Genomic DNA, 111,969 nt, shown 5'->3' with positions numbered 1-111,969 from the left:
AGGAAGTCGGTATCGATCAGGCCTTCGCTGGCAAGAACTCCTCCACGCAGGAAGTCCGTCAGTTCGCGCCAGCGAATGCGACACAGCATGTGCATGAAGCCGTCCGGACCACCCTTTGATGCTCGGTCGATGATCGGCTGGGGCAGCAAGTTCTTGACTGCTTGGCGGGCCACGGCTCGATCCCGCCCGCCAGAAATCCAGTCCCAGGTTGGAATGCTGAGACAGGTTTCCACGATCGGCTGGGAAAGTAACGGGGCGATCTGGGGCGGCCCATCGCCATGCCGGTAAAAGGTGATATTCTTTTGTGAACGCATAATGCTTGCGACGTGAGCTATTTTTCCCGGCAACGCGGTTTGTGTCACGTTCATCCAGGGATGCCGTTTGAACGGGGGGCCGAGCGCATCGATCATGTCCTTCCGTAAGCCGGTGAAGTCGCATTTCGGTTGTGAGGCGGTCGCGCGCACGCGGTGCCGCCTTGTCGCCTGACGAACGATTTCCATGAACGAGGCATCTGTCAGCCTCGCAATATCGCGAAGCGTTTCATATAATCCGTACCCTAAACCTTCGGCCATCCAGCGGTCGGTCAACGGGGACGCGGTGCGTGAGCTGTTGAATACGCCATCGCCGCCGTTTCCGACGAAAAGCGCGTCGATCGATCGATCCGCCGCCAGCGCTCGATGCGCCACTTGAATGCTTTGCGCAAAATATGCTGCGGACGGCCGGGGTTGGTGCGGCATTGTAGGCCGGTCGATCGACACTTGCGCGACCTCGTAAGGAATTTGCTTAAGCGGTGCGGCGAGTTGGGCGACTAGCAAATTTGCGTATCGCGTTTCGTCCCCGTCTGGATCTGGTCCAACCATCGAGAAAAATTGGATACCTATATCGGTCGGCGCACTACACGCTGCCACAATTGACGAATCGAGGCCTCCCGACACACCAATTGCGATTTGTTCGAAGCATCTGGCCCAAACTCCGATCGTGTCACTCAATATATCGAGCAGTTGCTCCGTCGGGTCACCGGCTGAATTCGCCTGACCCACAAATTTCCAAGGTGACCAAAGTGTTTTGATTTCGATTTGTCGAGCCGACAACAATAGGACTTCACCGCCGATAAGTTCCGAAATGCTGGACAAGCATGTTTCGCGGCCCTGCCAATCCGGCGAGGCAATATATCGCGCGAGTTCATGAAAATTTACGTTGCTGACAGGCCTGCTTAACCTGATTAGCGGCATCGCCTCGTTTGAGACTACAAGAGCAGCATCGGTTTGGGAAAAGAAGCAAGGAACAGTCCCGGACGGGTCACGTAAAACCCGAACCTCACCTCGTTCATCCTGAAACACGGCGACGTAGCCGCCCCAATACGCTTCAAAGAGGTACTCGCCGGCGGTTTCACAAATACGGCGGCTTTCGTCTTCAGAGAATTGATCGACGCGCCTGCTCGGGAGGGTGCGTGTGAAGAGATGGCCAAATACCCACCCTCGATGCCCTACCTGAATTGGCGCGGCGTCCGACCAAATCGATAGGTTCTGGCTGACATGCACCGGCGCCAATCGAGGGGCATGTTGGAGTTTTTTGAGGCTCCCACGATTACCCGCGATGACAAGATAGCCAACGGTCATACAGCCAAGATCGGAACATAGGTTCGAACACGATCGATCGTATCCGACAACACGATTTCCCCGGCCTGTACCCAGCAATGCGCGATAAATGGCAAGGCAACGCCTATAACCAGATGAGTTCGGCCGCCCCGCTGCGCGAGCATTCGGCACATTGCTACGCCGCGGACGAGACATTGGTCTTGATGGGAGACAAACCGCTTGCTCCAGTTAAACGCGTGAACAAGATCGCGACATTGATCCGCTTCCGCAAAGCGCACCTCCGACATTTCCAGGTTAAGCCTCTCAAGCGCGTCGCAAAGCGTCAGCCGAGCAAGTTGGCGTTTAGCGGATGTCTGGTTCCAGACGGCCTTCATCGTTAATCCGAGTGAAGGTCGTATTGTCGTGTCTTGGTGAAGCTGATCAGCTGGAGAGCAGATCGACGGCGCAAAAAGCCGTTGCTGCCCTTGATCTGGTTCTAGAATGCCTCGTTCGTGTAATGATTCGACATCCGCTGTCGTCGCCTGTTGAGCGGTGAACCTATCAATCTGCTCGCCAATCATTCCTTGGAACAGGAGGTAACGGCCAGATGCGAGATCAAGCCCAATCCAAGAATCGAGCACCTTCGCCAGATATAGGCTGGTTCGAATGACCAACGGCATGTGCATTTGCAACCCAATGGGCGGCGCGCGGCCAGATCGGCCGTGCGCCGCCTCAGGTCAGTTCTCGTCGTCGAGGCCGGCATAGGGGAAATAACCCCCTTGCTCGGCATCATAGATGCCGAGGGGCGCGGTGCCCCGCGTCTCGGAGGTGACGGCGCCAAGATCGAGGATCTCGTCGCGAGGTTCGGTGCGTTCCATGTTCAGGCTCCTTTTTAATGCGACTCCACGGTCGCAATCCGAAGCCTGCCGGATGCGTCGATCGCTATCTATTTTATAATCCGATTATAATTTGGCATCAGAGAGCTAGATCATCGGCAACGCCGCGTGCGGACGAATCCCCGGTCGCTTGACATGAAATGCTCTAACATGGGGGCGACTAGTCGTTCGGGTGGTAGTTGACTCGGCAATCCGGTTTCCGCTGCGTGAGCCTGAGCATAAGCGAGAAGATCGCGATGGACAGCTGCTGGCAGCTCAATCGTGAGCTTCACCGGCTTTTCATCCTCGATTGGACCGAGCTTCAACTTCGCCATTACCCCACTCCTGAAATCGGTTCGAGGATCAGGTCACGGGTCACCAGCACACGCAGCGGAAAGCCCGGCCGGATCGAGATCGTCGGCGCGACATTGATCTGATGCTGGACGAGTTGCCGCCCGGTCTGGTTAATCGTGTCCTGGGAGCCGTATCGCAGCGCACGAAACAGCTCATCATCGTTGTTGGTGGTGAACTCTGTCCCGACGCCGAGCAAGGTCGATACCAGCGCCGCCTTCAGCATGCTGCCCCAATGATAGTTCGTGCCATCCTGAAGCCCGGCAAATCCGCGCCCATCCGCACCGGGCTGGCGGTCGAGCAGGATTGATCGGCCATCTGGCATGATCAAGCGGTCCCAGGCGAGGAGCACACGGTTCTGGCCAGCGGAGACCTGGCTGTCATATTCGCCGATCAGGCGTGCTCCTTGTGGAATGAGCAGGATGTGACCAGTGGGGCTGTCATAGACGTTCTGCGTTACCTGGGCGGTGATTTGGCCGGGAAGGTCGGATCGGATGCCGCTGATCAGCGCCGCGGGGATGACGCTTCCGGCCTGTACGATGTTCGGCGAGATCGGCGAGGTTAGCCGCTCCATGCTGACGGTCGTTCGATTTCCGCCGTTCTGAAGAAACGCCCGCTTCGATGTTTGATCCGTCGCGGCCGGTGTCGAACCCTGGTCGGTCGATTGTCCAGCCATTGTAGTGGCGGGCGCCGCACCGGGGGGCGCGGAATTCGTGCCGACCGCAGCCGAAGCCGCGGCGCTGCCGAGAAACAGCTTACTGGTGCGGGCAGTATCACGTTCCTGCGCGGCGCGCTGGCGTGCCTGCGCCGCCGCCATGACTGCTGGGTCCGCGGGAGGCTGTGCCCCGATCGGCGGGGTCGGCACATTCTGCCCATTTGCCTGCGCGCTGAGGATCGGGCGGCCGAGATCACCGGGAAGCGCCGGGCCGAGCTTCGGCACCTTCGAATAATCGCTCGGCGCCGAGGTAACGACATCCGCCTTGTTCTTGGCGTCGGTGTCATACAGGTTCGTCGCGGCTACGTGGCTTTGCGGCTGCAAAGCATAGATCAGCGATCCACCAATACCCGTTCCAGCGGCGATCCCCATGATCGCGAGTGTCTTCCTGGACAAGCGCATCACACGCGGCGGATCGGCCCGGATGCGGAAAGCCTCTGCGGCGTTGGTGGCCGGTCCAGCGGAAACTGCTGGTTCGATCTCGGCGGACGCGGTGTCTTCCTGCTGCGGTTCGTTGCTCACGATCCCCTCCGCCGCCGAACGTCCTCGCGCCGGATTGTCACATGCCGCTGGGTCTTCTTTGTCCCGAGCCGCAGCTCGGCCGCATCGAACAACCGGTCGATCACCATGTAGCGGCCTTGGACCCGGTAATTGACTAGCTCGGCGGCGCCATCGGCGCCGAGTACGAACACCGGCGGCATCTCGCCGGTCGTGATGTCCTCGGGAAACTCGACATAAGTCTGCCGGCCATCGTCGAACACGCGCACCGGTCGCCAGGGCACGCGATCGCCGTCGATCCGATAGTGGAAATTGAGCGCGGCGACCTCGATGCCGGCGCTGACCGGCGCGGCGCGCTCGGCAGCGACCGCGGCTTGCCGAAGCGCAATGAGCTGGTCCTGCGGATAGGTCCACGAGACGGCGGCCATATAGGTGGCCGGGGTTGCGCGCAGCTCGAGGTGATAGGTGCGGCGATCCGTATTGATCACGACGTTCGTGGAAAGATCGGGTCGGGTCGGCTTCACGAGAATGTGGACCCGCCGGGATGGCCCTTGGCCGCTGATCGTGTCGCCGATGATCCATCGCACCGTATCGCCAGCGGCAACCGGACCCGGTCCGACCAGCTCCTCCCCCTCTTGCAAGGCGATGTCCGTTACCTGGCCGGGGGCGAGATAGATCTGATAGAGCGCCCCGTCGGCATAGGGAAATTGCTGGATGGCATTGAGCCACGACGCGCGATCGGGTTCGACCCGTGCCGCGGTATTGGCAGCGCCGATCCGCCTGCGCGGATCTCGCGGCTCCGGCTTCGGCTGAATGGCTCCTACCGGTTTGAGTTGCCCGGGGAGGGGAAGCGGCGTGGGCACCGCAACCACTTCGACCCTCGACGGCCTGATTACTCCGCCCCTCGGCGACGGGGACGATTGAGCTTCCGCTGCCTGGGACTGCGCCGACGCAGGCGTGGCGAGGGCTGCGATACCCACGACCAGTAAGGCGGTGGAGAGCGCGCACGCATGAACGCGCGGGATATGCGTCATTGGCTGAGTTCCTTTGACCAGTTGAGAGCGTCGACGAAAATGCCGAGTGGATTCTTGCGCAGGGCATCCGCCGAGCGCGGCGTCCGGTGGACCACCGAGAGGATCGCGGACCATCGCCACGTCTCGATGAGCGATCCGTCCTGATAGCGACGCTCGATCCAGGCCACGCGGAAGCTGCTCGGCGACGCCCTGATCACGCTGGATACATCGACGGCGACCTGGATTTTGCCGACCTGGGCGAACGGGTCATTGTTACGCGCATAGTCATTGAGGGCCTGCGCGCCCTTTTCCGTCGCGAAATCGTAGGCGCGCAGCCAGTCTTGCCGCAGCACGATCGGATCGGCCGGAATGGAGCGCACGTTCTCGATAAATCGCGCGAGGTGCCAGGCGATCTGGGGATCGCTCGGCTGGTAGCTCGCTTCGGCCGGCGCTATGGCACGCGCCTCGCCGAGCTTGTCCACCTCGACCACCCAGGGCGTGATATGGCCCCGCGCTGACTGCCAGACCAGGCCGCCAGCGAGGCCGCCGGACAGGGCGAGGCATCCGAAGAAGGCGAGCCGCCAGTTCTTCGCCTGCACGCGGGCGGAGCCGATACGATCGTCCCATAGTTGCGCAGCGCGCTGGTAGGGCGTCACCGCCTCGGGCGTCGTGCCATATCGGACAGATGGCCGTTGAAACATTGATCAATCCTTTTCGGAAATATCGGGACCGGCGCCGCCACCGTGGCTGTCGCCGCTCTTGAGGGTTTGGCTTGTAATGCCGGCGCCGTGAGTAATGGCCTGGCGACGCTTCATCGCCTTGGCCCATGCCGGCTGGCCGCCATTCTCTGGCCCGCCAGCGGGAGACGGAGAGCCGGCGCGGCCAGCGGCAAAATTCTGTTTGGCCGCGTCGACGGCTCGTCGCAGCGGCGACATCGCGCCTTGCACCGCGGCCTTGCCGACTGACGACAGGCCGCCGGCGACCGCGGACGCGCCGCTGCGGCCCGCCGCCCCGGCGCCATAGGCGGCCGAGGCGCCACCTGCCACGCGGGCGCTGCCGGACGCGGCCGCCGAGAGCGCCCCGGCCGCAGCGCCTCCGGCAAGGCCGGCGATCGCTGCGCCTCCGGCCAGCGTCGCGCCCGCTGCGAGCGCCGTGCCGGCCGCCGTGCCGGCACCGAGCTGGGGCCCACCGGATACGATGCCGTTGGCAATGCTCGGCCCGAAGATCGAAAGGCCGACAAATACCAGCGCGGCGAGGATCAGCGCCAAGACCTGCTCGGCGGTCGGCTCGATGCCGGGCGCGAGCGTCAGGAACTGGCTGAATAAGGTTGTACCGATGCTCGTGATGACACCCAGCACCAGCAGCTTGATGCCGCTGGAGACGATATGTCCGAGCACCCGCTCGGCCATGAACGCCGTCCGATTGTAGAAGGCGAACGGGAGGAGGACGAAGCCGACGAGCATCGTCAGTTTGAACTCGATCAGCGTGAGGAAGATTTGTGCGGCCATGCAGAAGAAGGCGAGGATGACGAGCACCCAGCCGATCAGCAGCACGACGACCAGAGTGGCGTTGGCGAAGAACGCCCACAGGCTCGAAAACTGGCCCGCCGCCTCGAGGAGCGGCCGCGCCGCCTCGATTCCGGTGGCCGCGACGCTGCTCGGCCGCATGAAGGCGTCGATTGTGAGGGTGCCGCCGCCAGCCTTGAGCCCGAGGCCCGCAAAGCTCTTGAACAGGATCGTCGCCAACGTCGCGAAGTTGCCGATGATGAAGGCGAATATCCCGATATAGAGCGTTTTCTTGATGAGCCGCTGCAGCACGTCCTCGTCTGCGCCCCATGCCCAGAACAGCCCGGCGATCGTCACGTCGATGACGATCAGCGTCGTGGACAGGAAGGCGACTTCGCCGCCAAGCAAGCCGAAGCCGCTGTCGATGTAGCTGGAGAATACCCCCAGGAAACTGTCGACGATCCCGGTGTCATTCATCGCGCGGCTCTTTCTGAACCCGGCTGACCGAAGAAGCGGTGCCGGTTCTCAGCCCATGCCGCTTCGCAACCGGCGTCGGGCATGGTGAGGGTGGAGCAACGATCCAGCTCTTGGGCGAGCCGGGTCGGGAGCGGATTCCCGCCCATCGCGACCGGTAGCGTCGGCGTAGGCGCCGGCGCCCGGGTGGCGGCGACAATCGCCACCGCCACCATCGTACCCGCGAGCGCGGCGACGCCGGCGATCTTCGCGTTGCGTGAGGATGCCTGGGACATGGCGCCGGCCTAATTGCCCATGAAGCGGCGGAAGCGGGCGCGACCTTCCGCTTCCTCGGCCGCTTGGCGCGCCGCCTCCAGCGCCTGCGCGCGGCCCTGCGCGGCGACCATCGCGCTCATGTCGGCGAGCTGCTGCGATTGCAGCGCGAGGAGTTGGTTGCCGGCCTGCGTCGCCTGGAGCGCGCCGGTCGCCGACTGACTGGCGGTGACGAGGCTGTTCATCGAGGTGCGGGCGCCGTCAATATTGCCGACCACACCGGCCTGCACCTTGAGCGCGTCCTCGAACGCGCCGACGCTGTCCTCCCAGCGCGCATTGGCATTCGCGACCATCTCCGCGCTGCTGCCGTTCAGCGCCGCGCCCTTGTAGCGGCCGGTGAAGGCCTGCTGGATGTTCTGGACATCATAGCTGATTCGCTGCGCCTCGCCGAGCAGTTGCTGGGTGCGCTGCACATGCTGCTGGAGCTGCTGAAGCGAGCTGAACGGCAGCGACTCCAGATTGCGCGCCTGATTGATCAGGCTCGTCGCCTGCTGTTGGATTTGCTGGATCTGGTTGTTGATCTGCTGCAGCGACCGCGCGGCGGTGAGGACGTTTTGGGCATAATTGCTCGGATCATAGACGATCCCGCCGAACTGTGCCCAAGCGGGCGCGGGGGCGAGCACGGGCGCGATCGTCGACGTGAGCAAGACGCTCGCGGTCACCGCACGGCGAAATGGAAATCGGGTCATTCAGGCTCTCCTTGCGCTAGTGAAGGCTGGGTTCCGGACGAAGCAGCTCGACCGCCCATTCGCAGTCGCGATGGCGCAGCCATTCGGCGGCGAAGCTGTCCGGCCCATGGGTGTCGACAATGTCGGCGATCGCAGCCTGGTCGGTGCGGGAGGAGGCTGCGGCAAAGGCCAGCGCCACCTCACCCAATCCCAATTCGAACAGGCGATTTCCGCGCCGGGACTGGCAATAATAATCGCGCTTGGGCGTTGCCCGGCTGAGGATCTCGATCTGCCGTGTGTTGAGGCCGAAGCGCGCATAGATCGCCTGGATCTGCGGCTCTATCGCTCGCTCGTTGGGGAGGAAGATCCGCGTCAGGCAACTTTCGATGATCGCCGGCGCAATCGCGCTGTTGTCAATATCGGCGAGGCTCTGAGTCGCGAAAATCACGCTCGCGTTCTTTTTCCGCAATGTCTTGAGCCACTCCCGGATCTGCGCGGCGAAGATCGGGTTGACGAGCGCGAGCCAGCCCTCGTCGATGATGATAAGCGTGGGAGAGCCGTCGAGCCGCGCTTCGATCCGATGGAAGAGGTAGGACAGGACGGCGGCAGCGGCTGCTGTGCCGACCAGGCCCTCGGTTTCGAACGCCTGCACGTCGGCCTCGCCGAGCCGCTCGGCCTCGGCATCGAGCAGATGACCCCATGGACCGCCGATGCAGTAGGGCGCCAGCGCCTGCTTGAGCATCTGATCCTGAAGGAGCACCGACAGGCCTGTCAGCGTCCGCTCCTGCGCGGGGGCCGATGCGAGCGATGTGAGAGCGGACCAGAGATGGTCCTTGACCTGCGGGTCGATCAGGATGCCTTCGCCCACGAGGATGGCGCTCAGCCATTCGGTCGCCCAGGCGCGCTCGCCATGATCATCGATTCGGGCAAGCGGCTGCAACGCGACAGAGGCCGAGCTGGTGCCGGACGATGCGACGTCTTCACCCGTGGCATGCTGCGGGCACTCGCTGCCGTGCAGGGCGCTCCCGAGATCCTGCCAGTCGCCGCCCATCGCGATCGTCGCCGCGCGAATCGACCCGCCGAAATCGAACGCGAAGACTCGCGCGCCGGCGTACCGCCGGAACTGCATCGCCATCATCGCGAGGAGGACCGATTTGCCGGCGCCGGTCGGGCCAACGATCAACGTATGGCCGACGTCACCGACATGCAGGGAAAAGCGGAACGGGGTCGAGCCTTCGGTCTTGCCGTACAGCAAGGGGGCATCACCGAGATGCTCGTCCCGTTCCGCCCCCGCCCACACCGCTGACAGGGGGATCAGGTGGGCGAGATTGAGCGTGGAAACCGGCGGCTGCCGGACATTGGCATAGACATGACCGGGCAAGCTCCCGAGCCAGGCCTCGATCGCGTTCATCCCCTCGATCGTGCAGGTGAAGTCGCGGCCCTGGATGACCTTCTCGACCAGCCGCAGCTTCTCGGCCGCTAACGCCGGGTCGGTATCCCAGACCGTGATCGTCGCGGTGACATAGGCGATACCGGACTGGTCGGCGCCGAGTTCCTGCAAGGCGGCGTCGGCATCGGCCGCCTTGTTGGAGGCGTCGGAATCGAGCAGCACCGACGCTTCGTTGGTCATCACCTCCTTGAGAATGGCGGCGACCGACTTGCGCTTGGCGAACCATTGCCGGCGGATTCTGGTGAGCAGCTTGGTCGCATCGGTCTTGTCGAGCATGATCGCGCGGGTCGACCAGCGATAGCCGAACGGCTGACGGTTGAGTTCGTCGAGCACCCCCGGGAACGTGACGCCGGGAAGCCCGGTAATCGTGAGGGTACGAAGATGGTGCTGGCCGAGCATCGGCTCGAGGCCGCCCGAAAGGCCCTCGTCGGCGAGCAGCGCATCGAGATAGATCGGAGTCTCGGGCACGCGAACCTTCTGTCGCCGCGTCGACACGCACGAATGAAGATAGGTCAGCGTCTGCCCGTCATCGAGCCAGCGCGCCTCGGGCATGAAGCCCTCGACAAGATGGAGCAGCCGGTCGGTGCGATCGGCGAATCCGCGCAGCAATTCCTTCGGGTCGACGCCGGTCGACGACTTGCCCTCATAGAGCCAGCCTTCGGCGCGCGCGGCCTCCTCGGCAGGCGGCATCCAGAGCAGGGTGAGGTAGTAAACACTCTCGAAATGCACGCCTTCCTCGCGGAACTGCGCGCGGCGCTCCATATCCACCAGCTTCGAGACGGGGTCGGGAAAAGTGCTGGCCGGATAATCGTTGGCGGGAACGCGCTGTGCCTCGACGAACACGGCCCAGCCTGAACCGAGGCGCCGGAGCGCGTTATTGAGCCGCGCCGTGACCGCGACCAGTTCGGCCGGGGTGGCGCTGTCGAGGTCCGGACCGCGAAACGCGGCGGTGCGCTGGAAGCTGCCATCCTTGTTGAGGACGATTCCCGGCGCAGCCAGCGCGACCCAGGGGAGGAAGTCGGCAAGGCAGGCGGCCTTGGCCCGATATTCGGCAAGCGACATCATGGCCGCATCCAGGTCGGATAGCGGAGGTGACGGCGGGCGACGTCGACGAACTGCGGATCGCGCCGCGCGGCCCAGACCGACAAGGCATGGCCGATCGCCCAGATCACGATGCCGGCGATCCACAAGCGCAGGCCGAGGCCGATCGCGCCGGCGAGCGTCCCGTTGACGATCGCCAGCGCGCGCGGCGCGCCCCCCAGCAGGATCGGCTCGCTGAGGGCACGATGGACCGGCGCGAAATAGCCGGGAACGGCCTCGTCACCGGTCATCAGACCAGCGCCCCGCCACCGAACGAGAAAAAGCTGAGAAAGAAGCTCGACGCGGCGAAAGCGATCGACAGACCGAACACGATCTGGATCAGACGGCGGAAGCCGCCCGACGTATCGCCGAATGCGAGGCTGAGGCCGGTCACGATGATGATGATCACCGCGACGATCTTGGCGACAGGGCCTTCGATCGACTCCAGGATGCTTTGAAGGGGCGCTTCCCACGGCATCGACGATCCGGAAGCGTGCGCGGGGCTGGCCATGACCGCCGTGGTGAGGAGCAGCAGCGCGCCGCTCGCTTTGGTCCGGGCATGGCAGAGCGAATCGAGCATGATGCCGGCATGGAGCCGGGCTTTGATGTCCTTCATGTCAGATCTCCGGTTGGGGAAAAGGAGTGAGGCGGTAGTCGCCGGTGGCGAGGTCGAGCCCCTCGACGCGGGCCAGCTCGGCAAGCCGGCGTCCGGCGCCGACGCGGACCAGCACCGCGATCAGGTCGATCGTTTCGGCGAGCAGCGCGCGGGGCACGGTCACGACCGCTTCCTGGATGAGCTGCTCCATGCGCCGCAGCGCGCCGATCGCGGTCCCGGCATGGATCGTGCCGACGCCGCCCGGATGGCCGGTGCCCCACGCCTTCAGCAGGTCGAGCGCCTCGGCGCCGCGCACCTCACCGATCGGAATACGGTCGGGGCGAAGCCGCAGCGAGGATCTTACGAGGTCAGAGAGCGATGCGACGCCATCCTTGGTCCGCATGGCGACGAGGTTCGGCGCGGCGCATTGCAGCTCGCGGGTATCCTCGATCAGGACGACGCGATCGTTGGTCCGCGCGATTTCGGCGAGGAGCGCGTTGGTCAGCGTCGTCTTGCCGGTCCCGGTCCCGCCAGCGACGAGGATGTTCCGCCGCTCGGCGACCGCGTCGCGCAGGATCGTCGCATGCGACCGCGACATGATCGCTGCATCGACATAGTCCTCGAGCGAGAAGACAGCGACAGCGGGCTTGCGGATCGCGAACGTGGGAGCCGTCACGACCGGCGGAATCAGGCCTTCGAACCGCTCGCCGGTTTCGGGCAGCTCCGCGGACACGCGTGGGCTCCGCGCATGAACCTCGGCGCCAACATGGTGCGCGACCAGCCGGACGATGCGTTCGCCATCGGCCGGTGACATGGACCTTCCGGTATCGCTGATTCCCTCGCCCAGCCGATCGACCCACAGGCGGCCATCGGGATTAAGCATCACTTCGATAACAGCCGGGTCGGCGAGCCATTCGGCGATCGACGCGCCCATCGCCGTTCGCAGCATTCGCGCACCGCGCGCGCTGGCTTCGGATCGAATGGGTTGTGCGAGCATCTTGGTCCCCGAGTTCGGTGCCGGCAAGCGGCGGCCGGCGTTGCGGGGACGATTAAGAGACGCAGGAATCGGCGGATTTCAACAGTGCATTGGCGCGGTCAAAGGCTGGCGAAGAAAGACAGAAAATAGCGTAGATCACGCTTACCCGGTGATGCCCCTCGATCGGCGAAGGCCGACCGAATCAGCACGAATCGTGGGCGAGGGAGGCGAGCACCAATCGCGCGGGTCCGCATTGCGAACGGGGGCAAGGCACGCTATTTAACCGGCATGGCAACGACCGCTCACCGCGCAATCAAATCCGGCAGCGCCAAGTCGCGCCGCTCAACGTCGAGCGGGCGGTTTCTCTCGGTTGCATCGTTGAAGCCGGTGACCAAGCGAGCGAAGATTACCAGTGCGCAGGCCGACAAGGCCGTGAAAGACTATCTCGACTCGCACGCACGGTAACATCGCGTGGCATCGTCTGCGCGCGACGTCTTTATCAATTGTCCGTTCGACGACGCCTTCGCGGCAAGTTTCCAGGCGCTGGTGTTCGCGGTCCTTTCCTGCGGCTTCCGCGCCCGCTGCGCTCGCGAAATGGACGACGCCGCAGAGACGCGGATCGACAAGCTGTACCGGATCATCGCCGAGAGCCGCTACAGCATCCATGATCTCTCCCGCACTGAACTAGACCCGGCCAATCAATTGCCGCGTTTCAATATGCCGCTCGAACTCGGCATCTTCCTCGGCGCCAAGCGGTTCGGCGATGATGATCAAGCGCAGAAGCGCTGTATGATCCTGGATACCGCCCAATATCGCTTTCAGATGTTCATCTCGGACCTCGCCGGCATGGACATCAAGGCGCATGGCGGCGATCCCCGCAGGACGGTTCAGCACGTCCGGGACTTTCTCCTCGCCGTCTCGCGTCGAAAGACGATCCCGCCGACCGTCGAATTACTCGACAGCTACGACCGCTTCGTCGTCGCCTTGCCGGATCTGTCGGCAACCGCCGGACTCGATCCGGCCGACCTGCGCTTCCCTGATTTCGAGCGTCTCACCCAGGCCTGGGTGCGCGCCGAACATCGTTAGTCGAACGCGCGACACCAGAGCATCGACGCTGTGGATTCACACCGTCGGACGGTCGCGCGTCGACCCTGGTTATCGAGCGCCGACCCAGCTCATCGTTCGCCGGCGCCCGGTACGTCTTCGGTGATTTCAGCCTTGAGCCGCGGGCCGGACTCCATGCGGCGGCTGAGCGATTCAACGAAACGCTGCCAGCGTTCCTTCCCCATTGCCTGCGCCGCTTTCATCGCCGTGTCCGGCAAGGGCGCCGTGCTGGTTAGCCAGAAGCGGATGAACAAGGCGAGCGTCTCGTTCGAAAGGTCGAGATTCCACGCTGCGCGATCGAGCTGACGCGAAAGGTGGTCGAGGCGCCGGGCGAGCGCGGCCTCGAGCCGCTCGGCGCCGTCGGGCGACAGGAATGATTCCAGTGCCGCCTCGACCACCGCCGTCTGCGAGGCACGCCGCGCGCGGGCATGGTCGGCGAGCCGGCGAGTGAGATCGGCGGGCAGCCGGATCGTGTATTTGATGCGCGGGCTCCTCATAACTCGATGCCATCATCCGGATCGAGCGACGCGCGCCGGGCATTGCCGGACATCGCCCGGTCGGCCGCGCGGCGAAGCTGGTTCGCGTCCTCGTCGGGGTGCGGCGCATCGAAGTCGAATTCGCCTTCGGGCGCCTTCGCGGGCGGTGCGATATCCTCATGGCGTTCGAGCGCCGGATCCTGCCGGATCCCGCCATTGGCGTTGTCGGTCGCGGTTTCCGTGGTGGCTTCGTTGGTATCGCCGTGATCGGCAGCTTGCGCTGCATCTGCCTGCTGCGGCGGTGCCGCTTCAGGCGCTGGCGGGGGTGGCGCCAACACCGGGTCGAGCGTGGTCCAATCATCGCTGGGTAGATGTGCCGTGGGGGTTGCCGGGGCTTTGGGCGGCGGGAGGATGCGCGCCCGGAACTGCGGATCGACATAATAGCGCGCCTTGGTGCCACGGATTGGCGCGAGGCCCGACACCATGACAATCTCGTCGTTCGGCGGGAGCTGCATCACCTCGCCCGGGGTGAGCAATGGACGTGACGTCTCGGTCCGCGACACCATGAGATGACCGAGCCATGGACTGAGCCGATTTCCGGCATAGTTCTTCATCGCGCGTAGCTCGGTCGCGGTCCCGAGCGCGTCGGAGAGCCGCTTGGCGGTGCGTTCGTCGTTGGTCGCGAAGCTCACCCTGACGTGGCAATTGTCGAGGATCGAGTTGTTCTGCCCATAGGCTTTGTCGACCTGGTTTAGGCTCTGCGCGATCAGCATCGCCTTGAGGCCATAGCCAGCCATGTAGGCGAGAGCCGCCTCGAAGAAGTCGAGCCGTCCGAGCGCGGCGAATTCGTCGAGCACCATCAGCACGCGATGCCGATTGCCTTTGGGATTGAGTTCCTCGGTCAATCGACGACCGATCTGGTTGAGGATCAGGCGGATGAGCGGCTTGGTCCGGCTGATGTCGGAGGGCGGGACGACGAGATAGAGCGACACGGCCTGTGGCCCATTGACGAGATCGGCGATCCGCCAGTCGCAGCGCCGGGTGACCGCGGCAACGACGGGATCACGATAGAGGCCGAGGAACGACATGGCGGTGGAGAGCACTCCCGACCGTTCGTTGTCCGACTTGTTGAGCAATTCGCGGGCGGCCGAAGCGACGACCGGATGGACCTTGCCGTCGCCGAGATGCGGCGTCGTCATCATCGCGCGCAAGGTCGTCTCGATCGGCCGGCGCGGGTCGGACAGGAAGGAAGCGACCCCGGCTAACGTCTTGTCGGCTTCGGCATAGAGGACGTGGAGGATCGAGCCGACCAGCAAGGCGTGGCTGGTCTTCTCCCAGTGGTTGCGCTTCTCGAGGCTGCCTTCGGGATCGACCAGCACGTCGGCGACATTCTGCGCGTCGCGCACTTCCCACTCGCCCTTGCGGATTTCGAGCAGTGGATTGTACGCCGCCGATGTCGGGTTGGTCGGGTCGAACAGCAGCACGCGGCCATGACGCGAGCGGAAGCCAGCGGTGAGCTGCCAGTTCTCGCCCTTGATATCGTGGACGATGCAGCTTTCCGGCCAGGTGAGCAGCGTCGGCACGACGAGGCCGACGCCTTTGCCCGATCGGGTCGGGGCGAAGCACAAGATATGCTCAGGTCCGTCATGCCGCAGATAATGCGGTTCGAGCCGTCCGAGGATCACGCCGCGATCGCCGAGCATCCCGGCCTTGCGCACTTCCCGTTCGCTCGCCCAGCGCGCCGAGCCATAGGTTTCGGCCTTCTTCGCCTCGCGGGCCCGCCACACCGACATTGCGATCGCGATGACGATGGCGAGGATCCCGCCGGAGGCCGCAATGAATGCCCCGGTGACGAAGATCTCCGGAGCGTAGGCATCATAGCCGAACCACCACCAGAAGAAGGCGGGCGGCGGATAGATCGGCCAGTTGCCCAGCATGAACCACGGTGCGCCGAGCTCGGACTGATAGGCGAGCGCATGGGCGGTCCATTGCGTCGCGCCCCAGATCGCGCCGAGCACGATCGTGAACACGGTGATGACCTGACCCCACAAAATCTTGGTGGCGTTCATCGCAATTGCTCCAGGTTGGAAATGAATGGCATCACACGCCGAGTCCGCGACCGCGGCCGAGCGTCCAGTCGACGCTGCCGCTGTGGCCCATCGTGCCCGTGATGTGCTGGCCGAGATGCTGATCGAGCGCGGGTCGCCACGGCACGAGCTGGAACCCCAGACCATTGTCGATCATCGCGAACCGGCCCGAGGAGAGCGTCACCCGTTCGCGGTAGATGCCGCTCACATAGTCGCCGGCTGCCGAGGGCTGATGAGCAAGCCCGGTGCGCGCGGCGATCGCGTCAGTCGTGGTGGCCAGCTCGCGTCCGCGCAGCGTGCCGATCAGATTCTGCGAGAACAGGAAGCCGCGTCCGCGCCGCTGCGCGAGCCCGTCGCTTTCAAGATATCGTGCGCGGGCGTCCATCGCGTCGCGGATCTCGATGCCGAAGCCATTGCCGGTCGCCACCGGCTCGCGCGCGATGAGCTGCCGGTCGAGCCAGGTGGCGCCGGGCGCGGCGACTTGCGCCTCGAGCGGGAGATCGGACCGGGTCGAGAGCGACTGCCGGTCACGGCCATTCCTATCCTGCCAGGAGCGAAGCTCGACGATCGCGCCGGGCGGGGCATCGCCGGTCATGTCGAGATCGCTGAAGGTGAGATGATGCAGTCGACCGTCGGCGCCGTCGATCACCGCATAAGCAGTGCCGTGAAGCTCGTCGTGCAGGCGGCGTTCGACCAGCCGGCCGATGACCGGATCTGTCGGTGCGCCATCGTGGAGCGCGAAGGTCGCGGGGTCGGGCGCCCGGCCCTGGCCGGACATGGCGCGGTGCATCGTCTTGATGATGTCGGTACGGATCGAGAGATCGCGCAGCACCCGTTCGGCGTCCGGGCGGATGTTCCACAATGCCGGCCCCAATTTCTCCGCGAGGCCAAGCCGCTCGAGCGTCGCGGTGCGGCCGAGCAGGAGGCGGCGCATCTCGCGATCGTCCCCGCCCGCCGGCCGCAGGTCGATCGTGCCGGTGACGTCATCGATGTGCCGCTGGATCGTCCGGTCGAGGCTGGTCCAGCGCTCGGCATCGACCTCGCGTTCCAGTGCCGAGCGGATGTCGCGGGCGCTGCGCGGGCCGAGTTCGACGGTGACGCGATCCTCGGCGCGACCGCGCATCCCCTCGCGGATATAGTCGCGATCGATGACAAGATCGCTGCCGTCGTCAGCGACGCCGCGAACCAGAACGTGGATGTGCGGATTGTCGGTGTTCCAGTGATCGACCGCAACCCAGTCGAGTTCGGTGTCGAGATCGGCCGCCATGTCGCGCATCAGCTCGCGAGTGAAGGCGCGCAGGTCGGCTATGTCGCCGGCATCCTCGGGGCTGACGATGAATCGGAAATGGTGCCGGTCGTCGTCGCATCGTTCAGCGAAGGCAGTGCCGTCGGCATGCTCGGACCGCGCATCGAACAGATCGGCATCGCGCCCATCGCGCGTGACGCCATCGCGCTTCAGATAGGCGATGTGACGAGCAAGCGGGGCGGCGCGAAACCGCATCCCCTGGTGCCGGACGACGCGCGCCTTGATAACGACACGCCGGTTCGCGTTCCGCCCGGTCGTGCGGAGCCGCGCGATGCGGCCGCGCCCGCGATGGCCGGTGCCCCGGCCAGTGACCGGGCCTCGCCGCGTGTAGCCCGCCTTCGCCGCCGCCCGCCGGACCTGTGCTGCGAGGCTCTGGGCCTTGCGTGCGCCGCCGCTGCCTGAGTCCCTGCTCTTTCCGGGCCGAACTCGGAAATCATCGTCGTTCCGGCTCATAAGCGGCCCCGATCGCGGGGTGCCAGACGCAAAAATGGCGGAAATGCTGACGTTGCGCCAAAAGGTGCCAGACAGCCTAGCTGCGTGCCCGACAAAATTGCCTTATCTATACAACCACATAGACGCCAATGACTGGCGCCCCTTTTATCTCGCCGTGCTGCCTCCCTGACCTTCCTGTCCTGCCTATCGCCAAATTCTCCTCTGACCGCTTCCCAACGAAGTCGATGCGAAAGCCGCGATGTGCGACCGCCCGCCCGCCGACCGCAACGCAGAAGATCGCCAGCCCGCAGGCGATCACGACATTGGCCGGAACGGGGCGGAAGCGACACTTGATGCGTGCCGCCTCCGCTGATCGATTGGGTCGTCAGACCGATCCGAACGCCGTATCGAACCCCGCCTGGCCGCGCGCCAGCTTCGTCAGCGCGGCGTTGAGTTCGCGCCGGATTTGCCGGATTTCCTTCGCGCTGGTGCTCGCCGAAAGTTCCGCCCGCAATTCGCTGATATGTTCGTAGAACGTCATCGTCGCCTCCTGTTGAATGAAAAGGTGACGATGCCGCCCGGTGTGGAGCGGGTCGGGTCAAGGATTGCGAAGCGACCGCGCCAGCGGCGATGGGGGTCACGATTTTTTTCGGCGTGTCGACGCGGTTCCGGATGACGAACTGCCGCCTGATCGCCGAGAAAAATGGTGGGGCCCCGTCGTCCTTGAGGCGAGCCGCTCCACACCGGATGCTGGGGACGACTGAGCAGACATATACCTCTCCCCACGCGAAACGCCCCGACAACGGTCGATCCGGCTGCACGCTTTTGGGGAAATGATGGCTCGCCGAGATCACGATCACGAGCCGGAAAGCGGGACGAACAGGCCGTCGCGACGGACGGGCGAGGCGATGGGTGATGGCGAGGCAGACGTGGCGATATCGCGCGATGATGGCGCGTTCATGGATACGGAATTGGCGTCGGCACTGCGCTGTGGGAACAGTCCGGCTGCGCGCCATGAGGGTGCGACGGCGATCGACATCGCAGCGATCGGATTGCCGCCCAACGTGCCGATCATTGGCGTGATCCGCGCTACGTAGGCGACGGTTTCGGTGGGCAATGCGCGCCCGCGTGTGCGCCACGCATCGACCCGGCCCGGTCCCGCATTGTACGCGGCGAGCGCAGTCGGCAGGTCCGCATAGCGGTCGATCAAATCGCGCAGATAGGCGGTGCCAGCGAGGATGTTGGCGCGCGGGTCGAAGGCATCGCGGCCGAGTGCATAGCGTGCCGTCAGAGCTCTCCATGTCGGCGGCATCACCTGCATCAACCCGATAGCACCGGCCGACGAGATTGCGCGCGGATCGCCGCCGCTTTCGACGCGGATGACCGCGCGTATCAATGCCGCCGGGATGCCGAACCGTGTCGTCGCTTCGTCAATCGCGTCGACAAAAGGATCGCGCGGGTTGGGGAGCATGTCCGTTTCGGCTTGCGGCAGCGTCTTGGCGGGAGAAGCACTGATCGCGCCCGCGCTCATGAGGAGCAGGAGCGCCATCGCGCGGGCGGTGCGAAACCGCCCGCGCGCGCATTCCCGGCCGGTGCTTGTCTGGCGAACCGGCATCGATCAGTCCTTCTCGGCGTAATCGCGCGGCCGCGACCAGCGTAGCGACCAGTCATTCCGGACGTGGTCGTGGAACAGGTTGGCGCGGATCGGTTCCGCCAACGCCGGGTCGTCGATCTGCAACGCGAGATACTCGCCCGCGCGCTCCCCCGTGTGTTTCCATGCCGCGCCGATCTCCGCGCCCGGCTCGGTCCGGTCGTCGTCGCTGGCATGAACGCGATAGTCCGGCGCGTTCTCGGCATCGGACGGCTGCGCCGGCAGGATGACGATGCGGCGGGACAAGGTGAGGGTTTCGATGCTGCCGGCGAAGGTGTCGCCGTCGCGTGTGAATCGACCGATTTCCGGCATGATTACATTCCTGTGCGGTGGTGCTGGGGATGCCATTGGCGGGCACCGCTCCCGCCGATGGAGAGCGTTCAGCGCGCCGGCGCGCGCCAAGCGAAGCGGCCGGTGTCATGCGGGTCGGTCCACACGGGGATGGCGCGACCGATGATGCGACCCGATGGGAGGACGCCGAAATATCGGCCATCGAAGCTGTCGCGGACGCGCGCGTTCATGGGCAAGAATTCGCCCGCGACGATCCGGTGGCAGCCGCGCCAGACCGGCAGCACGCGGCCGGCACGATCGCGCGCCAGCGCGTCACCGATCCTCTTGCCGTCGATCGTGACGGTGCGCCGCGAGCGGCAGACGATCTGCCCCGGCACGCCGGCGATATGCTTCAGCAGCGGCACGTCCCTTGGCAGGTAGCGGCGACGCGCGAGGAACGTCGCCAAGGGCTCGGGCGTATCGATTGCGACAAGATCGCCGGACTTGAAGGGGCCATCGACAGCGATCGCATAGAGCCCGATCGGCGCGCTGGCGCTGGCGTTCCACACCAACCGCGGGTGCGGCGACAACAGCGCCGTGGCTACGAACATCGAGGCGAATGCAGGGCCGGCCAGCGCCAGCACGGCGGCGGACGCGCGCGCGCTCATTGGTTCAGCGCCTTGCGCTTGAGCCATGCGGCGTGCCGTTCGGCGGTATAGGGCCGTGCCGCTTCCCCCGCCGAGATCCGGTTATGAAGGTGACGCCAATGATCGGGCGCGGCATCGCAAGGGTCGAGCCCCGCCGCTTCGATCGCATTGATCGCGGCCAGCGCGGCGCCGACCTTGGCCGATCCCTGCAATGAAAGCAGGAGTTCGCCGCCCGGTCGCACGAACGGCGCGGTGGTATAGGCCTCACCGAGACTCGTCGCGCGCAGGATATCGATGCGCGAATGGACCGTGCCGTAATCGTTCGATGACCAGCGCGTGAAGGCGAACACCGCGCCCGGAAGGAACGAGACGATCCGCGTGCGGGGCGTGATAATCCGCTTGCCGGCGATACGGCCGAAGCGAATCCGGTGTTCAAGACGCTGCACGATCCAGATCAGTTCGACGTCGGTCATCGCGCCGCGCACTGCGTGGGGATCAGCGACGCGCGCGCGCCGGTCGGGGCGTGAAACGGTCACGATGGTTCTCCGATGCGTGGTTGGCAGGATGGCGACGCGGCGCCGAACGGCAGCGTGGCAGCGATCCGCGCGTTGGCGAGCGCGGCCATCGCCGGGTCGATCTCGCAGCCGAGATAGCGCCGGCCGGTCGCGCGCGCGGCTTCGCCGGCGCTGCCGGAACCGGCGAACCAGTCGCCGATCAGCCCGTCCGGCGGACAACTGGTGCGGATCAGGATCTCGATCAGGCCGACCGGCTTCTCGGTCGGATGAATCGCGCGTCCATGGCAGTTTCGCGCGTAGATGACCGAGCGCATCAGACGCGGACCGCCATCTTCGCTGGCATAATAGCCGCGCTCGATCTGGCCGGTATGGGGTGGACGCGTTTTGCGGCGCACGACCCGCGCGGTGGCGTCGGGCGTGGTCTGGACGACGTTATAGATGCCCTCCCAGCGCGCATCCGAGCGATAGAATTGCACGACCAGCTCGTGGACGCGTTTGAAGCGATCGGCATGGAAGGCGCTGCCGTTCTGTTTCTCCCAGACGATCTCCTGCGCGTAGCGAAAGCCGGACGCGCGTAGGTCAGCCGCGATGGCGAGGAAACTTCGCAGCGATCCGAACAGCCAGAGCGAACCCGATGGTCGAAGCGCGGCCTGGGCGAGCGCGAGCCAGCCCTCGACACGCCGATCCCAGCCGAGCGAGGTATCGCCATAGGGCGGATCGGCAAGGATCATGTCGAACGGCGCGCGGCCGGGCATGATCGCGCGGCAATCGCCGACCAGCACCGTCATCGCGTCCTCCATGCGCGGCGATGGGGGCGGACGACCGGCGCGCGACGCTGGTCGCGATCCGTTAGAAGGAATCCGAAGGATTCTATTCTATTAGCATGGTTATAAGAGCACGGATTCGGCCAGCGATTTCCGCAGGTTATGGCACATGTCGGTTCCCGATAGGACGACCCGGCGGTTCCTGATCGGACGACTCCGGCGGTTCCCGATAGGACGACCGTCATGACTGTCCGTCCCCGGCCGGAAGCCGGACGCGCCGCATTGCCGCCGCGAGGGTATCGGTCGGCAGCGGCGCGAAATTGAGACGCTCACGGCCGAAGGCGTGCTCGATCGACAGCGTATAGCCGGGGAGCGGCTGGCGGCGGACGATCGCGCGCAGCTCGAACGCGAACCGCTTGAACGGGGAGAGCACGCCGGACTTCAAGTGGAGGTGAGCGAAGTCGAAGCTCCACCCGCCGGCCTGTCGCCCGCCGTGCTTGCGAACGATGCGATAGAGCCAGCGCTCAAGCCCGCCGGTCAGGTCGAAATAGGTGCGATCGATCGTGAGGATCAGCGATCGATCGAGAACGCCGGCGTAGAACCAGTCGGGGAGGATCAGCTCGATGCCCTGCGGCCGCCCATGGGGATCGAGCCGTTCCTGCCATTCGTTGATCCATGAGAAACGATGCCGGCGGCGCTGATGCTGCTGGCGGATCGAGGTCGCCACGGTCGTCGCCTGGAGCCGGTCGAGCCCGGCCTTCAGCCGGTCGTAATTGTCGCGCCCGGTGCCGCGTCCGATGAACGTGAGGATTTCGTGCGGGGTGGTCGCCATGAGGCGCGAGGTCGGGGCGCCCGCATCGCGCGCGCCGACAAGCTGGCTGGCCGCCCAGATCAGGACATCGGCGTCCCAGATCGTTGCCATGCCATGTTCTGGCACGGCCTCCACCGAGATCCATGTTGCGCCCATCCGGAAATCGATCGGCGCGGTGCGGCGGGATTTGGCGAGGCTGAAGAACGGCCACGCCATGAGATCCTGCGCGTCGCGCGCGGCGACGGTGCCGGGGATCGAGCGGAACAGGTCGAGCTGACCGCGTTCGCTGCGGTTTGTCGCCGATAAGCGAGACGGGGGAGCACGCATTGCGTCAGCGCCGAACCGGACCGTTGCGGGGCTTGGCGGGAAGGCAGACGCCCGTCCCCGGATCGGAGGTCGACCGGCGCAGACCGAGCTTCGCCCATGCGTCGAGAGCTTCCACGGTATAGACGACACTGCCGCCGAGCTTGTGGTAGGCGGGGCCGGTTCCATAGACGCGATGCTTTTCCAGCGTCTTGGGGCTGAGACCGAGATGAAGCGCCGCATCGGGCGTTTTCAGATAATGGGCTGTCGGTCGGGGCGGTGGCGTGTCCATGAGGATGCTCCAGAGTGAACGAGATGCCGCACGGGCAACGTGAACGGGGCTGGAGCGCTGTGGCGGACGGGGCTGGATCAGGCGGAGCGGCTATTTCGAGGCGCGGCTTTTTGTCGCACCGCGCGTCTCAGCCGCGCAGCAACGTGCGATATCCTCCCCGCATCAGCGCGAAGGCCTCGTCGATCAGGCGCTGGGTGCGCCGGCGTTCGGCCGACGATTTCCATTCGGACCCGCGCCCGATCGTCATCCCCGGATAGACGTAGCGTCGCGCGATATCATGGGTCGTGGACGGTGAGCCGGCGCGATCGAGCGATGCGTCCAGGATCGCGAGGAGCATCGACAGGCGGCGGCGCTGAAACGGCGTCGGCTGGAAGCCCGGCGGCAATTTCGCCGGCGGCGCACCAGCGAGCCGCCGGTCGAAGCGCTGGAGGGCGGCGAGACGTAACGGCAGCGCGCCGTCCCGCACGACGACATAGGCGAGCGGCTGGCCGGCAACGATGTCGCGGATCCAGAGCCGATGCGGGCCGTCGATATCGCCCAGCACAATATGGCGACCGCTGGTGAGAGTCCGGTCGTTGAGGATGATCGGCCAGTCAGCGAGGTCGACCGGCACCGCCGCGGCGAAGCCCGGCGGCGTGGCATCGAGAATGATCGTGCTCGGCGCGATGGCCGCGAGCCACAGCGCCGGCTTGTCAGCGGCGAAGACGTCGGGGTCGCACGGGAAAGGAGAGGCCCCATCGCCGGGCCATTACCTCCGGCGCCATCAAGGAGGTGGAGTCCGCAGGATGGCGCATCAGCTCACGATATTGTGCCCGATAGTCGGCGTTGCGGCGGAGGAATTCCTGTGCGAACCCGGCAAGGTCGAGAGCGCTTGGTCGCGCGGCGGTCTGTTCTTCTTGCTGCATCCGCGACCCCTCTCTCGCGTGGGGGAATGAGATTGGTCGCCGGACGGGTGTCGTTCCATGCCATGTTCTGGGGAGTGGCATCCCCAGAAAGGGGGAGGCTCCGCCGGCCAGGGCCGGCGGAGGGGGTGAAGATCAGTCGCGGCGGGCGGGCCGCGTCCAGGTCAGGTTGAAGTCCCCGTCGTCGCCGTCCCACAGTTGCGCGTAGATCGGACCGACGAAGCTGGGATCGTCGAGCTTGAGCGAGAGGAAGGGGCGCTCGTCATTGGTGCGCTTCGGCCATCCCGCGCCGATCTCGACGTCGCCGACAAATATCCGATGGGTTGGATTGTTGCCGGTGACTTCCGCCTCGGGGACGATGCGGACCGACTTGGCCTTTATGGTGAGGGTGGCGATCTCGCCGCGGAGTTCGCCCGAAACCTTCTTGAAGGTGCCAATCTTGGCCATGTGCTGTTCCTTTCGTTTCGAGCCGCGCCATTGCGGTCTCGATGCGCTGGTCAGGTCGGCAGGCGAACGGCGCTGCAGCCGAAGGCCCGGAGCGAAGCGGAGGACGGCGTGGGCCGGGCTTTCTTGTCTCGCGAGGAACGGCGGCACGCCGGGGGAAGAAAGTTCGGTCCCGCGCTGTTGCGGCAAGCCGGGCGAGCGTCAGCGACCCTGACGGCATTAAGCGCATCGATACGAGACCGCCTTGGCGTGGCGCGGGATGAGGCGGCGGCGCTGGCGATGGTCGACGCGTAAGGGTGGTTCGTGCGAACTCCGCGGCGAGGTTGTCACGTCGACACGGTCAGGCAATGTCGTTTTGCGGCGGACGTAAGGGGCGTCACGGCGACAAGTCCTCCGTAAGGTGGTGTCGGCGATGTCGTGATCGGCGTGGAACGGACCCTCGCCCGCAGCGAGGTCGCTTGCGATCGTCAGCCGGCGTGATCGATATGGGAGCTTCGATCTATGCGCTACTGTGGTGGCATGGACGATCAATTCAACCGGATCAGGATCGTGGCCCGCCTCGCCGCGGCATGGTTGTCTAACCCGAGGACGGTCGCCGGCGAAACACGCGGATATCCTGAGCAGGTTTTCGCCACGCGCCACACGGTCGGAACCCGCGGCGGCGAAATCCGACCGAATCCCGGTTATGCTAGATCGAGGTGGTGACCGACGGTGTCGCTGTCGGCTGGGTCGGTGATGTCGCGACGTCCAGCGTGGTGAGCCGCCGCCACGCGGCGGCTGCGATGACAAAGGCCCCGATCCAGCTCAGGATCGTCACTATAGCTCCGGCGCCGATCGCCATGCTGCCGATGCCGTAAACGGCGTGGTAGCCGGCAATCCCGGCCGGGACGGCGTAAAGGAGCGCGAGGCCGAGGCGCGCGAGCGGCGAGCGCACCGTCGAGAACAGCACCTGACCGCCTGCGAGCACGAGTATGGCGACCCCGAAGCCGCCGAGGATCGAGGCGATCAGGCCCTGGCCGTGGTTGTGCATGAAGAAGGCAGTCGTCACACCGGCCCAGAACGGGAGCGCATAGATCGCGAGGCTGAACACCAGCCACAGCATGTAAAGACCGGCGAAGACGCCGAGGATGAGAATGATGGTCATAGAGCGTCCTTCTCTGACGAAAAGTTGGACGCGCCTGCCACCTCCTCCACAGCGCTATGTCCTGGCAGGATAGCGCCGCGGGCGATCGAGCGAAACCGGATTCTTCTCGATCGGGAAAGCGGATTGACGCGCCGATCAACCGGGAAAGGGGTCATATTCGCGCACGACCTGCGCATCGTTGCCGTCGAACTCGTCCCACGGCATCACGGAATAGCCGTCGTCGGTCCGGACCAGGACAATGACCTTCATCAACGTGCGCGCGAGATTCCAGGCGAGCTTCTGGGCGGTGGTGAGCGGCATGGGAACGGCTCCTGTCGGTGGAGCGGGACCATTCCCGCTCGGCAGGCGCCCCCAGGGCGGAAGGCTGGCCGCAATCACCGCGCCCCTCGGGGCGCGGCCGCACGCCTCGCGTAGCGGACCCTTTACGGGTTGATTGGCCGAGGTCAGGCTTCCGTCAGGGGAACAGCGCTTGCGACGCGGATGGTCCGGTTCATCCGACCGGTGCAGTTTTGCCGCTCTGCGCTGCCGGATGCCCCGACGGATTCGGAGTGGTGATGAAGCTCCATTGCGCCCGCTTGCCGCCCGTGGCCCGCGCCTGACGGGGATGCAGGCGTGACAAGGCAGAGGAGGCTGATATGGCAACACCCCCCGCGTGTGGGGCCGAGCAGGTTTCAGGGTGCGGGGGTCACTGAACAGGAGCAAGATTGCGTGAACAATAACGATCTCGCCGAGGCGCTCGCCGCGTCCAACGGCATCACCAAGGCCGATGCCCGCAAATATGTCGACGACATGTTCGCCGCGATCGCCGCCGCCGCGACCAAGGGCGACGAGATCGCGCTGTCGGGGTTCGGCAAGTTCAAGGTGAAGCGCACCGAGGCGCGCGACGGGCGTAACCCGGCGACCGGCGAAACGATCAAGATCGCGGCGTCGAATAAGTTGACCTTCGCGCCTGCGAAAGCGGTGAAGGACCGGCTGAACGGCTGAAGCATGGCTGTCGGGGCGGCCGTCCAGCCGCCCCGGCAGTTCTGGCGCATCAGGAGAGCGGCCAGCCGAGGCGCTCCATCAGCGAGCGGCCGCGCGGTTGTGCTGCTTCGCGCGCCATGTCGACAAGGATTTCGTCGTCGAGCGTCTCGATATCGAAGCCCTGTTCGCCGGCAGCGGCAATGAGCGAGGCGAGATCGGGATATTGGTCGAAGCGCGTGCCGAGCCAGAGGCGCGGCTGTTCGGTCGCCGGATCCTCGAACGCCTGGAGGAAATAGGTCCGCATCGGGGGATCGAAGCCGATGATGGCATTGTCGTCGGTGCGATCGGCCGAGCGGACGATGACGGGGTGACGGCTCATGTCGTTGCCTTTCAGCAAGAGGTGACAAGAAGGCGGCCCCATCTTGCGATGGGGCCGAGATCGGCGCGTCAGGCCGGCGGATTCCAGATCGCGACCTTCTTCGTCGGGTCGTCGCCGGGCGCGTTGGCGATATTGGCGTAGATCGTCCCGAACTCCGGCGCCGACAGCGAGAGCGAGGTGTATTCGACGCCGGTGCTCTGGGACGAGCGATCCCAGCCCGCCCCGAGTTCGAAGCCGTTCTTCCGGCTGAGGACGCGCCAGTCGGGGTCGTTGTCCTTCATCTTGCGCGCATTGCGGATGATCGTGATCGGCGCCGTGACGTTGAGGGTGGTCAGATTGCCGTCCATCGTGCCGTCCGGCTTCACGGTGAGGGTCGCAACGATAGCCATGTCAAATCTCCTTGGGTTGCCCAGGGACCATTCCCCGGTGTCGCCCATCGGAGGGGCCGTGGCCCGCCGTCACCGAAGCGCAGCGCAGGGCGAACCCCGAACGGGGTTGACGGCATAGGGATTCGCGCCCCGCAGTCAGGCGGCAAGGAGGGGATTGATCACGGGCAACCTGGGAGCTGATCCGGCTATCGTGCCCGGCCGGTGATCTGACGGAGGCTGGATTATCGGTGGTCAACGCCACCCGATGCGCGGCGTCGTGACGGTGGATCGGTGCCATGAAGGAGAGAGACACGCGCCGGCCGCAGGCGGTGAATGGCATGATCCGGGCATCGGATGATGGTGTCCCGGCACCGCGGCCGTTGATCCGAACGGCGTGCCGCGCGCCGGTTCGGGCAGATCGGACGTCGCGACCCTATCGCGGCAAGCGCAATCGAAGAAGGAGCGCGTGAAATAGCTCGCCGGCGCGGCGTTGCTGGGAGCACTCGCATCGGGGGCCGCCTATGCAGATCGGCCAGGCCGCAACTGGATCAGCAGCACCAGCGTCATCCATATGCTGGAGACCGGGGAATGTCGGGTCATCAAGATCGAGCCCGATGACGGGCATTGGAATCATGCGGGCATTCAGTGGCCCTTCCGTGCCGCGTTCACTTTGGCCTCCAGCTCGGTGATTCGTTCCGAACAGATCTCGTGGACAGCGCGGCCAAGTTCCTCGATCCGTTGGGTCAGCCACTGGAGTTCGGCGTCGGATATCCGATAGTGTTTAGAATATCGGGCTTTGACGTAGGCGTCCTTGAGCTTCTCCCAGGTGCGCTGCTCGAAGCGGTTCTCGCGCGGCCAGGCATCGACCAGCCGACGATCGAGGCGCTCCGCCTGCGTGCGCAGGAAGCCGATATTGTGAACGTGCGGGGTGTAGAAGGTCTTCACCAGAAGAATGCAGTGATAGAGACCTTCAGCAGTTTGGTGCAGATCGAATGCGGCCTGCTTTGAATAACCTTTCCCGATCAGAAAGTTGGCGCCCTCGAAGCGCTTCATCGAGTTTGGAAACCATTCCTCGAAATACTCCCGCGCCATCTCCAGTGCCTTGGGCGGCGTCTTGGGCTTGGGCTCATGCAGCTCTGTCGGCAGCGTCTGGTAAATTGCGATGCCGTCGCGCTTCACGTCCATGAAGAAATAGCGGCCGTGCGCGAGCCCGTCGTTCACCTCCTGAAGCGTGTGGACGATGAAATTGACCGGCGTGCGCAGCGTCTTTGTGATCGCCAGCTCGCGGTTGAGCCGCTCCTCCAATTTGAGCCAGTAATCGACCCGATCGGTCAGGCGCTTGTCGTTTACGATGATCAGCAGGTCGTAGTCGGACTGGTAGCCTTTGGCGGTGTGCGGCTCATCGACCCAGCCGCCGCGCGCATAGCTGCCATAGAGGACGATCTTCTCGATCCGTCCCTGCTTCTTCCATTTGTGCTTCGCCAGTGCCAGCGCATCCGTGAACTCCTCGAAGATGATCTGGACGATCCGCTCGAGTTCGCGGCGCTTCTGGGCAGGGAGGTGATCGAGATCGGTCCGCATTGAGAACAGCCTAGCAACAGATGAGGAGGGATGCACGGTGGAAAGCCGACGCGAGGCGTGGCCGGGCGATCAGGGCGCGCGACGCTCGCTAAAGTCCCAGACCTTGATGCCGAGCTTGCGCGCTTTGTCGGCAAGATTGGCCTGGATGCCCGAGCCGGGGAAGACGATGACGCCTTTGGGCATGATCTGGAGCATGACGTCGTTCCGTTTGAACGGCGCCGCGTTGCCATGCCTGTCCCAGTCGGGCTTGCGCGGATCCTGCGGCACGTCACGATTGCGCGCCCAGCACGCGGCAATGTGCTCGCCGCCGGTCGGCGTCTTGCCATGCACCAGCACCATGTCGGGAAATTGCGCCAGCAATTTGTCGAGGGTGCCGCAGATGAGGGCGTGGTCCTCGAAGTTCGGGCCGGCGCTGAGGACGAAGCGGGGACCATCGGGGTTGAGGACGCGAGCGTCCTGATAGGCGCGCTTGTCGATCTGCTTGCGGCTGTCGAGCACCGCCGAGGTCAGCGCCTTGTGGTTCACCATCGCTCCCGACCACGGCATCCACGGTTTGCGCAGATATTTTTCGAACTGTTCGGCGCCCATGTCGCGGAAGGTTTCCATCGTGTCGCGGCGCTCGATCATGGTGATGCCTTCGGCGATCTTGCGCTCCAGCTCGACCGACTTCACCTCGCTGCCATCCTGCTGCTTCTGCAATCGCTTTTGCGCGCGTTCATTGTCGTCCAGCCCGCGCTCGATCCTCTCGCCGGCGCGCTGGAAGACGTTGACGATATTCCATGCAAGGTCTTCGAGGTCGGGTTCGATCCGCGTGTCGATCAGGCAGGCCACCATCGCGTCGAAGATGTCGGCGATCGCGCCTCCCATCAGGCGGGTGTCGGGAAGCGGGCGGCCGTCGGGTTCGTCCTCGAAGGGACGATAGCTGTAGAGCTGCATCTCCTGGAGGACGTAAGCGGTGGAACCGGGCTGGGGTTCGTCCTGTTCGGGCTGGTCGAGATCGATCGCCATGGGAAGTCTCCGGATGAGCCGCGCCTGTCGCGGCCTTCGTGGCGACGACCGGCGGCGGGCGGCTCGCGGCTGCACCGCGTCCCCGAAGGGGTGCGGCCGGAGCGCCAGCGGAGGATGGCGCGGCCAAGGCTATTTTGCTTCGCGATGCAAAGGGGCGTGAGGCTTCAGCCCGCGCCCCGGCGGAAAATAGCCGCAGCCGAGCGATTGCTGCCGCGAGCCGCTTGCCGCAGTCGCCCTCTATCGAAGGCCGAAGGCACGGCCTCTCCTGGGCACTGTCATGGCGATTGGCGCTGCCGGCCGATCCGGGGCGAGCGCCCGGGTCCATTGTCGGCCTCGAGGAACTGCGCCGCATCTTCGGGCCAGAGCTGGGCGGACACGCTTTCCACGATGCGCCGACGCCCGAAACTGACGAGATCGCCATTAAAATCGTCGAGACGCGGGTCGAGCGGCATGACCTCGATCCCGACCGGCAATGCGCGCTGGACCAGGGTCGTGAAGGCGGTGGCGCCGGCGGGATCGTCGTCACGCGCGACATAGAGGCGGCGCAGACCGGCCGGGAACAGGATGGCGGCGAGATGGGCGGCGGAGAGGCCGGCGATCGCCGGAAGCGTCGGCATGACCTGGCGCAGCGACAGCAATGTCTCGATGCCTTCCGCGGCAAGCATGACGGGACCGCTCGCGCCGAACCGCACGCCGTTGCCGAGCAGGTGCCCCATGGCGCGGCGGGGATAGGCGATCGGCGCCTTGGCCGCGCCGTCGCGGGTGAGCCAGGTGCGGTGGACGCCGGTGACGGTGCCGTCGAGATCGGTCACCGCCGCGATCATCGCCGGCCATGCTTTGCGGACGTCGGGGTCATCGTCGACGGAGGGCCGATACCAGCAGCGTGGATGAAAGCGCAGCGCATCGCAGCCGGTGAGGTCGGTGATGCCGCGTGAAGCAAGGTGGACCGCGGCAATCGTGCCGGCGATCGGCTGTGACGCGGCGAACAACCGTCGCGCCGCTTCCGGCGTCCCGGTCGGCGCCTTGCTGCGCCGTGGCGGGGGCGTGACGCTCGGCGGGGGCTGCGGCAGGCTCAGGAACCGCCGCGCCTCGTCGAGCGTGTCGCGCAAGGCCCGATGCCCACAGGAGGCGGCGATGATATCGAGCAGGTCGCCGTGATCGCCATTCTGGGCGTCGGTCCATTTGCCGGCGAGCCCCCGCCCGTCGGGTGAGGCGACAAGCCGAACGTAGAGGCTTCGCCCCGCTGCATTGTGGACGTCGCCGACCAGCCAGTAGCGGCCTTCCTTGCGGCCATTGGACAGATAGCGGCGACAGACCGCCTCGGCCTGGTCGGCAAGAGCGGCGGCCATCTGGCTGGCAGGGGTGTGCATCACGGGGCTCCTCAGGCGGCCTTGCGCGCTGAGACCCGCTCGATCGGATAGCGTTCGAGCAGCCGCCCCAGCACGTCGGCGCCGACAGCCCCTGTCGGCACGTAGAGGCGCAGCTTCCACGAGACGATCTCGGAGATCAAGCCCATCGCCTTGAGCCGCTCGACGCCGAGATCGTTGAACCCGGTCAGCTCGATCCGCCAGTCGCCCATCGCGCGCGCGCGCTTCAACGCCTGACCGTTGGCGAGAAGCAGGACGGTGTCGCCTGCGAGCAGCATCGCGAGCGCCTCGTCGCCCGAGAGCTGCACCGGCTTGTTGTCATTGGCGACCGTCGCGGCCCAGGCGGGCGACACCCGGCGGCCGATGATCCGCTCGCCGTCGTCGGTCTGGAGCCGATAGACCCGCGTCGACTCTTGCGGCAGCCGCTTCCAGATCGGCAGCAGCAGACCCGACACGATATGCAGCGTCGACGTCTCGAACGCGGGAAGATCGACCAGTTCAGCCGCCCATGCCGCGCTGAATGCCGCGCGATCGGCGGGCTGCCACGCGCTTGCCGCGAGCGGCTCGGCGCGCATGACCGCGTCGGTCAACGGCCATACCAGTCGCACGCGCGGATGGACCGCGCCATCATCGTCGGTCACGCTGCGCGCCCGGCGCCGGAGCGCGGCGCGGCCGGTCTGGGCATTGACCAGCATCGCCGCGCCGCGATCGTCGACCAGCGCCAGCGCCTCATCGAGCGACAGCGGGACGAGCCGTTCCTTGCGTTCGATGGTGAGCAATGCCGTCTGCGCGCCGGTGCCGGGATGGCTGTAGATCGGCGCGCGATCGATGACACGGAAGCTCGCCGCCTGAAGCGTTTCCAGCCCGAGTTCGAATGTGCCGCTGGCGATGGCGCCTTCGATGCGGGCGCTGAGCAGACCTTCGAACACGCCGAACAGCAGATCCTGCATGGCGATGGTGAGCGCCAGCATGCGGTTGAGGAAGGTGCTGATGCCGGGCAATTTCTCGCGCATGCCGCCTTCGCTGGTGAGGAGGGACAGACCGGTCGCCGCCTCGAAATCATCCAGCGAACAGCCCGCGACCGCGCCGCGCGCGATCAGCCGATAGAGCTGGTTGAGCGCGTCGCGCGCATAAGCGGATTCGAGATTGTCCTCGGGTCGGAACATGTTCTGGCTGCCGGCCTGCCGCTGCCCGCGCGTGATCGCGCCGAGCGAATCGAGCCGGCGCGCGATGGTCGAGATGAAGCGCTTCTGCCCCTTCACGTTGGTCGTCACCGGCCGATAGCGCGGCGGCTGCTTCTGGTTGGTGCGGTGATCGCGTCCGAAGCCCTGGATCGCGCTGTCCGCCTTGAACCCGAATTCCAGCCCGTAATGATTGCGCAGGCGCTGGTTCCGGCACGCAAGGTCGGCGTGATAGCTTCGGCCGGTACCACCCGCCTCGGAGAAGATCAGGATCGGCTTCACGTCGTCCATGAACGCCTGCGTCTCGGCAAGGCTTGCCGATGCCGGACGGTTCTCGACTGCGAAGCGGATCGTGCCGTCGTCATTGCGCTTGGGCACGATGCGCCGCGACCGGCCGGTCACCTCGGCGGCCTTGTCGGTCCCGAAATGCTGGATGATCTGGTCGAGCGCGCCGGGCACCGGCGGCAAAGCGGCCAGCCGCTCGATCATCGCTTCGCGGCGTCGGACCGCCTCGCGACTGATCACCGGATTGCCGTCGTCGTCGCGCGCCGGCCGGGACGCGAGCTTGCCCTCCTTGTCGGTGAACGGCTCGAACAACTGGACCGGGAAGCTGTGCTCAAGATAGTCCAGCACATATTCGCGCGGGGTGATATCGATCGAGACGTCGTCCCATTCGTCGGTCGGAATGTCGGCGAGACGTCGTTCCTGCAGCGCTTCGCCGGTCGAGACGATCTGGATGACCGCCGCCTCGCCCGCGACGAGATCGCGCTCGATGCTGGCGATCACGCTCGGCGTCTGCATCGCGGTGATGAGGTGATTGAAGAAGCGCTGCTTGGTCTGCTCGAACGCCGAGCGCGCGGCGGATTTGGCCTGGGCGTTGAGCGTGCCGTGGCTTGCGCTGGTGATGCAGGACGCCTGCATCGCGGCATCGAGATTGTTGTGGATGATCTGGAAGGCGCCCGCATAACTGTCGTAGATGCGCACCTGTTCGGGCGTCAGCGCGTGTTCGAGCACCTCATATTCGACGCCGTCGAACGACAGCGACCGCGCGGTATAGAGCCCGAGCGCCTTGAGATCGCGTGCCAGTACTTCCATCGCCGCGACCCCGCCATTCTCGATCGCGGTGACGAACGCCGCGCGCGTCTCGAACGGGAAATCCTCGCCGCCCCACAGACCGAGCCGTTGGGCGTAGGCGAGGTTCTGGACGGTGGTGGCGCCGGTCGCGGAGACATAGACGATCCGCGCATCGGGCAGCGCGTGCTGGAGACGAAGCCCGGCGCGGCCCTGCTGCGAAGGTGCCACGTCGCCACGCTCGCCCTTGCCGCCAACCGCATTGGCCATGGCGTGCGCTTCGTCGAACACGAGGACGCCATCAAAGTCGCGGCCGAGCCAATCAACCATCTGTTCGACGCGCGACTTCTTGCCGCCGCGCTCCTGCGAGCGCAGCGTCGCATAGGTGGTGAACAGCACGCCTTCCTCGAGCCGGATGTCGGTGCCCTGGCGAAACCGCGATAGCGGCGTCACCAGCAACCGCTCCTGGCCGAGCGCCGACCAGTCGCGCTGCGCGTCTTCGAGCAGCTTGTCCGACTTGCTGATCCAGACCGCCTTGCGACGGCCTTTGAGCCAGTTGTCGAGGATGATGCCGGCCACCTGCCGGCCCTTGCCGGCGCCGGTGCCGTCGCCGAGGAACCAGCCGCGACGAAACCGGACCGCGCCCGCGGCGTCATCGGCCGCGGCGGAGACGATCTCCCATGTCTCATCGACCGTCCACGCGCCCGACATGTGCCCGGCATGGGCTTCGCCGGCATAGATCACCGATTCGAGCTGGGCGTCGGACAGGATACCGAGCGTGACCAGCGACGGTGGAAGATGCGGGCGGTAGGAGGGCTTGGGTGGCGCGACCGACGCCATCGCTGCGGATTGAACCAATGGTGAAGGGTGTGGGAGGGCGCCGGGAATCGCGAGCGACTGGAGCGCATAGGGCTCGTAGATGCTGTCGCCGAGGCGTCCCTCGGGGGGCGTCCAGTCCCGAGTTTCATAAGCGAGTTCGACCCCTTCGGGCTCAGGGACGGCCGGCGCTGCCGCGGCCATCGTGGTCGGAGGCTTTGCGCGGACCGACGTCGCCGACGCGCTGATCGGCAATGCCGCGACCGGCGCGGGCGTGATCGGCGAGCGCGGCGGCACCTGTTCCAGCACCCATGCAAGCAGCGTCGCGGTATCCGGTGCCTTGCCCGCGCTTTCCGGGAAGTGATCGGGATCGTCGGCCGGGATCTTGTCGATCACGGTGAGCCGCGTGGCGATCGACGTTCCGTGCCTAGCATAGACGCTGCCGTCGATCGCGGCCGTGAACTGGACCCGACCCTGTTCCTGAAGACGGGCGAAGGCGCTGTGCCATGCCGGCGCGGCCGGCGCGCAATTGGCGCCGGTGATCGCCACCAGCCGCCCGCCCGGTTCGAGCCGGGCAAGCGCCGACGCGATATGCCGCAGCGCGGTGTCCTTCATGGCGCGATCGACGTCGGCCATCGCCGAGAAGGGCGGGTTCATCAGCATGACGGTCGGGCGGATCGCCGGCGACAGCCGATCGTCGATCGAAGCGGCATCATGGCGCGACACCGCGACGCCGGGGAACAGGCGGCCGAGCAGCTCGGCGCGCACCTCGGCCAGCTCATTGAGCGCGAGATCGGCCCGCCCCAGTTCGGCATGGATTGCGAGCAGGCCTGTCCCGGCGGACGGTTCGAGCACGCGATCGTTCGGACCGATCGCACCGGCGACCGCCGCGACATAGGCAAGGCCGGGCGGGGTCGAGAATTGCTGGAACGCCTGGCTCGTTTCCGATCGACGGGTGTGGGTGGGAAGCAAGCCGGCGATCCGCTCGATCAGCGCGAGCGAACTGGTGGGCGCCCGCGCCAGAATAGTGCGGCCATAGGTTCGCAGGAACAGGATCGCCGCGGCCTCGCAGGCCTCATAGGCGGTCTTCCAGTCCCATGCGCCCTCGGCATCGGTGGCGTTGAAGGCGTCCGACATGGCGGCGCGCAATGCGGCCGCGTCGATCGGACGGCCGGCTTCGAGCATGGGCAGCAGCCGAATGGCGGCGAGAAGGATTGCCGCAGCGCGGTCGGCAAAGGTGGAAGCGGCGGCGGGCGCGACATCGGGCGCCGCGTCGGAGAGGGTGCGAGTCATGGAAGGTCTCCGGGAGGGTGGGTTTGCCAGCCCGGGGACGCTCTCCCTCTGGTCCTGCGGGGCTCGCCCTTTCCGGCCGCTCCTCTTCCTCTCGACCGCCTGACAAAAAAATGCCCGCGCCGGCGAACCGGCACGGGCGGGGGTAAAATGGCTCGCGTGCCAGGGTCCAGTCCGCAAGCGAGCGTCAGTCGGAGGTTCCGGCCTCTCGCCATGCCGCCGGCGCGGGATCGGGTTGGTGATCCGGGCCGTAGCTCGCCGAATGCGCGAAGGTGTCGTCGCCGACTTCGTCGACCAGATAGCCGATGACCTGCTCGGCATAGTCGGCGTCAAGGACGGCACGCGAAGCGGGCAACAGCTCGACGGCGAGATCGTTGCCAAACACCAATTCGTCGGCCTCGCGCATCGCGCGGCGATGACCGTCGGCCTCGACGGCGACCTTGATCCGGATCACGACATAGGCATGGACGTGAAAAGCCCGTGCCGTCTGGTCGGCTGGTGTCGTGGGAAAGGGGATCACGGTCATGCCGCCCTCCCGGTGATCGAGGGCAGCACGACCGGATCCGGATCGCCGACGATCTCGGTCCGGGCGTTGGGGAAGCGATGCGTCGCCAACCAGTTTTCGGCGTCGGTCGTGTCCCTGGCGAGGAATTGCAGTTCTTCATGATTGCCGATCGGCGTCAGGATCCGCACCATGCCGGGCTTTGGCGTCTCGACCAGCTCGAACTGGAGCGAGGAATCGACGCAATAGCCGCGCCGCACGACCAGCACGATCGTGCCCTCACTGCCGAAGTTGCCGAGATGAAGGTAGAAGGTGGCAGACGAACGATACGTGTTGGTTACGAAGCCGGGAGAGCGTTCGACCAGTCGGCCGACGCCATTGTGGTTGTTCCAGGCGCGCAATTTGCGGGTGAAACGCTCCGGCGGACGGGGCTCACCGTTGGAGAAGCGGACCAGGCTGCCGAGCGGCGCGGTGTCGTAGAGTTCTTGAGCAAGCATGTTTCGGGTTCCTTGAAACGCAAAAGCCCGGCGTGGACGGCCGGGCTTTGCGGGATGGAAGATGAGAAGGTTCAGGCGTTGCGGCGTCGGGCGATCGCGATCGCGGCGCGGGCGGCAACGGCGGCGATCGATCCGTGCTGCACGGCGAGGTCGGTTGCTTCGACCGTTTGGAGGCAGGCGGCCCGGATATCCTCATCGGTGACGCCGGACGCATCGGCGCCGGCGGGAAGATCGGCTTTCGCGATCGCGGTGATCGCGCGGCGGACCTCGGCTTCATCCAGACGGAGCAGCACATGGCTGCCGTGGCCGGGGGCGCAGCCGAGTTCGCCATATTCGGCGCGATCGAGCAACTCGGCTTCCATCTGATGCGTCGTGGAGGAGAGGATGTGGTCGGCGGTCACCATCGTCACGCCACCGCCGAAGCCGTCGGGCCGCATCTTGCTGCACGTCCAGGCGGAGGTGATGGTCACGTGATCGAGTTGGTCGCAGCGCCGGATGATCGCCTGGAAGATCCGATCGTCGCCCTGATCCGCCAGATCGAGTTCGATTTCCTCCTCATCGGCTCCGAGCGCGGCGAGCTTGTCCCGAACCAGCTCGGCGACGCCGCCGGGGGTGACCGTCTCGCCTGCCAGAACCTCGCGAAGCTCGGCGGCGTTGAACCACAGGCAGTCGTTGGTCCCCTCGCTGGCGAAAAAATAGATCGCATCGCCATCGGGCTCGTTCTCGTAGATCTGGGTGAGGAGCATCATTTCGAGCGGTGTGATCGCGTCGACCGGAATGGTCGGCCAGACGACGGTCGGGAAGAAATAGTCAGCCATGTCATGTCCTTCGATAAAGAAGCGAAAACCCGGCGCGACGGCCGGGTTTCGCAGGGTTGAAAAGAGGGTCGGAAGATCGCCGCTAGTCAGGCGGATCAGGCTCGCCGGGCGGTTCGTCGCGGACCGAAACCCGCAACGTCCAGGTGCGGATGATGGCATCGGTGCCGAGGAAGCCCGCGCCCATCAGACGCGTGCGGATGGCGTGGTCGGTGTCCCGGGCCGCGAGATCGAACAATTCACGATCGTCGACCGGGATACCGTCCCAATCCACCAGGTCGAATTCGAGGATGGCCTGAATCTTCATGCGGGCTTCCTTCCGATGTGAGGAGACGCCGCGAACGGATCGACGTCGCGATGGATCGGCTGCGCGCGGCCCATCCACGGCTCGGGCCGGATGCAACGGACCCAGTCGGCGAAACCCGGGATGTAGCCGAGATCCTCGCGGACATGCTGTTCGCCGATCAGCCGGACCGGCACCGCGCGCCCCGAGGCGATGGTAATGATGGGGCCGAAAAAGCGTTCGAGCATGAAGATGCCCTCGGCATGATGACGCAGTGCGCGATGCCGGAAATCCGCGGTGATCAGCTTCGACGGCTCATCGAACCACTGATGGAGCGGCAGATAATCCTCCGGTGCCCCGCCCCATTTGCGGACCGAGGACAGCGCGTGATGGTAGCAATGTCCCATCGCCACCTCCTCACAAGCTGTATTGATAATGTTCCGACGACATGAACCGCTCGTTGTAATCGAGCGTGATCGTGCCGGCGGTCACATCGAAGGTGAACTCGCCATAGGCGCCGTCCGAATTCTCCCAGCCCGAGTGCTTTTGCCGGAGGAGATCGTAAGCAAGGTATTCCAACGCCTGGCAGGCGCTGAACTTGCGCTGTTTCGGCCGGGTCTTACCATAAGGCAGATCGAAGAAGGCGATCTTGCCCTTGGGGAGATCGACCTGGGCTTCACCGTTATAGGGCTGGATGTCCTCGATCTGGCCGCTGTCGCCTTCACCGTCGAAGGTGACGATGACGCGCGTGACAGGGGCCAAGCCGAGGAAGGCGAACAGGCGCTGCCGGTTTTCGGGAACAAGCTCTGCCGCGGCGGCCTCCCAAGTCCGGTATTTGCGCATCGTCTCGGCCAGATCGAGGGGCGAATGGTTCTTGGTCATTGCTGATCTCCAGAAACAGGAAAGCCCGGCGCGATGGCCGGGCTCGTCGAGTTGATGAGGTGAAATGTCGGTGCCGGCGTCGCGTCATTCTCGCAGGCCGCCATCGGCGATCGTGGCGATCCACTCGGCCGCTTCATCGAAATCAGCATCGCCATCGTCGACGATACGGGCCAGCGCGAGGGCGCCTTCGCGACCAAGCTCGCCGAGGCGCTGAAGGGTAGCAAGGAGCAGCGGCGCCAGCTCGTCGGCCTTGGCGAACGGAATTTGGGAAGCATTCACGATCAATCTCCTGATAGTGGGAAAGGGAAGGGCGGGGCGACCGAAGCCGCCCCGCCAGAACGTCACGCCGCGGTGGCGATGGTCTCGCCGTCGTCGTTGCCGGCCTCGGGCGTGGCTTCGTCGTCGAGGAAGGCCGGGAGAGGGGCAGGTTCCTCCCGCTCGACCGCGTCCGCCGAGAAGGCATCGGCAATGTCCAGCGTGCGCATCGGTTCGGGAAGCCAGCCGGCGTCTTCGAGCAGGCGTTCGGCCTCGCGCGCCATATCGGGCTTCTTGAGATGGTCGATCATCTCCGCGAACCGCGCGCCCTTCGCCTCGGCCACGTCCGTGAGGATGCGCGGCTTGGTGATCGAGGAGAAATAGCCCGCGACCGTCGGCCGCCAGCCCGCGCCGACCAGATCGAGTCCGACCGCCCGCGCGAGGATGTCGCTATGCGCGATGCGCCGCTCGATCATGTGATGCGAGACCCGCCCGGTGCCGTATTTGCCGACAATCTCCTGCTGGGCGTTGACCGTCAGCGAAGCGCAATGTGCGAACAGTGCGGCTTGCTCGGCGGCATCGAGCTGGAGCAGCGCGTCCCACAATTCCTTCTCGGAATCGGGCAGGCGGTTGGCCCAACGCTTGTGACGCTCAGCAATCGCCTTCGCCGGGGCGCTGTCGCGCAGGCCCGTCTGGGAGAAGCCGAACGACGGCTTGGTGAGCGAGATCTGGAGGCAGGATTCGCTCGACGCGTAATAGAAGCTCGCGAGCACGAAGGCGTGCAGCACGGCGGCGAACGCAGTCGTGGGACTCTGGGCGAAGACGTCCTGAAGCGCGAGCGTCCGCCACGCCGTCAGTTCCGCCACCAGCCGATCGCTGAGCGGCTTGACGACTTCCTCGTCGGCGTCATCCTCCTCGTCGGACGACTTGCCGAGCGGAACGACCGTGGTCGCCGAGCCAGCCTCCTGGTCGTCCGGTTCGGCGCGCTGGTCGGGCGCGGCATCGGCGTCCTGCTGCTCGTCGGCCTGAACGACCGGCTCGTCCTCGGCGCGCACATAGCCGCGGTCGATGGACAGCGAGCCATCCGAATCGATCGAGACGAACACGCCGGCACGGGCCATGTCTTCCGGAGCGAAGGTCATCGGCCGTTCGACCAGCGCACCGATTTCCTCGTCGAGCGCGATCAGCCGGGCATTGACCTCGTCGGGGAAATCAGGCGCGTCGGCCCATTCGGCCTCGATCGCGTCGGCTTCGTCCTGAAGCTCGGTGAGCCTCTTCTCGTCTTCGGACGACATCGGCGTCTCGACGCCTTCGAGTTCGCGCATGCCGTTGGTGACGCCCCAGGGCATGTCGGCGGCGGTCGCAACCCATTTCCAGCCTTCCGCGCCGATTGTCTCGCCTTCGGCCTGGAGCTTTTCGGTGACGAGGCGGTCGAGCAGCGCCGGATCGGTCAGCCAGCCGCCATCGTCGGGCTGGAATAGATCGCGCATCGCCTCATGGCCGCCGGCGGCGAGATAGGCCTCGATGCCGACAAAGCGGACGCGCTTGTCGGCGACGCGCACGGCGCCTTCGGTGAGCTTGTCGCGGATGAACTGCGCCGATTTGTTGTAGCTGTGGGCGAGCAGTTCCCACACCTGCTCCTGGCGTTCATGGTCGTCCGAAACGGAGAAGGCCATGAGCTGTTCGAGCGTCATGCCGTCGTCGGCATAGATGTCGTGGAGCTTCGGCGACACCTTGGCCAGCCGCAGCCGCTGGTTGACCACCGCCGGCGTGACGAGGAAGTGCGCGGCGATCGACTCGACGCCTTCACCCTTGTCGATCATCGTCTGCATCGCACGGAACTGGTCGAGCGGGTGAAGCTGCTCGCGGAACGTGTTCTCAGCGAAGCTGTCCTCCTCGGCCGAAACATCATCATTGGCGGCTTTGACGACGCAGGGGATCGGTGCGTTTTTCGCCAGACGCTTCTGCTTGACCAGCAATTCGAGCGCGCGGAACCGCCGCCCGCCAGCCGGCACCTCGAACCGGTCGGTTTCCTGACCCTCGTCATCGAGAATGGGCCGGACGTTGAGACTCTGGAGCAGCGTGCGGCGGACGATATCGTCCGCCAGCTCGCCGATCGAGACGCCGGCTTTCACCCGCCGGACGTTGGATTGGGACAGGACCAGCCGGTCGAAGGGAATGTCCCGCGAGCCGCTGAGGACGATCTTCTGGGGCGCTTTGGCCATCGTTGTTCTCCAGACGGGCCGCCGCGAGACTCTCTCCCGGCTCCAAGCCCGTCATGAAGCCCCGGCCCTCCTTTCCCTCTGGCGGGCCGCCCCCGGGGCGGTCCGCGCGGCGCGGTGCGGTTCGTCGCATGGAAGCGGCTTTCGCGCACGAACTGGCTTGCCATAATGTTCGATCTTTGTTCTCAAGGAGGCATGGAACGAATCGAGCAAAAGGAACTGTCGGCCATCCTGCTGGCCGCCCCGGGATGGGCGCGGGTCGGGCTGACGATGCCCGACGCGCGGCTGCGCGAGCGCGCGGCGGATACGCTGGCGGCGACGATCATCGAGGAGCTGCGACGGGAGGCCGTGCCCGATATCAACCAGCTCAGGCTGCCGCTGTAGCGAGCTGGTCGTACCGCATCGTCAGGCGTGGCGTGATCTGCTATCAGGCCGATATGGGCGACGATCTCGACGACATCCTCGCACAGGCGGAATGCCCGCGATGCGGCCGCGAATTCAGCATCCGGTATCGCACGCTACGCCTCGAGCGGACCGTCGATTGTCCCGGCTGCGGCGTTACGATCCGTCCGATCGACGACACGCCGATCGGCGCCGTCCAGAAGCTGATCGATGAAGCTGGCGGTGACGCCTGAGGGTATGCCGGCGCCGCCAACACGCCTTGTCATGTCAACAATATTCCATAATATAAGGACAGAAAGGTGATGGGCCGTGAACAAGCCGATGACGTTGAATGTCCGGATCAGCGGTGTGCTGAGCGATTTCGTCGCGGCGCATGTCGGTGACGATGGCGCCTATGAGAATGTCAGCGAATATGTCCGCGACCTGATACGTCGCGACAAGAAACGCAGCGACGGAGAGATGTTTGAGCGGCTGAAGGCGGAACTGACCCAGGCGTTCGCCGAGCCCGAGAGCAATTATGCCGCACTCGATGCCCAAAGCGTGATCGCGCGCAACAGCCGGCCCTGACCGTGTTGGCATTCCGGGTTTCCCCAACCGCCAGCCAGCGGCTCGACGAGATATTCGTTTATACCCGAGATACCTGGGGACAAGATCAGGCCGACGCCTATATCCACGGGCTGTTCGGCTGTTTCGAGCGGATCGCACGCCACGACATCGTCTCGCGCGCGATCCCGGCCGAATTCGGGATCAATGGCTTTTATTGCCGTTACGAGCGACATTATATCTATTGGCGAAAGCTGGCGGATGGCGCGGTCGGCATCGTCACGATCCTGCATGAGCGCATGCACCAACTGACTCGCTTTCGCGAGGATGACGAGGCCTGACCGGGGCATCATCGATACTCCTCGGGCACGTCCTCCTCATGCCCCTGCCAGACGATGCGATCACCCTCATAGACCGTGACGAATCCGCGCCCGCGCTGAACCGGCGGCGGCGGCTTGGCGGAGAAATTGAGGCAGCCGAACGTGTCGACCGTGGCCGCAAAGGCTAGCGGCTTGTCCGGCTGCATCAGCACGCGATCGCAGGTGCCGCTCGGCCGCTTCACCCGCCGACGCGACAGGCCGAGCCGGAACCACTCATACGCTTGAACCTCCACGTCGGACGGCGGCGACCAATGCCGGCAATATTTGCAATAACGCGGCACCGGCGGCCCCTCGTCCTCGTCGAGCGGCGGCCCGCCATTATGGCCCGATGGAAACGGCCCGGTCATCGCCCGCGCCCTTGTTCGAGCCACGCGCGCAGGCGCTGACGCATCACGCCGATCCCCGCGTTGATCTCGGTGATCTCGGCGTCAGGAGTGATGCAGCGCATCTCGCGAAAGCCGTCGAGGAAGGCGCGCATCACCTTGAGGTAGAGCCCGCCGCCGACCAGCGCGATATCGGTGAAGGGGCGGGTGCCATGATAAGCGAGCGAGGCGATCTCGCAGCCCGGATGCGAGCCGTAATTGTCGGGTTTGTTCGGCGAAGGCGGCCGCGGCCATCGCGTCGTCATGCCGCCGGCGATCATCCGCTCGGCGAGGTCGGGGGTCAGCCGCGCATCATAATCCTCGATCGGGCTGTCGGCGGTGCGGAACCCGTAGCGCGCCGAGAGGACGCCGACCCGCGCCAGCCGTCGTTCCGGATCGACCGCGCGCCACGTTTGCCAGAGCGGCCCGTCATAACGCTCCCATGCCGGCATCCAGCCGGGGTCGTGTCGCTTGGTCGCCGAACAGGGGAGAATGAGCAACCGATGCGAGAAACCGGCCGCGCGCGTCTGCGGCACATCGACGCGCACGACCTTCACCACGCGCTTCTCCGCTTCGGTGGCAAGACGGCCGATCAGCGCGATATCGGCGTCGGTGCAGACCCCGCGAACACGGATCGTCACCGGGTCGATCGGCGCAGCGGACGGCACGGCGTCGAGGAACAGGATGCCGTTGCCGAGATTGCCGACATAGTGCGGCGCCTCGACCGCGGGCATCCCGGGTTCGGGCTCGATCATCCGCTGGCCGACGCGTTTGAACGCATCACTGAAACATCGCGGATCCGGCGTGGTCCGTGGACGCACCGGCGCGTGAAACCGCCAGGGCGGACGATCGGGATCGAGCCTGCCGACGCGGATCTGGTGGAGGAAGTCGGCGAAGCCATAGGGATCGGCGGGGTAGGGGCAGTCGCGCCACGCGCGCCGGATCGCGCGGCGGCGGGGTTCAGCGAAGGCGAACAAATCGGTTCGCGCACGCCGCCACACCGCGGCGCGCTCGTCGCGAAGCCGTTGCTGCCGCTCGGGCCACCATCGCGCGCGGCGCGCCATTTCTTCCTCGACGCTATGCTGGCCGGCGGCGATCATGTCGGCGAACAGCGGCAGCGCCTCCCGCTCGCGGCGCTGCCTGGTGACGAAGGCGGCACGCTTGCGCGAGGTTTCGACATAAGCGGCGGGCCTGGGCCATTTGGCGAAGCGCATCACCGGCCTCCCTTCAAGCTGGCGGCTGCCTTGCGGAGGTGACGTTCGGCGAGGACGAGCGAGCCGGCGCGGCGCGCGGCTTCGGCATAGACCGATAAGGGAAAGGCGCCCTCGAACAGGATGTCGCGCTCGATGCCAAGCCCGAACGGAAGCCGGATCGACTCCATCTCCTCGAGCGCGAAGCTGCCCAGCTCGGGCGAGCCGAACCCGAGGTCGGCGAGTCCGAACATGATCCCGTTCTCATCGATCTCGGTGGCGAGCCAGGTAGCGGCTCCGACCGGGTTGAAGAAGCGGACCACGGGCACCGGGTCGGGCTCGCGCTGGCCCTTCGCCAGCGCCGAGCGGCGGGCACGATCGTTGGAGCGCAGCGCCTCGCGAATTTCGGGAGTGACGAGGATCATGCCGCGATCCTCCCCTCGATCGCCACGGCACCGTCGGGGTCATGGTCGGGATCGTCGTCATTGGCGGCGATCGCCTGCGGCCGGAAGGCGAGCAGATAGTCGGCCGCCTTCGATGCGGCGCTCGCGGCGCGCAGGATCGCGCGATTGTCCTCGCGGATGATCTCCAGCCAGGAACCGAGATAATCCGCGTGCCGCACCGTGGGCGTAATACCGAGCGCGGCGCAGACGAATGCGCCGGCCATTTCGGCGACAAGTTCCTCCTTGCCGTAGGAAACGGAGCCGAACGCGCCGGTCTGGTCGCGGTTAAGCCGCGAGGCACCGCCCGCCCAATGACCGAGTTCGTGAAACGCCGTGCGGTGCCAGTTCACCGGATCGTGGAAATCGTCGGGGCGCGGCACCTGCACATAATCGTGCGTGGGCGAATAGAAGGCCGAGGGACCGCCGATGCGGAAGTCCGCCTTGGTCGCGCTGATGAGTGCGTCGGCTTGCGGGAAGATCAGACCGTCCGGGATCGGCGGCGGCGGTTCGCCGATATGCGCCGGCAACCCGTCGCATTGCTCGACCGAGAAGACGGTGAACCATTTGAGGAAGGGAATGCCGCCGCTCGGCTCGCGGCCTTCGAGATCCGCGCGTCGGCGCTCCTCGCGCGGAACGAAGCGCCGGGTGTAGAGCACGCCGATGCCGCGCTCGCCCTTGCGCACCGAGCCGCCGAGCGCAACCGCCTGCCGGAAGGTCAGGAAGGCGTGGCTCGCAAAGCCGCGCGACACCATGGCATCCCAGAGCGTGAGGATGTTGATGCCGCTGTAGCGTCGATCGCTGACGGCATTGTGCGGAAGGCCGATCGCGGCTTTGGCGGTGCCCCACGGTTGGACCCACGGGACGCGTCCGGCTTCGAGTTCGGCGATGATCCGGTCGGTGATCTGCTGGTAGAGGTTCGCCCGGTCGCCGGCCGGGCGATTGGCGCGTGCATGTGCCATTGTGCTGCCTTTCGCGACGGGCCGCGGCGAGCCTCTCTCTCCGCGCTCAACCCGTCACGGCCAGCCGGCCATCCTCTTGCTCTGGCGGGGCGTTGCGGGGCGGCAGCCCCGCTAGAAGGGGTACGGCCAGACCTCGGGGCTGGCCGTCAGGGGAAGGCGTTCCCCCCTCCAGCAACTCCGTGCCGGAAATTGGCACGCTGCCGATCATGCTCTTCAAGCGGAAGTCGGGCTCGTTTTCCTTCGTCTTGCGAGCGTCGGGAACGATCGAGATCGGCGTGGTGACATTGAGCGTCGCAAGCGTGCCATCCATCGAACCATCGGATTTCACGGCAAGGTTGGCGATAGTAGCCATGTCGATTCTTCTTCGATTGCTCGGGGACATCCCCGATGGCGCCACCAAAAGGGGGACGGATGCCGCCGTCACCGCAGCGAAGCGGAGGGCGAACCCCGAATGGGGTTGACGGCACGAGCCGACCGCACCCCTAAAGCAGGCAACAGAAAAGGGTGGGTCCAGACGGTCAAGGCATCCACAGGCTTCGAGCCCGCCTCGCTGTAACGTGTTGAGGCGCTGCGGTCGGCAGGCTCAATGATTGAACGGTCTGTGCCGGTTCCCGTTGCTCGCGGAATGATGACCTTCCGGCTGCGCTCGATCGCGAGCCCGCTTCGTAAGATGGCGTCGTTCTGGTCCCTACGACCGACGCTCGCTATGCCGATGCTTGAGAGTAGGAGCACAGGATATGGATTTCTCGGCACTGCAGCGCACCAGCAAGATCACCGACGAGTGGCGCTATCCCGAGGCGGCGGCGCGGGCGAGCGGGCTGTTGCAGGTCGACCGTGAGCCCGATCACCGCCTCTATTGGGAGGAATATGGCAATCCCGCCGGCGAGCCGGTCGTCGTCCTCCACGGCGGGCCCGGCGGCGCCTGCAGCCCGGTGATGGCGCGCTATTTCGATCCGGCGCCCTACCGTATCGTCCTGTTCGACCAGCGTGGCTGCGGCAAGAGCATTCCCACCGTCGCCGCCGACGGACCCGCCGTGGCGCTGGCTCACAACACCACCGCGCATCTGATCGCCGATATCGAGCGCCTGCGCGATGCGCTCGGCATCACCGGGCGGATGCACGTCTTCGGTGGCAGCTGGGGCAGCACGCTGGCGATGGCCTACGCCATCGCGCATCCCGATCATTGCGCCAGCCTGATCCTGCGCGGCATCTTCCTCGGCGCCCCCGAAGACCTGCGCTTCATGTACCAGGGCAACGCCGCGACCTTTGCCGAGGCGCCCTACGCGCTGACCGAACCCGGCTCCTACGTCAGCTATCCCGAGGCCTGGGCGCGCTTCCTCGCCCCGATCGCATCGGCCGAGCGCGGCGACGTGATGAAGGCGTACAAGGCGATCTTCGATATGGCGCCGGCGACCGACGCCGAGCGGCAGCGCCAGCTCGAGGCGGCGCTGGCCTGGTCGGTGTGGGAAGGCACAATCTCCAATATGATCCCCGACCAAGCCGACGAGGGCAAGTTCGGCGAGGCCGCCTTCGCGTTGAGCTTCGCCCAGATCGAGGCGCATTATTTCGCCAATCACCTGTTCATGGCGCCCGACCATATCATCCGCAACGCCGCGACGCTGGCGCGGATTCCGATCCATATCGTCCACGGCCGCTTCGACCTGGTCTGCCCGCTGACGCAGGCATCACGGCTGGTCGCAGCCTTGCGCGATGCCGGCGCGGAACCGGCGACGTTCGTGGTGACCAACGCCGGCCACAGCGCGATGGAGCGCGAGACCGCGCTGGCGCTGACCGCGATCATGGACGGGCTACGGCCGATCGAGGGCTAGGCGCGGCTTGCGCGATGATCGAGGCGCGATATTGAGCATTGGGCATTCGGCTTTGACTTCGATCGGCTCATTTTGGGAGACATCACAATGGCGACACGGACGTTCGCGTGGATGAGCCTTTTGCCGCTGCTATCGGGCTGCGCCGCAACGCAGATGCACAGGACGCCTTCGGCCGCCGCATCGTCCCCCGCGAGCGAAAGTGCCGTGACCACAGCGACGCCGATCAAGCATCTGGTGGTGATCTTCGGCGAGAATGAGTCTTTCGATCACTATTTCGGCACCTATCCGCAAGCGGCCAATCCGGAAGGGGAGCCGCGCTTCGTGGCGGCGGCGGGCACGCCGGCGGTCAACAATTATACCGCGCACCCCACGCTGCTGACCGACAATCCCAACACGCGCAGCGCCGACAACCTGGCGACCGGTATTTCCGCCGGTGAGATGAACCCGTTCCGCATGGATCGCGCGCAGGCCGACACCGCCGACCAGAACCATGCCTATACCGCCGAACAACGCGCCTCGAACCACGGCTTGATGGACGGTTTCGTCGCGCACACCGGCAAGGGCTCGGCGGGCGGTGCCGGCGGGTTTGGCACCAAGGCGCAGGTGATGGGTTATTTCGACGGCAATACCGTCACCGCGCTGTGGAACTACGCCCAGCATTTCGCGATGAACGACAACACCTTCACCGATTCGTTCGGGCCGTCGACGCCCGGCGCGATCAACGTCGTCGCGGGCACCACCAACGGCGGCTCCAACGCCACGCCCGCGACGATCCCCGACGGGCAGGGCGGCTTCACCCTGGTCAACGATTCCGATCCCACCGGCGACCCCTGCTCGAAGGGGGAAACGCTGAGCCTCGGCGGCCGCAATATCGGCAATCTGCTGACCGAGGCCGGCATCAGCTGGGGCGGCTTCATGGCCGGTTTCGACCTCACCGCCACCAACGCCAACGGCACCACCGGCTGCGCGCGCAGCACCGCCTCGCCGATCACCAGCCGCACGCAGACCGATTACGTGCCGCACCACAACTGGTTTCAATACTATTCCTCGACCGCCAACTACAAGCATACCCGCCCACGCTCGGTGGCGATGATCGGGCGGACCGATCCGGTGCTCGATGCCTCGGCGACGCCGGTGCATCACCAATATGACATGACCGATTTCTTCGCCGCGATCCGCGCCGGCAATTTCCCGGCGGTGAGCTACCTGAAGGCGCCGGGCTATCAGGATGCGCATCCGGGCAATTCCAATCCGCTCGACGAGCAGGCGTTCGTCACGGAAGTGATCAACTTCCTCCAGCAGCAGCCCGACTGGAAGGATACCGCGGTGATCGTCACCTATGATGATTCGGACGGCTGGTACGATCACCAGGCGCCGGTCGTCACCCACGGCTCGTTCGATGCCAAGGCCGACCAATATAATGGCCCGGGCAAATGCGGCGATCCGGCGCACCCCTCGATCGGCATCCTCGGCAAGCCGGTCAACGGGCGGTGCGGCCCCGGCTCGCGCATCCCCTTCCTGCTGATCTCGCCCTATGCACGGGTCAATTACATATCGCACGACGCGATCACCCAGGCCTCGGTGATCCGCTTCATCGAGGATAACTGGTTGCACGGGCAACGGCTGGGCGGCGGCTCGGCCGACGCCGATACCGGCAGTATCATGGATATGTTCGACTTTACCGCGCCGCCGCATCCGGCACCGCTCTATCTCGATCCCGAGACCGGCGAACCGCGCTCGGCACCGCCTGCCTGAATGGGGGATTGGACGACCCGGGCGCGCTGGTGGGCGCCGGCGATCACGGCGATTGCGCTGGCCGGGGCGGTGCTCCACGCTGCCGTACCCGGCAGCAGCATGAGCGGCGTCAACCCGCATCCGATCAAGCTGGTTCGGCCGCCGCAACGGCCGCTGAGCGCGCTGGCGATGGTGGGGAAACGGATTTTCCACGATGCCTCGCTGTCTGCGTCGGGACGGCAATCGTGCGCCTCCTGCCACGATCCGGCCCGCAGCTTCGGCCCACCCGACGATCGCGATACCCAGATCGGCGGGCCGCACATGGATCAGGTGGGAATCCGGCCGCCGCCATCGCTCGCCTATCTCTATCGGCAGACGGTGTTCAGCATCGGACCGCCGATCGCCGATTACGACAACCCGCCGCCGCTCAGCCAGCTCGTCGAGCAGGCCAAAAACGTGCCGCGAGCGACCAAGGCTGCCGGTGTCGCGCCGCCGCCCGCCGCGCCGGTGCCGCAGGGCGGGCTGTTCTGGGACGGCCGCGCCGATTCACTGATGCTGCAGGCGATGGGGCCGATGACCAACCCCGCCGAAATGGCGAACAGGGACGTGGCCGCCGTGGCACGCAAGCTGGAGCGGGCGGGCTATGTCGCGCGGCTCGAGCCGCTGTTCGGCCGCACGGTGGTGAACAATCCGGCGATGCTGGTCGAGGAAGCGATGTCGGCGGTGGCGCGCTACCAGATCGAAGACGTGGCGTTTCACCGGTTCGACAGCAAATACGACTATTGGCTCGAGGGAAAGGCGCGGCTGACGCGAGCGGAAATGCGCGGCATGCAGTTGTTCAACGACCCGGCCAAGGGCGATTGCGCCGCCTGCCACATCAGCCAGCCGAGCCCCGACGGCCTGCCGCCGCTGTTCACCGACACCGAATACGAGGCGCTCGGCGTGCCGCGCAACCGGCGGCTGGCGGCGAACCGCGATCCGCACTTCTTCGATCTCGGCCTGTGCGGGCCGCTGCGAAAGGACCTGGCGCAACAGACGCAATATTGTGGAATGTTCCTGACGCCGACCCTGCGCAACGCGGCGAAGCGCGAGGTCTATTTCCACAACGGCGTCTATCATCGGTTGATCGACGTGCTGCGCTTCTATGCGCTTCGCGGTACCGATCCCGGGAAGATTTACCCTCGCGATGCGCGCGGACGCGTGATGAAATATGACGATCTGCCGCGGCGTTACTGGGCCAATATCGATACCGCCGACGCGCCGTTCGATCGCAAATTCGGCGAAAAGCCCGCGCTCACGGAAGCCGAGATGAACGACATCATCGCCTTTCTGAATACCCTCGATGACGGGTACGGTGCCGGCGAGATAACGACGATATCCTCATTGGCCAGGCTGTGAAGCTCGCGGTGGATCAGACTTCGGAAGCGATCACCGCATTGCGTGATAAAGGAGCTGCGAGATCGGCCACGATGCGCCTCGCCGTCTGAGTATTGTGGGGAGAAACGCTTGGCCCGATCGTCGTTATTGTTTCGGTGGATCTCCTCTTGTAGGCAGTCGTGAATGGAGTGAGCGAATGCCATTGCGCGCGCCAACGGTGGGCTTTCCATCGCCCGGCCGCCTCTCCGCGATCGGCCGCCGGCGAAGGTGCTCGATCGAGGGAAGGGCGTCAGCAAACGCCTGAATGGCCGGCCAACCAGGAAGCGGATGCTATTCTGCTGTTGGGTTCGAACATGTACGACCTGATGGCCCCGGTGCCGATCTCCACCGTCTCCGCGGCACTCGGGGGCACGCCTTCAAGAACCATCATGAGGGCGCGCAGGCTATTGCCGTGCGCCACCACGAGCACCGTTCGGTCATCGAGAACGGACGGCAGGATTTCACGCAGATAGTAGGGCAGCACGCGAGCGGCAGTATCGCGAAGGCTTTCCCCATTGGGCGGTTCGCTCACCCATGATCGCCTCCAGGCCAACGTCTGCTCTGCGCCATAGCGCTCGGCAATCTCGGCCTTGTTCATACCTGTGAGGTCGCCATAGTCGCGTTCGTTGAGAGCGTCAGACGACACGATTTCGAGCGGGAGGCAGAGATCGTCGCGAATGATCGTGGCAGTATGGATCGCGCGATGAAGTGCGCTGGCGAACATGACGTCCGGCATGATGTCGAACCCAGCCAGGGTCGCTGCGATGGTATGTGCTTCCACCAGCCCACGCTCGGTCAGCGGCGGGTCGCTCCATCCGGTAAAGACATCCGCGGCGTTGGCGGCGCTTTGTCCATGACGGGCGAGTAGTAGTTGCCGGCTCATCGCGTCACCGTCGTCCGGCGCGACACCCAGGCGAACAATGGCACGGCAGCCAGCTCGAACACGACGCAGAAGCCGATCACCAACGGCAGGGACCATTCGTAGAGGATGCCGATGACCGCGCTGCCACCGAACCAGAACAGGCCATAGCCCGCCGTGAACAGCCCATAGGCCGAGGCCCGGCGATGGGCGGGCACCATCGGGGCGACGGCGGCCGGGATGATCGATTCGTGAACGCCTTTGCCCAGCCCCCAGATTGCGGCGCCGATCATCGCGACCCAGAAACCGCCCAGAAAGACAAGTGGCGCAAAGGCTGCCGAAATGATCGACAGCACGATCAGCACCGGAAAGCCGAAGCGGTCGAACAAGCGCCCGAACAGCAAGGAGGCCCCACCGCTGACGCCCATCGCGATCGCATAGAAGATGGCGATCCACGTCCCGGGCACCGTTCCCGCCTCGCCGAAATGATAGGCGATCAATGGGTAATCGGCGAAACCGACCGCGACCGCTGCTGCACCGGCGAGATAGACCCAGAACACGCGCGGATAGCCCTCGGAATCTTCCGGTGGCTGGTTGCGGGTGGCTTCGCTGTCGAGCAGGTGCGGCTTGGGAAAGAGCAGCCGCGCCGCGCCGACGCAGGCAAGGTTGAAGGCCGCCGGAATTGCCAGCACCGCGAAGGCGAGGTGATAGCTCCCTTGCCAACCCAGCACTGCCGAGACCAGCAACGGTCCGAGCATCGCGCCCGACTGGTCCATCGCTTCATGGATACCGAATACCCAACCGTAGCCGCCGAGTTCGCGCGCCGCATAGGACAGCATCACGTCGCGCGGGGGGTTGCGCAGCGCCTTGCCGGTGCGTTCGATGATGACGAGCAGCGCCGCCCATTCCCAGCGCGTGGTCAGCGCGAGCAGCGGCACCGAGATCATCTGGATGGTGTAGCCGAACAGGATGATCGGCCAGAATTTCCCCGTCCGGTCGGCGAGCCGGCCGGAGACGAGGCGCAGGCCGTAGCCGACAAACTCGCCGAACCCGGTGACGATGCCGACCGCCGCCGCGCTTGCGCCCAGCAACCCCAGATAGGGCCCGAGCACACTACGCGAACCCTCGTATGTGAAATCTGCGAACAGGCTGGCGAAGCCGAGCAGGATGACGAAGCGGAGTGCGCTGCGCGTTACCTTGCTGGGTCCGGCGGCGGTGTCGCTCGAGGTCATTGAGCGCTCGCCTTCAGAAGAACGATCGCAACTGCGCCGGCGGCCAGCCGGTACCAGGCAAAACCGCGAAAATCGTGATCAGCGACGAAGCGGATCAGCCAGCGAATGACGACCATCGCGACGAGGAATGCGGCGAGCGTGGCAAGGGCGATGGCGAATGCATCGGCTCGCGTCAGCGCTGCATGGCTCTTTGCAAGGTCGAGCGCAGCGGCGCCGAACATCGTCGGGATGGCGAGGAAGAAGGAGAATTCGGTAGCAAGCCGTCGATCGGCGCCGAGCGCGATCCCCCCGATGATCGTCGCACCAGATCGCGACACGCCAGGGATCATCGCGAGCAACTGGCACAAGCCGATACCGAGCGCGAGCCGCCAGCTCATGCGCGACACGGTGCCGCCCGATCCCGGCTCGCGGCGCCAGCGCTCGACGATGAGAATGGCCAATCCGCCGACAATCAGGCTGATCGCCACTACCCAGGGTGAGAACAGCACAGCCTTGATGAAGTCGTGCGCAAGGAAGCCGATAACGATTGAGGGAAACACGCCGAGCGCGACCATCGCGCAAAAATGGAGCGCGTCGCGCTCGCGCCGCAGCGCGCCGATTGCCACGTTCCACAGCCGGACACGGTACACCCAGCAGACGGCGAGGATCGCACCGACCTGAATCACCACATCGAGCACGCCCACCGCTTCGCCCGATTGGCCGAGCACTCGATCGGCAAGGATCAGATGGCCGGTCGAGGAGACGGGGATGAATTCGGTCAGCCCCTCGACCAGCCCCAGGACGATCGCCGCGACGATCTCACCGGTCATCCCGGCAGCGCCTGTCCGTCACTGCGCTCATCGAGATGGGCAGTGCCATTAATCAGATGCACGCGGATGCCGGGGCCGATATCGATCTCGTTGAGGCAGCAGGGCGATTGCATCAGGCGCCAATAGCCATCGAGCGACATGCCAAGGCATTGCAGTAGCAGCGCCCGATTGGTTGAATCGTGTGCCACTGCGACCACCGTGCCATCGCCATGCAGGCGCATCATCGCACGCAGCGCATCGGCGGCGCGCGCGGCAAGTGCCTGGAGCGTATCGCCGCCGGGGATGTCGACACGCCATGGCTCGCGGAACCACAAGTCGAACAGCTCGGGCGCTTCGCTCCGCACCTCCTCGAGCGTCCGCCACGACCAGGCACCATAGTCGAAATCGACCAGCTCGCTCAGCACGCCGGTTGGCGCGCCGGTCGCGGCCGCGATCGCCGCACCCGTATCGATGCAGCGGCCGAGCGGACTGGTGAAGACCGCATCGACCGCCCAGCGCGACGCTATCGCCGCGCCGGTCAGTTCGGCCTGGCGACGGCCGAGATCGGTCAGCGGCACCTCGCGATGCCCGCGGAAGCGCGGCGGATCGATCCCCGGCACATGGCCATGGCGGACAAGGATCAGCCTCATCGGTGTGGCGGACGCTTGAACGGGCTCGAATATTGCGCGCGGTCGCCGAGTTCCGCCTCGATCGCCATCAGCCGGTTGTATTTGGCGAGGCGCTCACCGCGGCACGGCGCGCCCGATTTGAGCTGGCCGGTGCCCATCGCCACGGTGAAGTCGGCGATGAAGTCGTCGGTGGTCTCGCCCGAACGATGCGAAACCATCGCGCCCCAGCCCGCCTCGAAGCACAGTCGGATCGCTTCGACCGTTTCGGTGACGGTGCCGATCTGATTGAGCTTGATGAGTGCAGCATTGGCGACCTTCTCGGCAATGCCGCGCTTGATGATCGTGGGATTGGTGACGAAATTGTCGTCGCCGACGATCTGGATGCGCCCGCCCTGCGCTTCGGTCTGGGCGATGAAGCCCGCCCAATCGTCCTCGCCGAAGCCGTCCTCGATCGAGACGATCGGATAACGCTTCACCCAGTCCTCATAGATCGCCAGCAGGGCCTTGGCGCTGGTGACGCCGTCGCCCTCGCCGGCAAGACGGTATCCTCCTTCTACCGCAAAGGATGAAGCAGCCGGATCGAGCGCGATGGCGATGTCCTCGCCCGCACGATAGCCGGCGCGCTCGATCGCCTCGACGATCACCGCGCACGCCTCCTCGTTCGAGCCGAGATCGGGCGCGAAGCCGCCCTCGTCGCCGACCGCGGTCGAGAGGCCACGGTCATGCAGGAGTGCCTTCAACGCCTGATAGGTCTCGGCGCCGTAACGCATCGCTTCGGCGAAGCTCGGGGCACCGACCGGCGCGATCATGAATTCCTGGAAATCGACGTTATTGTCGGCGTGCTTCCCACCGTTGAGCACATTCATGCACGGTACCGGCAGGCGCACTGCGCCGGCACCGCCCAGATGGCGGTAGAGCGGTTGGCTGACCGTCATCGCCGCCGCCCGCGCCGCCGCCATCGACACACCCAGGATCGCGTTGGCGCCGAGCTTGCCCTTGTTGGATGTGCCATCGAGGTCGATCAGACGGCGATCGATCGCTGCCTGGTCCTCCAGTGACATGCCGGCCAACGCATTGGCGATCGGCCCGTTGACGTTGGCGATCGCCTTGTCGACGCCCTTGCCACCGAACCGTTTCGGATCACCGTCGCGCAGCTCAACTGCCTCGTGCGCTCCGGTCGAAGCACCAGACGGAACCGAGGCCTCTGCGATGGCGCCGCCCGTCGTTTCGAGACGCACCGTCAGGGTCGGCAGTCCGCGCGAATCGAATATCTGACGTGCAGCGATGGAATTGATCCGCGTCATCAAAGAACCTCCTCGGCAATGCGCTTCTTTTCGGCATGGCGGGCGATCGCTTCCTCGATCAGCCCTGCCGCTTCATCCGGGCCGACCCATTCGCTGACGGTCACCCATTTGCCGTGTTCGAGATCCTTATAATGTTCGAAGAAGTGAGCGATCTGGTCGCACAAGGTCGGTGCAAGGTCTTCGTAGCTGCGCACGTTGCGGTGATAGGGATGCAGCGCATCAACCGGCACCGCGACGATCTTTTCGTCGAGCCCGTTCTCGTCGGTGAGCTTGAGCGCGCCGACCGGCCGCGACCGGATCACCGCGCCGGGCACCACCGGCGCGCGGCTGATCACCAGCACATCGATCGGGTCGCCGTCATCAGACAGCGTATGGGGGATGAACCCGTAATTCGCCGGATAGAACATCGCGGTGTGAAGGAAGCGATCGACCATGATCGCGCCCGATTCCTTGTCGAATTCATATTTGACCGGGTCGGTCGAACCCTGCGGGATTTCGACGACGACGTTGACGTCCCAAGGCGGGTTGGGGCCGACCTTCAGCTTGCTGAGGTCCATGCAATCAGTTCCTTTCGATGTTCAATGAGAGGCTAAAATCGGTAATTCGGCGTGGGCGACAATCGCGTGCGTGGCACCGCCGGTAAGCCAATCGACAATCGCACTGTGCGTTCGCGGGCCGACGACGAGTAAGTCAGCAGCGAGCTCCTGAGCCGCCGCGCGTACGCAGTGCTCCGTCGAATCGTGGTGTCGGTCGACTGCTTTAATGGCCGCGTGGATGCCGCGATCTTCCAGCCACTGAGAGATCCATGCCGAACGCTCGACCGGATCATCGACCAACAGCACGGTGACGGTGCTGGCCAGTTGTAGCCACGGCACGGCGGCTTCGAGCGCCGGTGTCGGATGATCGGAGCCTGCCCAGTAAATGACGATCCGGTCGGCGAACTGCCCGGTCGTTCGCCAGCGATCGGGGACGAGCAAGGCCGGCTTTCCCGTCCGGAACAACGCGGCATGTCGGGCATCATGCCCATCGAGATCGTGCGGGCTCGCCAGTACGACCAGGTCGGCGCACTCGGCAGCCCTGATCACCTCCGGCTCTTCGGCACCCGGCAGGGTACGCCAGTCGATATGGGGGCTATCGTCACCCATGCCGGCGACGAACGCCAGAAACTGGCGCCGCACCGCGTCGGCGCGATCGGTCGCGCTGCCTTCGCGCCGCTCGCGCAAGAACTGAATGTCGATCTCCTCGTCGGATGTAACGAGCACCTTGGGGTCGACGACGATGTGAAGCGCCTCGATCCGGCTGTTGCCCAAGCGCGCCGCCGCTGCGACCGCAGCCGCAAGACATGTCTGCGTCGTTTCCGCTTCGGCAAGCACCGCAAGTATCTTCATAACGAAATCCTGTTTCCGGAGAGACGATCAGCCGATCCGCCAGGCGATAATCGCAAGCGCGATGATCACGACGATCAACAGGACGACGATGACCCGGTGCCGATTACGGCGCCGGCTGCGCTTGGATTGCTGGTGCCAGGCCAACCAGTCACGCGCAAAACCGATCGGAACGTCTTCGATCAGCAGCCGTTTGTCCGGGGCATTGAGTTCATGATCGGCGTACATCGCGCGCACGTTCTTCACACCTTCGCGTTCGAGCCGGAGCATCCAGTGTCGCGCCTCTTCGCCGCTGGTCCACCGGTTCTCGAACGGCACTGACTGGTCGCTCATCTCGAACCTCCGTCCTCACCCTACCGCTCTGACCTGGTTGAAAAGCGTTGCCGTGATGGTGCCAAACCACACGAAAATCATGCAAATCACCACCGACAGGAGGACGTTGGCGCTCGCTTCGATCATGTCGCCCTGGCGCATCAGCGCGAGCGTCTGCAGACTGAAGGACGAAAAGGTGGTGTAGCCGCCACAAAGGCCGACGAGCAGGAACTGACGAAAATCCGGCGAGACCAGCATTCGACCGTCCGGCCCGGTGAGCCCAGACAGGATTCCGATCAGGAAGCAGCCCGATATGTTGACGACCAGCGTGCCCCACGGGAAGGTCTCGCCGAACCAGAAGGCGAATACGCGTGACACGCCATAGCGGCTCATGCCGCCGATCGCGCTGCCAAAGGCTATCCAGAGATAGGTCGAGAGCACCCAATCCTCCGAGTCGGTCGGTGGAAAAGACGCATGCTCCCACCGTTGTTGAACGGTAGGAGTCATCAGCTCCCCAAAGGGGAGCGGTTAACGGGGAACTCCATCCCCGGAGGCCGTCGACAGGGGTTAGACGGCCTCAAAGTTGCGAACTACGCCCAGCGTCTGCCGTTCGTGGTCCGGCGCCGTTTCCGACGCTTGATTGTTGCTATTGCCCAATCGCAAGCGCTCGGGCAAGGTTGAAACGTACTAGGGGGATGGAGCTCCCCAAAACCGCCTTCCGGCTAATGGCTCCTGCCGCGCTCGCGCGCAGAAGCCTTTGCCGGGGCTCGTGTCCCGGCCTGATTGGTCAGGATATGGATGAGCAATTCTCCGCTGATGTCGCCGGGGCAACGGCGATGAGCAAACAAGAGCGCTTTTCGGGCGGTGCGCCGTTCCACCATGTCGCTGTGCTCGCAGACAATAGCGAACACGCACTCCATGCGTTGCGGCACGCGGTCCAGATGGCAACATTGTTCAATGCGCGCCTAGATGTCGCGCTGATTGAAAATGGTTCGCCTGGCTCTGGCGAAGCGCTTGATCTGTTCGGCCATAACGCTGCGGATCGACTGGCACTCAAGCAGGCGCTCATCGCGCGGATCACCAATCGCGCCGGAGTTCAAGCCAGGCCAACAATCTTGGATGGCCACACGTCAAAAGCCATTCTGGAATTTGTTCGTGATCGAGGCTGCGATCTCCTCGTCATCGGCGCAACGACCGCGCATAGTATCTATGATCAATTATGGGGCAGCCGATCGGAGCAAATCGCACGCGACGGCATCTGCTCGGTGCTGGTGGTTCGATCGGCACCGAATGGCTAGTATTGACGTTATCATCCTGGGCGGCACACAAGCCGCTAGAGGGAATGGAGTCTCCCTTTAACCGCCTCAAGGCTGATGACTCCTGCAAGCGTCTTTTGACGCGGCAGGAGATCGTGGCCGACACCCGCGACCGCCCTGCCGCAACGACAGGGGAATGCAGGTGCTCGAAAGCCTATTGCGGCATCTCATCACAACCGGCGAGTTGACCGTGCAGATCGGTGCTCGCCGATTCACGGTTGGCGCGCCGCCGACCGATAAACCGTGGCTCGCCTCGACAATCCGGATCAAGGATCGCGCAACCGCGCTGCGGCTCGCACTCGATCCCGATTTCCAACTCGGCCAATGCTATATGGATGGCGACCTGACGATCGTGCGCGGGACTCTATGGGGGTTCCTGGAACTGGTCGGTCACAACATCACCAGTCGGGGCGCGCCGGGACTGGTGACACGGGCAAGGAACGCCATCGCCCGGCTCATGCGCGCCGGCAACGACCGACGGCATGCGCGCCGCAACGTCCACCATCACTACGATCTGTCGGAAACCCTCTATCGCCAGTTTCTCGATGCCGACATGCAGTATAGCTGCGCGTATTTCGAACATGCTGACGACAGCCTGGAATCTGCGCAGGCGAGCAAAAAGGCACATATTGCAGCCAAGCTCGCTCTTGAGCCGGGGCAGCATGTGCTCGACATCGGCTGCGGTTGGGGCGGCATGGCGCTGTCGCTGGCCGAAGCCTGCGACGTGCGCGTCACCGGCATCACCCTGTCCGAGGAGCAGCTCCGCGTCGCGCAAGCGCGGGCGAAGGCCGCGGGGCTTGCCGATCGTGTCGACTTCGCGCTCAAGGATTATCGCGAGGTGGGCGAGCGGTTCGACCGGATCGTCTCGGTCGGGATGTTCGAGCATGTCGGTCGAGAGCATTTCGACACCTATTTCACCGCAGTCCGCGATCTGTTGACCGACGATGGCGTCGCGCTGATCCATGCGATCGGCCGCAAAGATCCGGGCACCGGCTCGAACCCATGGATGGATCGCTACATCTTTCCCGGCGGCTATATCCCGGCCTTGTCCGAGACGATGGGTGCGATCGAGCGATCGGGCCTATGGGCAACCGATATTGAGATCCTGCGCCTGCATTACGCCGATACGCTGAGGGAATGGCGGCGGCGCTGTGAAGTCAATCGCCAGATCATCGAATTGCTCTATGATGCGCGCTTCTTCCGGATGTGGGAATTCTATCTCGCCTCGTGCGAAATGGCCTTCCGCTTCGACGGGATGATGGTCAACCAGATCCAGCTTACGCGGCGGATCGACGCGCTGCCGCGGACGCGCAGCTATATGGCGGAGCGCGAAGGCGAGTTCGTCCGGCACTTTGCCGAACAACGCATCGTGCCAACGGCGCACGATCGCGTCATCAAAGTCCAATTCAAGCAAGGAGAGTGACATGGAGTTGCCACGCGATTCTTACATGATGCGCATCTTCACCGAAGAACGCGCCCGCGGCCCCCATCATCGCGCATTGTTCGAGGACATCGTCCGCAAGGCGCGGGACGACGGTATCGCCGGTGCCAGCGTGCTGCGGGGTGTCATGGGCTTCGGCTCGTCCTCGACGATTCACAATGCCAACATTCTCGACCTCTCGTCGAACCTGCCGTTGGTGATCGAGATCGTCGATACCGAGGAGAAGCTCCGTGCGTTCTTCCATTCGATTGAAGACTTCAACGACATCGGCCTGGTGACGATGGAGAAGGTGGAGGTGCTGCATTACGGCTGACCGTCCAGCTGCGCCGGGTCTTGCCGCTCTGATCGAGAAACTGGTCTCGCAGGCGCCCGACCCGGTGGGAGCCGAGCGTAGAGGGCTCGACACCCTTGCCATTTTTGCTGCGCGGCTCGAGAGCGACCGGTTCCAGCTTGCCGCGGTCGGTCAGTTCAAGCGCGGCAAGAGCTCGCTCCTCAACGCACTGCTCGAACAACCCGTATTGCCGGTTGGCGTTATACCGCTCACCGCCGTTCCTTGCTTCATCGCACATGACAGCCAGCTAACGATGGCGGTTGGTCTCACTGATCAAGAAGTCGTGCAACAGACGTTCGATGACGCAGCAGCGCTCTGCGGCGCGCTGTCGGCCTACGTCACCGAAACAGGTAATCCGCACAACGAGAAGCACGTCATGCGGGTCGAGATCGGGTTGCCAGCATCGTTTCTCGCGGACGGAATGACGGTCATCGACACGCCAGGCGTCGGCTCGGCCGAGCGGCACAACAGCACGGCGGCACTTGCCGCCTTGCCCGAGTGCGACGCGGCCCTGTTTGTGTTCTCACCCGATCCCCCGCTCAGTGAGGCCGAACTGGAGTATCTACGTGCAGTCGTGGCCAATGCCGCACTGATCCTGCCGGTACTGACCAAGGCCGACACGCTTGCTGCGCCGGATCGCGAGACCGTCATGAGCTATTGCAGCCGCGTCCTGGCCGATGCCGGGATCACCACCGAACCATCGCTCGTATCTTCGGCCACCGGTGAAGGCATCGCCGAGCTCGTCGCCCGGCTCAGGGCGCTGAGCGGCAACGAGCGGCATCGCTTGCTCGACACAGCGATAACCGGAAAGGCTGGACCGCAGATCGACGAGCTGATCTTTCAGAACGATGCCGCCCTTGCGGCGTTGGCAATGCCGGTCGAGCGGCTCGCCGCCGCCGCTGACGAAATCGCCACCGCCGCCAATCAACTCGCTCGTCATCGCGATACAGAGGCCGATCTGATTGCTGGCGAGCGTGCGCGGCTTGGCCGGCTTCAGGACGACGAAGCGCAGGTTCTGGCCGAACGGGCGCGGCATATGCTTACCGAAATCCTCGATGCCGGGCTCGCCGACGGGGCTGACGAACATTCGGCCTTCGCTACTGTCACAACCCATCTGCGCGTGCTGTTTGCCGATGCGTTTTCGCACGCTTCACGACAGCAAGGCGAGCGGCTTGCAGCCATAATGCAGGCGGTCGGCGACCGCCTCGCGCCGGCGATCGAGACACTGCGGCGTCGTGCAGCCGAAGCGCTTGGCATCGAGGCGCGGGTGGCCCCGCCAGAACTCGACCTGGGTCCGCCGCCGACTCCGGCGTGGAACGATCGGGCCGCCGAACGTGCCAATCCGCTGCCACCCGGCTTCGGCGAGTCCCTGCTGCCCCGTGCGATCCGCGCGCGCCGCATCCGCCGACGTCAGACCGATGAAATCGACCGTCTCGTCAAATACAATGTCGAGCGTCTGCGCTGGACGCTGCGGCAGGACGGCGAAGACATGCTGCGGCGCCTGGCTGTCGGCGTCGGCGAAACGATCGACAGCGCGATCGCAGCGACGACCGAAACCGTGCAGCGGGTGAGGAAGCGCCATGATGCCGCAGCCCAGGAAGTTTCGGCGGAAGTCGAGAGCCGGCGTGACTGGGCAACGACGCTCGCCGATGCCCGCAATGCCATCATCGGCATTCAGTCGCCCGAGCGGGGCTGCGGCTGACCAGCGATGCCGCCTCTGATCGGAGCCTCAGCCTTCGACCTGCGTCACATCGCGCACTGCGCCCCGCGCGGCGTTGGTCGTCATCGCCGCATAGGCACGCAACGCCGGCGAGACGTCGCGCTTGCGCCCGAACGGCTTCCACGCTTTGGCCCCGCGTGCGACCATCGCTTCGCGACGTGACGCGATTTCGGCGTCGTCGAGGTCAAGCTGGATCGAGCGGTTGGGGATATCGATCACGATGGCGTCGCCGGTTTCGACCAACGCGAGCAAGCCGCCTTCTGCCGCCTCGGGCGAGACATGGCAGATCGACAGCCCGGCGGTGCCGCCGGAGAAGCGCCCGTCGGTGATCAGCGCGCAGGCTTTGCCCAATCCTTTCGATTTCAGATAGCTGGTCGGATACAGCATCTCCTGCATGCCCGGCCCGCCCTTCGGCCCTTCGTAGCGGATCACCACGACATCGCCGGCCACCACCTCGTTGCCGAGGATGCCGGCAACCGCCGCGTCCTGGCTTTCGTAGACGCGCGCCGTGCCGGTGAAGGTCAGGATGCTCTCATCGACCCCAGCCGTCTTCACGATGCAGCCTTCGGGCGCGAGATTGCCGTAGAGCACAGCCAACCCGCCGTCCTTCGAAAAGGGATGTTCGGCATCGCGGATCACGCCGGTCGCGCGGTCGGTATCGAGTTCCTTCCAGCGATTGCTCTGGCTGAACGCCTGCGTAGTCCGCACCCCGCCCGGCGCCGCCTTGTAGAAATCGCGCACGCCGTCGCTGTTGGTGCGCCCGATGTCCCAGCGGCCGAGCGCGTCACTCATCGTCGGGCTGTGAACGGTGGGCAGGGAGGCATCGACCAGCCCGGCGCGTTCCAATTCGCCGAGGATCGCCATGATGCCGCCGGCGCGATGAACGTCCTCCATGTGGACGTCGCTCTTTGAGGGCGCCACCTTGCACAGGCACGGCACCCGGCGCGACAGCCGGTCGATGTCGGCCATGGTGAAGTTCACCTCGCCCTCGTGCGCGGCGGCGAGCAGGTGGAGCACGGTGTTGGTCGATCCGCCCATCGCGATGTCGAGGCTCATCGCATTCTCGAACGCGGCGAAGCTCGCGATGCTGCGGGGCAGGGCGCTCGCGTCGTCCTGCTCGTACCAGCGCTTGGTAAGATCGACGATCGTGCGCCCCGCCTCGCGGAACAGCGTCTCGCGGTCGGCATGGGTAGCGAGCATCGAACCGTTGCCGGGCAGCGACAGCCCCAGCGCCTCGGTCAGGCAGTTCATGCTGTTGGCGGTGAACATACCCGAGCACGACCCGCAGGTCGGGCAGGCCGAGCGCTCGATCGTCGCGACTTCCTCGTCGGCATAGCTGTCGTCGCCGGCGGCGATCATCGCGTCGATCAGGTCGACCGCCAGCGTCTCGCCCCTGAGGTCGACCTTGCCCGCCTCCATCGGCCCGCCCGACACGAAGATCGCCGGGATGTTGAGGCGCATCGCCGCCATCAGCATCCCCGGCGTGATCTTGTCGCAATTGGAGATGCACAGCAGCGCGTCGGCGCAATGCGCGTTGACCATATATTCGACGCTGTCGGCGATCAGGTCGCGGCTCGGCAGCGAATAGAGCATCCCGGCATGGCCCATGGCGATGCCGTCGTCGATCGCGATCGTATCGAATTCCTTGGCGACGCCGCCTGCCGCCTCGATCTCACGCGCGACGAGTTGGCCCAGATCCTTCAGATGGACGTGCCCCGGCACGAACTGGGTGAAGCTGTTGGCGATGGCGATGATCGGCTTGCCGAAATCCGCGTCGGTCATGCCGGTGGCGCGCCACAGGCCGCGCGCGCCCGCCATGTTGCGGCCGTGGGTGCTGGTGCGGGAGCGATATTGCGGCATCGGAAACGTCCTCTCGTTTGTCCTGACCTCGCTATCGATCGTTGATCAGGTTGCAAAATATATTATTATCGCCTCACAAAGTCACGAAACGAATTATTATGGACTTACGCCAGCTCCGTCATTTCATCGCGGTCGCGGACACGCTGCACTTCGGGCGCGCGGCGGAGCGGCTGGGCATGACGCAGCCGCCGCTCAGTCAGTCCATCATGGCACTGGAACGCGAGCTGGGCGTGGCGCTGTTCACCCGTTCGAAGCGCAGCGTCGCGCTCACGCCGTTCGGGCGGCAGTGGCTCGATCACGTCCGGCCAGCGGCGGATGGCATCGCGGCGCTGCCCGACATCGCACGCCGGCTGCGGGCCGGCACGATTGGATCGATCACGCTCTCCTTCGTCAGCACGGCTGACTACAGCGTGCTGCCGCGGCTAGTTCGCGATTACGCAGCGGCTTCTCCCGATGTCGAGCTCGGTCTGATCGAGGCGACTAGCGATGTGCAGACCGCCGGCCTGCTTGACGGAAGTATCGACGCCGGCATCCTCATCCCGACGCGCCCGGCGCTTCCGGCCATGCTCGATTACCTGCCTTTATCGAAGGAGCCGTTGATTGCTGCGGTGCCCGAAACGTGGATCCACAATGGTCGGATTGTAGCGCAAGGCGGCGTGATTGACGGTAGCGATTGGATGGCATTGCCGCTGATCATCTTTCCAGCGCGCGTTTCACCGGATTTCCATGAGCTGGTGATAGGTTTCTATCGCTCTCGGGACCGCGAGCCGATCGTGCGGCAGGAGGCGATCCAGATGCAGACGATCATTAGCCTCGTTTCGGCCGGGATCGGCATGGCGCTAGTGCCCGCCTCAATGCGCCACCTTGCCCGAACCGGCGTGCGTTACCTGACGATCGCCAACGACGCGCCCTCGCTGGAGACCGGGCTGGCGTGGCGCGCGGGGACCGAAACCGCTGCCTTGCGGTCGCTGGTCGCGACCGCGTCGAAAATCGCTATGGATCCGGAACGATCCTTCGGTAGTTGACAAGTTCGCCGGCATCGCAGCAATCTACGAGCCGTGCTGGCAGGCGGTGGAGTCCGCCTTGTAACCGCCCTTTGGGCCGATGACTCCTTCCACAACCTCGCAAGTGAGGAAGGAAGGGGCGTGCGGGCTAAAAGACCGAATTTTCGAACCAAGGCGAGCCAGGCGGAGCGCACTCGGTGAGCGCGCGCGACGTCCTGCTGCAAATCGCGCAGGTCGTCGCGGTGCTCGTGCTGTCGCCACTGATCCAGGGGATCATCCACCAGTTCGAGGAGCGCGTGCAGCGCGGGCAGGGGCCGGGCATCTTCCAGCCCTATCGCGACCTGTGGAAGCTGTTCGGCAAGGAGACAGTGCTGCCGGAGACGGCGTCGTGGCTTACCGTGGCGGCGCCGATCGTTGCCTTCACCTGCATGATGACGGTGCCGCTGCTGATCCCGGTGCTGACCAACTTCCCGCTGCCGCTGTCCGACATGGGCGACATCCTCGGCGGCGGGCTGATTCTGACCCTCGGTTCGTTCATGATCCTGCTCGCGGGGCTCGATTCGGGCAGCGCTTATGGCGGCGTCGGGTCGAGCCGCACCGCGATGATCACCATCCTCGCCGAGCCGACCCTGATCCTGGTGTTCATCGGCATTACTTTGGTCGCACGGTCGATGCTGCCGTTCGTCTCCAATCACCTGCTGGTCGGCGACCTCGCGGTCTATTTCAGCCCGGCGCACCTGTTCCTCGTCGCCGCCTTCTTCGTGCTGATCCTGACCGAGACCGACCGGCTGCCGATCCATTCCTCGACCCATATCGAGGTCTATATGATCGAGGAGGCGCGTATCCTCGAATATTCTGGGCCGCTCTTGGCGCTGCTCAAATGGGCGTCGGCGATGAAGCAGTTCATCCTCTACACGATCTTCTGTCACGTGCTGGTGCTGCCCTGGGGGCTGTCGATCGAAGGCACCGCGTTGGGCACGCTGGGCGCGGCCGCCGGCCTGATCGTCAAGTTCACCATCGTCGCCTGCGCGGTGGTGCTGGTCGAGACGACGCAGGCGCGGCTGCGCTTCTACCGCTATCAGGAGCCGCTCGCCGCGTCGTTCCTGCTCGCCATCCTCGCCATCGTCAGCACGCAGATGGGATGACGCCATGACGCTGACCGCCCTTCCTCCGATCGCCACCTCGATCTTCGGCCTGCTGGCGATCGCCGCCTTGCTGCTCACCTTCGTCATGCTCGGCTCGCGCTGGCTCGATCATTATCTCTACGCCTTTGCCGCGGAATCATGGATGATCGCCGGGCTGTCGGCGACGGTCGGCATCTACGCCGGCTATCCCGAGCTGATCCTGATCGCACTGCTGACGATCGTGTTCCGCGGGGTGCTGCTGCCCTATCTCATCTGGCGGATCATCCAGCGGCAGGCGGCGGACCACGAGGTCGAGGCGATCCTGCGGCCATCGTCCAGCCTGCTGGTCGGCGCGGCGGCGGTGATCTTCGCATTGGTCGTCGCCTATCATATCGGCGACGATCTCGGGTTGGTCGGCACCGTCGCGGTGTTGGCGCTGACCGTCATGCTGGCAATGAAGCTGATCGGCTTCCTGATGCTGGTCTTCCGTCACGAAGCGATCAGCCAGGTGCTCGGCCTGCTGGTGCTGGAGAACGGCATCTTCCTCGGCGCGCAGATCCTGGTGCCGGGGATGCCGATGCTGTTCGAGATCGTCATCCTGTTCGATCTGCTGGTCGCGGTCGCCTGCTTCGGCATCCTGGTGCGTTATCTGCGGAGCGCGATCGGCTCGACCAGCAGCCTCGGCTTGAGGAAGCTGCGCGGATGACCGCGAGCGATTGCCTCGTCGCGCTGTTCGCCGCCCCCGCGCTCGGCGCCGCGATCGCCGCCGGCAGCCGCCATCCCCGCGTCGCCGAGGCCGCCAATCTGATCGGCAGCCTGATCGCGCTCGCCGCCGCGCTGCCGCTGCCGTTCTTCGCCGCTTATGGCGACACCGTGCTGCTCGGCGATTACCTGATCGTCGACCGCCTCTCGGCGTGGGTGAGCGTCTGCACCGCCCTGGTTTATTGCCTCTCGTCGCTGTTCGCGATCGGCTACATGCGCACATTGGGCGAGGACGCGAAGCTGCCGACCTTCTACGGCCTGTTCGCGCTGTTCGGCTGGACGACCCTGCTCGCGCCGCTGGTCAACAATGTCGGCGTCTATTGGATCGCGATCGAGCTGACGACCTTGGTCAGCACCTTCCTCGTCGCCTTCGAGCGCACCCCTGAATCGATGGAGGCGGCGTGGAAATACATCATGATCGTCTCGGCCGGGATCAGCCTCGCGCTGCTCGGCACAGTGCTGATCTATTGGGCCGGCACCTTCTCGCTGGGGCCGAGCTACGCGCTCGACTGGGCGACGCTGACGGCGGCCGCGCCGCGGATGAGCCCGGCGCTGGTGATGCTCGCCTTCCTGCTCGCGCTGGTCGGCTACGGCACCAAGGTCGGGCTGGTGCCGATGCACACCTGGCTGCCCGACGCCCATGCCGAGGCGCCGGCGCCAGTCTCGGCGATGCTGTCTGGCGCGCTGCTCAACGCCGCGATGGTCGGGGTCGTTCGCTTCCTCGCCATCGCCAACGCGTCGCCAGTGGCGCGCGAGGCGCATGTCGCGATGGTGCTGTTCGGGCTGGTCAGCCTCGCCGTCGCCGCCTTCTTCATCGTTCGGCAGGAGCGCGTGAAGCGGCTGATGGCCTATTCGAGCGTCGAGCACATGGGGGTGATCGCGCTCGGCTTCGGCTTCGGCGGCGCGTTCGGGACGGCGGGCGCGCTGTTCCACATGCTCGGCCACTCGCTCAACAAGGGGCTGATGTTCTTCGGCGCGGGCGCGGCGATGCGCAGCTACGGCACCACCGAGATCGCGCGCATCCGCGATTTCGGACGGCATTTCCCGCGGATCGGTGCCTTGTGGCTGGCTGGCGCAGTGGCGATCACGGGGGCGCCGGTGTTCGCGCTGTTCTTCAGCGAATTCGTTATTCTCCTGGGCGGCTTCGACCAGCGATTCGCCTGGGCGGCGTACCTCATGGCGGCGCTGCTGATCCTGGTGTTCATCGCCTTCCTCAACCACTTCCGCATCATGTTTCACGAGCCGGGTGAGGCCGAGACCGACGCCCCGGCGCGGATCAGCGCATGGTGCGTCACGCCGATGGCGATCGCGCTCGTCCCGCTGCTGGTGTTCGGCTTCTGGTGGCCGAGCGCCTTCTGGAACTATTTCGAGGCCGCGGCGCACGCGCTCGGCATGGTGGCGTCGTGAGCGCGGTCGAGACGATCGCGCTCGCCGACCTGATCGCACGCGCGCGGGCGATGCTCAAGGCGGGCGGACGCTTCCAGATGCTCTACGCCTGGCAACCCGAGAGTGCGCCTGAGCTGCGCTACGTAGTTGCCATGCCCGGTGAGGCGGCGTTCGCGCAGTGGCGCGTGGTGCCCGAGAACGGCCGCGCGATCAGCCTCGCGCCGTCGAGCCCGCTGCTCGGCTGGTACGAGCGCGAGGTCGCCGATCTGTTCGGCATCGCCTTCGACGGCCATCCCGAACCGGTTCCGCTGGTCCTTCCCGAAGGCACGCCGCCACCCTTTGCGCCAGATCGCCCGCCACTCAACACCGGTTCTAGCGATCCCATGCCGCTGCTCGACGAGCCTGACGTGCAGCGCCTGCCCTGGGGGCCCGTGCGCGCGGGCGTGGTGGAATCGGGCGAGTTCGTCTTCTATTACACCGGCGAGCACATCGTTCATTATTACCCGCAATTGTTCTTCAAGCATCGCGGCGTCGAACAGCGCTTCGCTGGCCTGACGACCGACACCGGCGTGGTGCTCGCCGAGCGCGTCTCAGGGGTCGGCAGTTTCACTCATACGCTGGCCTATGCGCAGGCGATCGAGGCGGCGGCAGGCTGCATCGTGCCCGAGCGCGCCCGGCTGCTGCGCGTGTTGTTCGCCGAGCTGGAGAGACTCTACAATCACCTCTATTATCTCGGCCATCTCGCCGACACGACGACGCTGAAAGTAGGCCATGCCGAGGGCGTACTACTCGCGGAGTTCGCCAAGCAATTGAATGCACGGCTGACCGGCAGCCGCTTCCTGCGCGGGCTTGCGACACCTGGCGGTCTGCGCCGCGACGTGACCACCGGTCAATGGTTCGGCGCCGAGCTGGCGCGGCTCTCCAAGCAGGTGCGCCGCTACGTCGCCTTGCTCGCCCGCAGCAATTCCTATCTCGACCGGCTAATGACGACGGGTGTGCTCGATCGACGGACTGCATTCGATCAGGGCGCGACCGGGCCGGTCGAGCGCGCCTCAGGTCTCGATCGGGATCTGAGGCGCGATCACCCTTATGCCGGCTATGACCGCATCGCGATCGGCGTCGTCACCGAACAAGCAGGCGACGCCCACGCCCGCTCGCTGGTCCGCACCCGCGAGATCAGGGAGAGCATCACCGCGATCCGCCACGTGCTCGATCGTCTGGAGCCGGGGCCGATCCGCGTGGAATGCCTCGCCCCGCCGGGATCGGAGGGGCTCGGCTGGGCGGAAAGCCCGCGTGGCTCGCTGTTCTACGCGGTGCATATCGGCGGGGACGGGCGGCTGGCGCGGGTCAAGATCAAGTCGCCGAGCTTCTCCAACTGGCGCGCCTTCCCGTTCACCGTCCACGAGAGCAACATGATGGACTATGCGATCAACGAGGCCAGTTTCGGCCTGACCATCGCCGGATGCGACAGGTAGGCCGGCGATGGCGCTATGGACCTTCCATTCGCTGCTGTGGGGCAAGGCGAGCACCCGCTGGCCGCTGCGCGATGGCGATTCCGGCCAGGAAGGCGTGCTCGGGATGCCGCGCTATCGCCCCGACCGCGTCACCGCCGAAAGCGCGCGGGCCTGCGCCGAGGCGTGTCCGACCCAGGCGATCCGCTACGTCGAAGACGGCGAAGGCCCACGCCTCGCCATCGATTACGGACGTTGCATCGCCTGTCAGCTTTGCGTCGAAGCCGCCCCGGATGGTCCGATGGAGGAAACCAACGACTGGGCCTTCGCGGTACGCTATCGCGACAATCTCGCTACTGACGCCGAAGCGGTTCAACCGCCGGCGATGAATGGCAGGCCTGGCCGCCGCTATCACCGCAGCCTGCACGTCCGCCATGTCGATGCCGGATCGTGCAACGGCTGCGAATCCGAGCTTCAGGCGCTCGGCAACCCGTTCTACAACCTCCACCGGCTCGGCATCTTCTTCACGCCTTCGCCGCGCTTCGCCGACGTGCTGCTGGTGACGGGGCCGGTGACGCAGGCGATGAAGGCGCCGCTGATCGAGACCTATGAGGCGATGCCCGGCCCGAAATGGGTGATCGCCACCGGCGCCTGCGCGATCTCCGGCGGGATCATGGCGGGCGCCTATGCCAGCGGGCACGGCGTCGACGAGTGGCTGCCGGTCGACGTCCATGTGCCCGGCTGCCCGCCCAACCCGGCGGCGATCATCCAGGCGCTGCTGCTGTTGCAGGGGCGGATGCCGCAGCAGGTTCATGGAGGTCGCTATGGCGAATGACGCCTTCGGCATCGCGCTGATCCTGTGGCTGGCCGCGGCGGTGGCGGCGCTGCTCAGGATCACGCCGCTCGCACGGGCGACGCTCGGTTTCGGCGCGGTCGCCGGGCTCGTTGGTGCGGTGATGGCGCTGCCCAACGGCTCGCCCGTCGTCATCTTGCCGCTCGGCATCGCCGCGTCGCATTGGGGTTTCGCGATCACTCCCACTGCTGCGTGGCTGATGCTCCTCGGGCTGATTCCCGCCGCGCTGGCCGGTTGGCTGGCGAGCCCGACGCGCGCCGGCAAAGCCGGCTGGTGCTTCGGCGCCGCTGCCTCGTTGATAGGTGCGCTGGGGGTGTTCGGCTTGCAGGATGCGGTCGGCTTCCTCGTCGCCTGGGAACTGATGAGCCTCGGCGGCGCTGTGATGATCCTCGGCGAACGACTGGTTGGCGACGCCGGCCGGCCGTCGTTGTTCATGCTGGCACTGCTCGAGGTCGGCTCGGTTGCGCTGATGGTGGCGATGCTGCTGCTGGCGACGGGCACGCACGGCCTGTCGTTCGCCGGATTCGCCGCCCGCGCGCCACTGATGTCGCCGGGAATGCAGGTTTGGATCGGATTGCTGCTGCTGATCGGGTTCGGCGCCAAGCTCGGCCTGCTGCCGTTCTACGAATGGTTCCCCAATGCTTATGGCAGCGCCAGCGGGGCGACCGGCGCGCTGATGTCCGGCGTGGTCCTGAACGCCGCCTTTTTCGGGCTGGCGCGTGGCCTCGCCGACTGGCTTGCGCCGACCGACGGCACGGCGCTGACCTTGTTCCACGGCATTGTCGTGGCGGTAGGCGTGGTGAGCGCGATCCTGACTGTGCTCTACGCCTTCCAGCAGGACGACTGGCGCCGCCTGCTTTCCTTCTCTTCGGCGGAGAACGCTTCGCTCGCCGTCGTGCTGCTCGGCGCCTCGCTGATGTTCGGGCGTGACGGTCTGCGTGATCTCGCGGGGCTCGCCTGGATCGCCGCGCTGCTCCATCTCGGCGGACACGCGCTGGCCAAGGGCGCGTTGTTCCTCGCCGCCGACGGCGTGTTCGACGCGACCGGCAGCTACGAGCTGCGCCAGCAAGGCCTGCTGCGCCGCGCCGCCTGGCCGCTCGGGCTGGGCGCGCTGCTCGCCGCGGGCAGCCTCGCGGCGATGCCGCCGCAGGTCGGGTTCGTCAGCGAATGGTATCTGTTCCAGACAGTGTTCCAGGGCTTCCATCTTACCGGCCTCGGCGACCGGCTGCTGCTCGCCGCCGCTGGCGCTGGCCTTGCGCTCATTGCGGCGATCGCGCTCGCCACCTTCGTCAAATTGCTCGGCATCGGTCTGCTCGGTATTGCGCCCGAGCGGCAGCGAATCGGTCTGCCATACGCGTTGGCGGTCGGTGCGCTTGGTTTGGCGGTGACGGCGCTGGCGGTGGGTATGCCGGGCTGGCTCGCCGCTCTGGCCGAGGCCGCGCCGCCCTATGCCGATCAGGTCGCCGGGCGGATGCGCGAAGGCTGGCTGCTGGTGCCGCTGACCTCGAAATTCGCCTTCATCTCGCCGTCCAAGCTAGTCATCGCGATGCCGCTGCTCGCGTTGCTGCCGATCCTGTTCCTGCTCTTATCTCACACGACGCGGGTGCGGCGCGCACCGGTCTGGTACGGCGGCAAGCGGCAGGATCCGGTGGAGAGCGCCACCACCGCATTGTCCTTCTCGCAGGCGCTGCGCGAATTCTACAGCTTCGTCTATCGTCCGCAGCGCCGCACGCAGCGCGAGCTGGCCGAGGGCAGTTACGGCCAGCGCTATTTCATCCACCGGCTGGTGTTCACCCACGATGTCGCACCGGTATTCGGGCCGCTGCTGTTCCTGCCAGCCAAACGCCTGGCGATCGCGATCGCGCAGCGGCTGCGCCGGCTGCAATCGGGGCATCTCAACGCCTATCTGGCGTTCATTGCCGTGTTGCTCGTGCTGATCCTGATCGTCCCCTTGCTGCTGCGCTGACTTGCCGGAGACCTGATGACCGATAGCCTGCCCGAGATCACTCTTGTCCGTCACGGTGAGACCCTGTGGAGCCGGACACGCCGTCATACTGGCCGCACCGATATCCCCCTCACTCCCGCGGGCGAGGAAGCTGCGGTTGGCTTGACCGCCCGACTTCCTTCGCCGCCATTGCCGATTGTCTGGTCGAGCCCGTCGCAGCGCGCTTTCGATACGTGCCGGTTGGCAGGTTTTGCTGCCTGGTCGGCCAAGAAGCCTGATCTCGCCGAATGGGACTATGGCGATTACGAAGGCCGCACCACCGCCGACATCCAGGCCGAGCGGCCCGGCTGGAACCTGTTTCGCGATGGCTGCCCCGGGGGCGAGACAGCGGCCGATGTCGGCATGCGTGTCGATCGGATTATTGCCGCGCTGCGTGATGCCGATTGCAACGCACTGATCTTCTCCAGCGCGCATGTGATGGACGTGCTCGCCGCACGGTGGCTCGGCCTCGAGCCCCAACAAGGTTCACTGTTCGCGCTCGACACAGCGAGCATCAGCGTGCTCGGCTACGCGCACGACCAGAATGAGCCGGTCATCCTTCGCTGGAACCAGGTCGATCCCGCACCATCGGAAAGGCACGATCATGGTTGACCGATCGCACGATCGCACGCGGGCGCTTGTTGACCGCCTGCTCGACGACCCGTTGACGCAACTGGCCATGCAGGCCGACGGCGTCGATCGCGAAACGATGCGCAAGATGCTGGTAAAGGCGTCGCTTGCCGCACCGGCGCAAAGGCAGCTTGCGCCTCACGGCTATCGTCCCGGGGTCGGCATCGTTCTCTTCAATCGCGACGGTCATGTCTTTGCTGGCCGCAGAGTCGATGTCGATCATGAAGCATGGCAGATGCCGCAAGGTGGCATCGACACCGACGAAAGTCCCCGGGACGCCGCATTGCGCGAGATTCGCGAGGAACTTGGCACCGATAAGGTCGAGATCATCGCAGAAGCGCCCGATCTTCTCACCTACGATCTTCCTGCTCATCTCGTCGGCGTGACGTGGAGTGGCGGCTGGCGGGGACAGCGCCAGCGCTGGTTTGCGATGCGGTTCCTGGGCGAGGACGACGATATCAACGTCGCTACCGATAATCCCGAATTTTCCGATTGGCGCTGGGTTGAACTCGAAGATTTTCCGGCTTTGGTGGTGGCGTTCAAGCGGGATGTCTATCAGCGGATAGCGGAACAATTCGCGGAGCATCGCTCACAGTGACGATCGTCTCCCGCCGCCCGGCTTTCCCCGTAGGCTCAGTGTAAAATCTCCGATGCTGCTGACGCCGCAAGCCGATAAGGCAGACACAAAGGCGGCCGCTCCGACGCGCCTGTCGACCTTTCGCCTCCTCGGTCCGGCATTCGTCGCGGCCGTCGCCTATATCGATCCGGGCAATTACGCGACCAACATTCAAGCCGGCGCGCGTTACGGATATCTACTGCTGTGGGTGGTTCTGTGGTCGAGCCTGATCGGTGTCCTGATCCAGTTGCTCTCGGCCAAGCTCGGTATTGCGACGCAAGCGAGCCTGGCCACGCTGATCCGGGACCGCCTGCCGCGTTGGGCGAGCATTGGCTATTGGCTCCAGGCTGAAATACTGGCGATCGCCACCGATCTTGCCGAATTCGTCGGCGCGGCGCTCGGGTTCCATCTGCTCTTCGGAATCAGCCTCCTGGAAGGTGCGGTCATCACCGGTATCGTCAGCAGCATGATCCTGGCAATCGAGCGCCGAGGACTAAAGCCGTTGGAACTGGTGATTGCCGCAATGCTCGGTGCGGTGGCGCTGATCTACCTCGCGGAACTCTATCTCAGCCATCCCGACCTTGGCAGGCTGGTCGGCGGCACAGTGATGCCCGGGTTCGCCGGCCAAGGAAGCATTCTTCTCGCTGCCGGAATCCTCGGCGCAACGGTTATGCCGCACGTCATCTATCTACACTCCGCGCTAATGTCGCCCGAGGCCCGCCGAGCCTCTTCGGCACGCACGCTGTACCGGGCGACAATGTGGGACGTAGGGCTAGCGATGACGTTGGCGACCTTCGTCAACCTCGCAATGCTGGCGATGGCCGCGGCGACGCTCGGCGGCAGCGATCACGATATAGGATCAATTGAGCAAGCCTATCGCACACTCGCTCCCGTCCTGGGCCACCGCGCTGTCGCGGTGTTCGGCCTCTCTCTAATCATCGCCGGCATCTCTTCAACGGTCGTCGGAACGCTTGCCGGGCAGGAAGTGATGCAGGATTTCACGCATCTGAAGATCCCGATATGGGTGCGGCGCGCAATTACAATGCTGCCATCCTTCGCGGTGATCGCGGCTCATGCCGACGTTACCACCGTCCTGGTTGTAAGTCAGGTCGTCCTGAGCTTCGGCATTGCGCTGGCCATCGTCCCGTTGTTGCTCCTCACGAGCAATCGCCCCTTGATGGGCGATTTGGTCAACCATGGCTGGACGTCGATTGTTGGGTGGGGCTGCGTCATACTGATCGTCGCGCTCAACATCATCGTGCTGTCGAGTACCTTCGGCGTGACGCTATAGCTGGTCTGCGTTTTAGCCGCAGCCTGCCTGCTTGCCACACTAGAGCATCGCGGCAAGTCGGTAGCGTACCCGGCCTGATAGGTCTTCGAGGCTCATAGGGTGATCGCGCGCCGTCGACACTGGCGATCAGCGCTGCGGTTTTGATCGACCGCTCAGACCGCATTCGGGCGATTGAGACTTGAGGTGCAGCATCGCCTGGTTGGCTGCTCATATGTTATTCGAGATCACGTGCAGTCCCAATGACGTCGCTGATACCGCACATCCGGCGAACAGAATTGACGGCGACAAGGGATGAAGAAGGCGGGCGTGAAGCGCGATCGCGACCACGATCCCGAGCGCGATAGCCAGTGCCGCCACGGCCGGGTTTGCGAACAGGGATGCGCCGAGCCAGGTGGCTGCGACCTTGTAGCCTTGGATCAAGGTGACTTGGGCACCCCGCTTTTCTGCGGCCACGGGTTCGTTGGGATCGTCCAGGCTGATCAGCACTCGGCAAATGTCCGCCCCGTGGGCAATGCGACGTCCAGCGGCGAGCAGAAAGAAGAAGCGAAATCCAACGAGCAGGACGATCAACCCGCCGGCTTCGCGTGTAGCCGGTGACGGATCCTGGCTGACGATGAGGTACGCGATCGCCGCCAAGGCCGCGAGGAGCATCCCGCCGACCAGTGCGCCGCGGAGATAGTTGCCGCGCGCGTGCCACCCGAAATGCCGCGCCGCCTGGTCGGTGACGTGCAATTCGGTAACAGCCACGAGGAATGCGACGCTCGACGCTGCCAACGAGAGCGCCGAGAAGGCGTTCACAGCCTGATGGGAAGCGATGGACGTGCTCCTATCCGCGGTTCAACGGAAAGGAGTCATCAGCGCGGCACTTTCGCCCCGAGCGGTTCGGCCTCAAGGCCCGGCAGAATCCATTGCCGCCGCGGTGATAACGGGCGCTGAAGCTCCCCGTCAATCGTCAATTGCCGTGGTTCGAAACATCGCACGGTTCACGGCAAGCAGGCCGTGGCAGCGGCGCTCCGGGTCTGAAGCGCCGCTGCTTCGCATCGTCATTTAGGCGCTGTAGTACATATCGTATTCGACCGGGCTCGGGGCGGTTTCGAAGCGGATCACCTCGGGCCACTTGAGCTCGGCATAAGCGTCGATCTGATCCTTGGTGAAGACGTCGCCCTTCAGCAGGAAGTCATGGTCCTCCTGCAGCGCGACGAGCGCCTCGCGGAGCGAGCCGCAGACGGTCGGCACGTTGACCAGTTCGGCGGGCGGCAGGTCGTAGAGGTTCTTGTCCATCGCGTCGCCGGGGTGGATCTTGTTCTGGATGCCGTCGAGCCCGGCCATCAGGATCGCGGCGTAGCAGAGGTAGGGATTGGCCATCGCGTCGGGGAAGCGGAACTCGACGCGCCTCGACTTGGCGCCGGTGCCATAGGGGATGCGGCACGACGCCGAGCGGTTGCGGCTCGAATAGGCCAGCAGCACCGGTGCCTCGAAGCCCGGCACCAGGCGCTTGTAGCTGTTGGTCGCCGGGTTGGTGAAGGCGTTGAGCGCGCGGGCGTGCTTGATGACGCCGCCGATGAAGTAGAGGCAGGTGTCCGAAAGCCCAGCATAGCCGTTGCCGGCGAACAGCGGCTTGCCCTTTTCCCAGATCGAGAAGTGGGTGTGCATGCCCGATCCGTTGTCGTCCTTGATCGGCTTGGGCATGAAGGTCGCGGTCTTGCCGTAGGCGTGTGCGACCTGGTGGACGACATATTTGTGGATCTGCATCCGGTCGGCGGTTTGCGTCAGCGTGCCGAAGGTCAGGCCAAGCTCGTGCTGCGCGGCGGCGACCTCATGGTGGTGCTTGTCGCAGGGCAGGCCCATTTCCATCATCGTCGAAACCATCTCGCCCCGGATGTCGACCGCCGAATCGACCGGCGCGACGGGGAAATAGCCGCCCTTGGCGCGCGGGCGGTGGCCCATGTTGCCGCCTTCATAGTCGCGGCCCGAATTGCCGGGGAGTTCGATATCGTCGATCGCGTAATAGCTGGTCGAATAGCTGTTCTCGAACTTGACGTCGTCGAACATGAAGAACTCGGCCTCGGGGCCGACATAGGCGGTGTCGCCGATTCCCGTGGTGCGCAGATACGCTTCGGCACGCTTTGCGGTGGTGCGCGGGTCGCGGGAATAGCCCTCGCCGGTGGCCGGCTCGACCACGTCGCAGAACACGATCAACATTGGCGTTGCCGAAAATGGATCGGTGTAAACCGCGTCGAGGTCCGGCATCAGGATCATGTCCGAATCATTGATCGCTTTCCAGCCCTCGATCGAGGAGCCATCGAACATGATTCCATCGGTTAGCGCATCCTCGTCGATGACACTCGAGACCATGGTGAGGTGCTGCCACTTGCCCCTCGGGTCAGTGAAGCGGAGGTCGACCCATTCTATCTGCTCATCCTTGATCTTCTCCAGGATCGTTGGTGCCTGCTTGGCCATTGGAACTGTCTCTTTCTTTGGGCTGGTGAGCGCAGGGAACGGCGCAAGCCATTCATCACGCTTCAAAAGGGCTATTGATTGGAGAACGCTGGCGTGTTGCCTGTGCCTCTTCCGGACGGCGGAGCGGCCGCTCGGACGATTTCACACGATTCACGAAGTCAGTGGCTCCTCCAACCGGTCATGCGACATCGGTAGGAGTCATCAGCCCCCGGCAGCACAACCCTGGGCGGTTCGGCCTGAAGGCCCGGCAGATTCCATTGCCGCGGGGGAGATAGTCGCAACAATAGTATTACGTCAACATGGTAGTTTTACGATACACTATTTCGCCGAATTGGGTCATGAAAACGCCAAATTGCGGTACGCATGAAGCGCATGCTGCTCAGCCCGCAATGTCGATCTTTACGCCGATCCACGTAAGTACACCGCCGCCGACCATGATCACCGTCGCCCAGAACCAGGCTCGCCCGCGGAAGCTGCGGGCGAGCACCGCCCCGAGCAAGCCGAGCAAGGCAATATCGCCGGCGACACCCAACCATGCTGGACGCGGGAGCCAGACGCACAGCAACAGCGACACGACCGATCCAGCTATCCCGCAGATCGAGGCGAGAGCCGCACCACCGATCGATTGCAACAAGGCGCGCCTCCCCAGACGCGACGCGACCAGCTTTCCATGCGCGGTCAAGTTAAGCTGGCGTTCGGCGCGCGACAGGTCGGCACGCAGCTCGGCATAGTGAGCGACGAAGAACACGAATACGGTGGTGAGTCCGCTCGCCGCGCCGACGCGCAGCGCCAGCATCAGGTCCGCGCCGCCGCCGTCGAGCAGCTTGCCCGCTGCCAGTATCAGCGCGTTGAGGATGCCGTCGACGAACCCAGCGACGATATCGAGCCGGTTGCGCGGCTGCGCGAGCCAGCGCCACAACCTCATCGCGCGCGCGGCACGTAATCGACGATGTGATCGCCACATACCAGCTCGTCGAGGCTGTGGACTACCGCACCGCTGCTCTCGATCGCGCGGACCAGCTCGTCATAATCCATGTTCTCGCCCTCGATAGTGATGCTGGTGCCGATCGTCTCCTGATCGACCTCGGTGACGGTGATGTTGTGCGCGGCGACCCCGGCACAGCGCTGGATCGCCTGCGCGATCTCGATCAGCGAGGGCATCGCCAGCGCCTTGTCAACGTCGATCACGACGCGACGGATGTTGAGCGCATCGGTCATTCAGCGGCCTCCTGGCGCTTGGCGGGCGCGCCGAACACGCTCGCGTAGAGATCCTCGCCGAAACTGGTCGCGCGCGGCACGCCCGGCGTGAGGCGGAACGGCCGGCTACCGTCCTCGGCGCGCTCAGCGCGAAGAAACAACGCGCGGGCGTCGTCGCGCCCGGCGGCGCGATGGGCATATTCGAACAGATGAGTGACGAACACGATGCGTGCGCCCCCGGCGCGCATGCTCTCAATCACCTCATCTGCAATCTCCGAAGCCTCGCGCTCACTGGTCGAGGCGAACGACTCATTGAGCAGAACAAGCGCGTTTGGCGCCATGTGATCGACAATTGCACTCATTCGCGCCAATTCCTCATCGAACTTGCCGCTTTTCATCGCGGCGTCCTCCTCGCGCTTGAAATGCGTCATCACCGCTGGGGCGAGAGACAGCCGCAGGCTCTGGGTCGCAACGAACAGCCCGGCACCCGCCATCATTTGTGCCGCGCCGATGGCCCGCAGCAATGTCGACTTGCCGCCCTGGTTGGCGCCCGTGATGACGATCAGGTCGCGGCCGTCGGCATCGACGTCGTTGGGCACCGCCTTGCTGCCGATTGCCAGGGCCAGCGCTGGCTCGCACAGCCCTTCAGCGGCGAAGGCATTGAGATCATCGACAATCTCGGGAAACGATGTCGTCACATCTTTTGCAACGAGCGCCTCATGGAGCGCTACAGCCCCGACATAAAAGGCGGTTTCGGCGCGCAGCATGGCGAAGAAATCACGGATATGCAGCGCTGCCTCGCCGAGCGCCTGCGCGGCGATGGCGACACCGCGGTTGGAGACGCCGCGCAAGGCGCGCTGGCCTGCTTCGTCGCTAGGCGCCAACGAAAAGCTGTACTGCTCGCGCTCACGCCTGCCAAACAGCCAGGGCAGCCATTGTCGGAGCCATCGATGCCACCAACTTTCTTCGTCGACCGGCGGCTGGTGAAGTCGGAAATCGACCGCACGGTTGCCGGAACCGAGCGCAGCACTCATCAGCACGCCATCACGCATCTTGAGCTCGCGCAACCGTTGCTCGATGCTGGCGAGATAGGCGTCGTTCAGCTCGTCGCGGATCATTGCATGGAAGCGCCGCCAACCCGGAGCCTCGACGCGGTCGATCTCCCGCACTGACAGACGTTGAAGCCGGCGTAGCGGACCGAGCATCGCTTCCAGCATCTCGATCGCCCAGCGCAGCACCGCATCGGGATAGTCGCGCATCATCGTGCCGAGGAAATGCCGGTGTTGCTCGGCGACGGCCGCTTCGGCGATAGCATGGAGCTCGCGTAACGCCTTGGGGGTCTTGAGCGCGTCGGCAAGGATCGCCTGGCGGTGGCGGATTGTCTCGGCGTCATTGTCGGGCGCATTGAGCAATTCGCGGGTAAAGGCCGCGCGCACGTCGTCGGCTTCGCCGGCCGCGGCGTCGATCAGCGTGTCGAGCGCGAGATCGTGGCGCAGCGCGGCGGCGTTCCAGGGATAGGCACGGGACGGATCAAAATTGTCGAGTCCGTGCGCCATGCGTCCGGTACGCCGTGCCTCGCCAAGCGCGGCGGCCTTGCCAACCCAGATCCAGTCGGATTCGCGATCTGGAAATAGGAGGAACGCCTTCATGCTGCGCCGAGCCGTTCTTCTATCTGCTCGCGCGTTAGACGGTATTTGGCCGCAATGGCGCGTGCATAAGCAAGGCCATCGGCAGCTCGGCGTTCCACTTTAAAGGTGCGGTGCGCGGGATCGTCCGGATCAACCTGGCTGACCACGCTGACCAGCGCCGGATCGACCTCGCTGAGGCCGTCGAGGAAGCTCACCCACACGCCGATCACGCCGCGTTCCACCAGTTGTGCGGCGACGCGGCGGCTGAGCACGCTGGCGTCGCGAAAAGTAGTCGAGGCAAACAATTCGTTCATGATGATAATGCTGTCGCCGGTGGCCGCCTCGAGAATGGCATGGAGGCGAACCAGCTCGTCCTGCAATTTTCCATTGGCGGTTGCGGAGAGTTCGCGCCGCTCGAAATGGGTGAAAATCTTATCGAACAGGCGCAGCTTCGCCTTCCTGCCCGGCACCGGCAGTCCCAGCGCGGCGAGAAAATGGAGCTGACCGAACATCCGTGCGAAGGTCGTCTTACCGCCCTGATTTGGCCCCGAGACGATGAAGATTCGTTCGCCCGCACCAAGCCGCATGTCGTTGTGGATTAGCGCCGTCCCGCGCGTACCGAGGGCGTGTGCTAGCGCCAGGTCGAACGCATCATCCGCGAACACAGCTCTGTCGGTGGTCGTCTCGGGATAGCAGAAGTCGTGGCCGGCCTTGGCAATCGGGTCGATCAGCGCACGCCATCCGAGATAGAATTGCGCCTCACGGTCGACCCGCTCAATCACGGGATCAACAAAGCCGTTACCATAGGTCTCCGTGACCGCGGCAAGCTCGGTGAAGACATCGGGAAAGGCGTGGGCGACGTGATCGAGGATGCGTTCCTCAATCATATTGAGGTTTTCGCTTTGAGCATGGTCAAAGGAAAACTTCTCATCATCGCCCTGGACGAACCGGGCGAAGTCTTCCTCGATTGCACTTCCGTAATCGGCTTCCTCGGCAAATGGCGTGACGCGGACGTCAAGGCCCTGGATCAGGACGGTATAGCGCAGCGCTGCCAGCCGGTCTCCAAGCGCCTCGACGCGATCGCGCATCGCGATGAACGCAGCCGAGGCGACATAATCTTTGCCGTAACGGCAGAGCATCGTCAGCGCCTCGGATTGAGGCCGCAACCGCTCGAGATCTGCGACCAACGCGGCAGCGCCACGAGAGTAATCGAGCAGCGCGCCAAGCCTCCAGCGCTGTCGCTCAAGCGAATGGCGCTGCTTGTCGGCGCGTTCGATATTGGCGCGGCTACGCCGCATCGCCGTAGCGAATGCTTCAATCGCTGCCTTCAGCTCGGGTGTCTCGAAATCACGAAAAACAACCTGGCGATATGCGACGGCATCGGAATCGTGAAGCGGCGCCTCGAAGATCGGCGTTAACTCGTAAGTCTCGCGCCCTACTGTGGCGGCGGCGATGATCTGATCGAGGTTGAGATCAACCAGACATGCTGGCCGACCCTCCCCGGAGGAGCCCGGCCCATCCGCATACAGCAGGCTAACGGAGGGGGACGCATGCTGAGCGGGGGTGTCGCGGGGATTGAGCGGCATCCAGGCTCCTACCGGTTCGGCATCGGTAGGAGTCATCAGCCACGACGGCGGTTTTTGCACGAAGGGCGGACTCCATCGCCCACTTGGATTAACTCAACAGAGCAAAATTAGTTTCCCGCTCGTCACGATTCTTCCGACGCTGGCTGAAGCGTCGTCGGGATCACCTCTGTGACATTAGGGGCAGCGAGATATTTGCCCCTTTATCACCCCGAATCGACTCCCAATCCGCATGCGAACACCTATCTCTGCACAGGAGGTACGATGCCATGTCGACCGAAATGGAGATGGAGTTTCACGAGCGCCGCGAGGCGCAGGAAAATGCGCTGGCGGATTCTGCCGCCAACAATACGGCGCGAAAGCTTCATCGCGAAATGGCCGGCCGACATCGTCAGGAGGCAAGGAGAAAGGCCATCGTCGAAGTCTGACTCTCGCACGGTTGGTCCATGTTTCAAGTCGATCCCGGCGTGGCGCGGATCAGTCGTGCTCACGCTCCGTTCTTTTGAGGTTCACGGCATCATTCATGCCGCGAGCGGTCAGGACAGTCCAATCTTGCAGGACCAAAGTGCCGCGCCTAATATCCGCTGACATCAAAGGGGATGGAGTTCCCCGCTCATAACCGCCGCCAGGCTGATGACTCCTATTCGACAATGGGAGAGGGCTATGGCGGGCCAATTTCGGTATATCGAGATGAGCTACCGGTGCGCGGGTTTCCGGACCGGAGCGATTATCCGCGCGCCTTTGTCTTATGCAAATGCCTCCGCCCGACGAGCTCTTTCGGATTGCATGCGCCGCGGGCCGGCCGACAAGTTTTCCTCGCTGGAGTCAGTTCGCTTCGGCACCGTCCGGCCCGTTGGGCGGACCGTCTCTCCTCGCTTTAGTCAAATAGCGTCGTTTACGGGTCTGCCGATCCGCCTGATCGCCTGCGATGTCGAGGCCGTCCTCGAGAGCGACGGAACTCTTGCACCAACGACAATCGAAGCAGCGGCCAGAATTGCCGGGGCAGGGATCGACCTGACGTTCGTCAGCGCGCGATCCCCCTTCGCGGTCGGATCGATTGCGCGGACCATCGGCTTGAATGTTCCAACGGCCGCTTTCAACGGAGGAATGATCGTCGACCCTAGAGGGACAATTCTGTCCGACCATCCGCTGCCAGCCGCCACGAGCAGGGTCGTGCTTGGGTTATTCGATGCGGCCAAGGTGACGATCTGGGTTTATGCACAAGGGCGTTGGTTTACCAACAACTCCAGCAATCCGCGCAACCGGCGGGAACAGCAGGCCTCCCGAGCTCAGCCCATTGTCGTCCCTCACTTCGACACCTTGCTAGGGCGGATCGACAAGATCGTCGCTGTGTCGGACGACGTGGCCCACATACGCCAGCTTGAATATGTGGTGAAAGAAACGCTCGGCGCTCGCGCGGAGGTGTCACGACCACAGGACTGCTACTGCGATGTCGTCCATCCCATCGCCAATAAGGCTGCCGGCATCATGATGCTGGCCAAAATGATCGGCGTGCCTTTATCCCAGATCGCGGTCATTGGCAGTTTGCCAGCTGACGTCCCGATGATGATCCGAGCGGGCTATTCGTTCGCGCTCGACACTGCGCCCGAGGAAATCGCGGCTGTTGCCACCCGGGTGGTCGGAACGGGCAAAGGCGGCACGACCGCGGCATTGGACGCGCTCGTAGCCGCACGTGGTGTCTTCATTACTTCTCCCGCGAAGCCGCAAACCGCACCTGGGGTCCGATCCCGTCAAACGCACTGATTTCATGGTCCGGTCGTCAAACGCCGACCAATAGAAATCGCGCGCCGATCACAAGTCCTTATTTCAGGAGGCTTTTATGGCAGTCCAATACAGCTTCGTCATGAAAAATCTGACGAAGACGTTTCCCGGCGCCTCAAGAGCAGTTCTCAATGACATCAGCCTGCAGTTTCTGCCTGGTGCAAAGATTGCCATCATCGGCGTCAACGGCACCGGTAAATCGACGTTGATGAAGATCATGGCTGGGATGGACACCGACTTTCAGGGTGAAGCCTGGGCGGCTGAAGGGCTGACTGTGGGCTATTTGCCTCAGGAACCACAACTGGACCCCGACAGGACGGTAAAGGAGAGTGTGAGAGACGGCATCCGTGCGGTGGCGGATCTGGTCGAGCGGTTCAATGCGATCTCGGCAGAAATGGCAAATTTGGCGGCCGACACTGACTTCGATGCCCTCATGGCGGAAATGGGACAACTCCAGGAGAAGATCGACGCAGCCGACGGTTGGACGCTCGATAATCAGCTAGAGATTGCCATGGCCGCGCTCGGTTGTCCGCCGGGCGACTTTCTGGTGAGTGAACTCTCAGGCGGCGAGAAACGTCGGGTCGCGCTGACCAAATTGCTGCTTGAAAAGCCCGACATACTGCTTCTCGACGAGCCTACCAATCATCTCGATGCCGAGAGCGTAGCATGGCTCGAGCGGCATCTGATCGACTATCCCGGGAACGTGATCCTTGTTACCCACGACCGCTACTTTCTCGATAACGTCGTAAGCTGGGTGCTCGAGCTCGATCGCGGGCGCTATTATACGTACAATACCAATTACTCCGGTTTCCTCGAGGCGAAGGCCAAACGCATGGCGCAAGAGGAGCGTGCCGAGGAAGGGCGTCAAAAGGCGATCCGGGACGAATTGGAATGGATGCGGCAGAGCCCCAAGGCGCGCCAGACCAAATCCAAAGCGCGCATCCGTGCGTTCGACGAACTCGTCGAAAGGCAGGCGGAACGCGCGCCGGACAAGGCACAGATATTAATCCAGATGCCCGAGCGGCTGGGCAGCAACGTGATTGAGGCGAACAACCTCAGGAAGGCTTACGATGACAAGCTGCTCTTCGATCATCTCAGCTTCACGCTGCCACCGGGCGGCATCGTAGGCGTGATCGGACCAAATGGCGCGGGCAAGACAACGCTGTTCAAACTCATCACTGGCCAGGAAGCACCCGATGAGGGTTCGATCAAGGTCGGAGCGACCGTGCGGCTCGGCTATGTCGATCAGTCGCGCGATACGCTCGATCCAGACAAAACGATCTGGGAAGAGATCTCGGCGGGTAACGAGCGTTTCCGTTTCGGTGCCTTCGAGGTGCCGACACGTGCCTATGTCGCAGCATTCGCTTTCAAAGGTGCTGACCAACAAAAGAAGGTCGGACAGCTATCCGGAGGGGAACGAAACAGGGTGCATCTGGCAAAGATGCTTGCGGCGGGCGGCAACGTGCTGTTGCTCGATGAGCCCACCAATGATCTTGACGTCGGCACGTTGCGTGCGCTCGAGGAGGCCCTTGAAAGCTTCGCGGGTTGTGCGGTGATCACGAGCCACGACCGCTTCTTTCTCGATCGGCTCGCGACCCATATGCTCGCTTTCGAGGGCAACGGCCATGTCGAATGGTTTGAAGGCAATTTTGAGGCTTATGAAGAAGATAAGCGGCGACGATTGGGCGACGCGGCTGATCGCCCCGACCGAGGGACACACAAAAGACTTACGCGCTAGGCAATTCTGCCAATCTGGGTTCCACATCGAACCTCGGTGACAAACGCGCGATTGCGATCTGCGCGCGGATGGTGATTGACGCCCTCGCGCGCGCTCGCCTATCCATTGCACGGGCAATGGAATCTGCCTGGCCGAAATGCCAAACCGCTCGGACTTGGACCCGCCGGGCTGATGACTCCTACCGACGTCGCAAGACACGGGCGTGGAGTATTTCCGTTGGCTGGCCATTACAGGAAGATATCTGCCTTCGGGCAGTTGCAGCGCCCGTTTTGCCGAATCCCCAGGACGCATAATCGGCGGAATGTCGAGCGGTGACGGCGTTCCTGGATGCTTACCAGCGGATGCTTGAGACGGGCGAGATCGAACTCGATCGCGATCAATCGAGGGCCGTCGAGGCCTTGGAATCGCTCTCGGCAGACCTATCGGCCGAGCGACACGGATTGTTCGCAAGTCTTCGATCCCGCGGCGCACCCTGCGGAGTCTATCTGTGGGGATCGGTCGGACGCGGCAAGTCGATGCTGATGGACCTCTTCTGCCACACCGTTTCGATCACCCCGAAGCGCAGGCTGCATTTCCATGCCTTCATGGAAGAGGTGCATGCCGAGTTGAATGCCCAGCAGGACGGCGAGCACGATGGGGATACGATGCGCGGCATCGCTGCCGCCCTTAGCGAGAGGGCTCGGCTGCTCTGTCTCGACGAGCTTGAGATTATCGACATGACCGATGCCGTGATTGTGGGTCGGCTCTTTGAGGCACTGACCGCCGAGGGCGTGGTGATCGTCATCACCTCGAACGATGCTCCGGACGACTTGTATCGCGACGGTCCCAATCGCGATGCGTTTCTTCCGTTCATCAGTCTTCTCAAGCAACACATGCACGTGGTCGAGATCGGCGGCACGCTCGATCGTCGCAATGACGCGGTCCGCATCGACAAGGCGTATTTTTGCCCGATCAACGACGATACCGCTGCACAATTCGATGCCGCATGGGATCGTGTCCGGGAAGGTCGATCGGAGGCGCCGGTCGACATAGTCACTCACGGCCGGGTGGTTCGGTTTCCGCGCGCTGTCGGCAATTCTGTTCGTGTGACATTCGGGGAGGCCTGCGCGGGTCGGCTGAGCGCTGATGACCACAACGCATTAGCTGCGCGCTTCGATCGCGTCTTCCTCGATGGCGTGCCGCGCCTCAGCGCGGAACATCGGGATGAGGCGCGCCGGCTCGTGACACTAATCGACGCCCTGTACGAAGCGCGAGTACGCCTTGTCGTCCTCGCGGAGGTGCCGCCTGAACAGCTCTTCGCCGATCCCGCCCAGAACGATCATCAACGGACCGTCTCGCGTCTAAAGGAAATGCGTGGCGACGCATGGCCGCCGATGGGCGACAAGGGAGAGTGACATGAACGAGGCCTTCCACCGTTTTGCCAGGTTGGCAGCCGAAGCGACGGGCTCGCCTTGGGCCTTCACGATGGCGGTAGTCATCCTGATTCTCTGGGCCGCGCTCGGCCCTCTATTCGACTTTTCCAATGGTTGGCAGCTTTCGATCAACACCGCCGCGTCGATCGTGCCGACATTGATGGTGTTCCTTATTCAAAACACCCAGAACCGCGATGCACGAGCGATGCACCTGAAGATCGACACGCTGATCGCCGACGCCGAGGGTGCGCGATCTTCCTATATCGGCCTTGAGTCACTATCCGAGAGCGACATGGATCGCCTCGCTGCGAGCCTCAGGCGCCGAGAGGGGAACGAAGGTGACGGGCAAGGCTAAGGCACCCGGGATCGCCTGACCGTGAAAATGCAGTCTTCAGAAACAGGCTGGAAGTGAATTCGAGGTCGTATTCCAGCGGGCATTGGCATTTAATGCCGAGCGGTTGACCACTTCGGGACACGTTGCGTCATGCTCAAGTCATTTCCTCCGCAGCCTGGAAGCGACAGCCTGCCGCCCAAGTGTCGGTGGATCGATCTGATCGATCCCAGCGATAGCGAGATCGCGATAGTCCGCGAGCGCTTTGGAATTGAAGTACCAACCCTTGAGGATTTGACGAGGATCAACGCAAGCAGTCGGTTGCGGGCCTGTGGAGACACGCTTCTCATGAGCGCCCCACTTATCTCCGGGACCGATACGGACCGCTGGCAAATTGCGCCTGTCGGCTTCATCCTGGCACCAACCGTCTGCATCACCGTTCGCTTCGTCACACTGAACGCGTTCGATGTCGTCGCCAAGGGAATCGCCGACGATCCCGACATCGCGCCTGCCGAGATTTTTATCCGGTTGCTCGAGGAAATTGTTGACCGCGCTGCGGACCATCTTGAACGGGCATCAGGTGTGGTAAATGACACATCGCAGTCGATTTTCTTCGACGAGCCCAAGCGAAGACAATTGAGCAAGAACACAGCCCGGTTCCGCGAGGCGATGCGTACGATTGGTCAGGTCAGCGATCACGTTTCGCGAGTCCGGTACGCGTTTCTAAGCATCGGGCGGATGGCCACGTTCGTGATGGATCGTTGCACGCCCAAGATCGAGGGCGATCTTCGCGATAGGCTTGATGGCATTCGCGATGACATCAAGTCGCTCGATGAATATGAAGTGAGCCTCTCCGAGCGGATCCAATTATTGCAGGATGCCGCCACCGGATTCATCAGCATCGAGCAAAACGACGTGGTCAAGGTGCTGACCGTCGTCTCGGTGGCGGGCGTGCCCCCGGTGCTTGTCGTCGGCATTTACGGAATGAATTTCAGATATATGCCCGAATTGGGCTGGCATTGGGGCTACCCCTTCGCGCTCGTGCTATGTCTGGTGTCGGTGATCGTGCCGCTGCTGTGGTTCAAGTGGCGCGACTGGATCTGAGAGACCGCGTATTCTGGTGATACGTCGACTATGCGAGGTGCGCGAGACTACGACCGCGCGCGACAACGTGAAATGCCCTAAACGTCCATCCTGCAAGCGGCGGGCTCGCGAAGTGACGGCCCTGGCGTCGCTTAAGTCGAGACCGGCCGGCCCAGAGGCGCGCACCCCTGATTTGTCTCCGTCACAACTTTTCATCGCTGGCGATCGGGCAGCAATTAGCCTAGTCTCGCGAGCGGAGATGGAGTCCTCCGCAAGCGCCGGCCCACCGGCTGATGACTCCTGCTGAGCATTGCCCGGTAGGAGATCACCGAATGTACGATGCCGTCTCATCGACGCGGACAACCGATCACCAAGACATCGAAGCGGCCGTCGGAAGGCTGCGCAATCTTCACGACGGCGAAGCAGCGATGCTGGCCGTGGTGGCGCTTGGCCCGGCGGCGCGTGAGCCGCTGGGTGCGTTACTACGCGAACGCGAACCCAGCGGCATCTTTCAGCCACGCTGTCTCGCCGCCCGCGCCCTGGGATTGCTTCACGGGGACGAATTGCTGATCGATTTCCTCCGCAACCCGCGTTTTCCCGATTCCCCTGTTGAACGGGCCGGCGAGGACGCGGCGGTCAATGCCGCCGCGCGCGCGCTCGGCCGGCACTGTCCGGAGGGGGCGCTCGATTTGCTCATCGAGATTGGCTGCGGTCGCCCGCATCTAGATGGCGTGATCGAGGCGCTCGCCGGCTATGTTCGGGCCGAAGCAATCCCAGCTCTGACCGCTGGGCTCGCCGAGGACGTTAGCCGCAATGCGGCGGAAGCAGGCTTGCGGGCGATTGGAGCACCGGCCCAGCCGCTGCTACTGACGATCGCCTATGAGATCGACCCGGACACCGAGACCCACCGACGCCAGCGGCACGCCGCACTCGCCGTCCTGCTCGACATCGGCGCGCCCGACGGGGCTGGACCGGCGCTCGAAGCACTCATCGGCGACGAGGATTCGATGATCGCGGCGGCGGCCTCGGGCGTCGTGCTGCGGTTTGGGCCAACGTCGCTGCAACGTCGCGCAGGTGCGCGTCTCATCGAACTCGAGCGCGGCGCCGAGATTCGCCTCGCGATAGAGATTGCCGCAATCCGCCAGCGTGTTGCCGGGACAGCGGTATGAGGAGTCTTGGTGATCCCGCTTTCTTCCGACTGTTCGACGCGCTGGTGGTCGAGGCCAATCCGCAGGCTGGATTGAAAAAGCCTCGTTGGTCGATTGCAGATACCGACTGGCAATGGGAGCGTCATACCTTCGGAGGAGCAACGCACAGCTTCACAATGGAGACTTGCACCGTCGTCAGGCGGCCGCCGAAGAGTTGGACATTACTCGTTGTCAAGGAATTCTGGTGGACCGCTGACCAGCGCAAGCCCTTGCGGGACCTGCGCTGGGCGAAGCTCGTCTCGGGCAGTCGTGCCGACACGATGCGGTGGTTGCAAGCGCGTGACAGAACGCGACTGGCGTTCGGGGGCGCCTCCAACATTTCGGATTGAGTGCCGCGTTCCCGTCGTCAATGCCATGCGACTTTTGGCGCCGTTTATTCTGATCGTGCCGAGCTCGAAATCGGAGGAGTAAGACCGCCGTGCCGTATCACCGCCAGAACGAGCAAAGTTGCCGTCATGGTGACGATGCCGGCGATGATCGGACCTAAAGTCAGCCGCCAGCTTGTAAAGCCGAGGCCGAGAGCAGCGGGCATTGCGGTCTGGACCAACATTGCCCCGCTGATGTTGGCCAGGGCCATTTTGGCCTTGCCGCGCCGCACCCAGAGGATCGTGTTCAGCACTTCGGGAAGTTCGGTGGCGAGGGGGGACAACAACAGACCGGTGGCCTGTTGATCGAGACTGAGTGCCGTGCCCAGACGCTCGAGTTCGTCGACAAAAAAGTGAGAGGCGATCGCTAGAACAGCAAGCGCGCAACCGGTCTGGACAAGTGCGATGACCAGCGAAGGCCTCTGAAGGCCCGGCGCGAGAAAAAGTGCTGGAGGCGCCTTGGCGGAAGCCGCACTTCCGGAGCGAGTGGTTCGCCAGACATAAACGCCATACGCGATCAAAAATCCGATAGATGCCCAGCGTTTTCCGGGGAAGATTACGAGTCCCAGCAACAATTGTGCGCCGAACATCGCGAGGAACCACATCTGGTCGGAAACCAGTCGGCTTCGATCCGATGTGGAGAAACCGTCGGCATTCGTCTGGCCGGATCTTCGCTTGGTTAGTGCAAAAATCCCATAACCGGCGGTGCTCAGTGCCAGCGGCCCGCCAAGTGCGGTGCCGATGCCGATATCGCCGGTTCGACCTCCGCCTGTCAGGACGGCGACCAGCGTTATCATCGTTTCAGGGAGAGCGGTGCCCAACGCTGCCAGAATTGCGCCGGTGGCCGTCTCGCCAAGGCGGAGACGACGACCGACCCATTCTATTGCATTCACAAAAACGACGCTGGCGCCATAGATAGCGATTGCCGCCGCCAAAGCGATTGCAACGCTTGACGCAAATGTCATCAAATACCGGCCGCGGATTTATGCAACGACTCCCGAGCGGCCCTCGGCCCGCGAGGACGCCAGGTCAGGATTTGCACGATTGCGGTTTCTGGTCGGGGACAGTTACCTCGACTTGCTGACTGCTGCCGGACACCGTGTAGCCGCCCCCGGAAAATGGGCCGCCAGGCGTTGCCGCCATGAGGTGATGGATCGCGCCGTTTTCGCCGGTGCGCAGGTTGAGCGACAGGTCATCGGCGAAGAAATCGATATAAACGAGACTATTGTCCTTGCACCTGAAAGACTGGCTCTTCGTGATCGCCGGCGGCAGCTTCACCGGTGCGGCAACATTGGGAGGCTGGTCGACAGCCTGCTTCTGCTTGCATCCGGCTAGTAACAGCAGGCTGCACAGGAGGGCAGCGCCGATAGCGCGGCTCGATGGTGCATTTAAGTAAAGGCTCATTCGCGTCTCCTTCATCATGTCGCCCGTCCGACAAGACCGTCGACGCGGGCGTTTCGTAGGAGTCATCAGCCCGAATGGGCGGTTGAGGGAGACGCCATTCCCTTTTCGTGGAGTCGTTCATCGCGACCGTTACCTTCCGGTATCGGGCGGCGGTTGGCCTGCGCGAGTACGCTTGCCCATCAGATATTCCTGCAACCACGGATGATCCGTGTGCTCAAGCTCGCGCACCGGCGCGACCGCGATGATCCTCTGTTCCGCGAGCACCGCAACACGATCACAGACCGTGTAGAGCGTATCGAGATCGTGCGTGACGACGAGAACGCTCAACCCCAATGTCTGCGCGAGTGAAGCGACCAAGGCATCGATCTGTTCCGCCATCAACGGATCCAGCCCTGCGGTTGGCTCGTCGAGCAGAACGAGCTCGGGGTCGAGTGCAATCGCGCGAGCAACGCCGACGCGTTTCTGTAACCCACCGGACAGTTCCGATGGCAGCTTGAACAATGCGTCCTCCGGCAATCCCGACATGCGCGCCTTGAGCGCGGCGATGGCGAGCAGCATTGGCTCGGTTAGCTGGCTGTGTTCGCGCAGTGGCACAGCGACGTTTTCGAGGACGCTCAACGTCGAGAACAATGCGTTGGCCTGGAACAGCACGCCCCAACGGCTCTTGATCGCACCGAGCGTCGCTTCATCCGCAGCATAGAGATCCTGTCCGAATATCTCGACGCGGCCGGCTACTGGCGGGAGCAAGCCGATGATGCTGCGCAGCAGCACCGACTTGCCGGCCCCTGACGCACCGACCAGCCCGAGGATTTCGCCCCGCTTCACCTCGAGATCGACGCCATCGTGGATCACCTGCCCGCCGATTTCGGTCCGCACGTCGACGAGCCGCACGGGCGGTGCCGCCGGCCGGCTCATCGCCATCCCATGAACAGGCCGAACACAGCCGCCAACGCAATGAGCACGAACACCGCGACGACGCCGCTACGGATCGCTTCCTTTAGGGCCGCGCCCTTGGGCAGCGGGTGCTTGGCATATTCGATATAGGTGATGATTCCCGCAGTCAGTCCGCCGATCGGCGCGAACACGGCGCCCGCGACGACGGCAATGGCCAACGAGCCGCTCAAAATGGCCGACTCGTCAACGCTGTAACCGAAGTGACACGCGTGATTCCTCCCATCGAACCAGGGTAGGAATCATCAGCCCTTGCGAGCAGTTCGGCCACTAGGGCCTGGCAGAGTCCATTGCCGCGTCTAAAGATGTCGCCGGGCGGCGCGTCGGTCAATGGCTATCGCGCGGGATCCCCATCGTCTGCGCGATCCGTTGGAAGCGTTCCGATCCTTCCAGGATCGCGCCGGTGTCCATTTGACCGACCAACGCCCGCTGGATGGCCTGCCAGGGCGTTTGTGACTCGGGGTAGCGATAACCACCATCGGCTTCGAGTTGCCGTCGCCGTGCCGTAATCTCTTCTTCGGCTACCAGCATATCGACACGCCCTTTGGCGAGATCGACGCGCACGCGGTCGCCATTGCGCAGCAGCGCGAGATTGCCTCCGGCCGCTGCTTCGGGCGCAACATTGAGAATAGAGGGGCTGCCGCTGGTGCCCGACTGCCGCCCGTCGCCGATACAGGGAAGTGCGTGAACACCGTCTCGAATGAGGTAAGCCGGCGCTCGCATGTTCACGACCTCGGCCGAGCCCGGATAGCCGATTGGGCCGCAGCCGCGCATGAACATGATCGTGTCGGTGGTGATGTCGAGAGCCGGATCGTCGATATGAGCGTGATAGTCTTCCGGTCCGTCGAACACCACCGCGGAGCCCTCGAAAGCATTCGGATCGTCCGGATTGGAGAGATAGCGGGAGCGGAAGTCTTCGGAAATGACGCTGGTCTTCATGATGGCTGCGTCGAAGAGATTTCCGCCCATCACCATGAAACCGGCGTCCGGTCGCAGCGGATCGTCGATCGGGCGAATGACGCGCTGGTCCTCGATCGTGATTTTACGACAATTGTCGCCGATGGTCGTGCCATTGGCGGTCATCGCTTCCTCGCGGATCAGGCCCTTGCGCATCAGCTGAGCCACCACCGCGGGGACACCACCGGCATGGTAATAATCCTCACCGAGATATTCGCCAGCGGGCTGGAGGTTGACCAGCAACGGCACATGGTGGCCGTACTCCTGCCAGTCGGCAAGCGACAGGTCGACGCCCGTCAACCGTGCGATTGCCGCAATATGGATCGGCGCATTGGTCGAGCCGCCAATGGCCGAATTGACCACGATCGCGTTGAGAAATGCCTCGCGCGTCATAATGTCCGACGGCTTCAGATCCTCATGCACCATATCGACGATCCGTTTGCCGCTCCGATAGGCTACCTCCTGGCGATCTCGATAGGGTGCAGGAATTGCAGCCGAGCCCGGCAACGACATCCCCAGAGCCTCGGTCAGCGAGTTCATCGTCGTGGCGGTGCCCATCGTGTTACAATAGCCCGTCGAAGGCGCCGAGGAGGCGACCAGCTCGATAAAGCCGGCATCGTCGATCTCGCCTTTGGCGAGCAGTTCGCGCGCCTTCCAGACGATGGTGCCTGATCCGGTGCGCTCGCCCTTGTGCCAGCCGTTGAGCATCGGCCCGACCGACAGCGCGATCGCTGGAATGTTGACCGTCGCTGCGGCCATCAACGCCGCCGGCACCGTCTTATCGCAGCCGATGGTGAGCACCACGCCATCGAGAGGATAGCCGTAAAGTGTCTCGACTAGGCCGAGATAGGAGAGATTACGGTCGAGTGCAGCGGTCGGCCGCTTGCCGGTCTCCTGGATCGGATGCACCGGAAATTCGATGCAGATCCCACCCGCGTCACGGATTCCTTCACGGACTCGTTCAGCCAGAACGAGGTGATGGCGATTGCATGGGCTGAGATCGCTCCCCGTTTGCGCGAGGCCGATGATGGGCTTGCCCGAGCGCAGCTCGTCGAGCGAAAGCCCATAGTTGAGGTATCTCTCCAGATAGAGCGCGGTCATATCGACATTGGCGAGGTTGTCGAACCAGGCGCGTGACCGCAGGTTCGTCGTTCGGCCGTCTTTGTCGTTCGAATTTGATGCGGACATCTCGATTCCTAACGGTTGGTCACCCGGTAGGAATCATCAGCGCGCGATCGCGAGCGGTTCGGCCGGAGCGGCCTGGCAGAATCCATTGCCACGATGCGCTGTGACAATTGTCCTATTTATCGTCAAGACGTGCTATTTGCCGATCCGGCGCCCTCGTCGAAAAGTGCATTCAGACTAGACGCCAATCGATCATAAAGGATGACGTGCAGCGCCGCGCGAACGTCGTAAACGGCCATGGCACGACGCTTTCGCCGCCGTCTTCGTGTAGCTCGGGTGCGTAGAAGTCGGCGATGCGGATCTCGATCCAGCGATCCAGCGATCCGGCCAACCGGCTGGTCCGGCGCACAAGACGTCGCCGTCGCCGACATGCCGCACCACGCTGGAAAAGAGGGTGCCGGCACGGGGCAGGGGAGTTGCATGGACCAGCGTGTGCCGGAAGCGCCTACAGGAGCAGGACGAGCGCGGGGGCGAGATGTTTCAGGCGCATCATGTCAGATGGTAAATTGCGTTGGTGCAAGGTCGCGTGAGCGCCCGCCCTCGGTTTGCGGGAGGATGTCGGCGATGAGGATGGTGACGGGCAGAGGCTTCATATCAATGCCCCTTCGCGCGCCGCGCGAGCTTTCTTGCGACGAACCTCATCCAAATGGACATAGGCTCGCATAGTCTCCTCGGCTGCCGCGATCTGGAATTGAGCCGCGCGTGGGCGAAGCCAGGTGCGGACCGGACCACTCTTCGCGTGCAGGTCGTGAATCGCGCCGAAGATAATATTCGTGATCGCCTGTTGCTGCTCTCGCAGATGGTCCTCAAGTATTTTCTCGCGCGTAATATAGCCTTCGTTCACGCCGGGAATCGCGTGGTTCATCAGCAATTTCGAATCGACACCGTTCACTTTTGCGACGGTGGCGAGGGTTCGATAGGTCTGCCGCAGGTCGTTCCCCCATTTGGACAGGTTGGAGCGCTCCTCCTGGGTGTTGGCGATATGGCCTGCCTCGCTCTCGGCCGGGAAAAGCCATAGACGCGCCTCGACCGGATGCTGAGCACGACCGAACCGGATCACGCGAATGATCGAGCGGATCATCTCGCGCGATAGCGGAATATCGAACGCCCGGTCTTCGCCACCCTTCGGCGCCGGTATGTGGAGGATGCGACGCCGGAGATTGAGGTGCTTGAGGCGCGCCTTTTTAAGCGCATCGGTGCGGGAGGCCGATAGCAGCGTCAGCAGGTGGAACTCGCGACGTATCGGATTGTCGAGCTGGGCAAGTTCCGTGAACCAGCCCGGAAGCTCGGCGATGCCCATCCCGGAATTGCGCCGTCGTTCCTTGTTCCAGTCGACGGCATCGACCGGATTGTCGCGGGGCAGCACCTTCTTGTTCTTCAGCCAGGCATGATTGTAGATCGCCCTGAGCGTCCGCATGGTCCCGTTTGCACCATAGGGGCCGCTGCTTTCCGTGAGCGCATCATGCTTCCTGGCGACGAGATCCGGGTCTTCCGCAAGCTCCTTGATCGGCTTGTCGAGCCACACTTTAAGCACGCGGACGACATGGTCCTCGTATCCGGCGATCGTTCGTTCGCCGCGCCCTTTCTTGATCAACGCCGCTTTATAGCGTTCCCATGCCTGTCGAAGCGTCGGGCCGTCGGCGGCGACCTCGTTTTCCGGCTGCACTTCCGCCAGTTCGGCAACGCGCGACTTCCGCTTCAGGCCCTCGGGTCTGGGATGACGCCCCTGATGGATTTCGGACAGATAGCCTTCCGCGACCGTCCTGGCCTTGGCGACGGTGATCTTGCTGCAATCGCCTACCGTCACGCGGACCGTCGCTCCGCGCTTCCCCTCAACGCGAATATCGCCCCGGACCATGAAGGTCTTCCGCTTCCGGCCGACGACGACGTGAAAGCCGGCAAGCTTCTCGTCGAAAGCGAAATACTGGCCGCGCGCAGCGTAGGGCAGGTGCGCGATGGAGCGGTCGGTAAGAAGGAAGCGGAGACTTCCTCCTTTAGTCGATGGCGTCGCTTCAGTCTGTTTCGCTTGGCGGCGGGCCACAACCAATCCTCCTTGCCCGAGAGGCATCATCATAGCGTGGCGTATCGTCGGGTCAAAACTCTTTTATGACGTTGAAATTGTATTTATGACGTTGATTTACACCAGTCCAAAAGTGCCGAGTTTGGACATGTGTCTTTTCCAGAGCTTGCTATATGTAGAAATATGAATATTTATCAGGCGTATAGTAGAGTGTTGCAAGCTCCTTAGGAGAGGGCTGATAGCGGTGGAGTGCATGAGTTGTCAGACTACGAATCTGAGGGTCGGGCGTTCGAATCGCTCCGGGCGCGCCAACGTAAACCCCGGTGGGTCAATGACTTGCCGGGGTTTATGTTTTCCGGGCGAGAATGCTCTCTTTCAGGCGCTCCGCTCTCCTGCGCGCACCACCAGATCCCCCCTGCGTCAGCCCGGTTCTCGCGGCCTCGGCACATATTTTCGGTTCGGTAAGGCTTTGCTCACCGAAAGCTGGCATCGCGCGGGTATCGTGCTGGAAATGAGGGGATATCGGATCGTCGCGATCCGGCTGATATGCGCGCTGGTCGCCGTGGCCGGCGCCCTGCTGTCGCCCCCTGCCGCGGCTGAGCCGCTGCCTTTCGACACGCTGTGTCATGCGGTGACCGGTGCGGGAACCGCGGATTCGGCGCTGCCGACCCTGCCGTTCGCCTGTCGTGGCGCGCCTGCGGACTACCAGCGCGGCAGCCTCTGGCTGCGCGCCGATCTGCGTCCTCTGCCCGTTGATCGCAGCGATGTCGCGCTCATGGTTCATCAAAGCCGGTTCGATCGGCTCGCGGTCGCCTTCACCTATGCCGACGGCCATGTCGCGTGGGAACGGGTGGCGAGCGGCGCGTTCGGCACGCGCTGGCGGGTCGGCGGCCAGGTCGCATTCGAGGCGCCGTCGCGCGATGTGCCGCTCGTCTCGATCACGATGCGCTTCGATCATGTCGCGAGCCACAAGCTCCTGCGCATGCGCATCGTCACCAATGCGGAAGCGGGGGCGCAATCGGCAATGCTGGCCGCGCTGATCGGCGCCGCCCTGACGCTGCTACTGGTCGGCGCGGTCTATAATCTGTCGCTGGCGCTCGCGGTGCGGCGTCAGTTCCTGCTCTGGCACGGCGTTTGGGCGGCGTGCGTGCTCGTCTGGGGAACGATCTGGTCGCAACTCGAACTGATCGTAATGCCCGGGCTCGCCGGCGCCGCCGCGGCTCAGATATGCACCTTCCTCGCCTGTATCGCGATCACCGCCGCGACGGTCAGCGCGGTGACCTCGGTCGAGCGGTCGATCCTGCCGCGCTGGGCATCGGTCGCCACGGTGGCGCTCGGGCTGGGCATCGGTGTCTACGGTATTCCCGCCGCGCTGGTGCGCGATGCCGCGATCGACTGGATCGGCGATGTGCTCGGGCTGCTGGTCCTCGTCGATCTCGCCGCGGTCGCACTGGTCCTCGGATGGGCCTGGCGACGGCGCAGCCCCGATGCGCGCGACGTCGCGATGGCGTGGTCGGTGCCGATGGCGGCGCTCGGCCTCACGCAGGTCGTCGATGTCGGTAGCGCCCTGTGGGGCGGCGGCGCGCAGGTGCTGGTCCTGTTCGCAGCGGCGCTTCAGACGCTGTTCCTGTCGATCGCGACGACGCGGCGGCTCGCGCGCCTTCGGGTGGAGCGCGACCATGCGCGCGCCGCCGAGGCGCGGGCAAGCGAGCTTGCCGGTCGCGATCCGTTGACGAACCTGCATAACCGCCGCGGCTTTATCGAACGCACCACGCCCCTGCTCGGCGATCGCCGCCTGGCCGATGCGCCGGCCGCGCTGCTGCTGATCGACGTCGATCGCTTCAAGTCGGTCAACGACGCCTTTGGGCACGAGGCGGGGGATATCGTGCTATGCAAGATCGCCCAGCGTCTCCAGCGCTGGGAAAGCCCAAGTTGCGCCGTCGCCCGGCTCGGCGGTGAGGAATTCGCGCTGGCGATCGTCGGGATCGACGGCTTCGCGCTCATCCGCTTCGTCGATGGCGTGCGGCAGGAACTGGCGGTGCTCGATCACGGCGCGGCGATCGGCGATCGTGCCGTGACCGTCAGCATCGGCGCCATCCAGGCGCGCGGCGCGTGCTCGTTCCAGCAGCTCTACCGTCACGCCGATGCGGCGCTGTATGCGGCCAAACAGGGCGGGAGAGACCGCGTCGTCGTCCAGGATATCGATGCCGCTGGCGATACGCCGACCTTCACCACCGATCGCATCATCGCCCAGCTCGCAAGCTGAGCGGGCCGGTGCCGCTTCCACGCCAGTGGATCAAACTCTATTTGCCGAGCGCCACGAAGCGGATCGCCTGGCCGCCGCCCGGTGCCAGCGCGAGGGTGAGCGTGTCCTTGCCGGTCACCTGTCGTTTCTCGATTGCGATCGAGTGCCGCTTGTCGGTTCGGTAATCGGCGTCCGGCCCGTCACGATAGATTTCGGCGCGATAGGTGCGGCCCGGATCGAGGAAGGAAAGCGGGATCGACAGCGTCCGTGCATCCTCGTCGGTGACGCTGCCCAGATACCAGTCGTCGCTGTTGCGATCCTTGCGCACGATCGTGGCGTAATCGCCGACCGCGCCGCCCAGCACGCGGGTGTCGGACCAGTCGGTCGGCACATCGCGGATGAACTGGAGCGGGCCGGGATATCTGGCGTAATTCTCGGGCGTGTCGGCGGCCATCACGACCGGCGAATAGAGCACGACATAGAGCGCGAGCTGCTTCGCGATCGTCGACGGGATGGGGCTGTCGTCCGACCCCGTCAGGCTGAGGACGCCCGGTGTGTAATCCATCGGGCCGGACAGCATCCGCGTGAAAATCAGGTTGGCGACATGCTCGGGCGGATTCTTGCCCTCCCAGGCGTTGTATTCCATCCCGCGTGCGCCTTCGCGGGCGACCCAATTGGGGTAGGTGCGCCTGAGGCCGGTATCCTTGATCGGCTCGTGGCTGTCGATCGAGACGTGATATTTCGCCGCCGTCTCGAGCACGCGGATATGGTGGTTCGACATCCACTGGCCGTCGTGCCATTCGCGCACCGTCGTGCCGTCGGGGAGCACGCGCTCGATCTGCCCGGCATCGGTGACATAGCCGGTCTTCACCACTTCCTCGCCATGCGCCTGGGCGAAGGCGAACGCCTTGTCGAGCTGGCTTTCGTAATGGCTGACGGCGCCGCCGGTCTCGTGGTGTCCGATCAGGTGAACCCCCTTCGAGGCCGCATATTTGGCGAGCCCGTCGGCGTCGAAATCGGCGGTCGGCGTTGCGAAGTCGAAATCGTTGCCGTGGCCCAGCCAATCGCCGTTCCAGCCCGGATTCCAGCCCTCGACCAGCACGCCGCGAATGTTGTTGGCGGCGGCGAAGTCGATGTATTTCTTCACATGCTCGGTGGTGGCGCCGTGCCTGGGGCCGGTCGCCCAGCTCCAGTCGCCCTTGATCATGTTCCACCACACGCCGTTGAACTTGCCCGGGTGCACCCAGCTCACGTCGCCCAGCTTGTTGGGCTCGTTCAGATTAAGCTCGATATGGCTCATGTAGAGGCCGGCCGCGTCGTCGGCGATGATCATCGTCCGCCACGGCGTTGCGAACGGCGTGGTGCGCGTCACCTTGGCCGCCGTCGCGCCCGGCGCGAGCACCGCCTTCAGCCTGGTGCCCTCGACGCGGCGCAGCCACATGCTCGAATAATCGACCAGCGCCGCTTCGTGGAAGGCGATGTGGGTGCCGTCCTGAAGCTTCACCGTCAGCGGGGTGTGCGCCTGCGCGATGCTGCTGATCGGGGTCTTGTTGTAGAGATATTCGTAGCGGTTCCACTCGCCGCCGGGGATCCACCAGGCGGTGCCGTCGCCCGCGACCGCGAATTCGGTCAATTCGTCGGCGATGTGCGCGGTCTTGAGGTTGGGCTGCTCGGGCAACACATAGCGAAAGCCGACGCCGTCGTCGAAGATGCGGAAGACGACATCCATCTCGCGCTCGAGATCCTTGGCTTCACGCAGCCGCACGGTCAGTTCGGTGTGATTGTCGCGGATCGTCTTCCATTCGCCCCACGGCTGTTCCCAGCGCGTGTCGCTGGCGGCCGTCCTCGCGTCGATCAACTTGAAATAGCGCTCCATTTTCGGCGCGTCGGTGAACAGGAATCCCAATCGACTGTCGGTGATCACCGGTTTGCCGTCGCGGCTGACCGCATACATCGGCCGCCCGTCGCCATCGATGCTGACGGTGACGACGATATCGCCGTCGGGCGAGGCGGCGGTGGCGATTACGTCCGCCAGTGCGGGCGGCGCGAGCATCAGCGCGGCGAAGGCGGTCACGAGGCGGGTGGGGGTGCGCATCATTCGGGTTCCTCGAGCGCGACGATCATCGCCGCATAGGGTGACAGCAGATCGTCGGCATGGCTTCCGGTCGCGGCGAGCACGCGGCTCGCGGCGGGCCTGACCCATCTTGCCGCCGCCGCCGACAGGTTGAACACGCACAGCAGACGCTCGTCGGGGGCGGTGCGTTCGAACACGAGCAAGGCGTCGCCGGCTTCGTCGATGCGCATCGCGCCGTGGCGCAGCGCGGCGTGCGCCTTGCGCAACGTCAGCACCTGCCGCGTCCAGCCGAGCATCGAGCCCGGATCGGCATCCTGCCGATCGACCGCGAGCATATCATGGTCGCCGCCCAGCGGCAGCCAGGGCGCGCCGTCCGAAAAGCCGAGGCGCGGGGCATCGGCGCGCCACGGCATCGGGGTACGCGCGCCGTCGCGCGACAGCGTCAGCGGCCAATTGTCGATCGCCTCGGGGTCGCGCAAGTGTTCGAAGGGAATGTCGACCTGGGTCAGCCCCAGTTCTTCGCCATAATAGAGGATGATGTTGCCGCGCAGCGCGCCGAGCAGCAGCATCTTCATCCGCCCGAACGCGCCGCGCTGTTCGGGCGCCGCCCAGCGCGAGATCGCGCGCGGGGCATCGTGATTTTCGAACGCCCAGCTCGGCCAGCCCATGTCCGGCGTATCGGGCCAGTCGGCCATCGCGTCGCGCACCAGCGCGGGGGTCAGTTTGTCGGCGTAGAGGAAGTTGAAGCCATAGGCGCTGTCGAGCCGGCCGGGTGCGGTAAAGCGCACCATTTCGCGATGCGCCTCGGCGCCGCCGACCTCGGCGACGGTGAAGCGCTCGCCGTAGCTGTCGCACACGGCGCGCAGCCGGGCGAGGAAATCGGCGATCTCGGGCTGGCTCTGGTTGTGGAGGTGGCGCTGGAAATCGAACGGCCGGGTGCGGACATGGCCATCGTCGGGCGCGGGCGGATTGTCGCGCAGCGCGGGGTCGCACATCGCGAAGTTGATCGCGTCGAGCCGGAAGCCGTCGACGCCGCGGTCGAGCCAGAACCGCGCGACATCGAGCAGCGCCTCCTGCACCGCCGGGTTGCGCCCATCGAGTTGCGGCTGCGCGCTCAGGAAATTGTGCAGGTAATATTGTCGCCGCCGCGCGTCCCAGCGCCATGCCGGTCCGCCGAACACCGACGCCCAGTTGTTGGGCGGGCTGCCGTCCGGCTTGGCGTCGGCCCACACGTACCAGTCGGCGTGCGGCCCGTCGCGGCCCGCGCGGCTCGATCGGAACCATTCGTGCTGGTCCGAGGTGTGCGACCAGACCTGATCGATGAGCACCTTGAGCCCCAGCGCGTGCGCGCGGGCGACCAGTGCGTCGAAATCGGCGAGCGTGCCGAAGATCGGATCGACATTGCGGTAATCGGCGACGTCATAACCGAAATCGGCCATCGGCGAGGTATAGAAAGGCGACAGCCAGATCGCATCGACGCCGAGCCGCGCGACATGATCGAGATGCGTGGTGATGCCAGGCAGGTCGCCGATCCCGTCGCCGTTCGAATCGGCGAAGCTGCGCGGATAGATCTGGTAGATCGCGGCGCCGCGCCACCATTCTCGCGCCGTCGCCACAGCGTTACCGGCTATCGGAGAGGCGTGGTTCACTCGCCCACCTCGGCGGCGCAGAAGGCGTAACCGAACGGGGCGAGTGACACGCGTACGCTGCCCGGCGCCGTTGTGGCCGCGGCGCATCCAGCGCCTGCCAGGGGGGCGAAGGCAGTCGAGCCGGTCTCAACCTCGACATTGGCGGCAAGCGGTTGGGCAGACGTGTTGAACGCGAGCAGGATTTCGCGCCCCGTCTCGGGATCGAACCGCGAGATCGCGAGCAGGCCGGGCGCGTCACCCGCCGCGCGCAGCTTTTGAACCCCGCGCGTCAGCGCCGGTTGTGCGCGGCGCACGGCCGAAAGCGCCGCGATCTGCCGGAACAGCGGGTTGGTGTCGCCATAATGGTCGGTCGCGGTGGTGGTGTCGGTGCCGAGCAGGCGGTTGTCGTTGTAGCTCGCGACCTTGCTCGCGAACATATCCTCGCGGGCGTCGCGATCGCCGCCGTCGCCGACGAACCCCTGTTCGTCGCCCGAATAGATCGCGGGCACGCCGCGCAGGGCGAGCATCATCGCGTTGGCGAGTTCGACGCGCTTCAATACCTCGTCGTCGCTGACGTCGGGGAACGCCTTGCGCACCGCGGTGGAGAGGCGGCCGTGATCGTGGTTGCCGGTGAAGGTCGGCAGCGTGACGGCGGTGGCGAAGCCGTGCTCGTAGAGCGAATCGCCCGCGAACAGCGCCTCGAATCTATCGGTGCCGGCGTTGCCCGCGACGGTTTCCTCCACCGCTCGCTGGAAACCGAAATCGAGCACCGAGGGGAGTTTGTCGACCCGCGTATGCCGGGCCAGTGCGGCGACGTCGGGATCGGCGACCTCGCCGAAGATGTGGAAATGGGGGATGCCCTTGGCCTGCGCCCGCGCCAGCATCGCGGGGACGAACGCCTGCCAGAATTCGGGGTTCACATGCCGCGCGGTATCGATGCGGAAGCCATCGATACCGAACCGGTCGATCCACGATCCGTAGATCTCGATCATCCCCGCCACGACGCGTGGATTTTCGGTCATCACGTCGTCGAGCCCGACGAAATCGCCCATCGTCGAGCTTTCGCCCGCGAAGGTCGAATCGCCGCGGTTATGGTAATAGATCGGATCGTTGAGCCACGCTGGCACCTTCACGTCGCGTTCGGCGGCGGGGACGAACGGCGTATAGGCGTAATCGGGGCGCGTCAGCGTCACGAAGTTGGCGGCGGTCTGCACGTCGTCGCCCGCGAAACCGGCGTTGATCGCCGCGCCGTTCACGCCGCCGCGCCGCTGATACGGATAATCGGCGATGCTGCGATAGGTGCACGCGCCGCACTCGCGATACTGGATCACGTCGGCGGTATGGTTCGCGACGATGTCCATATAGACCTTGATCCCGCGTGCGTGCGCGGCATCGACGAAGCGGCGGAAATCGTCCTCGGTGCCGAAATGCGGATCCACCGTCGTGAAATCGGTGATCCAATAGCCGTGATAGGCCGCCGATTCCTGGCCTTTCGGCCCCTGCACGGGCTTGTTCTTGAAGATCGGGCCAACCCACACCGCCGTCGCGCCCAGCCCGGCGATATAAGGCAGCTTGTCGGTCAGCCCCTTCAGGTCGCCGCCATGATAGAAACCGCTGTCGGTCGGGTCATAACCGGTCGTCAGCCGATCGCCCGAAAGCCCGCCGCGATCGTTCGCGGGGTCGCCGTTGGCGAAGCGATCGGGAAGGACGAAATAGATCACCTCATCCTGAGGCAACCGTTCGCGATAGGAGGCATTATCGTCCGCCGCGGCCGTCCCCGGCACGGTGGCGGCAAGCAGCAGCCCGCCAAGGATCGCTCGAACCGACAAGACACGCCTCCCCGTTTTTCGTACGCCGCCCACATGCGGGTGGCCCGTGATGCCCGTCTTGAAAGCACGGGCGCGGGAATCCAAGCCTCCGGCATACGTATTCACCGGCATATTCACCCGTCGCTTTCCTCTTGCCGCTCGGGCAGATAGGCTTGCACGCACCAGCAGCAGGGGAGGCGGCACCGCCGGCCGGAAACGCGATAGATGTCGATAGACAAGCCCACGTCGTTCGATATCGCGGCACTTGCGGGCGTGTCGCAGCCTACGGTCTCGCGCGCGCTGCGCGGCGATCGCACGGTGAGCGAGGCGACGCGCAAACGGGTCGAGGCGATCGCCCGCCAGCTCAATTATGCGGTCGACAAGAACGCCTCGGCGCTGCGCCGCGGGCAGAGCAATACGCTGGCGCTGCTGTTCTTCGAGGATCCTTCGCCCGACGGCTCGGCGATCAATCCGTTCTTCCTGTCGATGCTCGAATCGATCCTGCGCACCTGCGCCGCGCGGCGCTACGATCTGCTCACCTCGTTCCAGCAGCTCTCGTCCGATTGGCACATGGATTATGAGGACAGCCGCAAGGCCGATGGGATCATCCTGCTTGGCTATGGTGATTACGAATTGTATCGCGCCCGGCTCGAACAGCTTATCCGCCAGGGCACGCATTTCGTGCGCTGGGGCGCGGTCAACGGCGATTCGATCGGCACGACGATCGGTTGCGACAATGTCGCGGGTGGGCGCGATGCCGCGCAGCATCTGATCGCGCACGGCCGCACCCGGATCGCCTTTCTCGGCGACGTATCGGGCCATTATCCCGAATTGCGCGATCGCTATCGCGGGCTGTGCGCGGTGCAGGCGCAGCACGGGCTGCCGGTCGATCCGGCGTTCCAGGTCGATGCGCTGACGATCGAGGATTCGGGCTACGAAGCGGCGCGGCGGCTGCTCGATCGCGATCTCGCCTTCGACGCGATCTTCGCGGCGTCGGATATGATCGCGATCGGCGCCTTGCGCGCGCTCGATGAGGCGGGGCTGGTCGTACCCGACGATGTCGCGGTGATCGGCTTCGACGATCTTCCTGCCGCCAGCCTCAGCCATCCTCCGCTGACGACGGTAGCGCAGGATTATCACCGCGCGGGCGAAATGCTGGTCGATACGCTGATCCGCCAGATCAATCGCAAGCCGACCGATACGATGCTGCTGCCGCCCCGGCTCGTGGTGCGGCGTTCGACCTGACCGCCGCGACGAAGGCGCTTATCCCTTTCGAGCCATAGCTCCCGCACAATGCCGCGCGATGAAATCGGCGTGGCTCGGCATCTGCGCAACTTCGCGCTCGTAGAGCAGCGGGATCGTCTCCATGAACTCGGCCAGATCGTCGTCGCCGATCTGGTCGGCGAGCGGGTGATAGCCCTTGGGGCTGATCCCCTGGCCGATCAGCACCTGCAACCAGCCGACCTCGGTGAACAATTCCTCATGCTCGCGCACGATCTGTCCGTTTTCCGCGAACAGCGCGATCTTGGCGCCAAGGCTGTCGGGCAGCGTCATCGCGCGGCACGCCTGCCAGAGCGGCTCGGGGCGGGTATTGGCGTGATAATGGAGGATCAGGAAATCGCGGATACGCTCGATCTCGAAATCGGTCTGGCGGTTGTATTCGGCGCGATCGGCGGCACCGCTGGCATGGCCGGGCAGCAATTTGAGCAAGCGTGAGATCGCCGACTGGATCAGGTGGATACTGGTCGATTCGAGCGGTTCGAGGAACCCGCTCGACAGCCCGATCGCGATCACGTTGCGGTGCCATCCCTCGCGCCGCCGCCCGGCGGCGAAGCGCAGCAGGCGCGGATCGCCCGTCGCCGCACCGTCGAGATGGTGCATCAGCAGGTCCGCCGCGTCGTCGTCGGAGATCGCGCTGCTGCAATAGACCAGCCCGTTGCCCGTGCGATGCTGGAGCGGGATCCGCCATTGCCACCCGGCCTTTCGTGCGGATGCGCGGGTGAAAAGCGGCGGGTCCGCCAGCGGCGCGGTAGCAACCGCGATCGCACGGTCGCACGGCAGCCAGTGGGTCCAGTCCTCGTAATCGATGCCGAGCGTCTGGCCGATCAGCATCGCGCGAAAGCCGGTGCAGTCGATGAACAGGTCGCCCGCGATTCTCTCCCCCGAGTCGAGCCGGATCGCCGCAACGTCGCCGCTGTCGCCGTCGCGCATCACCTCGGTGATCCGGCCCTCGGTCCGCTCGACACGGCGCTCCTCGGCGAAGCAGCGCAGCAACCCGGCGAACAGGCTCGCGTCGAAATGGAAGGCATAGGGCATCGAGGGGATGGCGGGCGCAGTGATCGGGCCGCCGCGGTGCATCCGCCCCGCGCGCGCCGCCAGCTCGTTGAGCGCATAGCGATCGAGGCCGGCGGCAATGCCCATCTGCCGCGCGCGCAGCCAGTAATGCTGGAACGCGATCAGCCCCACGTCGCGCCCGACATTGCCGAACGCGTGCATGTAGCGATGCCCGTCGCCGAGCCAGTTTTCGAGTTCGATCCCGAGCTTGAAGGTGCCGTGCGTCGTGCGGACGAAATGGTCCTCGTCGATCCCGAGCGCGTCGAGATAGAGCCGCAATTGCGGAATCGTCGCTTCACCGACGCCGACGGTGCCGATCGCCTCCGATTCGACCAGCCGGATCCGATAGCCGCGCTCCAGGAACCGCGCGAGCGCCGCCGCAGTCATCCACCCCGCTGTGCCGCCGCCGGCGATCACGATCGTATAAGGGGGCTTCTCCATCACCGTTCTCTATCCCAACGCGCATCCCGCACCAACGAAGGCGCCGCCGCCCCGAAACGAGGCAGCGGCGTCAGGTGGGAGCCGTCAGAACTTATACGAAACGCCGATATAATAATCGCGGCCGTAGCGCTGGTAATCGATCACCTGCCGGCTATCGCCGTTCTGATAGGTGATGAACGGCCGATCGGTCAGGTTCTTGCCCTGCGCGAGCACCGACAGCCCCTTGAGCGGGCCGCTCTGGAATTCGTAGCCGATCTGCGCATCCAGAATGCCCTCGGCGCGCGCGGTGCGATACGTCGGGTTGGCCGAAAGGCCCGCCACTTCGGCGAGGAACGACGAGCGGTAGCGATAATTGGCGCGCGCCTCGAAGCCCCATTTCTCGAAATAGACGGTGCCGCTGCCGGTCCATTTGGAAAGCCCGGGCAAGGTGATCGCCTCGATCGGGTTGTTGGCGAACTTGATGCTCGAATAGGTGTAGTTGCCGGTCGCGAAAACGCCGAACCCGTCGAGCGCGCTGGTGAGTGCCCGGAACGGCAGGTCGAGCGTGGCTTCCATGCCGAGGATCTCGCCGCGCCCGGTGTTGGCCGGGGCACTCACCACACCGGTGGTCAACCCGTTCCGGGTGACGATCGCCTGCTGCGCGGGTGTCAGCGCCCCGAGCAGCGACGAGAAGTCGTAGGCGTATTTGTTGTTCGGGTCGACGAAGTCGGTCAGATGCTTGAAATAGCCCGTCAGTGCGACATAGCCGCCGGCCGGGAAATATTTCTCCAGCGACACGTCGATGTTGGTCGATTGATACGGGCGCAGCGCCACGTTGCCGCCCGTCGAGCTGAACACCGGGTTGAGCGCGGGGTCGTGGTTGTTCTCCTGGATGTTGGCGATGTTGATCGCCACGTCCTGCGTCACGCGTTCCTGGTCGAGCCGCGGACGTACCATCGTCTGCGACGCGCCGAGCTTGATGAACCCGTTCGGGATCAGCTCGAGCGACATTGTCGCGCTCGGCAGGAAGTTGGTGTAGCTCACCGTCTGGTCGGCGGGCGCGATCGTGACGACGCCGTCGAGCACGCTCGCGATCTGGCCGTCCGAACGCTGCTCGCTGTGGATCACCTGGCCGCCGATCGCGCCCTTCAGGTTCTTGCCGCCGACGACGCCGTCGATCGTCAGCTTGCCATAACCGGTCCAGACCTTCTCGGTGACGGTGTTGTCGCGCACCAGCGACGAGGGGCGGTTGTCGAACGCGCGATCGAACGCGTTGTTGTAGATATAGAGCGGATCCCAGGTGAGCATCTTCGGGATGCCCAGATAATCGAGCGGGATATTCTCGCCGAGCAGCGCTTCGCTGGGCACCGGCGCGCTGGTCGGCGTCCCGCTTGCGACCGTGCAATTCTCGCCGGCGCCGGTCGGGCAGAGGAAATAGGAGGCATAGGCGCTGGTCTTCTTGCGTCGACTGAAATTGGCGCCGACTTCCCAGCCGCTCACCACGCTGCCCGCGAACTCGCCGTTGAGGCTCGCGCGCAGCGACTTCAGGTCGTCCTTGAAGCTCGGCCGGTTGAGGAAGCCCGCCTGCACCACCTGCTGCGTGCCGTTATTGCCCCAGCCTTGCGGGTCGGTGAGCGTGAAGATGCCGGTATCGGTGTAATCGAGCGTCGGCACGATCGTGTAGGTGCCGTTGCCCTTCTGCGTCACCGTTACCGTGTCGCCGGGGCCGCTCTTCATGAACCCGCTGCCGGTCTGCGTCTCGAGCAGGAAGTCGGTGCGCTTGGCATGGCTCCAACTCGCATCGACGTTGAGGCGGATCGTATCGGTCAACGCGAGGTCGTTGTTCCAGCCGAGCGAGAAATTCTCGGCTTTGCGCTTGTTATAGTCGTTGCGCTGGATCGCGTAGACATTGTCGAACGTCGTCGCGGTCGCGAAGCCGTTGTCGACGACGATGTTGCTCTTGGTCGGATCGGAGAAGCCGAGCGGAAATTCGATCCCGCGCAGGTGCTGCGCTTCCTCGAAATGCGAATAGAGCGCGTCGAAGGTCGAATGAAAGCTGTCCGACGGTTGCCACTCGATCGTGGCGACCGCGCCGTAGCGCTTGAGCATGTTCGACTGGACATAGGGTTTGGCGCCGCCGAGCACATAAGGGTCGTCGGCGGTGCCGCTGCCCGAATAGCCCCACGTGTTGTAACGCTCGTCCTGCGACGGGGTCTGCGCCGCCGATATGCCCAGCGCGATGCCCAGCGTGTCGCCCGCGAACTGGTCGACATAGGTCGCCGAGGCGCGATAGCCGTAACGTGACGAATCGGGGTTGAGGTTATCGATCCCGTTCATCTGGCCGCGCGCGCTCAGCGCGATAACACGCTCGCCGCGTTCGAGCGGGCGTAGCATCCTGAGGTCGACCGTGCCCGAGATGCCCGCCGCGATCAGCGACGCATCGGCCGATTTGTAGACGTTGACGTTCTTGAAGAATTCGGACGGATATTGATCGTATTCGACGCCGCGATTGTCGCCGACGGTCACCTGCTCGCGGCCGTTGAGCAGCGTGGTCGAGAAATCGGGGCCGAGCCCGCGGATCGACAGGCGCTGGTCGCGGCCTTCGAGGCGCTGCGCGGTGACGCCGGGCAACCGCGCCAGCGAATCGGCGATCGAAACGTCAGGTAATTTGCCCACATCCTCAGCCGACACCGAGTCGACGATCAGGGTCGAGCGGCGCTTGATCGCGGCCGACGAGGCGAGCGAGGCGCGGATGCCGGTGACGACGATTCCGCCGTCACCGCTGTCGTCCTGCCCGGTATCGGGTGCGGTCGCGGGCGTTTCCTGCGCGAAGGCGGTCGCCGGCAGCATGACGCCGATGGCGCCGCCAAGCGCGAGCAGGCTGGCGCTCAGCGCGAACCGCGTGCGGGCCGAATGACCGGTGGTGGTGCGAAAAATCATTGATGCCTCCCCATTTCGCGCAATCTCGCGCCCTCGCCGAGCCTTGGGGCACGGTCGAACAGGAGGATCGATTAGTCCCGCATCGGCAGTACAGGGAAGGAAGGCACATACGTATTCACATGCCCACGGGCGATAACGGTGCGCACGGCGTGGCTTTCGCGTAACATTCCATCTTTGGTGCGCCCGCGAAAAAGGTTTTCGTGCTTTTGTCGTCGGTTCGGCTATTAGCCCCGGCAGATCGCACGCTTATCGAGGAGCCGGAATGCCCAAAATTGACGAGAAACTCCTTCCGGTGTTCGAAGATGTATTACGACGCAATGCGGGCGAAGTGGAATTTCACCAGGCAGTTGAAGAGGTTCTCGAAAGCCTCGGTTGTGTGATCGCCAAACATCCCGATTACATGAGCCGCGCCCTCATCGAGCGGCTCTGCGAGCCCGAACGCCAGATTATCTTCCGTGTGCCCTGGATCGACGACAAGGGGCGCTTCCGCATCAACCGGGGGTTCCGCGTCCAGTTCAATTCGGCGCTGGGGCCGTACAAGGGGGGCTTGCGCTTCCACCCGTCGGTCAACGTCGGGATCATCAAGTTCCTCGGCTTCGAGCAGACCTTCAAGAACGCCTTGACCGGGCTGCCGATCGGCGGGGGCAAGGGTGGCTCCGATTTCAACCCGCGCGGCCGCTCCGACGCAGAAATTATGCGCTTTTGCCAGTCGTTTATGACGGAGCTTTACCGGCATCTGGGCGAATATACTGACGTTCCCGCCGGCGATATCGGCTGCGGCGCGCGGGAGATCGGCTATCTGTTCGGCCAGTACAAGCGGCTTACCAACCGTTACGAAGCCGGAGTGCTCACCGGCAAGGGGCTGACCTACGGCGGTTCGCGCGCGCGCACCGAGGCCACCGGCTACGGCGCGACCTATTTCGTCGATTCGATGCTGCGCACCAAGGGCACCAGCTTCGACGGTCGGCGCGCCGTGGTATCGGGATCGGGCAATGTCGCGATCTATGCGATCGAGAAGATCCACGAATTCGGCGGCAAGGTGATCGCGTGTTCGGATTCGTCGGGATTCGTCGTCGATGACAATGGAATCGATCTCGACCTGCTCAAGGAGACCAAGCTGGTTCGCCGCGAGCGCATCTCGGCTTATGCCGAGGCGAAGGGGGCCGGTGCCGTCTATTCGGAAAAGGGGTCGATCTGGGACGTGCCGTGCGACGTCGCGATTCCCTCCGCGACGCAGAACGAATTGACCGGCAAGGACGCGAAGAGCCTGGTCGACAACGGCGTCATCGCGGTGGCCGAGGGCGCCAACATGCCGAGCACCCCCGATGCCATTCGCCTGTTCCACGAAGCTGGAATCCTGTTCGGGCCGGCCAAGGCGGCGAATGCGGGCGGCGTCGCCACCTCGGCGCTGGAGATGCAGCAGAACGCCTCACGCGATAGCTGGACGTTCGATGAGACCGAAGCGCGGCTCGCGGCGATCATGCGCCGGATCCACGATCGGTGCGCTGAGACCGCCGACGAATATGGCGCGCCCGGCAATTACGCGCTCGGCGCCAACATCACCGGTTTCGTTCGCGTGGCCGAGGCGATGCAAGCGCTCGGCGTGATCTAGGGTCGACCCAGACTCAATCTCCGGGGTTGCGCTCGACCGATTCAAGGATGCGCGCGCCCGCCATGAACACGGCGATGGGGCAGACGGCGAACAGCAGTTTGCCGCCGAACCCCGGATATTGGTGCATGTAATGGACCCCGCGCTCGACCGCGCCGAGCCCGAGGCCGTAGATCACCAGGAACGCTTCGAACTTGGTCTTGATGACGAACAGGCGGGCGATCTTGCGCAGCATCGGCAAAGCGTTACGCAAGCGCCGGGCCAGTCGCGAAAACCGGGCGGTTCGCGTTAACAGGCGTGGTTAACTGTCAAGTAACCCGACGATATCGAGCGCTTCGGCAAGCGATCGGCGGGCGTGCTCGATACGCCTGATCAACCCCGGATCGCCGATCTCGCGCGGATCGATCGTCTCGGGCCATTCGGCGTCGACCACGCCCGCGATTTCGTCGAGCATCGCGGGGGTCATCAGGAAGCGCGGATCGATCGTCGCGGGATCGGCGACCACGCGCAGCCGCAGGCAGGCGGGGCCGCCGCCGTTCGCCATCGATTCGCGCACGTCGACGACCTCCAGCCGCCGGATCGGGCCGTTACCCGCGACATGATCCTCCAGCCAACGCCAGACCGCGGTGTTGGCGTGCGCTTCTTCGGGCAGCACCAGCGCCTGCTCGCCGGCGGGCAGGGTGACGAGTTGCGCGTTGAAAAGATACGAGGAGACGGCATCGGCAAGGCTGACACGCGCGGTCGGCACCTCGACGATCTCGATCTCGGGTATCGCCGCGCGCAGCTCATCGTAGAGCCGCTCCTTGTCCGCGAAAGCCTGTTCGTGCGCGAACAGCACGCGTTCGTTGGCGACCGCGACGACATCGTTGTGGAACGCGCCCGCCGCGATCGCTTCCGCCGATTGCTGCGCGAACAGCGTCCGCGCGGGATCGGTGCCGTGGCGGCGCGCGATCGCCTCGCTCGCCTCGCGGTGCTGGCGGGCAGGGAAGGCGCCGCCCGAAACGCCGTAGACGAACACCTCCACCCCCGGCGCATCGTGGCGCGGCGCGAGCCGCATGTGGTTGGCAGCCCCTTCGTCGCCGAACGGAGGCGACACGGGGCCGTGGACCACGAATGCCGGATCGGCAAAGGCGAGGCGGAGTTGCGCCAGCGTGTCCGGCCATTCGTGGCTGCGGTGCGGCATCGTCACCAGATTGGCGACGGTCAGGTGGCAGCGGCCGTCGGCGGTGTCGGGCGCGGGCGAGACGGTGGCGGCATTGGCGGCCCACATCGCCGAGGCCGACAGCGCCTGCGCGCGCAGATGCGGCGCGGCGCGCGCATAATCGGTCGCGAGGGCATCGAGCCAGCGACGGTT

General features: G+C 64.6%; 113 protein-coding genes and 12 riboswitches (2 of these 125 only partly in view). Of the genes, 34 read left to right on the top strand and 79 right to left on the bottom strand.

What is annotated here, in order from left to right:
• The 14 genes from DFR49_RS06525 to trbB form a co-directional block, all read right to left on the bottom strand.
• On the bottom strand, window positions 1-1,619 hold the 5' portion of the coding sequence (locus DFR49_RS06525; protein WP_119034837.1) for an asparagine synthase-related protein. 115 nt of this gene lie to the left of the window's left edge; 1,619 of the gene's 1,734 nt are visible here — the first part of the coding sequence; it begins with the start codon at window positions 1,617-1,619; its stop codon lies beyond the left edge, outside the window.
• The gene (locus DFR49_RS06520) at window positions 1,616-2,263 is read right to left on the bottom strand and encodes a lasso peptide biosynthesis B2 protein (protein ID WP_119034836.1); all 648 of its coding nucleotides are present in this window, start codon (window positions 2,261-2,263) and stop codon (window positions 1,616-1,618) included. Before DFR49_RS06520 ends, DFR49_RS06525 begins: the two co-directional genes overlap by 4 nt.
• Window positions 2,264-2,314: 51 nt before the next feature.
• Complete coding sequence (locus DFR49_RS21910) at window positions 2,315-2,455, bottom strand: hypothetical protein (RefSeq protein WP_170150945.1); 141 nt, start codon at window positions 2,453-2,455, stop codon at window positions 2,315-2,317.
• Between the two features lie 110 nt (window positions 2,456-2,565).
• A complete protein-coding gene (locus DFR49_RS06515; RefSeq protein WP_119034835.1) occupies window positions 2,566-2,787 on the bottom strand; it encodes a DUF2274 domain-containing protein in 222 nt (73 codons plus the stop codon).
• Window positions 2,787-4,040: a TraB/TrbI/VirB10 family type IV secretion system protein gene (locus DFR49_RS06510; RefSeq protein ID WP_425454918.1), complete on the bottom strand. Its 1,254-nt coding sequence runs from the start codon at window positions 4,038-4,040 to the stop codon at window positions 2,787-2,789. The genes DFR49_RS06515 and DFR49_RS06510 overlap by 1 nt, the downstream gene beginning before the upstream one ends.
• On the bottom strand, window positions 4,037-5,050 hold the full coding sequence (trbG, locus tag DFR49_RS06505; RefSeq protein ID WP_119034834.1) for a P-type conjugative transfer protein TrbG: 1,014 nt from the start codon (window positions 5,048-5,050) through the stop codon (window positions 4,037-4,039). The genes DFR49_RS06510 and trbG overlap by 4 nt, the downstream gene beginning before the upstream one ends.
• Entirely contained in the window at window positions 5,047-5,730 is a 684-nt protein-coding gene (gene trbF, locus DFR49_RS06500; RefSeq protein WP_119034833.1) for a conjugal transfer protein TrbF, read from the bottom strand. Before trbF ends, trbG begins: the two co-directional genes overlap by 4 nt.
• Window positions 5,731-5,733: 3 nt before the next feature.
• Window positions 5,734-7,011 (bottom strand): P-type conjugative transfer protein TrbL, encoded by a 1,278-nt coding sequence (gene trbL, locus DFR49_RS06495; protein ID WP_119034832.1) that lies wholly within the window; start codon window positions 7,009-7,011, stop codon window positions 5,734-5,736.
• A complete protein-coding gene (trbK-alt, locus tag DFR49_RS06490) occupies window positions 7,008-7,283 on the bottom strand; it encodes a putative entry exclusion protein TrbK-alt (RefSeq protein ID WP_119034831.1) in 276 nt (91 codons plus the stop codon). The genes trbL and trbK-alt overlap by 4 nt, the downstream gene beginning before the upstream one ends.
• A gap of 9 nt (window positions 7,284-7,292) precedes the next feature.
• A complete protein-coding gene (gene trbJ / locus DFR49_RS06485; protein ID WP_119034830.1) occupies window positions 7,293-8,009 on the bottom strand; it encodes a P-type conjugative transfer protein TrbJ in 717 nt (238 codons plus the stop codon).
• A 16-nt stretch (window positions 8,010-8,025) separates the two neighbouring features.
• Window positions 8,026-10,503 (bottom strand): conjugal transfer protein TrbE, encoded by a 2,478-nt coding sequence (gene trbE / locus DFR49_RS06480; RefSeq protein WP_119034829.1) that lies wholly within the window; start codon window positions 10,501-10,503, stop codon window positions 8,026-8,028.
• Window positions 10,500-10,769, bottom strand: a complete 270-nt coding sequence (locus DFR49_RS06475) for a VirB3 family type IV secretion system protein (RefSeq protein ID WP_119034828.1) — start codon at window positions 10,767-10,769, stop codon at window positions 10,500-10,502. The genes trbE and DFR49_RS06475 overlap by 4 nt, the downstream gene beginning before the upstream one ends.
• Complete coding sequence (locus DFR49_RS06470; RefSeq protein ID WP_425454917.1) at window positions 10,769-11,134, bottom strand: TrbC/VirB2 family type IV secretion system protein; 366 nt, start codon at window positions 11,132-11,134, stop codon at window positions 10,769-10,771. The genes DFR49_RS06475 and DFR49_RS06470 overlap by 1 nt, the downstream gene beginning before the upstream one ends.
• Before the next feature lies 1 nt (window position 11,135).
• Window positions 11,136-12,110, bottom strand: coding sequence for a P-type conjugative transfer ATPase TrbB (gene trbB / locus DFR49_RS06465; protein ID WP_119035309.1), 975 nt, complete (start codon window positions 12,108-12,110; stop codon window positions 11,136-11,138).
• Window positions 12,111-12,635: 525 nt separating this feature from the next.
• On the opposite strand from trbB, the gene DFR49_RS06460 reads away from it, so the two are divergent.
• Entirely contained in the window at window positions 12,636-13,175 is a 540-nt protein-coding gene (locus DFR49_RS06460) for a hypothetical protein (RefSeq protein WP_245968266.1), read from the top strand.
• 89 nt (window positions 13,176-13,264) lie between these two features.
• On the opposite strand, the gene DFR49_RS06455 is transcribed toward DFR49_RS06460, so the two are convergent.
• The 16 genes from DFR49_RS06455 to DFR49_RS21900 form a co-directional block, all read right to left on the bottom strand.
• The gene (locus DFR49_RS06455; protein WP_119034826.1) at window positions 13,265-13,690 is read right to left on the bottom strand and encodes a ribbon-helix-helix protein, CopG family; all 426 of its coding nucleotides are present in this window, start codon (window positions 13,688-13,690) and stop codon (window positions 13,265-13,267) included.
• Window positions 13,687-15,738, bottom strand: coding sequence for a conjugal transfer protein TraG (locus DFR49_RS06450; protein WP_119034825.1), 2,052 nt, complete (start codon window positions 15,736-15,738; stop codon window positions 13,687-13,689). Before DFR49_RS06450 ends, DFR49_RS06455 begins: the two co-directional genes overlap by 4 nt.
• A gap of 31 nt (window positions 15,739-15,769) precedes the next feature.
• Window positions 15,770-17,515: a relaxase/mobilization nuclease domain-containing protein gene (locus DFR49_RS06445; RefSeq protein ID WP_119034824.1), complete on the bottom strand. Its 1,746-nt coding sequence runs from the start codon at window positions 17,513-17,515 to the stop codon at window positions 15,770-15,772.
• A gap of 364 nt (window positions 17,516-17,879) precedes the next feature.
• Window positions 17,880-18,035: a hypothetical protein gene (locus DFR49_RS21905; protein WP_170150944.1), complete on the bottom strand. Its 156-nt coding sequence runs from the start codon at window positions 18,033-18,035 to the stop codon at window positions 17,880-17,882.
• 315 nt (window positions 18,036-18,350) lie between these two features.
• Entirely contained in the window at window positions 18,351-19,109 is a 759-nt protein-coding gene (locus DFR49_RS06440) for a lytic transglycosylase domain-containing protein (protein ID WP_245968265.1), read from the bottom strand.
• 3 nt (window positions 19,110-19,112) lie between these two features.
• Window positions 19,113-19,457 carry a DUF736 domain-containing protein gene (locus DFR49_RS06435; RefSeq protein ID WP_119034823.1) on the bottom strand — a complete coding sequence of 115 codons (345 nt, stop codon included), beginning with the start codon at window positions 19,455-19,457 and terminating at the stop codon, window positions 19,113-19,115.
• 68 nt (window positions 19,458-19,525) lie between these two features.
• Entirely contained in the window at window positions 19,526-20,083 is a 558-nt protein-coding gene (locus DFR49_RS06430) for a S26 family signal peptidase (RefSeq protein ID WP_119034822.1), read from the bottom strand.
• Window positions 20,080-20,535 carry a DUF2840 domain-containing protein gene (locus tag DFR49_RS06425; RefSeq protein WP_119035307.1) on the bottom strand — a complete coding sequence of 152 codons (456 nt, stop codon included), beginning with the start codon at window positions 20,533-20,535 and terminating at the stop codon, window positions 20,080-20,082. The genes DFR49_RS06430 and DFR49_RS06425 overlap by 4 nt, the downstream gene beginning before the upstream one ends.
• A 59-nt stretch (window positions 20,536-20,594) precedes the next feature.
• Window positions 20,595-21,365 carry a DNA-methyltransferase gene (locus DFR49_RS06420; RefSeq protein WP_119035306.1) on the bottom strand — a complete coding sequence of 257 codons (771 nt, stop codon included), beginning with the start codon at window positions 21,363-21,365 and terminating at the stop codon, window positions 20,595-20,597.
• Between the two features lie 217 nt (window positions 21,366-21,582).
• Window positions 21,583-22,479, bottom strand: coding sequence for a replication initiator protein A (locus DFR49_RS06415; protein WP_119034821.1), 897 nt, complete (start codon window positions 22,477-22,479; stop codon window positions 21,583-21,585).
• A gap of 4 nt (window positions 22,480-22,483) precedes the next feature.
• Complete coding sequence (locus DFR49_RS06410; RefSeq protein WP_119034820.1) at window positions 22,484-22,747, bottom strand: helix-turn-helix transcriptional regulator; 264 nt, start codon at window positions 22,745-22,747, stop codon at window positions 22,484-22,486.
• A 127-nt stretch (window positions 22,748-22,874) separates the two neighbouring features.
• A complete protein-coding gene (locus DFR49_RS06405) occupies window positions 22,875-23,396 on the bottom strand; it encodes a DUF2285 domain-containing protein (RefSeq protein WP_119034819.1) in 522 nt (173 codons plus the stop codon).
• Between the two features lie 43 nt (window positions 23,397-23,439).
• Complete coding sequence (locus DFR49_RS22210) at window positions 23,440-23,652, bottom strand: transcriptional regulator domain-containing protein (RefSeq protein ID WP_119034818.1); 213 nt, start codon at window positions 23,650-23,652, stop codon at window positions 23,440-23,442.
• A 132-nt stretch (window positions 23,653-23,784) separates the two neighbouring features.
• A complete protein-coding gene (locus DFR49_RS06395) occupies window positions 23,785-24,096 on the bottom strand; it encodes a DUF736 domain-containing protein (RefSeq protein ID WP_119034817.1) in 312 nt (103 codons plus the stop codon).
• Window positions 24,097-24,781: 685 nt separating this feature from the next.
• Entirely contained in the window at window positions 24,782-25,237 is a 456-nt protein-coding gene (locus DFR49_RS06385) for a hypothetical protein (RefSeq protein WP_119034815.1), read from the bottom strand.
• Window positions 25,238-25,372: 135 nt separating this feature from the next.
• On the bottom strand, window positions 25,373-25,537 hold the full coding sequence (locus DFR49_RS21900) for a hypothetical protein (protein WP_170150943.1): 165 nt from the start codon (window positions 25,535-25,537) through the stop codon (window positions 25,373-25,375).
• 408 nt (window positions 25,538-25,945) lie between these two features.
• Here DFR49_RS21900 and DFR49_RS06380 point away from each other — a divergent pair, with 408 nt between their 5' ends.
• Window positions 25,946-26,221 carry an HU family DNA-binding protein gene (locus DFR49_RS06380; RefSeq protein WP_119034814.1) on the top strand — a complete coding sequence of 92 codons (276 nt, stop codon included), beginning with the start codon at window positions 25,946-25,948 and terminating at the stop codon, window positions 26,219-26,221.
• Window positions 26,222-26,270: 49 nt separating this feature from the next.
• Here DFR49_RS06380 and DFR49_RS06375 read toward each other — a convergent pair whose 3' ends face one another.
• The 14 genes from DFR49_RS06375 to DFR49_RS06310 form a co-directional block, all read right to left on the bottom strand.
• On the bottom strand, window positions 26,271-26,579 hold the full coding sequence (locus tag DFR49_RS06375; protein ID WP_147373658.1) for a hypothetical protein: 309 nt from the start codon (window positions 26,577-26,579) through the stop codon (window positions 26,271-26,273).
• A gap of 68 nt (window positions 26,580-26,647) precedes the next feature.
• The gene (locus tag DFR49_RS06370) at window positions 26,648-26,968 is read right to left on the bottom strand and encodes a DUF736 domain-containing protein (protein ID WP_119034812.1); all 321 of its coding nucleotides are present in this window, start codon (window positions 26,966-26,968) and stop codon (window positions 26,648-26,650) included.
• A gap of 621 nt (window positions 26,969-27,589) precedes the next feature.
• The gene (locus DFR49_RS06365; protein WP_119034811.1) at window positions 27,590-28,528 is read right to left on the bottom strand and encodes a HEPN domain-containing protein; all 939 of its coding nucleotides are present in this window, start codon (window positions 28,526-28,528) and stop codon (window positions 27,590-27,592) included.
• 69 nt (window positions 28,529-28,597) lie between these two features.
• A complete protein-coding gene (locus DFR49_RS06360; RefSeq protein ID WP_119034810.1) occupies window positions 28,598-29,536 on the bottom strand; it encodes a DUF2493 domain-containing protein in 939 nt (312 codons plus the stop codon).
• A 275-nt stretch (window positions 29,537-29,811) separates the two neighbouring features.
• On the bottom strand, window positions 29,812-30,906 hold the full coding sequence (locus DFR49_RS06355; protein ID WP_119034809.1) for a DUF7146 domain-containing protein: 1,095 nt from the start codon (window positions 30,904-30,906) through the stop codon (window positions 29,812-29,814).
• 11 nt (window positions 30,907-30,917) lie between these two features.
• Entirely contained in the window at window positions 30,918-35,264 is a 4,347-nt protein-coding gene (locus DFR49_RS06350; RefSeq protein WP_119034808.1) for a strawberry notch-like NTP hydrolase domain-containing protein, read from the bottom strand.
• 184 nt (window positions 35,265-35,448) lie between these two features.
• A complete protein-coding gene (locus DFR49_RS06345; RefSeq protein ID WP_119034807.1) occupies window positions 35,449-35,787 on the bottom strand; it encodes a hypothetical protein in 339 nt (112 codons plus the stop codon).
• Window positions 35,784-36,260, bottom strand: a complete 477-nt coding sequence (locus DFR49_RS06340; protein ID WP_119034806.1) for a hypothetical protein — start codon at window positions 36,258-36,260, stop codon at window positions 35,784-35,786. The genes DFR49_RS06345 and DFR49_RS06340 overlap by 4 nt, the downstream gene beginning before the upstream one ends.
• Before the next feature lie 71 nt (window positions 36,261-36,331).
• The gene (locus tag DFR49_RS06335) at window positions 36,332-37,078 is read right to left on the bottom strand and encodes a hypothetical protein (RefSeq protein ID WP_119034805.1); all 747 of its coding nucleotides are present in this window, start codon (window positions 37,076-37,078) and stop codon (window positions 36,332-36,334) included.
• An 82-nt stretch (window positions 37,079-37,160) separates the two neighbouring features.
• Window positions 37,161-37,382 carry a hypothetical protein gene (locus DFR49_RS06330; protein WP_119034804.1) on the bottom strand — a complete coding sequence of 74 codons (222 nt, stop codon included), beginning with the start codon at window positions 37,380-37,382 and terminating at the stop codon, window positions 37,161-37,163.
• Window positions 37,379-37,765 (bottom strand): DUF6915 family protein, encoded by a 387-nt coding sequence (locus DFR49_RS06325; RefSeq protein WP_119034803.1) that lies wholly within the window; start codon window positions 37,763-37,765, stop codon window positions 37,379-37,381. The genes DFR49_RS06330 and DFR49_RS06325 overlap by 4 nt, the downstream gene beginning before the upstream one ends.
• A gap of 10 nt (window positions 37,766-37,775) precedes the next feature.
• Window positions 37,776-38,240, bottom strand: a complete 465-nt coding sequence (locus tag DFR49_RS06320) for a DUF6878 family protein (RefSeq protein ID WP_119034802.1) — start codon at window positions 38,238-38,240, stop codon at window positions 37,776-37,778.
• A gap of 84 nt (window positions 38,241-38,324) precedes the next feature.
• Window positions 38,325-38,519, bottom strand: coding sequence for a hypothetical protein (locus tag DFR49_RS06315; RefSeq protein WP_119035305.1), 195 nt, complete (start codon window positions 38,517-38,519; stop codon window positions 38,325-38,327).
• Window positions 38,520-38,581: 62 nt separating this feature from the next.
• Complete coding sequence (locus DFR49_RS06310) at window positions 38,582-40,720, bottom strand: ParB/RepB/Spo0J family partition protein (RefSeq protein ID WP_119034801.1); 2,139 nt, start codon at window positions 40,718-40,720, stop codon at window positions 38,582-38,584.
• A 192-nt stretch (window positions 40,721-40,912) separates the two neighbouring features.
• On the opposite strand from DFR49_RS06310, the gene DFR49_RS06305 reads away from it, so the two are divergent.
• The 4 genes from DFR49_RS06305 (at window position 40,913) to DFR49_RS06290 (ending at window position 42,003) form a co-directional block, all read left to right on the top strand.
• Window positions 40,913-41,101 carry a DUF6771 family protein gene (locus DFR49_RS06305; RefSeq protein ID WP_245968263.1) on the top strand — a complete coding sequence of 63 codons (189 nt, stop codon included), beginning with the start codon at window positions 40,913-40,915 and terminating at the stop codon, window positions 41,099-41,101.
• 32 nt (window positions 41,102-41,133) lie between these two features.
• On the top strand, window positions 41,134-41,352 hold the full coding sequence (locus DFR49_RS06300; RefSeq protein WP_245968262.1) for a hydrogenase maturation nickel metallochaperone HypA: 219 nt from the start codon (window positions 41,134-41,136) through the stop codon (window positions 41,350-41,352).
• A gap of 88 nt (window positions 41,353-41,440) precedes the next feature.
• Window positions 41,441-41,686 carry a ribbon-helix-helix domain-containing protein gene (locus DFR49_RS06295; RefSeq protein ID WP_119035303.1) on the top strand — a complete coding sequence of 82 codons (246 nt, stop codon included), beginning with the start codon at window positions 41,441-41,443 and terminating at the stop codon, window positions 41,684-41,686.
• A gap of 2 nt (window positions 41,687-41,688) precedes the next feature.
• On the top strand, window positions 41,689-42,003 hold the full coding sequence (locus DFR49_RS06290) for a type II toxin-antitoxin system RelE/ParE family toxin (protein WP_119034799.1): 315 nt from the start codon (window positions 41,689-41,691) through the stop codon (window positions 42,001-42,003).
• Window positions 42,004-42,011: 8 nt separating this feature from the next.
• Here DFR49_RS06290 and DFR49_RS06285 read toward each other — a convergent pair whose 3' ends face one another.
• Genes DFR49_RS06285 through DFR49_RS06265 form a run of 5 tightly spaced genes read right to left on the bottom strand, consistent with a single transcriptional unit; the run spans window position 42,012 to window position 45,348 of the window.
• The gene (locus DFR49_RS06285) at window positions 42,012-42,389 is read right to left on the bottom strand and encodes a hypothetical protein (RefSeq protein ID WP_119034798.1); all 378 of its coding nucleotides are present in this window, start codon (window positions 42,387-42,389) and stop codon (window positions 42,012-42,014) included.
• Entirely contained in the window at window positions 42,386-43,618 is a 1,233-nt protein-coding gene (locus tag DFR49_RS06280) for a hypothetical protein (protein ID WP_119034797.1), read from the bottom strand. The genes DFR49_RS06285 and DFR49_RS06280 overlap by 4 nt, the downstream gene beginning before the upstream one ends.
• On the bottom strand, window positions 43,618-44,019 hold the full coding sequence (locus DFR49_RS06275) for a DUF2958 domain-containing protein (RefSeq protein ID WP_119034796.1): 402 nt from the start codon (window positions 44,017-44,019) through the stop codon (window positions 43,618-43,620). The genes DFR49_RS06280 and DFR49_RS06275 overlap by 1 nt, the downstream gene beginning before the upstream one ends.
• Window positions 44,016-44,996 (bottom strand): ArdC family protein, encoded by a 981-nt coding sequence (locus DFR49_RS06270; protein ID WP_119034795.1) that lies wholly within the window; start codon window positions 44,994-44,996, stop codon window positions 44,016-44,018. The genes DFR49_RS06275 and DFR49_RS06270 overlap by 4 nt, the downstream gene beginning before the upstream one ends.
• 46 nt (window positions 44,997-45,042) lie before the next feature.
• On the bottom strand, window positions 45,043-45,348 hold the full coding sequence (locus tag DFR49_RS06265; RefSeq protein WP_119034794.1) for a DUF736 family protein: 306 nt from the start codon (window positions 45,346-45,348) through the stop codon (window positions 45,043-45,045).
• 385 nt (window positions 45,349-45,733) lie between these two features.
• Between DFR49_RS06265 and pip the strand changes: the two genes are divergently transcribed.
• From pip to DFR49_RS06250, 3 genes are all read left to right on the top strand, one after another.
• Window positions 45,734-46,825: a prolyl aminopeptidase gene (pip, locus tag DFR49_RS06260; protein ID WP_119034793.1), complete on the top strand. Its 1,092-nt coding sequence runs from the start codon at window positions 45,734-45,736 to the stop codon at window positions 46,823-46,825.
• 204 nt (window positions 46,826-47,029) lie between these two features.
• Window positions 47,030-48,580: a phospholipase C gene (locus DFR49_RS06255; RefSeq protein WP_211325810.1), complete on the top strand. Its 1,551-nt coding sequence runs from the start codon at window positions 47,030-47,032 to the stop codon at window positions 48,578-48,580.
• Window positions 48,581-49,957 (top strand): cytochrome-c peroxidase, encoded by a 1,377-nt coding sequence (locus DFR49_RS06250; protein ID WP_119034792.1) that lies wholly within the window; start codon window positions 48,581-48,583, stop codon window positions 49,955-49,957. It abuts the gene before it with no gap.
• A gap of 268 nt (window positions 49,958-50,225) precedes the next feature.
• Here the strand turns inward: DFR49_RS06250 and DFR49_RS06245 are convergent, their stop codons facing one another.
• The 9 genes from DFR49_RS06245 to crcB are packed head-to-tail and all read right to left on the bottom strand — an operon-like array spanning window position 50,226 to window position 56,925.
• The gene (locus DFR49_RS06245; protein WP_170150941.1) at window positions 50,226-50,858 is read right to left on the bottom strand and encodes a 2,3-bisphosphoglycerate-dependent phosphoglycerate mutase; all 633 of its coding nucleotides are present in this window, start codon (window positions 50,856-50,858) and stop codon (window positions 50,226-50,228) included.
• Window positions 50,855-52,066 carry an MFS transporter gene (locus DFR49_RS06240; RefSeq protein WP_119034791.1) on the bottom strand — a complete coding sequence of 404 codons (1,212 nt, stop codon included), beginning with the start codon at window positions 52,064-52,066 and terminating at the stop codon, window positions 50,855-50,857. The genes DFR49_RS06245 and DFR49_RS06240 overlap by 4 nt, the downstream gene beginning before the upstream one ends.
• On the bottom strand, window positions 52,063-52,875 hold the full coding sequence (locus tag DFR49_RS06235) for an undecaprenyl-diphosphate phosphatase (RefSeq protein WP_119034790.1): 813 nt from the start codon (window positions 52,873-52,875) through the stop codon (window positions 52,063-52,065). The genes DFR49_RS06240 and DFR49_RS06235 overlap by 4 nt, the downstream gene beginning before the upstream one ends.
• Complete coding sequence (locus DFR49_RS06230) at window positions 52,872-53,504, bottom strand: histidine phosphatase family protein (protein ID WP_119034789.1); 633 nt, start codon at window positions 53,502-53,504, stop codon at window positions 52,872-52,874. Before DFR49_RS06230 ends, DFR49_RS06235 begins: the two co-directional genes overlap by 4 nt.
• Complete coding sequence (gene eno / locus DFR49_RS06225) at window positions 53,501-54,787, bottom strand: phosphopyruvate hydratase (RefSeq protein ID WP_211325809.1); 1,287 nt, start codon at window positions 54,785-54,787, stop codon at window positions 53,501-53,503. The genes DFR49_RS06230 and eno overlap by 4 nt, the downstream gene beginning before the upstream one ends.
• Complete coding sequence (gene ppa, locus DFR49_RS06220) at window positions 54,787-55,344, bottom strand: inorganic diphosphatase (RefSeq protein ID WP_119034787.1); 558 nt, start codon at window positions 55,342-55,344, stop codon at window positions 54,787-54,789. Before ppa ends, eno begins: the two co-directional genes overlap by 1 nt.
• A gap of 21 nt (window positions 55,345-55,365) precedes the next feature.
• Entirely contained in the window at window positions 55,366-56,175 is an 810-nt protein-coding gene (locus DFR49_RS06215; protein ID WP_119034786.1) for a universal stress protein, read from the bottom strand.
• 27 nt (window positions 56,176-56,202) lie between these two features.
• Window positions 56,203-56,505, bottom strand: coding sequence for a hypothetical protein (locus DFR49_RS06210; protein ID WP_119034785.1), 303 nt, complete (start codon window positions 56,503-56,505; stop codon window positions 56,203-56,205).
• Between the two features lie 15 nt (window positions 56,506-56,520).
• Window positions 56,521-56,925 carry a fluoride efflux transporter CrcB gene (gene crcB / locus DFR49_RS06205; RefSeq protein ID WP_245968261.1) on the bottom strand — a complete coding sequence of 135 codons (405 nt, stop codon included), beginning with the start codon at window positions 56,923-56,925 and terminating at the stop codon, window positions 56,521-56,523.
• 49 nt (window positions 56,926-56,974) lie between these two features.
• Window positions 56,975-57,042: riboswitch (Fluoride riboswitch) on the bottom strand.
• A gap of 124 nt (window positions 57,043-57,166) precedes the next feature.
• A riboswitch (Fluoride riboswitch) is annotated at window positions 57,167-57,226 on the top strand.
• A gap of 52 nt (window positions 57,227-57,278) precedes the next feature.
• Between crcB and DFR49_RS06200 the strand changes: the two genes are divergently transcribed.
• The 4 genes from DFR49_RS06200 (at window position 57,279) to DFR49_RS06185 (ending at window position 61,274) form a co-directional block, all read left to right on the top strand.
• A complete protein-coding gene (locus tag DFR49_RS06200) occupies window positions 57,279-57,782 on the top strand; it encodes a universal stress protein (RefSeq protein ID WP_170150940.1) in 504 nt (167 codons plus the stop codon).
• 31 nt (window positions 57,783-57,813) lie between these two features.
• Window positions 57,814-57,874, top strand: a riboswitch (Fluoride riboswitch).
• Window positions 57,875-57,936: 62 nt separating this feature from the next.
• Complete coding sequence (locus tag DFR49_RS06195; protein ID WP_170150939.1) at window positions 57,937-59,223, top strand: SAM-dependent methyltransferase; 1,287 nt, start codon at window positions 57,937-57,939, stop codon at window positions 59,221-59,223.
• A 25-nt stretch (window positions 59,224-59,248) separates the two neighbouring features.
• Window positions 59,249-59,554 carry a DUF190 domain-containing protein gene (locus tag DFR49_RS06190; protein WP_211325808.1) on the top strand — a complete coding sequence of 102 codons (306 nt, stop codon included), beginning with the start codon at window positions 59,249-59,251 and terminating at the stop codon, window positions 59,552-59,554.
• A gap of 64 nt (window positions 59,555-59,618) precedes the next feature.
• The gene (locus tag DFR49_RS06185; RefSeq protein WP_170150938.1) at window positions 59,619-61,274 is read left to right on the top strand and encodes a dynamin family protein; all 1,656 of its coding nucleotides are present in this window, start codon (window positions 59,619-59,621) and stop codon (window positions 61,272-61,274) included.
• A gap of 27 nt (window positions 61,275-61,301) precedes the next feature.
• Here DFR49_RS06185 and ilvD read toward each other — a convergent pair whose 3' ends face one another.
• On the bottom strand, window positions 61,302-63,152 hold the full coding sequence (ilvD, locus tag DFR49_RS06180) for a dihydroxy-acid dehydratase (RefSeq protein ID WP_119034780.1): 1,851 nt from the start codon (window positions 63,150-63,152) through the stop codon (window positions 61,302-61,304).
• Window positions 63,153-63,250: 98 nt separating this feature from the next.
• Between ilvD and DFR49_RS06175 the strand changes: the two genes are divergently transcribed.
• From DFR49_RS06175 to DFR49_RS06130, 10 genes are all read left to right on the top strand, one after another.
• Window positions 63,251-64,177, top strand: a complete 927-nt coding sequence (locus tag DFR49_RS06175) for a LysR family transcriptional regulator (RefSeq protein WP_119034779.1) — start codon at window positions 63,251-63,253, stop codon at window positions 64,175-64,177.
• A 33-nt stretch (window positions 64,178-64,210) separates the two neighbouring features.
• Window positions 64,211-64,273, top strand: a riboswitch (Fluoride riboswitch).
• An 80-nt stretch (window positions 64,274-64,353) separates the two neighbouring features.
• Window positions 64,354-65,301, top strand: coding sequence for a respiratory chain complex I subunit 1 family protein (locus tag DFR49_RS06170; protein WP_119034778.1), 948 nt, complete (start codon window positions 64,354-64,356; stop codon window positions 65,299-65,301).
• 4 nt (window positions 65,302-65,305) lie between these two features.
• Window positions 65,306-65,986, top strand: a complete 681-nt coding sequence (locus DFR49_RS06165) for a hydrogenase (RefSeq protein WP_119034777.1) — start codon at window positions 65,306-65,308, stop codon at window positions 65,984-65,986.
• Window positions 65,983-67,449, top strand: a complete 1,467-nt coding sequence (locus DFR49_RS06160) for a proton-conducting transporter transmembrane domain-containing protein (RefSeq protein WP_119034776.1) — start codon at window positions 65,983-65,985, stop codon at window positions 67,447-67,449. Before DFR49_RS06165 ends, DFR49_RS06160 begins: the two co-directional genes overlap by 4 nt.
• Window positions 67,446-68,903 (top strand): hydrogenase large subunit, encoded by a 1,458-nt coding sequence (locus tag DFR49_RS06155; protein WP_211325807.1) that lies wholly within the window; start codon window positions 67,446-67,448, stop codon window positions 68,901-68,903. Before DFR49_RS06160 ends, DFR49_RS06155 begins: the two co-directional genes overlap by 4 nt.
• A gap of 7 nt (window positions 68,904-68,910) precedes the next feature.
• Entirely contained in the window at window positions 68,911-69,714 is an 804-nt protein-coding gene (gene nuoB, locus DFR49_RS06150; RefSeq protein ID WP_119034775.1) for an NADH-quinone oxidoreductase subunit NuoB, read from the top strand.
• On the top strand, window positions 69,704-71,698 hold the full coding sequence (locus DFR49_RS06145) for a proton-conducting transporter transmembrane domain-containing protein (RefSeq protein WP_119034774.1): 1,995 nt from the start codon (window positions 69,704-69,706) through the stop codon (window positions 71,696-71,698). The genes nuoB and DFR49_RS06145 overlap by 11 nt, the downstream gene beginning before the upstream one ends.
• Window positions 71,699-71,713: 15 nt before the next feature.
• Window positions 71,714-72,328: a histidine phosphatase family protein gene (locus DFR49_RS06140; protein WP_119034773.1), complete on the top strand. Its 615-nt coding sequence runs from the start codon at window positions 71,714-71,716 to the stop codon at window positions 72,326-72,328.
• Window positions 72,329-72,380: 52 nt separating this feature from the next.
• Window positions 72,381-72,944, top strand: a complete 564-nt coding sequence (locus tag DFR49_RS06135) for an RNA pyrophosphohydrolase (RefSeq protein ID WP_342768460.1) — start codon at window positions 72,381-72,383, stop codon at window positions 72,942-72,944.
• A gap of 52 nt (window positions 72,945-72,996) precedes the next feature.
• Window positions 72,997-74,253 carry an Nramp family divalent metal transporter gene (locus tag DFR49_RS06130; protein ID WP_119034772.1) on the top strand — a complete coding sequence of 419 codons (1,257 nt, stop codon included), beginning with the start codon at window positions 72,997-72,999 and terminating at the stop codon, window positions 74,251-74,253.
• Window positions 74,254-74,460: 207 nt separating this feature from the next.
• Here DFR49_RS06130 and DFR49_RS06125 read toward each other — a convergent pair whose 3' ends face one another.
• From DFR49_RS06125 to DFR49_RS06100, 6 genes are all read right to left on the bottom strand, one after another.
• On the bottom strand, window positions 74,461-75,051 hold the full coding sequence (locus DFR49_RS06125) for a hypothetical protein (RefSeq protein WP_119034771.1): 591 nt from the start codon (window positions 75,049-75,051) through the stop codon (window positions 74,461-74,463).
• 249 nt (window positions 75,052-75,300) lie between these two features.
• The gene (glnA, locus tag DFR49_RS06120; protein ID WP_119034770.1) at window positions 75,301-76,713 is read right to left on the bottom strand and encodes a type I glutamate--ammonia ligase; all 1,413 of its coding nucleotides are present in this window, start codon (window positions 76,711-76,713) and stop codon (window positions 75,301-75,303) included.
• 185 nt (window positions 76,714-76,898) lie between these two features.
• Window positions 76,899-76,984, bottom strand: a riboswitch (Fluoride riboswitch).
• Window positions 76,985-77,092: 108 nt separating this feature from the next.
• Window positions 77,093-77,638, bottom strand: a complete 546-nt coding sequence (locus tag DFR49_RS06115) for a hypothetical protein (protein WP_119034769.1) — start codon at window positions 77,636-77,638, stop codon at window positions 77,093-77,095.
• The gene (locus DFR49_RS06110) at window positions 77,635-77,931 is read right to left on the bottom strand and encodes a DUF211 domain-containing protein (RefSeq protein WP_119034768.1); all 297 of its coding nucleotides are present in this window, start codon (window positions 77,929-77,931) and stop codon (window positions 77,635-77,637) included. Before DFR49_RS06110 ends, DFR49_RS06115 begins: the two co-directional genes overlap by 4 nt.
• Entirely contained in the window at window positions 77,928-79,559 is a 1,632-nt protein-coding gene (locus DFR49_RS06105; RefSeq protein WP_119034767.1) for a MutS-related protein, read from the bottom strand. Before DFR49_RS06105 ends, DFR49_RS06110 begins: the two co-directional genes overlap by 4 nt.
• Window positions 79,556-81,124: a MutS-related protein gene (locus DFR49_RS06100; RefSeq protein WP_170150937.1), complete on the bottom strand. Its 1,569-nt coding sequence runs from the start codon at window positions 81,122-81,124 to the stop codon at window positions 79,556-79,558. Before DFR49_RS06100 ends, DFR49_RS06105 begins: the two co-directional genes overlap by 4 nt.
• A 19-nt stretch (window positions 81,125-81,143) precedes the next feature.
• Window positions 81,144-81,213: riboswitch (Fluoride riboswitch) on the bottom strand.
• 177 nt (window positions 81,214-81,390) lie between these two features.
• On the opposite strand from DFR49_RS06100, the gene DFR49_RS21895 reads away from it, so the two are divergent.
• The 8 genes from DFR49_RS21895 (at window position 81,391) to DFR49_RS06065 (ending at window position 89,004) form a co-directional block, all read left to right on the top strand.
• Entirely contained in the window at window positions 81,391-81,549 is a 159-nt protein-coding gene (locus DFR49_RS21895) for a hypothetical protein (protein WP_170150936.1), read from the top strand.
• A 158-nt stretch (window positions 81,550-81,707) separates the two neighbouring features.
• Window positions 81,708-81,771, top strand: a riboswitch (Fluoride riboswitch).
• 13 nt (window positions 81,772-81,784) lie between these two features.
• Window positions 81,785-82,885: an HAD hydrolase family protein gene (locus DFR49_RS06095; protein WP_170150935.1), complete on the top strand. Its 1,101-nt coding sequence runs from the start codon at window positions 81,785-81,787 to the stop codon at window positions 82,883-82,885.
• A 76-nt stretch (window positions 82,886-82,961) separates the two neighbouring features.
• Entirely contained in the window at window positions 82,962-84,641 is a 1,680-nt protein-coding gene (ettA, locus tag DFR49_RS06090) for an energy-dependent translational throttle protein EttA (RefSeq protein ID WP_119034764.1), read from the top strand.
• A gap of 103 nt (window positions 84,642-84,744) precedes the next feature.
• A riboswitch (Fluoride riboswitch) is annotated at window positions 84,745-84,829 on the top strand.
• A 123-nt stretch (window positions 84,830-84,952) separates the two neighbouring features.
• Complete coding sequence (zapE, locus tag DFR49_RS06085) at window positions 84,953-86,035, top strand: cell division protein ZapE (RefSeq protein WP_119034763.1); 1,083 nt, start codon at window positions 84,953-84,955, stop codon at window positions 86,033-86,035.
• 1 nt (window position 86,036) lies between these two features.
• Window positions 86,037-86,408, top strand: a complete 372-nt coding sequence (locus tag DFR49_RS06080; RefSeq protein ID WP_119034762.1) for a low affinity iron permease family protein — start codon at window positions 86,037-86,039, stop codon at window positions 86,406-86,408.
• Between the two features lie 129 nt (window positions 86,409-86,537).
• Window positions 86,538-87,488: a magnesium transporter CorA family protein gene (locus tag DFR49_RS06075; protein WP_119034761.1), complete on the top strand. Its 951-nt coding sequence runs from the start codon at window positions 86,538-86,540 to the stop codon at window positions 87,486-87,488.
• A 225-nt stretch (window positions 87,489-87,713) separates the two neighbouring features.
• Window positions 87,714-87,777: riboswitch (Fluoride riboswitch) on the top strand.
• Between the two features lie 22 nt (window positions 87,778-87,799).
• Complete coding sequence (locus tag DFR49_RS06070; RefSeq protein WP_119034760.1) at window positions 87,800-88,636, top strand: hypothetical protein; 837 nt, start codon at window positions 87,800-87,802, stop codon at window positions 88,634-88,636.
• The gene (locus DFR49_RS06065) at window positions 88,633-89,004 is read left to right on the top strand and encodes a hypothetical protein (protein WP_119034759.1); all 372 of its coding nucleotides are present in this window, start codon (window positions 88,633-88,635) and stop codon (window positions 89,002-89,004) included. Before DFR49_RS06070 ends, DFR49_RS06065 begins: the two co-directional genes overlap by 4 nt.
• Window positions 89,005-89,048: 44 nt before the next feature.
• Here DFR49_RS06065 and DFR49_RS06060 read toward each other — a convergent pair whose 3' ends face one another.
• From DFR49_RS06060 to DFR49_RS06035, 7 genes are all read right to left on the bottom strand, one after another.
• A complete protein-coding gene (locus DFR49_RS06060; RefSeq protein WP_119034758.1) occupies window positions 89,049-90,005 on the bottom strand; it encodes a sodium:calcium antiporter in 957 nt (318 codons plus the stop codon).
• Window positions 90,006-90,069: 64 nt separating this feature from the next.
• Window positions 90,070-90,462 carry a hypothetical protein gene (locus DFR49_RS06055; protein WP_119034757.1) on the bottom strand — a complete coding sequence of 131 codons (393 nt, stop codon included), beginning with the start codon at window positions 90,460-90,462 and terminating at the stop codon, window positions 90,070-90,072.
• A 31-nt stretch (window positions 90,463-90,493) separates the two neighbouring features.
• Window positions 90,494-90,555: riboswitch (Fluoride riboswitch) on the bottom strand.
• 18 nt (window positions 90,556-90,573) lie between these two features.
• Entirely contained in the window at window positions 90,574-91,359 is a 786-nt protein-coding gene (locus DFR49_RS06050; protein ID WP_211325806.1) for an ABC transporter ATP-binding protein, read from the bottom strand.
• Entirely contained in the window at window positions 91,356-91,556 is a 201-nt protein-coding gene (locus tag DFR49_RS06045) for a hypothetical protein (protein WP_119034755.1), read from the bottom strand. Before DFR49_RS06045 ends, DFR49_RS06050 begins: the two co-directional genes overlap by 4 nt.
• Before the next feature lie 68 nt (window positions 91,557-91,624).
• Window positions 91,625-91,699: riboswitch (Fluoride riboswitch) on the bottom strand.
• A gap of 23 nt (window positions 91,700-91,722) precedes the next feature.
• Window positions 91,723-93,540, bottom strand: coding sequence for an IlvD/Edd family dehydratase (locus tag DFR49_RS06040; protein ID WP_119034754.1), 1,818 nt, complete (start codon window positions 93,538-93,540; stop codon window positions 91,723-91,725).
• Between the two features lie 20 nt (window positions 93,541-93,560).
• Window positions 93,561-93,639, bottom strand: a riboswitch (Fluoride riboswitch).
• 70 nt (window positions 93,640-93,709) lie between these two features.
• Window positions 93,710-93,868, bottom strand: a complete 159-nt coding sequence (locus tag DFR49_RS21890; protein WP_170150934.1) for a hypothetical protein — start codon at window positions 93,866-93,868, stop codon at window positions 93,710-93,712.
• Between the two features lie 258 nt (window positions 93,869-94,126).
• Window positions 94,127-95,578 (bottom strand): integrase arm-type DNA-binding domain-containing protein, encoded by a 1,452-nt coding sequence (locus DFR49_RS06035; RefSeq protein WP_211325805.1) that lies wholly within the window; start codon window positions 95,576-95,578, stop codon window positions 94,127-94,129.
• 490 nt (window positions 95,579-96,068) lie between these two features.
• On the opposite strand from DFR49_RS06035, the gene DFR49_RS06030 reads away from it, so the two are divergent.
• Window positions 96,069-97,823, top strand: coding sequence for a GGDEF domain-containing protein (locus tag DFR49_RS06030; RefSeq protein ID WP_119035296.1), 1,755 nt, complete (start codon window positions 96,069-96,071; stop codon window positions 97,821-97,823).
• Between the two features lie 37 nt (window positions 97,824-97,860).
• Here DFR49_RS06030 and DFR49_RS06025 read toward each other — a convergent pair whose 3' ends face one another.
• From DFR49_RS06025 to DFR49_RS06015, 3 genes are read right to left on the bottom strand one after another with little or no spacing between them, the layout of a single operon-like run.
• A complete protein-coding gene (locus DFR49_RS06025) occupies window positions 97,861-99,900 on the bottom strand; it encodes a glycoside hydrolase family 97 protein (protein WP_211325804.1) in 2,040 nt (679 codons plus the stop codon).
• The gene (locus DFR49_RS06020; protein WP_245968260.1) at window positions 99,897-101,492 is read right to left on the bottom strand and encodes an alpha-glucosidase; all 1,596 of its coding nucleotides are present in this window, start codon (window positions 101,490-101,492) and stop codon (window positions 99,897-99,899) included. The genes DFR49_RS06025 and DFR49_RS06020 overlap by 4 nt, the downstream gene beginning before the upstream one ends.
• A gap of 29 nt (window positions 101,493-101,521) precedes the next feature.
• Window positions 101,522-103,333, bottom strand: coding sequence for an alpha-amylase family glycosyl hydrolase (locus DFR49_RS06015; RefSeq protein WP_425454916.1), 1,812 nt, complete (start codon window positions 103,331-103,333; stop codon window positions 101,522-101,524).
• A 204-nt stretch (window positions 103,334-103,537) separates the two neighbouring features.
• On the opposite strand from DFR49_RS06015, the gene DFR49_RS06010 reads away from it, so the two are divergent.
• Window positions 103,538-104,557, top strand: a complete 1,020-nt coding sequence (locus DFR49_RS06010; protein ID WP_119034751.1) for a LacI family DNA-binding transcriptional regulator — start codon at window positions 103,538-103,540, stop codon at window positions 104,555-104,557.
• 18 nt (window positions 104,558-104,575) lie between these two features.
• Here DFR49_RS06010 and DFR49_RS06005 read toward each other — a convergent pair whose 3' ends face one another.
• Window positions 104,576-106,087 (bottom strand): tryptophan halogenase family protein, encoded by a 1,512-nt coding sequence (locus DFR49_RS06005; RefSeq protein WP_119034750.1) that lies wholly within the window; start codon window positions 106,085-106,087, stop codon window positions 104,576-104,578.
• 84 nt (window positions 106,088-106,171) lie between these two features.
• On the bottom strand, window positions 106,172-109,006 hold the full coding sequence (locus DFR49_RS06000; RefSeq protein WP_119034749.1) for a TonB-dependent receptor: 2,835 nt from the start codon (window positions 109,004-109,006) through the stop codon (window positions 106,172-106,174).
• A 262-nt stretch (window positions 109,007-109,268) separates the two neighbouring features.
• Here DFR49_RS06000 and gdhA point away from each other — a divergent pair, with 262 nt between their 5' ends.
• The gene (gdhA, locus tag DFR49_RS05995) at window positions 109,269-110,618 is read left to right on the top strand and encodes an NADP-specific glutamate dehydrogenase (RefSeq protein WP_119034748.1); all 1,350 of its coding nucleotides are present in this window, start codon (window positions 109,269-109,271) and stop codon (window positions 110,616-110,618) included.
• A gap of 13 nt (window positions 110,619-110,631) precedes the next feature.
• Here the strand turns inward: gdhA and DFR49_RS05990 are convergent, their stop codons facing one another.
• Window positions 110,632-110,850: a hypothetical protein gene (locus tag DFR49_RS05990; RefSeq protein WP_119034747.1), complete on the bottom strand. Its 219-nt coding sequence runs from the start codon at window positions 110,848-110,850 to the stop codon at window positions 110,632-110,634.
• Window positions 110,851-110,916: 66 nt separating this feature from the next.
• Window positions 110,917-111,969, bottom strand: the 3' portion of a protein-coding gene (locus tag DFR49_RS05985) for an N-succinylarginine dihydrolase (RefSeq protein ID WP_119034746.1). It continues 201 nt past the right edge of the window; only the last 1,053 of its 1,254 coding nucleotides appear in the window; its start codon lies off the right edge, out of view — the gene reads right to left on this strand; the stop codon is at window positions 110,917-110,919.

This window comes from Hephaestia caeni, from assembly GCF_003550065.1.
In the GTDB taxonomy this organism is placed as follows: Bacteria; Pseudomonadota; Alphaproteobacteria; order Sphingomonadales; family Sphingomonadaceae; genus Sphingomonas; species Sphingomonas caeni_A.
This window is presented reverse-complemented; position numbering and strand designations above follow the sequence as displayed.

Bases quoted from the DNA above. Each gene is read 5' to 3' on its own strand.
- DFR49_RS06520 (WP_119034836.1), bottom strand. From the start codon at position 2,263: ATGCACATGCCGTTGGTCATTCGAACCAGCCTATATCTGGCGAAGGTG.
- DFR49_RS21910 (WP_170150945.1), bottom strand. From the start codon at position 2,455: ATGGAACGCACCGAACCTCGCGACGAGATCCTCGATCTTGGCGCCGTC.
- DFR49_RS06515 (WP_119034835.1), bottom strand. From the start codon at position 2,787: ATGGCGAAGTTGAAGCTCGGTCCAATCGAGGATGAAAAGCCGGTGAAG.
- trbG (WP_119034834.1), bottom strand. From the start codon at position 5,050: ATGACGCATATCCCGCGCGTTCATGCGTGCGCGCTCTCCACCGCCTTA.
- trbF (WP_119034833.1), bottom strand. From the start codon at position 5,730: ATGTTTCAACGGCCATCTGTCCGATATGGCACGACGCCCGAGGCGGTG.
- trbL (WP_119034832.1), bottom strand. From the start codon at position 7,011: ATGAATGACACCGGGATCGTCGACAGTTTCCTGGGGGTATTCTCCAGC.
- trbK-alt (WP_119034831.1), bottom strand. From the start codon at position 7,283: ATGTCCCAGGCATCCTCACGCAACGCGAAGATCGCCGGCGTCGCCGCG.
- trbJ (WP_119034830.1), bottom strand. From the start codon at position 8,009: ATGACCCGATTTCCATTTCGCCGTGCGGTGACCGCGAGCGTCTTGCTC.
- trbE (WP_119034829.1), bottom strand. From the start codon at position 10,503: ATGATGTCGCTTGCCGAATATCGGGCCAAGGCCGCCTGCCTTGCCGAC.
- DFR49_RS06475 (WP_119034828.1), bottom strand. From the start codon at position 10,769: ATGACCGGTGACGAGGCCGTTCCCGGCTATTTCGCGCCGGTCCATCGT.
- DFR49_RS06470 (WP_425454917.1), bottom strand. From the start codon at position 11,134: ATGAAGGACATCAAAGCCCGGCTCCATGCCGGCATCATGCTCGATTCG.
- trbB (WP_119035309.1), bottom strand. From the start codon at position 12,110: ATGCTCGCACAACCCATTCGATCCGAAGCCAGCGCGCGCGGTGCGCGA.
- DFR49_RS06455 (WP_119034826.1), bottom strand. From the start codon at position 13,690: ATGAGGAGCCCGCGCATCAAATACACGATCCGGCTGCCCGCCGATCTC.
- DFR49_RS06450 (WP_119034825.1), bottom strand. From the start codon at position 15,738: ATGAACGCCACCAAGATTTTGTGGGGTCAGGTCATCACCGTGTTCACG.
- DFR49_RS06445 (WP_119034824.1), bottom strand. From the start codon at position 17,515: ATGAGCCGGAACGACGATGATTTCCGAGTTCGGCCCGGAAAGAGCAGG.
- DFR49_RS21905 (WP_170150944.1), bottom strand. From the start codon at position 18,035: ATGACGTTCTACGAACATATCAGCGAATTGCGGGCGGAACTTTCGGCG.
- DFR49_RS06440 (WP_245968265.1), bottom strand. From the start codon at position 19,109: ATGCCGGTTCGCCAGACAAGCACCGGCCGGGAATGCGCGCGCGGGCGG.
- DFR49_RS06435 (WP_119034823.1), bottom strand. From the start codon at position 19,457: ATGCCGGAAATCGGTCGATTCACACGCGACGGCGACACCTTCGCCGGC.
- DFR49_RS06430 (WP_119034822.1), bottom strand. From the start codon at position 20,083: ATGAGCGCGCGCGCGTCCGCCGCCGTGCTGGCGCTGGCCGGCCCTGCA.
- DFR49_RS06425 (WP_119035307.1), bottom strand. From the start codon at position 20,535: ATGACCGACGTCGAACTGATCTGGATCGTGCAGCGTCTTGAACACCGG.
- DFR49_RS06420 (WP_119035306.1), bottom strand. From the start codon at position 21,365: ATGACGGTGCTGGTCGGCGATTGCCGCGCGATCATGCCCGGCCGCGCG.
- DFR49_RS06415 (WP_119034821.1), bottom strand. From the start codon at position 22,479: ATGCGTGCTCCCCCGTCTCGCTTATCGGCGACAAACCGCAGCGAACGC.
- DFR49_RS06410 (WP_119034820.1), bottom strand. From the start codon at position 22,747: ATGGACACGCCACCGCCCCGACCGACAGCCCATTATCTGAAAACGCCC.
- DFR49_RS22210 (WP_119034818.1), bottom strand. From the start codon at position 23,652: ATGCAGCAAGAAGAACAGACCGCCGCGCGACCAAGCGCTCTCGACCTT.
- DFR49_RS06395 (WP_119034817.1), bottom strand. From the start codon at position 24,096: ATGGCCAAGATTGGCACCTTCAAGAAGGTTTCGGGCGAACTCCGCGGC.
- DFR49_RS06385 (WP_119034815.1), bottom strand. From the start codon at position 25,237: ATGACCATCATTCTCATCCTCGGCGTCTTCGCCGGTCTTTACATGCTG.
- DFR49_RS21900 (WP_170150943.1), bottom strand. From the start codon at position 25,537: ATGCCGCTCACCACCGCCCAGAAGCTCGCCTGGAATCTCGCGCGCACG.
- DFR49_RS06375 (WP_147373658.1), bottom strand. From the start codon at position 26,579: ATGAGCCGTCACCCCGTCATCGTCCGCTCGGCCGATCGCACCGACGAC.
- DFR49_RS06370 (WP_119034812.1), bottom strand. From the start codon at position 26,968: ATGGCTATCGTTGCGACCCTCACCGTGAAGCCGGACGGCACGATGGAC.
- DFR49_RS06365 (WP_119034811.1), bottom strand. From the start codon at position 28,528: ATGCGGACCGATCTCGATCACCTCCCTGCCCAGAAGCGCCGCGAACTC.
- DFR49_RS06360 (WP_119034810.1), bottom strand. From the start codon at position 29,536: ATGGCGATCGATCTCGACCAGCCCGAACAGGACGAACCCCAGCCCGGT.
- DFR49_RS06355 (WP_119034809.1), bottom strand. From the start codon at position 30,906: ATGCACACCCCTGCCAGCCAGATGGCCGCCGCTCTTGCCGACCAGGCC.
- DFR49_RS06350 (WP_119034808.1), bottom strand. From the start codon at position 35,264: ATGACTCGCACCCTCTCCGACGCGGCGCCCGATGTCGCGCCCGCCGCC.
- DFR49_RS06345 (WP_119034807.1), bottom strand. From the start codon at position 35,787: ATGACCGTGATCCCCTTTCCCACGACACCAGCCGACCAGACGGCACGG.
- DFR49_RS06340 (WP_119034806.1), bottom strand. From the start codon at position 36,260: ATGCTTGCTCAAGAACTCTACGACACCGCGCCGCTCGGCAGCCTGGTC.
- DFR49_RS06335 (WP_119034805.1), bottom strand. From the start codon at position 37,078: ATGGCTGACTATTTCTTCCCGACCGTCGTCTGGCCGACCATTCCGGTC.
- DFR49_RS06330 (WP_119034804.1), bottom strand. From the start codon at position 37,382: ATGAAGATTCAGGCCATCCTCGAATTCGACCTGGTGGATTGGGACGGT.
- DFR49_RS06325 (WP_119034803.1), bottom strand. From the start codon at position 37,765: ATGGGACATTGCTACCATCACGCGCTGTCCTCGGTCCGCAAATGGGGC.
- DFR49_RS06320 (WP_119034802.1), bottom strand. From the start codon at position 38,240: ATGACCAAGAACCATTCGCCCCTCGATCTGGCCGAGACGATGCGCAAA.
- DFR49_RS06310 (WP_119034801.1), bottom strand. From the start codon at position 40,720: ATGGCCAAAGCGCCCCAGAAGATCGTCCTCAGCGGCTCGCGGGACATT.
- DFR49_RS06305 (WP_245968263.1), top strand. From the start codon at position 40,913: ATGGAACGAATCGAGCAAAAGGAACTGTCGGCCATCCTGCTGGCCGCC.
- DFR49_RS06295 (WP_119035303.1), top strand. From the start codon at position 41,441: ATGACGTTGAATGTCCGGATCAGCGGTGTGCTGAGCGATTTCGTCGCG.
- DFR49_RS06285 (WP_119034798.1), bottom strand. From the start codon at position 42,389: ATGACCGGGCCGTTTCCATCGGGCCATAATGGCGGGCCGCCGCTCGAC.
- DFR49_RS06280 (WP_119034797.1), bottom strand. From the start codon at position 43,618: ATGCGCTTCGCCAAATGGCCCAGGCCCGCCGCTTATGTCGAAACCTCG.
- DFR49_RS06275 (WP_119034796.1), bottom strand. From the start codon at position 44,019: ATGATCCTCGTCACTCCCGAAATTCGCGAGGCGCTGCGCTCCAACGAT.
- DFR49_RS06270 (WP_119034795.1), bottom strand. From the start codon at position 44,996: ATGGCACATGCACGCGCCAATCGCCCGGCCGGCGACCGGGCGAACCTC.
- DFR49_RS06265 (WP_119034794.1), bottom strand. From the start codon at position 45,348: ATGGCTACTATCGCCAACCTTGCCGTGAAATCCGATGGTTCGATGGAT.
- pip (WP_119034793.1), top strand. From the start codon at position 45,734: ATGGATTTCTCGGCACTGCAGCGCACCAGCAAGATCACCGACGAGTGG.
- DFR49_RS06250 (WP_119034792.1), top strand. From the start codon at position 48,581: ATGGGGGATTGGACGACCCGGGCGCGCTGGTGGGCGCCGGCGATCACG.
- DFR49_RS06245 (WP_170150941.1), bottom strand. From the start codon at position 50,858: ATGAGCCGGCAACTACTACTCGCCCGTCATGGACAAAGCGCCGCCAAC.
- DFR49_RS06240 (WP_119034791.1), bottom strand. From the start codon at position 52,066: ATGACCTCGAGCGACACCGCCGCCGGACCCAGCAAGGTAACGCGCAGC.
- DFR49_RS06235 (WP_119034790.1), bottom strand. From the start codon at position 52,875: ATGACCGGTGAGATCGTCGCGGCGATCGTCCTGGGGCTGGTCGAGGGG.
- DFR49_RS06230 (WP_119034789.1), bottom strand. From the start codon at position 53,504: ATGAGGCTGATCCTTGTCCGCCATGGCCATGTGCCGGGGATCGATCCG.
- eno (WP_211325809.1), bottom strand. From the start codon at position 54,787: ATGACGCGGATCAATTCCATCGCTGCACGTCAGATATTCGATTCGCGC.
- ppa (WP_119034787.1), bottom strand. From the start codon at position 55,344: ATGGACCTCAGCAAGCTGAAGGTCGGCCCCAACCCGCCTTGGGACGTC.
- DFR49_RS06215 (WP_119034786.1), bottom strand. From the start codon at position 56,175: ATGAAGATACTTGCGGTGCTTGCCGAAGCGGAAACGACGCAGACATGT.
- DFR49_RS06210 (WP_119034785.1), bottom strand. From the start codon at position 56,505: ATGAGCGACCAGTCAGTGCCGTTCGAGAACCGGTGGACCAGCGGCGAA.
- DFR49_RS06200 (WP_170150940.1), top strand. From the start codon at position 57,279: ATGGATGAGCAATTCTCCGCTGATGTCGCCGGGGCAACGGCGATGAGC.
- DFR49_RS06195 (WP_170150939.1), top strand. From the start codon at position 57,937: ATGCAGGTGCTCGAAAGCCTATTGCGGCATCTCATCACAACCGGCGAG.
- DFR49_RS06190 (WP_211325808.1), top strand. From the start codon at position 59,249: ATGATGCGCATCTTCACCGAAGAACGCGCCCGCGGCCCCCATCATCGC.
- ilvD (WP_119034780.1), bottom strand. From the start codon at position 63,152: ATGCCGCAATATCGCTCCCGCACCAGCACCCACGGCCGCAACATGGCG.
- DFR49_RS06175 (WP_119034779.1), top strand. From the start codon at position 63,251: ATGGACTTACGCCAGCTCCGTCATTTCATCGCGGTCGCGGACACGCTG.
- DFR49_RS06165 (WP_119034777.1), top strand. From the start codon at position 65,306: ATGACGCTGACCGCCCTTCCTCCGATCGCCACCTCGATCTTCGGCCTG.
- DFR49_RS06160 (WP_119034776.1), top strand. From the start codon at position 65,983: ATGACCGCGAGCGATTGCCTCGTCGCGCTGTTCGCCGCCCCCGCGCTC.
- nuoB (WP_119034775.1), top strand. From the start codon at position 68,911: ATGGCGCTATGGACCTTCCATTCGCTGCTGTGGGGCAAGGCGAGCACC.
- DFR49_RS06145 (WP_119034774.1), top strand. From the start codon at position 69,704: ATGGCGAATGACGCCTTCGGCATCGCGCTGATCCTGTGGCTGGCCGCG.
- DFR49_RS06140 (WP_119034773.1), top strand. From the start codon at position 71,714: ATGACCGATAGCCTGCCCGAGATCACTCTTGTCCGTCACGGTGAGACC.
- DFR49_RS06130 (WP_119034772.1), top strand. From the start codon at position 72,997: ATGCTGCTGACGCCGCAAGCCGATAAGGCAGACACAAAGGCGGCCGCT.
- glnA (WP_119034770.1), bottom strand. From the start codon at position 76,713: ATGGCCAAGCAGGCACCAACGATCCTGGAGAAGATCAAGGATGAGCAG.
- DFR49_RS06115 (WP_119034769.1), bottom strand. From the start codon at position 77,638: ATGAGGTTGTGGCGCTGGCTCGCGCAGCCGCGCAACCGGCTCGATATC.
- DFR49_RS06110 (WP_119034768.1), bottom strand. From the start codon at position 77,931: ATGACCGATGCGCTCAACATCCGTCGCGTCGTGATCGACGTTGACAAG.
- DFR49_RS06105 (WP_119034767.1), bottom strand. From the start codon at position 79,559: ATGAAGGCGTTCCTCCTATTTCCAGATCGCGAATCCGACTGGATCTGG.
- DFR49_RS06100 (WP_170150937.1), bottom strand. From the start codon at position 81,124: ATGCCGCTCAATCCCCGCGACACCCCCGCTCAGCATGCGTCCCCCTCC.
- DFR49_RS21895 (WP_170150936.1), top strand. From the start codon at position 81,391: ATGTCGACCGAAATGGAGATGGAGTTTCACGAGCGCCGCGAGGCGCAG.
- DFR49_RS06095 (WP_170150935.1), top strand. From the start codon at position 81,785: ATGGCGGGCCAATTTCGGTATATCGAGATGAGCTACCGGTGCGCGGGT.
- ettA (WP_119034764.1), top strand. From the start codon at position 82,962: ATGGCAGTCCAATACAGCTTCGTCATGAAAAATCTGACGAAGACGTTT.
- DFR49_RS06080 (WP_119034762.1), top strand. From the start codon at position 86,037: ATGAACGAGGCCTTCCACCGTTTTGCCAGGTTGGCAGCCGAAGCGACG.
- DFR49_RS06075 (WP_119034761.1), top strand. From the start codon at position 86,538: ATGCTCAAGTCATTTCCTCCGCAGCCTGGAAGCGACAGCCTGCCGCCC.
- DFR49_RS06070 (WP_119034760.1), top strand. From the start codon at position 87,800: ATGTACGATGCCGTCTCATCGACGCGGACAACCGATCACCAAGACATC.
- DFR49_RS06065 (WP_119034759.1), top strand. From the start codon at position 88,633: ATGAGGAGTCTTGGTGATCCCGCTTTCTTCCGACTGTTCGACGCGCTG.
- DFR49_RS06060 (WP_119034758.1), bottom strand. From the start codon at position 90,005: ATGACATTTGCGTCAAGCGTTGCAATCGCTTTGGCGGCGGCAATCGCT.
- DFR49_RS06055 (WP_119034757.1), bottom strand. From the start codon at position 90,462: ATGATGAAGGAGACGCGAATGAGCCTTTACTTAAATGCACCATCGAGC.
- DFR49_RS06050 (WP_211325806.1), bottom strand. From the start codon at position 91,359: ATGAGCCGGCCGGCGGCACCGCCCGTGCGGCTCGTCGACGTGCGGACC.
- DFR49_RS06040 (WP_119034754.1), bottom strand. From the start codon at position 93,540: ATGTCCGCATCAAATTCGAACGACAAAGACGGCCGAACGACGAACCTG.
- DFR49_RS06030 (WP_119035296.1), top strand. From the start codon at position 96,069: ATGAGGGGATATCGGATCGTCGCGATCCGGCTGATATGCGCGCTGGTC.
- DFR49_RS06025 (WP_211325804.1), bottom strand. From the start codon at position 99,900: ATGATGCGCACCCCCACCCGCCTCGTGACCGCCTTCGCCGCGCTGATG.
- DFR49_RS06010 (WP_119034751.1), top strand. From the start codon at position 103,538: ATGTCGATAGACAAGCCCACGTCGTTCGATATCGCGGCACTTGCGGGC.
- DFR49_RS06005 (WP_119034750.1), bottom strand. From the start codon at position 106,087: ATGGAGAAGCCCCCTTATACGATCGTGATCGCCGGCGGCGGCACAGCG.
- DFR49_RS06000 (WP_119034749.1), bottom strand. From the start codon at position 109,006: ATGATTTTTCGCACCACCACCGGTCATTCGGCCCGCACGCGGTTCGCG.
- gdhA (WP_119034748.1), top strand. From the start codon at position 109,269: ATGCCCAAAATTGACGAGAAACTCCTTCCGGTGTTCGAAGATGTATTA.
- DFR49_RS05990 (WP_119034747.1), bottom strand. From the start codon at position 110,850: ATGCTGCGCAAGATCGCCCGCCTGTTCGTCATCAAGACCAAGTTCGAA.